General features: G+C 62.1%; 90 protein-coding genes, 6 tRNA genes, 1 other RNA gene and 1 CRISPR repeat array. Of the genes, 76 read left to right on the top strand and 21 right to left on the bottom strand.

From position 1 onward, the window contains the following. The 44 genes from tuf (G3480_RS02160) to G3480_RS01945 all read left to right on the top strand — a co-directional run bounded on the left by tuf (G3480_RS02160) (position 1) and on the right by G3480_RS01945 (position 34,789). A complete protein-coding gene (tuf, locus tag G3480_RS02160) occupies positions 1–1,191 on the top strand; it encodes an elongation factor Tu (protein WP_164652015.1) in 1,191 nt (396 codons plus the stop codon). A gap of 59 nt (positions 1,192–1,250) precedes the next feature. Then, positions 1,251–1,326 (top strand) — tRNA-Trp (locus G3480_RS02155). A 30-nt stretch (positions 1,327–1,356) separates the two neighbouring features. After that, the gene (secE, locus tag G3480_RS02150; RefSeq protein ID WP_164652025.1) at positions 1,357–1,734 is read left to right on the top strand and encodes a preprotein translocase subunit SecE; all 378 of its coding nucleotides are present in this window, start codon (positions 1,357–1,359) and stop codon (positions 1,732–1,734) included. Positions 1,735–1,736: 2 nt separating this feature from the next. Then, the gene (nusG, locus tag G3480_RS02145) at positions 1,737–2,270 is read left to right on the top strand and encodes a transcription termination/antitermination protein NusG (protein WP_164652024.1); all 534 of its coding nucleotides are present in this window, start codon (positions 1,737–1,739) and stop codon (positions 2,268–2,270) included. Positions 2,271–2,433: 163 nt separating this feature from the next. Next, positions 2,434–2,868, top strand: a complete 435-nt coding sequence (rplK, locus tag G3480_RS02140; RefSeq protein WP_164652023.1) for a 50S ribosomal protein L11 — start codon at positions 2,434–2,436, stop codon at positions 2,866–2,868. Then, positions 2,868–3,563, top strand: a complete 696-nt coding sequence (gene rplA, locus G3480_RS02135) for a 50S ribosomal protein L1 (protein ID WP_164652022.1) — start codon at positions 2,868–2,870, stop codon at positions 3,561–3,563. Before rplK ends, rplA begins: the two co-directional genes overlap by 1 nt. Before the next feature lie 382 nt (positions 3,564–3,945). Continuing rightward, positions 3,946–4,473, top strand: a complete 528-nt coding sequence (gene rplJ / locus G3480_RS02130; RefSeq protein WP_164652021.1) for a 50S ribosomal protein L10 — start codon at positions 3,946–3,948, stop codon at positions 4,471–4,473. 58 nt (positions 4,474–4,531) lie between these two features. Next, a complete protein-coding gene (gene rplL / locus G3480_RS02125) occupies positions 4,532–4,912 on the top strand; it encodes a 50S ribosomal protein L7/L12 (RefSeq protein ID WP_164652020.1) in 381 nt (126 codons plus the stop codon). A gap of 231 nt (positions 4,913–5,143) precedes the next feature. Further along, on the top strand, positions 5,144–9,325 hold the full coding sequence (gene rpoB, locus G3480_RS02120; RefSeq protein ID WP_164652019.1) for a DNA-directed RNA polymerase subunit beta: 4,182 nt from the start codon (positions 5,144–5,146) through the stop codon (positions 9,323–9,325). A 128-nt stretch (positions 9,326–9,453) separates the two neighbouring features. Further along, a complete protein-coding gene (gene rpoC / locus G3480_RS02115) occupies positions 9,454–13,983 on the top strand; it encodes a DNA-directed RNA polymerase subunit beta' (protein WP_164652018.1) in 4,530 nt (1,509 codons plus the stop codon). Between the two features lie 271 nt (positions 13,984–14,254). After that, positions 14,255–14,629, top strand: coding sequence for a 30S ribosomal protein S12 (gene rpsL, locus G3480_RS02110; RefSeq protein ID WP_164453462.1), 375 nt, complete (start codon positions 14,255–14,257; stop codon positions 14,627–14,629). Between the two features lie 53 nt (positions 14,630–14,682). Continuing rightward, complete coding sequence (rpsG, locus tag G3480_RS02105; protein WP_164652017.1) at positions 14,683–15,153, top strand: 30S ribosomal protein S7; 471 nt, start codon at positions 14,683–14,685, stop codon at positions 15,151–15,153. Between the two features lie 75 nt (positions 15,154–15,228). Then, positions 15,229–17,325, top strand: a complete 2,097-nt coding sequence (gene fusA, locus G3480_RS02100) for an elongation factor G (RefSeq protein WP_164652016.1) — start codon at positions 15,229–15,231, stop codon at positions 17,323–17,325. Positions 17,326–17,347: 22 nt separating this feature from the next. Beyond that, complete coding sequence (gene tuf, locus G3480_RS02095) at positions 17,348–18,538, top strand: elongation factor Tu (RefSeq protein WP_164652015.1); 1,191 nt, start codon at positions 17,348–17,350, stop codon at positions 18,536–18,538. Positions 18,539–18,542: 4 nt separating this feature from the next. Further along, complete coding sequence (gene rpsJ / locus G3480_RS02090; protein WP_164652014.1) at positions 18,543–18,854, top strand: 30S ribosomal protein S10; 312 nt, start codon at positions 18,543–18,545, stop codon at positions 18,852–18,854. Between the two features lie 10 nt (positions 18,855–18,864). Continuing rightward, a complete protein-coding gene (gene rplC / locus G3480_RS02085; protein ID WP_164652013.1) occupies positions 18,865–19,515 on the top strand; it encodes a 50S ribosomal protein L3 in 651 nt (216 codons plus the stop codon). A 6-nt stretch (positions 19,516–19,521) separates the two neighbouring features. Further along, complete coding sequence (gene rplD, locus G3480_RS02080) at positions 19,522–20,133, top strand: 50S ribosomal protein L4 (protein ID WP_164652012.1); 612 nt, start codon at positions 19,522–19,524, stop codon at positions 20,131–20,133. After that, positions 20,130–20,426: a 50S ribosomal protein L23 gene (gene rplW / locus G3480_RS02075; RefSeq protein WP_164652011.1), complete on the top strand. Its 297-nt coding sequence runs from the start codon at positions 20,130–20,132 to the stop codon at positions 20,424–20,426. The genes rplD and rplW overlap by 4 nt, the downstream gene beginning before the upstream one ends. 31 nt (positions 20,427–20,457) lie before the next feature. Then, positions 20,458–21,285, top strand: coding sequence for a 50S ribosomal protein L2 (gene rplB, locus G3480_RS02070; RefSeq protein ID WP_164652010.1), 828 nt, complete (start codon positions 20,458–20,460; stop codon positions 21,283–21,285). A 19-nt stretch (positions 21,286–21,304) separates the two neighbouring features. Beyond that, the gene (gene rpsS, locus G3480_RS02065) at positions 21,305–21,583 is read left to right on the top strand and encodes a 30S ribosomal protein S19 (RefSeq protein WP_164652009.1); all 279 of its coding nucleotides are present in this window, start codon (positions 21,305–21,307) and stop codon (positions 21,581–21,583) included. 13 nt (positions 21,584–21,596) lie between these two features. Then, the gene (rplV, locus tag G3480_RS02060; protein WP_164652008.1) at positions 21,597–21,929 is read left to right on the top strand and encodes a 50S ribosomal protein L22; all 333 of its coding nucleotides are present in this window, start codon (positions 21,597–21,599) and stop codon (positions 21,927–21,929) included. Between the two features lie 18 nt (positions 21,930–21,947). Further along, on the top strand, positions 21,948–22,625 hold the full coding sequence (gene rpsC / locus G3480_RS02055; protein ID WP_164652007.1) for a 30S ribosomal protein S3: 678 nt from the start codon (positions 21,948–21,950) through the stop codon (positions 22,623–22,625). Positions 22,626–22,628: 3 nt separating this feature from the next. After that, positions 22,629–23,042: a 50S ribosomal protein L16 gene (rplP, locus tag G3480_RS02050; protein ID WP_164652006.1), complete on the top strand. Its 414-nt coding sequence runs from the start codon at positions 22,629–22,631 to the stop codon at positions 23,040–23,042. Then, positions 23,042–23,242, top strand: a complete 201-nt coding sequence (rpmC, locus tag G3480_RS02045; RefSeq protein ID WP_164652005.1) for a 50S ribosomal protein L29 — start codon at positions 23,042–23,044, stop codon at positions 23,240–23,242. Before rplP ends, rpmC begins: the two co-directional genes overlap by 1 nt. Next, positions 23,239–23,499, top strand: coding sequence for a 30S ribosomal protein S17 (gene rpsQ, locus G3480_RS02040; protein ID WP_164652004.1), 261 nt, complete (start codon positions 23,239–23,241; stop codon positions 23,497–23,499). Before rpmC ends, rpsQ begins: the two co-directional genes overlap by 4 nt. Before the next feature lie 114 nt (positions 23,500–23,613). Continuing rightward, positions 23,614–23,982: a 50S ribosomal protein L14 gene (gene rplN / locus G3480_RS02035; protein WP_164455572.1), complete on the top strand. Its 369-nt coding sequence runs from the start codon at positions 23,614–23,616 to the stop codon at positions 23,980–23,982. A gap of 13 nt (positions 23,983–23,995) precedes the next feature. After that, positions 23,996–24,313 carry a 50S ribosomal protein L24 gene (gene rplX, locus G3480_RS02030; RefSeq protein WP_164652003.1) on the top strand — a complete coding sequence of 106 codons (318 nt, stop codon included), beginning with the start codon at positions 23,996–23,998 and terminating at the stop codon, positions 24,311–24,313. A 14-nt stretch (positions 24,314–24,327) separates the two neighbouring features. Further along, a complete protein-coding gene (gene rplE / locus G3480_RS02025) occupies positions 24,328–24,867 on the top strand; it encodes a 50S ribosomal protein L5 (RefSeq protein ID WP_164652002.1) in 540 nt (179 codons plus the stop codon). Positions 24,868–24,890: 23 nt separating this feature from the next. Then, positions 24,891–25,196 (top strand): 30S ribosomal protein S14, encoded by a 306-nt coding sequence (gene rpsN / locus G3480_RS02020; protein ID WP_164652001.1) that lies wholly within the window; start codon positions 24,891–24,893, stop codon positions 25,194–25,196. 284 nt (positions 25,197–25,480) lie between these two features. Continuing rightward, entirely contained in the window at positions 25,481–25,876 is a 396-nt protein-coding gene (rpsH, locus tag G3480_RS02015) for a 30S ribosomal protein S8 (RefSeq protein WP_164652000.1), read from the top strand. Between the two features lie 12 nt (positions 25,877–25,888). Continuing rightward, complete coding sequence (rplF, locus tag G3480_RS02010) at positions 25,889–26,422, top strand: 50S ribosomal protein L6 (RefSeq protein WP_164651999.1); 534 nt, start codon at positions 25,889–25,891, stop codon at positions 26,420–26,422. A gap of 12 nt (positions 26,423–26,434) precedes the next feature. After that, complete coding sequence (rplR, locus tag G3480_RS02005; RefSeq protein ID WP_164651998.1) at positions 26,435–26,791, top strand: 50S ribosomal protein L18; 357 nt, start codon at positions 26,435–26,437, stop codon at positions 26,789–26,791. A gap of 12 nt (positions 26,792–26,803) precedes the next feature. Next, entirely contained in the window at positions 26,804–27,310 is a 507-nt protein-coding gene (rpsE, locus tag G3480_RS02000) for a 30S ribosomal protein S5 (protein ID WP_164651997.1), read from the top strand. A gap of 3 nt (positions 27,311–27,313) precedes the next feature. Further along, the gene (rpmD, locus tag G3480_RS01995) at positions 27,314–27,505 is read left to right on the top strand and encodes a 50S ribosomal protein L30 (RefSeq protein WP_164651996.1); all 192 of its coding nucleotides are present in this window, start codon (positions 27,314–27,316) and stop codon (positions 27,503–27,505) included. Position 27,506: 1 nt separating this feature from the next. After that, a complete protein-coding gene (rplO, locus tag G3480_RS01990; protein WP_164651995.1) occupies positions 27,507–27,941 on the top strand; it encodes a 50S ribosomal protein L15 in 435 nt (144 codons plus the stop codon). 18 nt (positions 27,942–27,959) lie between these two features. Next, positions 27,960–29,312 (top strand): preprotein translocase subunit SecY, encoded by a 1,353-nt coding sequence (secY, locus tag G3480_RS01985; RefSeq protein ID WP_164651994.1) that lies wholly within the window; start codon positions 27,960–27,962, stop codon positions 29,310–29,312. Between the two features lie 182 nt (positions 29,313–29,494). Beyond that, positions 29,495–29,608 carry a 50S ribosomal protein L36 gene (rpmJ, locus tag G3480_RS01980; RefSeq protein ID WP_164455595.1) on the top strand — a complete coding sequence of 38 codons (114 nt, stop codon included), beginning with the start codon at positions 29,495–29,497 and terminating at the stop codon, positions 29,606–29,608. 85 nt (positions 29,609–29,693) lie between these two features. After that, positions 29,694–30,050: a 30S ribosomal protein S13 gene (rpsM, locus tag G3480_RS01975; protein ID WP_164651993.1), complete on the top strand. Its 357-nt coding sequence runs from the start codon at positions 29,694–29,696 to the stop codon at positions 30,048–30,050. A 36-nt stretch (positions 30,051–30,086) separates the two neighbouring features. Continuing rightward, positions 30,087–30,476: a 30S ribosomal protein S11 gene (rpsK, locus tag G3480_RS01970; protein ID WP_164651992.1), complete on the top strand. Its 390-nt coding sequence runs from the start codon at positions 30,087–30,089 to the stop codon at positions 30,474–30,476. Positions 30,477–30,502: 26 nt separating this feature from the next. Beyond that, positions 30,503–31,123: a 30S ribosomal protein S4 gene (gene rpsD, locus G3480_RS01965; RefSeq protein WP_164651991.1), complete on the top strand. Its 621-nt coding sequence runs from the start codon at positions 30,503–30,505 to the stop codon at positions 31,121–31,123. A gap of 22 nt (positions 31,124–31,145) precedes the next feature. Next, positions 31,146–32,153, top strand: coding sequence for a DNA-directed RNA polymerase subunit alpha (locus G3480_RS01960; RefSeq protein ID WP_164651988.1), 1,008 nt, complete (start codon positions 31,146–31,148; stop codon positions 32,151–32,153). A 72-nt stretch (positions 32,154–32,225) separates the two neighbouring features. Beyond that, positions 32,226–32,618 carry a 50S ribosomal protein L17 gene (gene rplQ, locus G3480_RS01955; RefSeq protein WP_164651986.1) on the top strand — a complete coding sequence of 131 codons (393 nt, stop codon included), beginning with the start codon at positions 32,226–32,228 and terminating at the stop codon, positions 32,616–32,618. A gap of 152 nt (positions 32,619–32,770) precedes the next feature. Then, positions 32,771–33,529, top strand: coding sequence for an SAM hydrolase/SAM-dependent halogenase family protein (locus G3480_RS01950; RefSeq protein WP_164651984.1), 759 nt, complete (start codon positions 32,771–32,773; stop codon positions 33,527–33,529). Positions 33,530–34,003: 474 nt separating this feature from the next. Continuing rightward, positions 34,004–34,789 (top strand): tellurite resistance TerB family protein, encoded by a 786-nt coding sequence (locus G3480_RS01945; protein WP_164651982.1) that lies wholly within the window; start codon positions 34,004–34,006, stop codon positions 34,787–34,789. Positions 34,790–35,379: 590 nt separating this feature from the next. Here G3480_RS01945 and G3480_RS01940 read toward each other — a convergent pair. Further along, positions 35,380–36,780 carry a DEAD/DEAH box helicase gene (locus G3480_RS01940; protein WP_164651981.1) on the bottom strand — a complete coding sequence of 467 codons (1,401 nt, stop codon included), beginning with the start codon at positions 36,778–36,780 and terminating at the stop codon, positions 35,380–35,382. A gap of 103 nt (positions 36,781–36,883) precedes the next feature. Here G3480_RS01940 and G3480_RS01935 point away from each other — a divergent pair, with 103 nt between their 5' ends. Beyond that, entirely contained in the window at positions 36,884–37,357 is a 474-nt protein-coding gene (locus G3480_RS01935; RefSeq protein WP_164651980.1) for a CDP-archaeol synthase, read from the top strand. Here the strand turns inward: G3480_RS01935 and G3480_RS01930 are convergent. Continuing rightward, complete coding sequence (locus G3480_RS01930) at positions 37,354–38,301, bottom strand: metallophosphoesterase (protein ID WP_164651979.1); 948 nt, start codon at positions 38,299–38,301, stop codon at positions 37,354–37,356. The two genes, G3480_RS01935 and G3480_RS01930, sit on opposite strands and share 4 nt — an antisense overlap. Positions 38,302–38,490: 189 nt before the next feature. On the opposite strand from G3480_RS01930, the gene G3480_RS01925 reads away from it, so the two are divergent. Next, positions 38,491–38,898 carry a hypothetical protein gene (locus G3480_RS01925; protein WP_164651978.1) on the top strand — a complete coding sequence of 136 codons (408 nt, stop codon included), beginning with the start codon at positions 38,491–38,493 and terminating at the stop codon, positions 38,896–38,898. A gap of 98 nt (positions 38,899–38,996) precedes the next feature. Here the strand turns inward: G3480_RS01925 and G3480_RS01920 are convergent, their stop codons facing one another. The 3 genes from G3480_RS01920 to G3480_RS01910 form a co-directional block, all read right to left on the bottom strand. Beyond that, on the bottom strand, positions 38,997–39,545 hold the full coding sequence (locus tag G3480_RS01920) for a DUF1134 domain-containing protein (RefSeq protein WP_164651976.1): 549 nt from the start codon (positions 39,543–39,545) through the stop codon (positions 38,997–38,999). Positions 39,546–39,648: 103 nt separating this feature from the next. Continuing rightward, complete coding sequence (locus G3480_RS01915; protein WP_164651975.1) at positions 39,649–39,837, bottom strand: hypothetical protein; 189 nt, start codon at positions 39,835–39,837, stop codon at positions 39,649–39,651. A 365-nt stretch (positions 39,838–40,202) separates the two neighbouring features. Next, positions 40,203–43,766: an EAL domain-containing protein gene (locus tag G3480_RS01910; RefSeq protein WP_164651973.1), complete on the bottom strand. Its 3,564-nt coding sequence runs from the start codon at positions 43,764–43,766 to the stop codon at positions 40,203–40,205. Between the two features lie 471 nt (positions 43,767–44,237). On the opposite strand from G3480_RS01910, the gene malQ reads away from it, so the two are divergent. Then, positions 44,238–45,749 carry a 4-alpha-glucanotransferase gene (gene malQ, locus G3480_RS01905; protein WP_164651971.1) on the top strand — a complete coding sequence of 504 codons (1,512 nt, stop codon included), beginning with the start codon at positions 44,238–44,240 and terminating at the stop codon, positions 45,747–45,749. Between the two features lie 42 nt (positions 45,750–45,791). Here malQ and G3480_RS01900 read toward each other — a convergent pair whose 3' ends face one another. Continuing rightward, positions 45,792–46,502, bottom strand: a complete 711-nt coding sequence (locus G3480_RS01900) for a class I SAM-dependent methyltransferase (RefSeq protein WP_164651969.1) — start codon at positions 46,500–46,502, stop codon at positions 45,792–45,794. 299 nt (positions 46,503–46,801) lie between these two features. Between G3480_RS01900 and G3480_RS01895 the strand changes: the two genes are divergently transcribed. Further along, positions 46,802–46,892 (top strand) — tRNA-Ser (locus G3480_RS01895). Between the two features lie 246 nt (positions 46,893–47,138). After that, positions 47,139–48,829: a CRISPR direct-repeat array (repeat unit 37 nt; unit sequence GCTTCAACGATACCCACTCCACAGAGCGGGATGCGGC). Positions 48,830–49,053: 224 nt separating this feature from the next. Here G3480_RS01895 and csb2 read toward each other — a convergent pair. Genes csb2 through G3480_RS01875 form a run of 4 tightly spaced genes read right to left on the bottom strand, consistent with a single transcriptional unit; the run spans position 49,054 to position 54,845 of the window. After that, complete coding sequence (gene csb2 / locus G3480_RS01890; RefSeq protein WP_164651967.1) at positions 49,054–50,448, bottom strand: type I-G CRISPR-associated protein Csb2; 1,395 nt, start codon at positions 50,446–50,448, stop codon at positions 49,054–49,056. A gap of 4 nt (positions 50,449–50,452) precedes the next feature. Then, a complete protein-coding gene (gene cas7g / locus G3480_RS01885) occupies positions 50,453–51,475 on the bottom strand; it encodes a type I-G CRISPR-associated RAMP protein Csb1/Cas7g (RefSeq protein WP_164651966.1) in 1,023 nt (340 codons plus the stop codon). Positions 51,476–51,496: 21 nt separating this feature from the next. After that, complete coding sequence (locus tag G3480_RS01880; RefSeq protein WP_164651965.1) at positions 51,497–52,156, bottom strand: hypothetical protein; 660 nt, start codon at positions 52,154–52,156, stop codon at positions 51,497–51,499. Further along, positions 52,140–54,845, bottom strand: a complete 2,706-nt coding sequence (locus G3480_RS01875; RefSeq protein ID WP_164651964.1) for a helicase-related protein — start codon at positions 54,843–54,845, stop codon at positions 52,140–52,142. Before G3480_RS01875 ends, G3480_RS01880 begins: the two co-directional genes overlap by 17 nt. A 426-nt stretch (positions 54,846–55,271) precedes the next feature. On the opposite strand from G3480_RS01875, the gene G3480_RS01870 reads away from it, so the two are divergent. From G3480_RS01870 to G3480_RS01840, 7 genes are all read left to right on the top strand, one after another. After that, the gene (locus G3480_RS01870; RefSeq protein WP_206171444.1) at positions 55,272–57,653 is read left to right on the top strand and encodes a hypothetical protein; all 2,382 of its coding nucleotides are present in this window, start codon (positions 55,272–55,274) and stop codon (positions 57,651–57,653) included. A 62-nt stretch (positions 57,654–57,715) separates the two neighbouring features. After that, on the top strand, positions 57,716–57,961 hold the full coding sequence (locus G3480_RS01865) for a DUF433 domain-containing protein (protein WP_240905529.1): 246 nt from the start codon (positions 57,716–57,718) through the stop codon (positions 57,959–57,961). Then, positions 57,958–58,308: a DUF5615 family PIN-like protein gene (locus tag G3480_RS01860; protein ID WP_164651962.1), complete on the top strand. Its 351-nt coding sequence runs from the start codon at positions 57,958–57,960 to the stop codon at positions 58,306–58,308. Before G3480_RS01865 ends, G3480_RS01860 begins: the two co-directional genes overlap by 4 nt. A 106-nt stretch (positions 58,309–58,414) precedes the next feature. Beyond that, positions 58,415–61,096: a phospholipase D-like domain-containing anti-phage protein gene (locus G3480_RS01855; RefSeq protein ID WP_164651961.1), complete on the top strand. Its 2,682-nt coding sequence runs from the start codon at positions 58,415–58,417 to the stop codon at positions 61,094–61,096. A 313-nt stretch (positions 61,097–61,409) separates the two neighbouring features. Beyond that, positions 61,410–62,804, top strand: a complete 1,395-nt coding sequence (locus tag G3480_RS01850) for an AAA family ATPase (RefSeq protein ID WP_164651959.1) — start codon at positions 61,410–61,412, stop codon at positions 62,802–62,804. Then, positions 62,801–63,340 carry a hypothetical protein gene (locus G3480_RS01845; RefSeq protein WP_164651957.1) on the top strand — a complete coding sequence of 180 codons (540 nt, stop codon included), beginning with the start codon at positions 62,801–62,803 and terminating at the stop codon, positions 63,338–63,340. The genes G3480_RS01850 and G3480_RS01845 overlap by 4 nt, the downstream gene beginning before the upstream one ends. Continuing rightward, on the top strand, positions 63,337–64,044 hold the full coding sequence (locus G3480_RS01840) for an RNA ligase family protein (RefSeq protein ID WP_164651955.1): 708 nt from the start codon (positions 63,337–63,339) through the stop codon (positions 64,042–64,044). Before G3480_RS01845 ends, G3480_RS01840 begins: the two co-directional genes overlap by 4 nt. Positions 64,045–64,306: 262 nt before the next feature. Here G3480_RS01840 and G3480_RS01835 read toward each other — a convergent pair whose 3' ends face one another. Together G3480_RS01835 and G3480_RS01830 are read right to left on the bottom strand one after the other, a co-directional pair. Continuing rightward, the gene (locus G3480_RS01835) at positions 64,307–64,723 is read right to left on the bottom strand and encodes a PIN domain-containing protein (protein ID WP_164651954.1); all 417 of its coding nucleotides are present in this window, start codon (positions 64,721–64,723) and stop codon (positions 64,307–64,309) included. 5 nt (positions 64,724–64,728) lie between these two features. Continuing rightward, the gene (locus tag G3480_RS01830; protein ID WP_164651953.1) at positions 64,729–64,986 is read right to left on the bottom strand and encodes a type II toxin-antitoxin system Phd/YefM family antitoxin; all 258 of its coding nucleotides are present in this window, start codon (positions 64,984–64,986) and stop codon (positions 64,729–64,731) included. Positions 64,987–65,195: 209 nt separating this feature from the next. Here G3480_RS01830 and G3480_RS01825 point away from each other — a divergent pair, with 209 nt between their 5' ends. Next, complete coding sequence (locus tag G3480_RS01825; protein ID WP_164651951.1) at positions 65,196–65,984, top strand: ATP-binding protein; 789 nt, start codon at positions 65,196–65,198, stop codon at positions 65,982–65,984. Between the two features lie 265 nt (positions 65,985–66,249). Here the strand turns inward: G3480_RS01825 and G3480_RS01820 are convergent, their stop codons facing one another. Beyond that, on the bottom strand, positions 66,250–66,687 hold the full coding sequence (locus G3480_RS01820; protein ID WP_164651949.1) for a PGPGW domain-containing protein: 438 nt from the start codon (positions 66,685–66,687) through the stop codon (positions 66,250–66,252). Positions 66,688–66,808: 121 nt separating this feature from the next. Continuing rightward, positions 66,809–67,666 carry a bifunctional methylenetetrahydrofolate dehydrogenase/methenyltetrahydrofolate cyclohydrolase FolD gene (gene folD / locus G3480_RS01815; RefSeq protein WP_164651947.1) on the bottom strand — a complete coding sequence of 286 codons (858 nt, stop codon included), beginning with the start codon at positions 67,664–67,666 and terminating at the stop codon, positions 66,809–66,811. Between the two features lie 205 nt (positions 67,667–67,871). Between folD and G3480_RS01810 the strand changes: the two genes are divergently transcribed. From G3480_RS01810 to G3480_RS01785, 6 genes are all read left to right on the top strand, one after another. Next, positions 67,872–67,948, top strand: a tRNA-Pro gene (locus G3480_RS01810). Positions 67,949–68,005: 57 nt separating this feature from the next. Next, positions 68,006–68,082 (top strand) — tRNA-Arg (locus G3480_RS01805). Positions 68,083–68,162: 80 nt separating this feature from the next. Then, a tRNA-His gene (locus G3480_RS01800) sits at positions 68,163–68,238 on the top strand. A gap of 69 nt (positions 68,239–68,307) precedes the next feature. Continuing rightward, positions 68,308–68,383: transfer RNA gene (locus G3480_RS01795), tRNA-Lys, on the top strand. Positions 68,384–68,925: 542 nt separating this feature from the next. Then, positions 68,926–70,767: an AAA family ATPase gene (locus G3480_RS01790; protein WP_164651946.1), complete on the top strand. Its 1,842-nt coding sequence runs from the start codon at positions 68,926–68,928 to the stop codon at positions 70,765–70,767. Then, complete coding sequence (locus G3480_RS01785) at positions 70,764–71,669, top strand: general secretion pathway protein GspB (protein WP_164651945.1); 906 nt, start codon at positions 70,764–70,766, stop codon at positions 71,667–71,669. The genes G3480_RS01790 and G3480_RS01785 overlap by 4 nt, the downstream gene beginning before the upstream one ends. Positions 71,670–72,180: 511 nt before the next feature. On the opposite strand, the gene G3480_RS01780 is transcribed toward G3480_RS01785, so the two are convergent. Further along, complete coding sequence (locus G3480_RS01780; protein WP_164651943.1) at positions 72,181–72,669, bottom strand: peptidylprolyl isomerase; 489 nt, start codon at positions 72,667–72,669, stop codon at positions 72,181–72,183. 178 nt (positions 72,670–72,847) lie between these two features. Here G3480_RS01780 and cysS point away from each other — a divergent pair, with 178 nt between their 5' ends. The 4 genes from cysS to G3480_RS01760 all read left to right on the top strand — a co-directional run bounded on the left by cysS (position 72,848) and on the right by G3480_RS01760 (position 78,900). Then, positions 72,848–74,230 (top strand): cysteine--tRNA ligase, encoded by a 1,383-nt coding sequence (cysS, locus tag G3480_RS01775; protein WP_164651942.1) that lies wholly within the window; start codon positions 72,848–72,850, stop codon positions 74,228–74,230. Positions 74,231–74,410: 180 nt separating this feature from the next. Further along, positions 74,411–75,805, top strand: a complete 1,395-nt coding sequence (locus G3480_RS01770; protein WP_164651940.1) for a PAS domain-containing sensor histidine kinase — start codon at positions 74,411–74,413, stop codon at positions 75,803–75,805. After that, on the top strand, positions 75,802–76,809 hold the full coding sequence (locus tag G3480_RS01765) for an NADH-quinone oxidoreductase subunit B family protein (protein ID WP_164651939.1): 1,008 nt from the start codon (positions 75,802–75,804) through the stop codon (positions 76,807–76,809). Before G3480_RS01770 ends, G3480_RS01765 begins: the two co-directional genes overlap by 4 nt. Before the next feature lie 639 nt (positions 76,810–77,448). Beyond that, a complete protein-coding gene (locus G3480_RS01760) occupies positions 77,449–78,900 on the top strand; it encodes a nickel-dependent hydrogenase large subunit (protein ID WP_164651938.1) in 1,452 nt (483 codons plus the stop codon). Positions 78,901–79,030: 130 nt separating this feature from the next. Here G3480_RS01760 and G3480_RS01755 read toward each other — a convergent pair whose 3' ends face one another. Next, positions 79,031–79,429 (bottom strand): hypothetical protein, encoded by a 399-nt coding sequence (locus tag G3480_RS01755; protein ID WP_240905528.1) that lies wholly within the window; start codon positions 79,427–79,429, stop codon positions 79,031–79,033. 177 nt (positions 79,430–79,606) lie between these two features. Here G3480_RS01755 and G3480_RS01750 point away from each other — a divergent pair, with 177 nt between their 5' ends. Continuing rightward, complete coding sequence (locus G3480_RS01750; RefSeq protein WP_164651937.1) at positions 79,607–80,152, top strand: hypothetical protein; 546 nt, start codon at positions 79,607–79,609, stop codon at positions 80,150–80,152. Positions 80,153–80,305: 153 nt separating this feature from the next. Here G3480_RS01750 and G3480_RS01745 read toward each other — a convergent pair whose 3' ends face one another. Then, positions 80,306–81,568 carry an MlaD family protein gene (locus tag G3480_RS01745; protein WP_167752450.1) on the bottom strand — a complete coding sequence of 421 codons (1,263 nt, stop codon included), beginning with the start codon at positions 81,566–81,568 and terminating at the stop codon, positions 80,306–80,308. Positions 81,569–82,071: 503 nt separating this feature from the next. Here G3480_RS01745 and ffs point away from each other — a divergent pair. From ffs to minE, 8 genes are all read left to right on the top strand, one after another. Continuing rightward, positions 82,072–82,168, top strand: an RNA gene (gene ffs, locus G3480_RS01740) — signal recognition particle sRNA small type. Positions 82,169–82,341: 173 nt separating this feature from the next. Next, positions 82,342–84,045 (top strand): DNA polymerase III subunit gamma/tau, encoded by a 1,704-nt coding sequence (gene dnaX / locus G3480_RS01735; protein WP_164651935.1) that lies wholly within the window; start codon positions 82,342–82,344, stop codon positions 84,043–84,045. A 132-nt stretch (positions 84,046–84,177) separates the two neighbouring features. Further along, on the top strand, positions 84,178–84,501 hold the full coding sequence (locus tag G3480_RS01730; protein ID WP_164651933.1) for a YbaB/EbfC family nucleoid-associated protein: 324 nt from the start codon (positions 84,178–84,180) through the stop codon (positions 84,499–84,501). An 18-nt stretch (positions 84,502–84,519) separates the two neighbouring features. Further along, positions 84,520–85,116: a recombination mediator RecR gene (recR, locus tag G3480_RS01725; RefSeq protein ID WP_164651931.1), complete on the top strand. Its 597-nt coding sequence runs from the start codon at positions 84,520–84,522 to the stop codon at positions 85,114–85,116. Between the two features lie 289 nt (positions 85,117–85,405). After that, complete coding sequence (locus tag G3480_RS01720; RefSeq protein WP_164651929.1) at positions 85,406–85,750, top strand: HIT domain-containing protein; 345 nt, start codon at positions 85,406–85,408, stop codon at positions 85,748–85,750. Positions 85,751–86,013: 263 nt separating this feature from the next. Then, positions 86,014–86,820, top strand: coding sequence for a septum site-determining protein MinC (gene minC / locus G3480_RS01715; RefSeq protein WP_164651927.1), 807 nt, complete (start codon positions 86,014–86,016; stop codon positions 86,818–86,820). 51 nt (positions 86,821–86,871) lie between these two features. Continuing rightward, a complete protein-coding gene (gene minD, locus G3480_RS01710) occupies positions 86,872–87,681 on the top strand; it encodes a septum site-determining protein MinD (protein WP_164651926.1) in 810 nt (269 codons plus the stop codon). A gap of 6 nt (positions 87,682–87,687) precedes the next feature. Continuing rightward, on the top strand, positions 87,688–87,957 hold the full coding sequence (gene minE, locus G3480_RS01705) for a cell division topological specificity factor MinE (RefSeq protein WP_164651925.1): 270 nt from the start codon (positions 87,688–87,690) through the stop codon (positions 87,955–87,957). 211 nt (positions 87,958–88,168) lie between these two features. Here the strand turns inward: minE and dapE are convergent, their stop codons facing one another. From dapE to dapC, 4 genes are all read right to left on the bottom strand, one after another. Beyond that, complete coding sequence (dapE, locus tag G3480_RS01700) at positions 88,169–89,305, bottom strand: succinyl-diaminopimelate desuccinylase (protein WP_164651924.1); 1,137 nt, start codon at positions 89,303–89,305, stop codon at positions 88,169–88,171. Further along, positions 89,302–89,646 carry an ArsC family reductase gene (locus G3480_RS01695; RefSeq protein WP_164651923.1) on the bottom strand — a complete coding sequence of 115 codons (345 nt, stop codon included), beginning with the start codon at positions 89,644–89,646 and terminating at the stop codon, positions 89,302–89,304. Before G3480_RS01695 ends, dapE begins: the two co-directional genes overlap by 4 nt. Beyond that, a complete protein-coding gene (gene dapD / locus G3480_RS01690; RefSeq protein ID WP_164651922.1) occupies positions 89,646–90,467 on the bottom strand; it encodes a 2,3,4,5-tetrahydropyridine-2,6-dicarboxylate N-succinyltransferase in 822 nt (273 codons plus the stop codon). The genes G3480_RS01695 and dapD overlap by 1 nt, the downstream gene beginning before the upstream one ends. Before the next feature lie 186 nt (positions 90,468–90,653). Further along, a complete protein-coding gene (gene dapC, locus G3480_RS01685) occupies positions 90,654–91,865 on the bottom strand; it encodes a succinyldiaminopimelate transaminase (RefSeq protein WP_164651921.1) in 1,212 nt (403 codons plus the stop codon). Positions 91,866–91,978: 113 nt separating this feature from the next. On the opposite strand from dapC, the gene G3480_RS01680 reads away from it, so the two are divergent. Beyond that, positions 91,979–92,353: a VOC family protein gene (locus tag G3480_RS01680; RefSeq protein WP_164651920.1), complete on the top strand. Its 375-nt coding sequence runs from the start codon at positions 91,979–91,981 to the stop codon at positions 92,351–92,353. Positions 92,354–92,644: the final 291 nt, after the last annotated feature.

Genomic DNA, 92,644 nt, shown 5'->3' with positions numbered 1-92,644 from the left:
ATGTCCAAAGCAAAATTCGAGCGTAGCAAGCCTCACGTCAACGTCGGTACCATCGGTCACGTCGACCACGGCAAGACCACGCTGACGGCGGCGATCACCATTCACCAGGCGAAGAAGTTTGGTGGTGAGGCGCGTGCCTACGACCAGATCGACAACGCCCCGGAAGAGCGTGAGCGTGGTATCACCATTGCGACCGCGCACGTCGAGTACGAGAGCGACAAGCGCCACTACGCGCACGTCGACTGCCCCGGTCACGCTGACTACGTCAAGAACATGATCACGGGTGCGGCGCAGATGGACGGTGCCATCCTGGTGTGCTCGGCCGCTGACGGCCCCATGCCTCAGACGCGCGAGCACATTCTGCTCTCACGTCAGGTTGGTGTGCCCTACATCGTCGTCTACTTGAACAAGGCTGACATGGTCGACGACGCTGAGCTCCTCGAGCTGGTCGAAATGGAAGTGCGCGAGCTGCTCTCCAGCTACGACTTCCCGGGTGACGACACCCCAATCATCACCGGTTCGGCGAAGCTCGCCCTCGAGGGTGACGAGTCTGAGATTGGCGGTCCGTCCATCGACAAGCTGATGGAGGCTCTCGACAGCTACATCCCTGAGCCCGAGCGTGCCGTTGACGGTGCCTTCCTGATGCCGATCGAGGACGTCTTCTCCATCTCCGGTCGCGGCACCGTTGTGACTGGGCGTGTCGAGCGTGGCATCGTCAAGGTTGGTGAAGAGGTTGCCATCGTTGGCATTAAAGACACCGTCAAGACGATCTGCACCGGTGTTGAGATGTTCCGCAAGCTGCTCGACCAAGGTCAGGCTGGCGACAACATCGGCGCCTTGCTGCGCGGCACCAAGCGTGAAGACGTTGAGCGTGGTCAGGTGCTGGCCAAGCCCGGCTCGATCACGCCGCACACCCACTTCGAGGCCGAAGTCTACGTGTTGAGCAAGGAAGAGGGCGGTCGTCACACCCCCTTCTTCAACGGTTATCGTCCGCAGTTCTACTTCCGTACCACGGATGTCACCGGCGCCTGCGAGCTGCCCGAGGGCATCGAGATGGTCATGCCTGGCGACAACGTCAAGATGACCGTCCAGCTGATCGCGCCGATCGCGATGGAAGAGGGTCTGCGGTTTGCGGTGCGCGAAGGCGGTCGGACCGTCGGCGCTGGTGTGGTTTCCAAGATTATCGAGTAAGATAGAGGTGCTTTCGATGCACGGCGTTCGGCTCCGTGCATCGCAAGTCCTTTCGTTTTAGGCCAGTAGCTCAATTGGCAGAGCAGCGGTCTCCAAAACCGCAGGTTGGGGGTTCGAGTCCCTCCTGGCCTGCCATTTTCCATCGCTTCGTTAACAGGCGATTTCATGAATTCACGTGCAGAGGCCCGTGGCTCCGGCTTGGATACCATCAAGCTGGCTGTCGCCATATTCTTGCTCGTCGCTGGCATCTTTGCCTTCTACTACTTTTCGGGCATCTCGACCCTTCTGCGGGTTGTGGGTCTCTTGGTCATCGGCGCTGGTGCGGCTGCAGTTGTCTTTCAGACGGAACTGGGGCGTCAGCTCTGGCAGTTCGTTGCCGATGCGCGCATGGAGGTCCGTAAGGTCGTTTGGCCATCGCGGCAGGAAACGTTGCAGACGACCTTGGTCGTCGTGGTCATGGTGATCGTCGTCGGCATCGTACTCTGGCTCTTCGATATGGTGCTAATGTCCATCTTGCGCTTCCTGACTGGTCAAGGGGGCTGAGGATGTCCAAGCGTTGGTACGTGATTCATGCGTACTCGGGGTTCGAAGGGCAGGTTAAACGCTCTCTTGAAGACCGCGTAAAGCGTGCCGGTCTCGAGGACTATTTTGGCTCGGTCTTGGTGCCGACTGAAGAAGTCGTCGAGGTGCGTGGCGGGCAGCAACGCAAGAGTGAACGGAAATTCTTCCCGGGCTACGTCCTGGTTCAGATGGAGATGACCGACGAGACCTGGCATCTCGTGAAGAGTGTCCCTCGTGTGATGGGCTTCATCGGCGGCACCGGTGATAAGCCTGCGCCGGTCCCGGATTCTCAGGCGGAGGTCATCCTGCGGCGTCTCGAGGAAGGCGGCGAGAAGCCCAGACCAAAGGTGCTCTACGAGCCGGGCGAGGTCGTTCGGGTTGTCGATGGGCCCTTCACGGATTTCAACGGCGTTGTCGAGGACGTTGACTACGACAAGAGCCGCGTCAAGGTTTCTGTTCTGATTTTCGGTCGCTCGACGCCTGTCGATCTCGAATTTTCGCAGGTCGAGAAAGGCTGATTTCTCTCCGGGGCGCGCTTCTGCCGCTCCGCAGCTCGCAGCAGTTTTCGTGGCTGGGTCTCACTTGCTGAGGTCTAGCTGATTTAGTCAGCCCCTGATCGGGGTTTTTTATGGGGAGCCAGCTCACGCATGGGCTGGCGCTTGCACCCGTTGGAGAAATACTGTGGCAAAGAAGATCAATGCCTACATCAAGCTGCAGGTGAAGGCCGGTGAGGCCAATCCGAGCCCGCCAGTCGGTCCGGCGCTTGGTCAGCATGGTGTGAATATCATGGAGTTCTGCAAGGCGTTCAACGCGCGCACGCAGGAACTCGAGAAGGGTATGCCGATTCCGGTCGTCATCACCGTCTACTCCGATCGCAGTTTCACCTTCATCACCAAGACCCCGCCGGCTGCGATCCTGCTGAAGAAGGCAGCGGGCATCCCCAAGGGCAGCGCGACCCCGAATACCGTCAAGGTTGGCACTGTCACGCGCGAGCAGCTCGAGCAGATCGCTACGACCAAGATGCCTGATCTGAGCGCGGCCGACATGGACGCGGCTGTGCGTACCATCGCTGGCAGCGCACGAGCCATGGGTCTGAATGTCGAGGGGGTGAACTGATGGCAGCTCTGTCCAAGCGCGTCCGCGCGATCCGTGAGCGTCTCGAGCATGGGAAGCTTTATCCTGCGGAAGAGGCGTTTACGCTTCTCAATGAAGTCTCTACGGTCAAGTTCGTTGAGAATATCGACGTCGCCGTGAATCTGGGTGTTGATCCTCGCAAGTCGGATCAGGTTGTCCGCGGCTCGACCGTTCTACCCCATGGTATCGGTAAGACGGTGCGCGTCGCCGTTTTCGCTCAGGGTGCTGCAGCCGACGCAGCGACCGAGGCGGGCGCGGACCGCGTTGGCTTCGAAGACCTAGCTGAAGAAATGAAGGCTGGGCAGCTCGCGTACGACGTCGTGATTGCGTCTCCGGACGCGATGCGAGTCGTGGGGCAGTTGGGCAAGATTCTCGGGCCGCGCGGTCTGATGCCGAACCCCAAGGTTGGCACTGTCACGCCTGATGTCGCTCAGGCTGTCAATAACGCCAAGGCTGGCCAGGTACGTTATCGCACCGACAAGGCGGGCATTATTCACTGCCCGCTTGGCAAAGCGGACTTCGAGCCCGTCAAGCTGCGGGAAAATCTTGAGGCCCTCTTGGGTAATCTGATGAAGGCCAAGCCGAGCGCGGCTAAGGGCGTCTACATGAAGAAGGTGACGGTCTCCAGCACCATGGGGCCTGGCGTGACCATCGATCATTCGACGCTAACCTTCTGATGGTTCGCCCTGGCGTTAGCTAGGGCTGCCCTTTCGAGAGCGACGAGAGGGGCTCAGGTGTCCTTACTGAGCCCTGCTTGGGTCTCTCAGTTCTGAGCGTTCAGATCACAGGCTGTGATGGCGGGTTTCGGGAAGAATCCCTCCGTGATTTTCTTTGAGGTCTCGGCAATGGCTGGAGACCGTCAAAGACCGTAGGTGCCTCAGTGTCCGATAGGACTTGGCTGCTGGGGCTTAATGCATCCAACGCCTGCGCAGACGGTGCTCCGGATTCAGATCGAATGCTGATGAAGGTGCACGACCCCGGTGAGGCGAGTCCCACTGGACGTGGTACTTGTCTCCCCGCCCGGCCAACGTCGGGTAATCAGTGGAAGAGGTGACGACAATGGCGCTGAGTTTTGCGCAAAAAGAAGCAATCGTCGCCGAAGTCGCGGAAGTCGCTAAGACCGCCTACTCGGCCATCGGTGCTGAGTACAGGGGCTTGACGGTCGGGCAGCTGACCCAGTTACGCGTCGAAGCACGCAAGGCTGGCGTCTACGTTCGAGTGGTCAAGAATACCCTGGCGCGGCGTGCGCTCGAAGACACGGATTTCGCCTGCATGCGAGATGGCCTGACTGGGCCGATGATCCTCGCTTTCTCGCAGGAAGATCCGGGTGCGGCAGCGCGCGTGCTCGAAGCCTTTGCAAAGGAGCATAACAAGTTTCAGGTGCGTCTCATCGCCCTGAGCGGCAAGCTGCTTGATCCCTCCGAAATTGGCAATCTTGCGAAGATGCCGACCTACGAACAGGCGATCAGCATGCTCATGGCCACCATGAAGGCTCCGGTACAGAAGCTCGCAGCGACCATCAACGAGGTGCCGGGCAAGCTCGTCCGCACCCTTGCCGCGGTTCGCGATGCCAAAGAGGCGGCCTAATCGGCCGTCTCCATTCATCAGCAATCCGATCTATAGTCTTAAGTTCTAGGAGAAGACCATGGCCGTTTCGAAAGACGAGATTCTCGAAGCGATTGGCAATATGACCGTGCTAGAGGTCGTTGACCTCATCAGCGCGATGGAAGAGAAGTTTGGCGTCACCGCGGCCGCTGCGATGGTGGCTGCCGCGCCTGGCGCTGGCGGCGGCGATGCCGCGCCTGCCGAAGAGCAGACCGAGTTCGACGTTGTGCTTGCTTCCTTCGGCTCGAACAAAGTGGGCGTCATCAAGGCAGTGCGGGCGATCACGGGTCTGGGCCTAAAGGAGGCCAAGGACGCAGTGGAAGGCGCGCCTACCACCCTGAAGGAAGGTATTTCCAAGGGCGAGGCCGAAGAGGCCAAGAAGCAGCTCGAAGAGGCTGGCGCCACTGTCGAAATCAAGTAACGGCGCGTTGCGTCGCAACCTTTTCGACCAGAAGAATTGGCTGGCGGCTGAGAGCCGCCGGCCTTTTCCCGTTGGGCTCGACGAGTCCAGCGACGAATTCTGCCTCGGTTGGTGGGGCGTAAGCCATGCCGACCGAGGCGCCGGATCGATGCTCGTTCCAAGCCGTCCGCAATCTGCACTCGTGTCCGCGCCCTGTCAGGGACCCACGCAAGCACCTCGAGGGAAGGCATAATGGCCTATTCGTTCACCGAAAAAAAGCGCATTCGCAAAGACTTCGGCAAGCGTCCCAGTATTCTGGACGTGCCGTTTCTATTGGCGACGCAGATCAATTCCTATAAGGAATTCCTGCAAGCCGACAGCGCGCCCAAGGATCGCTCGGACATGGGGCTGCACGCGGCCTTCCAGTCCGTCTTCCCAATCGAGAGCTACTCGGGCAATGCTGTTCTCGAGTATGTCAAATACCGGCTGGGCGAGCCGGTCTTCGACGAGCGCGAGTGCCACCTGCGCGGCGCCACCTTCGCGGCCCCCTTACGCGTGCTGCTGCGTCTGGTGATCTACGACAAGGAAGCCCCGGCCGGCTCCAAGGTGGTCAAGGATATCCGTGAGCAAGAGGTCTACATGGGCGAGCTGCCGCTCATGACGGAGACTGGCACCTTCATCATCAACGGTACCGAGCGGGTCATCGTCTCCCAGCTCCACCGCTCGCCGGGTGTGTTCTTCGATCACGACAAGGGCAAGACCCATTCCTCGGGTAAGCTGCTCTTCTCGGCGCGCGTCATCCCTTACCGCGGCTCCTGGCTCGACTTCGAGTTCGACCCCAAGGACAACGTCTTCGTGCGCATCGACCGTCGACGCAAGCTGCCGGCGACCGTGCTGTTGCGCGCCCTTGGTTATGGCGTGGAGGAGATCCTTTCGCGCTTCTTCGAGACCGATACCTTCCGCATCAAGGACCGCACGGTCACCCTCGATTTGGTGCCGGAGCGTCTGCGCGGTGAGACCGTCGGCTTTGATGTCAAGATCGGCGACGAGGTCCTGGTCGAATCCGGGCGTCGCGTGACCGCACGGCACATCCGTGAGCTGCAGAAGGCTGGTGTCGAGCGCCTCGAAGTGCCGGTCGAGTTCCTCATTGGTCGCACGCTGGCGCATGCTCAGGTGGACACCGAGACCGGCGAGGTCTTTGCCGAGGCCAACGAGCAGATCACCGCCGAGCTGCTCGAGACTATTTTGACTAAGGGCGTGGAGGCCCTCGAGACCCTCTTCGTCAATGACTTGGATCAGGGTCCCTACATCTCCGAGACCCTGCGCATCGATCCGACCACTAACGACTTGGAAGCGCAGGTCGAGATCTACCGCATGATGCGCCCGGGTGAGCCGCCGACCAAGGAAGCTGCCCAGAATCTCTTCAACAACCTCTTCTTCACCTCGGACCGCTACGACCTCTCCGCGGTCGGGCGGATGAAGTTCAACCGTCGCCTAGGCCGGCCGACGGAGGAAGGTCCTGGGGTTGTCTATGACGGTCGCTATTTCAGCGCCCGTTCGGACGAATTCTCGAAGTCGTTGTTCGCTGAGCAGGGCGAAGAGGTTTCCGACATCATCGACGCGCTCAAGGTGCTGGTCGAACTGCGCAACGGGCGCGGCACCGTGGACGACATCGACCACCTCGGCAATCGGCGTATTCGCTGCGTCGGCGAGATGGCGGAGAACCAGTTCCGCGTCGGTTTGGTGCGCGTCGAGCGCGCCGTGAAGGAGCGTCTCTCCCTCGCCGAGTCCGAGGGGCTGATGCCGCAGGAGCTGATCAATGCCAAGCCGGTCTCTGCGGCGATCAAGGAGTTCTTTGGCTCGAGCCAGCTCTCGCAGTTCATGGACCAGAACAACCCGCTCTCGGAAGTCACCCACAAGCGCCGTGTCTCGGCGCTCGGCCCGGGCGGTCTGGCGCGTGAGCGCGCCGGTTTCGAGGTGCGTGACGTTCACCCGACCCACTATGGCCGCGTCTGCCCGATCGAGACCCCTGAAGGTCCGAACATCGGTCTGATCAACTCGCTGGCCGTTTATGCGCGGACCAACTCCTACGGCTTCCTGGAGACCCCCTATCGCAAGGTCGAGGGTGGTCGAGTCGCCGATGAGATCAACTATCTCTCGGCGATCGAAGAGGGCAACTTCGTGATCGCGCAGGCCAATGCGACCCTCGACGAGGAGGGGTTGCTCAGCGACGCCCTGGTGTCCTGCCGCCACGCGAATGAGTTCACCATGCGTCCGCCGGAAGAGGTCCAGTACATGGACGTCTCGCCGCGTCAGATCGTCTCGGTGGCGGCCTCGCTGATTCCCTTCCTCGAGCACGACGATGCCAACCGGGCGCTCATGGGCTCGAACATGCAGCGTCAGGCCGTGCCGACGCTGCGCGCCGAGAAACCCTTGGTCGGTACCGGCATGGAGCGCGTGGTCGCCAAGGACTCGGGTGTCTGTGTGGTCGCGCGTCGCGGCGGTGTCATCGAGTCGGTCGATGCCGCCCGTATCGTCGTGCGCGTCAACGACGACGAGGCGATGAAGACTCCGGACGTGCCAGGCGTCGACATCTACAACCTGACCAAGTACACCCGCTCGAACCAGAACACCTGCATCAACCAGCGCCCCTTGGTGAAGCCGGGTGACGTGGTCGCGCGCCGTGACGTTCTGGCTGACGGCCCCTCGACCGATATGGGTGAGCTGGCCTTGGGTCAGAACCTGCGCGTCGCCTTCATGTGTTGGAACGGCTACAACTTCGAGGACTCCATCCTCATCTCCGAGCGCGTGGTGCAGGAAGACCGCTTTACCAGCATCCACATCGAGGAGCTGTCCTGTCTGGCGCGCGACACCAAGCTGGGGCCGGAGGAGATCACCGGCGATATCCCCAACGTCGGTGAGTCGGCGCTCTCCAAGCTCGACGAGTCGGGCATCGTCTATGTTGGCGCTGAAGTCCGCGATGGTGACATCTTGGTCGGCAAGGTCACACCCAAGGGTGAGACCCAGCTGACACCGGAAGAGAAACTGCTGCGCGCCATCTTTGGTGAGAAGGCGTCCGACGTGAAGGACACCTCGCTGCGTCTGCCCTCGGGCATGAACGGCACCGTGGTCGACGTCCAGGTCTTTACCCGCGACGGTGTGGATAAGGACAAGCGCGCCCTTCAGATCGAAGAGATGGAGCTGGATCGTGTCCGTAAGGACTTCGCGGATCAGCAGCGCATCATGGAGAACGACACCTTCGACCGCGTCGAGAAGATGCTGGTTGGTAAGGTGGCGGATGGCGGGCCGAACAACTTGCGTCCCGGCTCGACGATCACCAGCGAGTATCTCGAGGGGTTGAAGACGAAGTCCTCGCGGGATGCCTGGCTCGAGATCCGCATGCAGGATGAGGGGATCGCCACGCAGCTCGAGGCGGTCGCGGCTCAGGTCAAGCAGCAGCGCGAGGAATTCCGCGAGCGCTACGAGGTCAAGAAAAGGAAGATCTCCAGTGGCGACGACCTCGCGCCGGGCGTGCTCAAGATGGTCAAGGTCTATGTGGCCGTGAAGCGCCGCATCCAGCCTGGCGACAAGATGGCCGGTCGTCACGGCAACAAGGGTGTTATCTCCAAGGTCGTGCCGGTGGAGGATATGCCCTTCTCGGCCGACGGTGTCCCGGTCGATATCGTGTTGAATCCGCTCGGCGTGCCATCGCGCATGAACGTGGGGCAGGTCCTCGAGACGCATCTCGGTTGGGCGGCGAATGGGCTGGGCGACAAGATCAATCACATGCTCAAGCAGCAGGTCGCCGTCGCGGAGCTGCGCGCCTTCCTTGAGCAGGTGTACAACACCAGTGGCAAGCAGGAAGATCTGGATTCCTTCTCCGACGAGGACCTGGTCGAGTTGGCGCGTCACCTGATCAAGGGTGTGCCCCTGGCGACCCCAGTCTTCGACGGTGCAACCGAGGAGGAGATCAAGGCCATGCTCCGGCTGGCCGACCGCGATAACGTCGATCAGGGCATCCCGAGCGGCCAAACGGTGCTCTTCGACGGGCGTTCTGGAGAACAGTTCGAGCGTCCGATCACCGTTGGCTACATGTACATGATCAAGCTGAACCACCTTGTCGACGACAAGATGCACGCGCGCTCGACCGGTCCTTACAGTCTCGTGACGCAGCAGCCGCTCGGCGGTAAGGCACAGTTCGGCGGGCAGCGCTTCGGTGAGATGGAGGTCTGGGCGCTCGAGGCTTATGGCGCCTCCTACACCTTGCAGGAGATGCTCACGGTCAAATCCGACGACGTCAACGGTCGCACCAAGATGTACAAGAACATCGTCGACGGTGATCACCGGATGGAGGCGGGCATGCCAGAGTCCTTCAACGTGCTCGTCAAGGAGATTCGCTCGCTCGGTATCAACGTGGAGCTTCAGCAGGACTAGTGGACGCACCCGGGCGCGGTGCCGTATGAGCCGCGCCCGGGAGGTCCGAAGCGCATACGTTGCGGCGATGGGTTTCGCCACCGCTCTACCCATCCCAAGCCGGTTATCCCAGGCAGGAGATTAAGGTCTTGAAAGATCTACTGAAAATCATCAAGCAACAGGGCCAGGCGCTCGAGTTCGACGCGATCAAGATCGGACTCGCCTCTCCCGAGATGATCCGTTCCTGGTCCTATGGCGAGGTCAAGAAGCCCGAGACCATCAATTACCGCACCTTCAAGCCGGAGCGTGACGGGCTCTTCTGCGCCAAGATCTTCGGACCCATCACCGACTACGAGTGCATCTGCGGCAAGTACAAGCGCCTCAAGCACCGCGGCGTCGTCTGCGAGAAGTGCGGCGTCGAGGTGACGCTCGCCAAGGTGCGTCGCGAGCGCATGGGCCACATCGACCTGGCTAGCCCGGTCGCGCACATCTGGTTCTTGAAGTCGCTGCCGTCCCGCATCGGTCTGCTGCTGGACATGACGCTGCGCGACATCGAGCGCATCCTCTATTTCGAGTCTTTCGTCGTCATCGATCCGGGCCTGGTTCAGGACCTCGAGCGCGGCCAGCTGCTCAACGATGAGCAGTATCTGGAGGCGCTCGAAGCCAACGGCGACGAGTTCGACGCGCGCATGGGCGCCGAGGCGGTCTACGAACTGCTGCGCACCATCGACATGGCGGCCGAGATCCGCAAGATGCGCGAGGAGATCGAGGGCACCAACTCCGAGACCAAGATCAAGAAGCTCTCCAAGCGACTCAAACTCATGGAGTCGTTGCTCGCGTCCGGCAATCGCCCCGAGTGGATGATCCTGACCGTGCTGCCGGTGCTGCCGCCCGAGCTGCGTCCATTGGTGCCGCTGGACGGCGGGCGCTTTGCGACCTCTGACCTGAACGACCTCTATCGTCGCGTCATCAATCGCAACAATCGCCTGAAGCGGCTGCTGGATCTGGTCGCGCCCGACATCATCGTGCGCAACGAGAAGCGCATGTTGCAGGAGTCTGTCGACGCCCTGTTGGACAACGGCCGGCGCGGCCGTGCCATCACTGGCACCAACAAGCGCCCGCTCAAATCGCTCGCCGACATGATCAAGGGCAAGCAGGGTCGCTTCCGGCAGAACCTGCTCGGCAAGCGCGTCGACTACTCGGGCCGTTCGGTCATCGTGGTTGGCCCAACGCTCATGCTGCATCAGTGCGGTTTGCCCAAGCGCATGGCGCTGGAGTTGTTCAAGCCCTTCATCTTCAGCAAGCTGCAACTGCGCGGCCTCGCGGCGACCATCAAGGCCGCCAAGAAGATGGTCGAGCGCGGTACCCCGGAGGTCTGGGATATCCTCGAAGAGGTCATCCGCGAACATCCGGTCATGCTCAACCGCGCGCCGACCCTGCACCGTCTCGGCATCCAGGCCTTCGAGCCCGTGCTGATCGAGGGTAAGGCCATCCAGCTGCATCCGCTGGTCTGTACCGCCTTCAACGCCGACTTCGACGGCGACCAGATGGCCGTTCACGTGCCGCTTTCGCTCGAGGCTCAGCTCGAGGCGCGTGCGCTCATGATGGCATCGAACAACATCCTCTCGCCCGCAAACGGCGAGCCCATCATCGTGCCTTCACAGGACGTGGTGCTGGGGTTGTACTACATGACTCGCGAGCGCGTGAACGCCAAGGGCGAGGGTAGCTGCTTTGTCGACATCGACGAGGCACGGCGCGCTTACGAAACCGGCAACGCCGATCTGCACGCCCGCTGTCGGGTGCGTATCCGCGAGGTCATCAAGGACCAGGACGGCGACATCCGCACGGTCGTTAGCGTGAAGGAGACGACGCTCGGCCGAGCCCTGGTCTTCTCCATCGTGCCGGACGGTCTGCCGTTCGAACTGGTCGATCGCGCCATGGGCAAGAAGCAGATCTCGCTGCTGATCAACATTTGCTATCGCCGCCTCGGCCTCAAAGACACCGTCGTCTTTGCTGACCAAATCATGTACTTGGGCTTCCGCATGGCAACCAAGGCCGGTGTCTCCATCGGCCTGGAGGACATGGAGGTCCCGACAGACGAGCACGACGCCAGGATGGATAAGGGCGCCCTGCTCGCCGCGGCCGAGACTGAGGTCAAGGAGATCCAGGAGCAGTACGCCTCGGGCCTGGTGACCAATGGCGAGCGCTACAACAAGGTTGTCGATATCTGGTCGCGCACCAATGATCAGGTGGCCAAGGCCATGATGGCCAAGCTTGGTACCGACACCGCAATGGCGAACCTCGCCTACGAGGCCGAGCGTATCGTCGGCGAGTATCGTCAGGCGGTGCTGGCTGTGATCGATGAAGACAAGCGCGATGCGGCGCGCCGGATCTTCGGCGAGTGGCAGGGGGAGCTGAAGGCGATTTGCTCCCAGCTCACCGCGGGTACGCTGTCGAACGAGGACTTTGGCGCTAAGGCTGATGCCTTGACCGAAATCTTTCGCCCGCAGGTGCTCGAGCACCTCGATCTTGAGCAGGTCAAGGCGCAAGGCGCGAAGGAGCGGATCACTGACGGATTGAATGCGGCCAAGTCACGTGTCGTCGGGGAGCGCAAGCAAGACTCCTTCAACTCCATCTACATGATGGCCAACTCCGGTGCTCGTGGCTCCGCCCAGCAGATTCGTCAGCTCGCCGGTATGCGCGGACTCATGGCGAAGCCGGATGGCTCCATCATCGAGACGCCGATCACCGCGAACTTCCGCGAAGGCCTGAACGTCATCCAGTACTTCATCTCGACGCATGGCGCGCGCAAGGGTCTTGCGGATACCGCGCTCAAGACCGCCAACTCCGGATACCTCACGCGTCGCCTGGTCGACGTCGCTCAGGACATGGTTGTCCTCGAACCGGATTGCGGCACGGACGAGGGCTTGCTCATGGCCCCGGTCATCGAGGGCGGCGACGTGGTCGAGCCGCTGCGCGAGCGCATCCTGGGTCGCGTCTGCGCGCTCGATGTCTATCGTCCGGGCACCGACGAGCTGGTCTGTAAGGCTGGCACGCTCTTGGATGAGAGCTGGGTCGAGCACTTCGAAGAGGTGGGTATCGACCAGGTCCGCGTGCGCTCTCCCATTACCTGTGAGTCTCGGCTCGGGGTCTGTGCGCAGTGCTACGGGCGCGACCTCGCGCGTGGACACCGCGTCAACATGGGTGAGGCCGTCGGCGTGATCGCGGCGCAGTCCATCGGCGAGCCCGGCACGCAGCTGACGATGCGGACCTTCCACATCGGTGGTGCGGCCTCCAGGGCCGCGGCCGTCAACAGCATCGAGATCAAGAACAGCGGCTCGGCGCGCCTGCACAACATCAAGACGGTGCAGCATCACTCGGGCAACCTGGTCGCGGTCTCGCGCTCAGGCGAGCTGACCGTGGTCGACGAGCGCGGCATGGAGAAGGAGCGCTACAAGGTCCCCTATGGTGCGACCCTGCGCGTGGCGGACGGCGATGCGGTCAAGCCCGGCGACGTCGTCGCGAACTGGGACCCGCATACTCACCCGGTGGTGACCGAGGTGGCTGGCAAGCTGGAGTTCGAGGACTTCATCGATGGTGTGACCGTCCAGAGCCAGGTCGACGATGTGACGGGACTGACCTCATTGGTCGTCATTGATCCCAAGCAGCGTCCGGCCTCCGGCAAGGATTTGCGTCCCATGGTCAAGCTGGTCGATGAGAACGGCAACGAACTCAATATTGCCGGAACGGACCTGCCGGCGCGCTACGCGCTCTCCTCAGGCGCTATCGTAAGCGTTTCTCACGGGGCAGAGGTTGGCGTCGGCGACATCCTCGCCCGTATCCCGCAAGAGTCCAGTAAGACGCGCGACATCACGGGTGGTCTGCCGCGTGTTGCCGACCTCTTCGAGGCACGCAAGCCGAAAGAGCCGGCCCTTCTGGCCGAGGCCAGTGGTAACGTCGGCTTCGGTAAGGATACCAAGGGCAAGCAGCGGCTCGTGATTACGAAGGACGATGGCGAGACGGTCGAGGAGCTGATTCCCAAGTGGCGTCATGTCAATGTCTTCGAGGGCGAGCGCGTTGAGCGCGGCGAGGTGATCGCCGATGGCGAGCTGTCTTCGCACGATATCCTTCGCCTCAAGGGTGTGACCGCGCTGGCGGAGTACCTAGTGAAGGAGATCCAGGACGTCTACCGTCTGCAGGGCGTGAAGATCAACGACAAGCACATCGAGGTGATCGTCCGCCAGATGCTGCGTAAGGTCGAGGTCACGGCGGCTGGCGATACCAATCTGCTGCGTGGCGAGCAGGTGGAGCACTCGCACCTCATGGACGAGAACAAGCGCGTTGCCGCAGAAGGCAAGCAGCCGGCCTTGTTCGAGCCGCTGCTTCTGGGGATCACCAAGGCCTCGCTGGCGACGGAGTCCTTTATCTCGGCGGCTTCCTTCCAGGAGACGACCCGAGTGCTGACCGAGGCTGCCGTACGCGGCTCGACCGACCGTTTGACCGGGCTGAAGGAGAACGTCATCGTTGGCCGACTCATTCCTGCGGGCACCGGTCTGGCCTACCACCAGGAGCGGCGGCGTCAGCGTCTGGATGCCGAGGGTGGCGGCAAGGTCGAGATGGCTACCGAGGATCTCGAAGAGGCATTGAAGAAGGCGCTCAATACCTCCGAGGCGGAATAGCCAGGCTGCGGGTCCTACCTGGATGTGATTGTGGTTGTTGACATCATCTAGGTAGATCCCTATACTGCTCTGTCTCAGCTAGCCGACACTCTGTCGGCTAGTCTCATTTTCGATTGTCCGGTTCCTTGGTCTGGGCTTTTCTGCCCGGTCCCCGAGTAAGCGATTGTTTTTGCGCGCTAGCTGGCGCTTCCAGCGCTGGTGAGATTTCGTGCAGGCTTCGTTTGACTCTATTAGAGATCATGGCGCGAGGGCGCCGCTGGAGACTCTTTGCATGGCTACGATTAACCAACTCGTCCGCAAGCCTCGCAAGCGGAACGTGGCAAAGTCCAACGTGCCCGCGCTCGAGGCTTGTCCGCAGCGTCGCGGCGTCTGCACGCGGGTTTACACCACGACACCTAAGAAGCCGAACTCGGCGCTACGTAAGGTTGCGCGTGTGCGCTTAACCAACGGCTATGAGGTTGCTTCTTACATTGGTGGTGAGGGGCACAACCTCCAAGAGCACTCCGTGGTGCTGATTCGAGGTGGCCGTGTGAAGGACTTGCCGGGTGTGCGCTATCACACCGTGCGCGGCACGCTCGATACCTCTGGTGTCGAAAAGCGTCGTCAGGGTCGCTCCAAATATGGTGCTAAGCGCCCGAAGAAGTGATTGCGCGCTGAAGCGATCAGTTACCAACGACTAAGGTCGGAGCTTTAAAGAACATGCCGAGAAGACGCGTTGCCGCCCGTCGCCAAATCCTTCCGGATCCAAAGCACGGAAGCGAGCTGTTGACTAAGTTCATCAACATGATGATGGAAGACGGCAAGAAGTCCGTCGCCGAGCGAATCATTTACAAGGCCTTGGATCAGGTCGCCGAGAAAAAGGGCGCTGCGCCCATCGAGCTGCTTGAGCAGGCGATGGAGAATGTGCGGCCCGCGGTGGAGGTCAAGTCGCGTCGCGTTGGTGGTGCGACTTACCAGGTTCCTGTTGAGGTACGTCCGACGCGTCGGAACTCCCTCGCGATGCGCTGGCTGATTGATGCGGCCCGTAAGCGCTCCGAGAAATCCATGGCCCTGCGCTTGGCGGGCGAGCTGATGGATGCGGCTGACGCGCGCGGTACGGCGGTTAAGAAGAAGGAAGATACCCATCGTATGGCGGAAGCGAACAAGGCTTTCTCGCATTATCGTTGGTAGTTCCTTCATGCGCCCTCGGGCGCATCGTTTCTCGAGTTCTTTAGTTTTTTCGGATTCATCAGGGCGGATTTAGTCGTGGCACGTAGCACACCCATCGAGCGGTACCGCAACCTCGGCATCATGGCGCACATCGATGCTGGGAAGACCACTACGACCGAGCGCATCCTGTTCTATACGGGTGTCTCGCACAAGATCGGTGAAGTGCATGATGGTGCCGCCACCATGGACTGGATGGAGCAGGAGCAGGAGCGTGGTATCACCATCACCTCTGCGGCGACGACCTGCTTTTGGCGTGGCATGAGCCGTGAGCGCCCTGAGTACCGAATCAACATTATCGATACCCCTGGGCACGTCGACTTCACCATTGAGGTTGAGCGCTCCTTGCGCGTGCTTGACGGTGCTTGTGCCGTGTTCTGCGCTGTCGGCGGTGTCGAGCCCCAGTCTGAAACGGTCTGGCGTCAAGCCGACAAGTACGGTGTGCCGCGTATCGCGTTCGTCAACAAGATGGACCGTATGGGCGCCAACTTCTTCCGTGTCGTCCAGCAGGTCAAGGATCGCCTTGGCGGCAACGCTGTGCCAATTCAGGTGCCAATCGGTGCCGAAGAGGACTTCAAGGGCGTCATTGATCTGGTCAAGATGAAGGCCGTCTTCTGGGACGAGGCTTCGCGCGGTATGGAGTATGAACTGCGCGACATCCCGGAAGATCTCGTTGCGACCTGCGATGAGTGGCGGGAGAAGATGGTCGAGGCTGCGGCCGAAGGCAGCGAAGCGCTCATGGAAAAGTACCTCGAGGGCGAGGCGCTGAGCGAGGAAGAGATCATGGCTGGTCTCCGCGCGCGTACGCTCAAGACCGAGATCGTCCCCATGATGTGTGGCTCCGCCTTTAAGAATAAGGGCGTCCAGGCCATGTTGGATGCGGTCATCGACTACATGCCGTCCCCGGTCGACGTTCCGGCCATCAAGGGTATCCTCGATGACAAGGATGAGACCGAGGCTGAGCGTCACTCTTCGGATGATGAGCCCTTCGCGGCGCTCGCGTTCAAGATCGCGACCGATCCCTTTGTCGGTACCCTGACTTTCTTCCGGGTCTACTCGGGTGTTCTCAAGTCAGGTGACACCGTTTACAACCCTGTCAAGGGTAAGAAGGAGCGTATCGGTCGCATCCTGCAGATGCATGCCAACGACCGCCAGGAACTCAAAGAAGTTTGTGCGGGCGACATCGCGGCGGCCGTCGGTCTCAAGGATGTCACCACGGGTGACACCCTGTGTGCGATGGGCGACATCATCACCCTAGAGCGCATGGAGTTCCCCGAGCCGGTCATCTCGGTCGCGGTTGAGCCTAAGACCAAGAGTGACCAGGAAAAGATGGGTGTCGCCCTCTCCAAGCTGGCGCAGGAAGATCCCTCCTTCCGGGTGCGTACTGACGAAGAGTCCGGGCAGACCATCATCTCCGGTATGGGTGAACTGCACCTTGAGATCATCGTCGACCGCATGCGTCGCGAGTTTAAGGTCGAGGCTAACGTCGGTGCGCCGCAGGTTAGCTACCGCGAGACCATTCGTGCCTCGGTGGAGCAGAATACCAAGTTCGCCCGCCAGTCCGGTGGCCGCGGTCAGTACGGTCACGTCCTGATTCGGGTCTCGCCGCAAGAGGCAGGCGCGGGCTACGAGTTCGTCAACGCCATCGTGGGCGGCACCATTCCGAAGGAATACATTCCTGCGGTCGATAAGGGTATCCAGGAGGCTATGCAGAACGGCATCCTGGCTGGCTTCCCCATGGTCGATGTCAAGGTCGAGCTCTACGACGGCTCCTACCATGAGGTCGACTCGAGCGAAATGGCGTTCAAGATCGCAGGCTCCATGGCGATCAAGGAAGCGGCGGCCAAGGCTAAGCCGGTTCTGCTCGAGCCCATCATGAAGGTTGAGGTGGTCACGCCCGAGGAGAATATGGGCGACGTCATGGGCGACCTCAACAGCCGGCGCGGCATGATCCAAGGTATGGAAGATGCGCCCTCCGGCAAGATCATCCGTGCGGAGGTCCCGCTCTCGGAGATGTTCGGCTACGCGACCGACCTCCGTTCGGCGACCCAGGGTCGCGCGACCTACAGCATGGAGTTCGGTAAGTACAACGAGGTGCCCGCCAGCATTGCCGAAGCGGTCTCCAAGAAACAGTAATCGAGTTCATAGGTAGAGCGGGATGTCCAAAGCAAAATTCGAGCGTAGCAAGCCTCACGTCAACGTCGGTACCATCGGTCACGTCGACCACGGCAAGACCACGCTGACGGCGGCGATCACCATTCACCAGGCGAAGAAGTTTGGTGGTGAGGCGCGTGCCTACGACCAGATCGACAACGCCCCGGAAGAGCGTGAGCGTGGTATCACCATTGCGACCGCGCACGTCGAGTACGAGAGCGACAAGCGCCACTACGCGCACGTCGACTGCCCCGGTCACGCTGACTACGTCAAGAACATGATCACGGGTGCGGCGCAGATGGACGGTGCCATCCTGGTGTGCTCGGCCGCTGACGGCCCCATGCCTCAGACGCGCGAGCACATTCTGCTCTCACGTCAGGTTGGTGTGCCCTACATCGTCGTCTACTTGAACAAGGCTGACATGGTCGACGACGCTGAGCTCCTCGAGCTGGTCGAAATGGAAGTGCGCGAGCTGCTCTCCAGCTACGACTTCCCGGGTGACGACACCCCGATCATCACCGGTTCGGCGAAGCTGGCCCTCGAGGGTGACGAGTCTGAGATTGGCGGTCCGTCCATCGACAAGCTGATGGAGGCGCTCGACAGCTACATCCCCGAGCCCGAGCGTGCCGTTGACGGTGCCTTCCTGATGCCGATCGAGGACGTCTTCTCCATCTCCGGTCGCGGCACCGTTGTGACTGGGCGTGTCGAGCGTGGCATCGTCAAGGTTGGTGAAGAGGTTGCCATCGTTGGCATCAAAGACACCGTCAAGACGATCTGCACCGGTGTTGAGATGTTCCGCAAGCTGCTCGACCAAGGTCAGGCTGGCGACAACATCGGCGCCTTGCTGCGCGGCACCAAGCGTGAAGACGTTGAGCGTGGTCAGGTGCTGGCCAAGCCCGGCTCGATCACGCCGCACACCCACTTCGAGGCCGAAGTCTACGTGTTGAGCAAGGAAGAGGGCGGTCGTCACACCCCCTTCTTCAACGGTTATCGTCCGCAGTTCTACTTCCGTACCACGGATGTCACCGGCGCCTGCGAGCTGCCCGAGGGCATCGAGATGGTCATGCCTGGCGACAACGTCAAGATGACCGTCCAGCTGATCGCGCCGATCGCGATGGAAGAGGGTCTGCGGTTTGCGGTGCGCGAAGGCGGTCGGACCGTCGGCGCTGGTGTGGTTTCCAAGATCATCGAGTAAGGACATGACGAATCAGAGAATCCGAATCCGACTCAAGGCGTTCGATCACCGTCTGATCGATCAGTCTGCTCGAGAGATCGTGGACACCGCTAAGCGCACGGGTGCGCAGGTGCGTGGTCCGGTTCCGCTGCCTTCCAAGAAGGAGCGCTTTACCGTCCTGATCTCGCCCCATGTCAACAAAGACGCGCGCGATCAATACGAGTTGCGCACCCACAAGCGCTTGATGGACATCGTCGATCCGACCGATAAGACGGTCGATGCGCTGATGAAATTGGATCTGGCCGCCGGCGTCGACGTCCAGATCAAGCTGAGCTGAGGACGATACGATGACAATTGGAGTTATCGGCCGAAAAGCCGGCATGACGCGCCTCTTCACCGAGGCCGGGGAAAGCGTTCCGGTCACTGTGATCGAGGTGACGCCAAATCGTGTCAGCCAGGTGAAGACTGCCGAGGCGGATGGCTATAGCGCCGTTCAGGTTGCCTTTGGGAGCCGTCGCGCCTCGCGCGTGACCAAGCCGATGGCGGGGCATTTCGCCAAGGCCGGCGTTGAGGCTGGGGAAGTGCTGAAGGAGTTTCGGCTGGAAGGCGGCGAGGATGCCGGCGTCCAGGTCGGGCAGGAGATTACGGTCTCCATCTTCGAGCCTGGTCAGAAGGTCGATGTGCGCGGCGTGACCAAGGGGCGCGGCTTTGCCGGTGCCATTCGCCGTCACCACTTTGCCGGCCAAGATCGCACCCACGGCAACTCGCTGTCGCACCGCGCGCCCGGCTCGATTGGTCAGAATCAGACCCCGGGGCGCGTCTGGAAAGGCAAGAAGATGGCAGGTCACCTGGGTGCCGCCAATCGCTGCCAGCAGAACCTCGAGGTAGTACGTGTGGATGCCGACCGCAATCTGCTGCTGGTCCGTGGCGGTGTGCCTGGGCCTACGGGTGGTCGACTGGTCGTGCTGCCGTCCGTGAAGCAAAAGAATAAGGGCTAAGCACTCATGGAGATCGCCATCAGAAACAGCACTGGCGCGTCCAGTGTGCAGGTTTCCGACGCCGTATTCGGCGTGGATTTCAAACCAGGATTGGTTCATCAGGTCGTGACCGCTTATTTGGCGGGCGCGCGCGCCGGGACCAAGGCGCAGAAGAATCGGGCAGCGGTTTCCGGTGGCGGCTCCAAGCCTTGGCGCCAGAAGGGCACCGGTCGCGCTCGTGCGGGTACCTCGCGGAGTCCGATCTGGCGCTCAGGCGGCGTGACTTTTGCCGCTCAGCCCCGCGATTACAGCCAGAAGGTCAACCGCAAGATGTATCGCGGTGCGGTGCGCTCGATCCTCTCGGAGTTGGTGCGGACCGAGCGTTTGATCGTTGTGTCCGAGCTGCAGGTCTCGGCGCCTAAGACCAAAGATCTGGTCGCGCTGCTGAAGACCTATGAGGTCGAGGATGTCCTCATCCTGACCGCGGATCTTGACGAGAATCTGTATCTGTCCGCTCGCAACCTGCCGAAGGTCGAGGTTCTGTCGGCGCAGGAGGTTGATCCGGTCAGCATGATCGCCTTCGGTCACGTGATCGCGACCGAGGCCGCGATTAAGAAGCTTGAGGAGCGCCTCGCATGAACAATGAGCGTCTGATGAAGGTGCTGCTGTCGCCCATTATCTCGGAGAAGTCCACGCGTCTGGCGGAGACCGCCGGGCAAGTCGCCTTCCGAGTGGTGCGGGACGCCACCAAGCAAGAGGTTGCCAAGGCGGTCGAGCTGCTGTTCGAGGTAAAAGTGGACGAGGTCCAGATCCTCAACGTCAAGGGCAAGCAAAAGCGTTTCGGGCAACGGCTCGGTAAGCGCCAGGACTGGCGTAAGGCTTATGTCCGCCTGCAGGCCGGCCAAGACATTGACTTCGGCGGCGCAGCTTAATTGCGCGGCGGACAGCAACGGATAGATCAAGATGGCAATCGTAAAGACTAAACCGACGTCTGCCGGGCGCCGCTTCGTCGTCAAGGTGCAGACGAAGGAGCTGCATAAGGGCGCTCCGCATAGCCCACTGCTCGCGAAGAAGACCAAGAACGGCGGTCGCAACAACAAGGGTCGCATCAGCGTTCGTCACCAAGGCGGTGGCCATAAGCAGCGCTATCGCATCATCGACTTCAAGCGTAAGAAGGACGGCGTGCCGGCGACGGTCGAGCGTTTGGAGTATGACCCGAATCGCTCGGCCAATATCGCGCTTCTGAAATATGCCGATGGCGAGCGCACCTACATCATCGCGCCAAAGGGCTTGGCTGTCGGTGCCGAGGTGATGGCCGGAGAGGCTGCTCCCGTGGCCGTCGGCAATTGTATGCCGCTGCGCAACATCCCCGTGGGTACCTTGGTGCATTGCATCGAGATGCGCCCTGGCAAGGGGGCTCAGTTGGCGCGTTCGGCCGGCGCTTCCGCTCAGTTGGTTGCGCGCGAGTCCTCGGGCGCGACGCTGCGTCTGCGTTCGGGCGAGATGCGCAAGGTGCACGCTGACTGCCGCGCCGTGATCGGCGAGGTCGGCAACAGTGAGCACAGCCTGCGCAAGCTTGGCAAGGCCGGCGCGAGCCGTTGGCGCGGCGTCCGCCCGACCGTGCGCGGTGTCGTCATGAACCCGGTCGATCACCCGCACGGCGGTGGTGAAGGCCGCACCTCTGGTGGCCGTCACCCGGTAAGCCCCTGGGGCGTGCCGACCAAGGGCCATAAGACGCGTAACAACAAGCGGACTGACGGCATGATCGTGCGTCGTCGCGGTCGCAAGTAATTAAGTCGAGGTTGAGCAAGTGCCACGTTCGATTCGAAAAGGACCCTTTGTGGACCACCACCTGATCAAGAAGGTGGAAGAGGCCGTCGCCCAAAACAGCAAGCGCCCGATCAAGACCTGGTCGCGCCGTTCCATGGTGCTGCCCGAGATGGTTGGTCTGACCATTGCGGTCCATAACGGGCGTCAGCACGTGCCGGTGCTCGTCAACGAAAACATGATTGGCCAGAAGCTGGGTGAGTTTGCACTGACCCGGACCTATCGCGGGCATGCGGCCGATCGCAAGGCGAAGAAGCGCTAGTCGGAGATCGAGGATGCAAGCCGTAGCAACACACAAGTACGCCCGGATCTCGGCCCAAAAGGCACGGCTGGTCGCTGATCTGATTCGGGGCCGCCATGTCGAGGAGGCCCTGACCACACTCTCGTTCAGCACCAAGAAGGGAGCCGGGATCGTCAAGAAAGTCCTGGAGTCCGCCATCGCTAACGCCGAGCACAACGAGGGTGCGGATATCGATGAGCTCAAGGTCGCGGCCATTCAGGTCAACGAAGGGCCGACCATGAAGCGCATCCGCGCCCGCGCCAAGGGGCGTGCGAACCGCATTATGAAGCGCACCAGTCACATCACGCTGACTGTGGCCGAAGCCTAGGGGACCCAGGGGACCAGCATGGGACAGAAAGTTCATCCGAATGGTATCCGGCTTGGGATCGTCAAAGAGTGGACGTCCAAGTGGTACGCGAGTTCGAAAGATTACGCCGATCTGCTGAACACTGATCTTCAGGTCCGTGATTTCCTGCGTAAGGAGCTCGCCAAGGCCTCGGTCAGTCGTATTCAGATCGACCGTCCTGCCAAGAATGCACACATCACCATCCACACGGCACGTCCGGGCGTGGTGATTGGCAAGAAGGGTGAGGACATCGACAAGCTGCGCAAGAAAGTTTCGGCGATGATGGGAATCCCGGTGCACATCAGCATCGAAGAGATTCGCAAGCCCGAACTCGACGCCCAGCTGGTCGCCGAGGGGATCGCGCAACAGCTGGAGCGCCGGATCATGTTCCGTCGGGCCATGAAGCGTTCGATCCAGAACACCATGCGCCTTGGGGCCGAGGGGATTAAGGTCAACGTGGCAGGCCGTCTGAACGGTGCCGAGATTGCCCGCAGCGAGTGGGCACGTGATGGCCGCGTGCCGCTGCATACCCTGCGTGCTGACATCGACTACGGCTTTGCCGAGGCGCGAACCACCTATGGCGTGCTGGGCGTCAAGGTCTGGATCTTCAAGGGCGAGGTCTTCACCGACCAACAGCCCGAGGAGCCCGCGCCTAAAGCCGCTGGTAAGAAGGGTTAAGCCATGCTGCAGCCAAAACGCACCAAGTTCAGAAAGCAACACAAGGGTCGCAATCGCGGGCTTGCGCAGAGCGGTAACCGGGTGAGCTTCGGCGAATTCGGGCTCAAGGCCGTTGGTCGTGGCCGCATCACGGCCCGTCAGATCGAGGCGGCGAGACGTACCATCACGCGTCGTGTCAAACGTGGCGGCAAGCTCTGGATCCGCGTCTTCCCGGACAAGCCCATCTCCAAAAAGCCTCTCGAGGTGCGGATGGGTAAGGGTAAGGGTAACGTCGAGTACTGGGTGGCACTCATTCAGCCGGGTCGCGTGCTCTATGAGATCGAGGGCGTCAGCGAAGAGCTGGCCCGCGAGGCTTTCAAGCTGGCCGCAGCCAAACTGCCGGTGCAGACCACCTTTGAAAAGCGGACAATTCTGTGATGAAGGCAAGTGAATTGAGAAACACCAGTGTCGGGGAGCTGCAAAAGCAACTGCTGGAGCTATTGCGTGAGCAGTTCAACCTGCGCATGCAAAAGGGCACCGGACAGTTGGCGAAGCCCTCGCAGGTGAAGGCCGTGCGCCGGGATATCGCTCGGGTCAAGACGGTCATGGCTGAACTGACGGCGGGCGGCAACTCATGAGCGACGAGATCAAGATCAACCGGACATTGGAAGGGCGTGTCGTCAGTGCCGCCATGGACAAGACCGTGACCGTGCTGGTCGAGCGCCGCGTCAAGCATCCGCTCTACGGCAAGTTCCTGCGTCGCTCCACCAAGGTTCATGCGCACGACGAAGACAACAGCTGCAACCAGGGCGACTGGGTTCGCGTCGAGCAGTGCCGGCCGCTGTCCAAGACCAAGACCTGGCGGCTGCTCGAGGTCCTGGAGAAGGCGCGCTGAGCGACCTTTAGTCGCTTCGCCACTTGCTACTCGTCCGTCGTCGCGGTTAGCGCGGTCATTCGCAGAGCAACCGGGCTCGTCCCGGAATCAGCAACGAGCTTTAGGTAGAAGACAATGATTCAGATGCAGACGAATCTCAGCGTCGCCGACAATAGCGGCGCGAAGAGCGTGCAATGCATCAAAGTGCTTGGCGGGTCGCATCGGCGCTACGCGGGCATCGGCGATGTCATCAAGGTCACCGTTAAGGATGCCATTCCACGCGGTAAGGTGAAGAAAGGCGAAGTCTTCAACGCGGTCGTCGTGCGGACGCGCAAAGGTGTGCGTCGCCCCGACGGTTCGCTGATCCGTTTCGACGGCAACGCGGCCGTGTTGCTGAACAACCAGCTTCAGCCCATCGGCACCCGTATCTTCGGCCCCGTGACGCGCGAGCTGCGCGGCGAGCGCTTCATGAAGATCATCTCGCTGGCGCCGGAAGTGCTGTAAGGAGACTGACGTCATGCAAAAGATCAGACAAGGTGATGACGTCATGGTCATCGCGGGTAAGGACAAGGGTAAGCGCGGGACGGTGCTCAAGGTGGTCGACGCCGAGCATGTGGTCGTCGAGAACATCAATATCGCGCGCAAGCATCAAAAAGCGAATCCCCAAGCCGGCGAGCCAGGCGGGATCATCGACAAGGCGATGCCGATCAACGTGTCCAACGTTGCGCTCTACAATCCGCAAAAGGGTGGCGCAGATCGCGTTGGCTTCAAGGTCCTCGAAGACGGGCGCAAGGTTCGCGTGTTCAAGTCGAACGCCGAAGTCGTCGACGTCTGAGGGAAGGAAGCGAGATGTCCAGATTACAGACTGAATACAAAGAGCGCATGGTCGGCGAACTCAAGGACCGCTTGGGCTTCAAGAGCGTCATGCAGGTGCCGCGGATCGAAAAGGTCACGCTCAACATGGGTGTGGGCGAGGCCGTCGCCGATAAGAAGGTGATGGAGAACGCAGTGGCAGATATGCGTGCCATCGCTGGGCAGCAGCCCATCGTCACCTATGCGCGCAAATCCGTTGCCGGCTTCAAGATCCGCGAGGGTTGGCCGATCGGCTGTAAGGTCACGCTGCGACGTGAGCGCATGTACGAGTTCCTGGATCGGCTGATCAACGTCTCGATCCCCCGTATTCGCGACTTCCGCGGGCTGAGTCCCAAGGCGTTTGACGGTCGCGGCAACTACTCGATGGGCGTGCGCGAGCAGATCATGTTCCCGGAGATCGATTACGACAAGATCGACACGCTCCGCGGACTCGATATTACCATTACGACCTCGGCGCGGACGGACGAAGAAGGACGGGCTTTGCTCGAAGCCTTCAACTTCCCCTTCCGTACCTGATAGAACCGACCTGAGACGGCATTATGGCGAAGAAAAGCATGATTGCGCGCGACCGAAAGCGCACTCAAATCGCAGCCAAGTACAGCGCAAAGCGTGCGGCCCTGAAGGCTGTGATCAACGATAAGAGTTCCAGCCCCGAGCAGATCGACGTAGCCATGTTGAAGCTGCAGAAGCTTCCCCGTGACGCCAGTCCGAGTCGGCAGCAGCGACGCTGCCGGATCAGTGGTCGTCCGCATGCCGTCTATCGTAAGTTCGGGCTGTCGCGTAACAAGCTACGCGAGGCCGTGATGCGCGGGGACGTCCCCGGCGTCGTCAAGGCGAGCTGGTAGGAAGAAGTTGTCAGTGGACAGTTGTCAGGTATCAGGATCTCGGCGGTCACTTGGCCGTCTGCATGACTCCTGAGACCTACAGCTGTCCAAGGACCATTTGTCGAAGTCCCGTCCGGTGAGATAGGCGCAACCCATCTCTCTGTGAGGGCGCACCAATGCGGTTGCCGGTTCGCTCAGGAAAGGCGCAGTGATCCTGCTGTCCCCCTGACAACTGACAACTGACAACTGTTACCTGATTTCAGGGTATCGCGTCGCAACGGCGGTCTGACCCAGGAGAAGCCCACATGAGTATGTCGGATCCGATTGCGGATATGCTGACACGCATTCGCAACGGCCAGCAGCGCGGCAAGATCACGATCGTGATGCCCTCTTCGAAGCAAAAGGTCGCGATCGCTGACCTGCTGAAGGAAGAAGGTTACATCGCCGACGCATCGGTCGAGACCAACGGCGGCAAGTCTGAACTGGTTATCAAGCTCAAGTACTATCGCGGCAAGCCAGTTATCGAGTTCCTGAAGCGCGTCTCTCGCCCCGGCCTGCGCATCTATCGGAGCAAGAGTGAACTGCCCAAGGTTTGGGCGGGTCTTGGCATTGCCATCGTCTCCACCTCACAGGGTCTGATGACCGATCGCGCCGCCCGGCAAGCTGGGCACGGTGGCGAGATCATCGCCTACGTTGCTTAAGGGGAGGCGGATATGTCACGCGTAGCAAAGGCACCCATCCAGGTGCCGAAAGGTGTCGCCGTCGAGATTTCTGGGCAGAGCGTCAAGGTGAAGGGCTCCAAGGCTAACCTGGAGTGGACTGTCCACCCTTCGGTTGTCGTGTGCCAGGAAGAGAGCGTGATCAAGGTTGCGCCGGCTGAAGGTCAGCAAGATGCCTGGGCCATGGCGGGTACCACCCGTGCCCTGCTCAACAACATGGTTGTGGGCTGCAGCGAAGGTTTTACGCGCAAGCTGACCCTGGTCGGCGTTGGTTACCGCGCGCAGGCGAAGGGCTCGGTGTTGAACCTGAGCCTGGGTTTCTCCCATCCGATCGATTATCCGGTGCCCCAGGGCATCACGATCGAGACCCCAAGTCAGACCGAGATCGTCGTCACTGGTGCGGATAAGCAGCAGGTCGGCCAGGTCGCCTCGGAGATTCGTGGTTTCCGGCCTCCGGAGCCGTACAAGGGTAAAGGTGTCCGTTACGCTGACGAAAACGTCCGGCGTAAGGAAGCCAAGAAGAAATAAGGGGTCTCATAAATGGATAAGAAACAGGCTCGCCTGCGTCGTGCGACGCGGGCTCGCGCCAAGATCCAGGAACTGGGTGTCTATCGCCTGTGCGTCTATCGCACCCCGCGTCACACCTATGCCCAGATCATCGCTCCGACTGGTGACAAGGTTGTAGCGAGCGCCTCGACGGTCGAGAAAGAACTCCGACAGTCGATCGAAGGCAACAAGGCGAACATCGCGGCAGCGACCGTCATTGGCAAGGCCATCGCTGAGCGCGCCTTGGCAGCTGGTGTGGATTCGGTTGCGTTCGACCGTTCCGGCTTCCGTTTTCACGGTCGTGTCAAGGCGCTTGCGGACGCTGCGCGCGAGACCGGACTGAAATTTTAAGGGGGTCGGACAATGGCGAACTTCAATCCTAAATCCGAGGGCGACGAGCTCCTCGAAAAGCTGGTCTCGGTCAACCGCGTCGCGAAGGTTGTCAAGGGCGGTCGTCAGTTTGGCTTCGCCGCACTGACCGTGGTCGGTGACGGTAAAGGCCGTGTCGGCTTCGGGCGTGGTAAGGCACGCGAGGTGCCGATTGCGATCCAGAAGGCGATGGAAAGCGCTCGCAAGAACATGGTCGAGGTCAAGCTCAACGGCACCACCTTGCAGTATCCGCTGCAGGGGCGTCACGGTGCGGCCAAGGTCTTCATGCAGCCGGCCTCCGACGGTACGGGCATCATCGCCGGCGGCGCCATGCGCGCGGTGTTCGAAGTCTTGGGTGTTCAGAACGTGCTGGCGAAGTGTATCGGGACCAATAACCCGATCAACGTCGTGCGCGCGACCGTGAATGGGCTGCGCGCCATGAGCGACCCCGAGACCGTTGCCGCCAAGCGCGGCAAGACCGTCGAAGAGATTCTGGGGTAAGCGATGGCTGACAAGAAGATGATGAAGGTGACCTTGGTGCGCAGCGCCCACGGACGCCTAGAGCGCCACAAGGCCTGCGTGCGCGGCTTGGGCTTGCGCCGCATGCATCAGGTTGTGGAAGTCGAAGATACACCCTGTACGCGCGGCATGGTCAACGCCGTGTCCTACATGGTCAAGGTCGTGGAGGAGTCCTGAGATGCGTCTCAATGATCTGAAGCCCGCCGAGGGCAGTCGCTCCGCGGCCAAGCGCGTTGGGCGCGGTATCGGCAGCGGCCTTGGCAAGACCTGCGGTCGCGGCCACAAGGGGCAGAAGTCCCGCAACGGCGGCTTCCACAAGGTCGGTTTCGAGGGCGGCCAGATGCCGTTGCAGCGTCGTCTGCCTAAGGTCGGCTTTCGCTCCCGCAAGGCGCTTTATCGCGCCGAGGTGCGCCTGCCCGAGCTGGCATTGGTCGAAGGCGACGTTGTCGACCTCGAGTCCCTGAAGGCCGCCGGCGTGGTGAATCGAGGCGTCAAGATCGCCAAGGTCATCGCTTCCGGTGAGCTGAAACGCGCGCTGACCGTGCGTGGGATGGGCGTGACCAAGGGTGCGCGGGCTGCGATCGAGGCTGCTGGCGGCAAAGTCGAAGACTAGGCGAAAGGCGCGAAACGGATGGCTAAAAACGTCGGATCCATGGGTAAGGCGCTCGGTTCGGCCGGTCAATTGACCGAGCTGAAGCAGCGCTTGATGTTCCTAGTGGGGGCCCTGCTCGTTTACCGCATCGGCACCTTCATTCCGGTCCCTGGGGTTAACCCAGAGGCACTTGCCATCCTCTTCGAGCAGAATCAGGGCTCCATCCTGGGCATGTTCAACATGTTTTCGGGTGGTGCCCTGGAGCGCGCGAGTTTGTTCGCGTTGGGCGTGATGCCCTACATCTCGGCCTCGATCATCGTGCAGTTGATGACGTCCGTGGTGCCTCAGCTCGAGCAGTTGAAGAAAGAGGGTGAGTCCGGGCGCCGCAAGATTACCCAGTACACCCGATACGGTACGGTGTTCCTTGCGACTTTCCAGGCCATCGGCATCTCCATGGCCCTGCAGGGGCAGACGGCGGGTGGGTCTGCGCTCGTGAGTCACGCCGGTTTTGGCTTCGTCTTCACGGCGGCGGTATCCCTGGTGACGGGGACGATGTTCCTGATGTGGCTCGGCGAGCAGATCACCGAACGCGGCATAGGGAATGGCATCTCGATGATCATCTTCGCGGGGATCGTGGCGGGGCTGCCTGCAGCCTTGGGCGGTACGCTAGAACTCGCGCGGACCGGTGAGATGAATGCCCTGGCGGTGCTTGCGCTCTTGACGATGGCGCTCGCGGTGACGGCCTTCGTGGTGTTCGTCGAGCGTGGGCAGCGGCGCATCACGGTGAACTACGCCCGGCGTCAGCAGGGCCGTAAGATGATGCAGGCGCAGAGCACGCATCTGCCGCTGAAGCTCAACATGGCCGGCGTTATCCCGCCGATCTTTGCGTCGAGCATCATTCTCTTTCCGGCAACCCTCGGGCAATGGTTCGGGAGCAGTGAAAATTTGCGCTGGATTGCGGACATTACCTCCAAGCTTGCCCCTGGTGAGCCGATCTATGTTCTCTTCTATGCCTCAGCCATCATCTTCTTCTGCTTCTTCTATACCGCACTGGTCTTCAATGCGAAGGACACGGCGGACAATCTAAAGCGCTCGGGGGCCTTTATTCCCGGCATTCGACCGGGCGAGCAGACCGCGCGCTATATCGACGCTGTCATGACCCGACTGACGGGTGCCGGCGCGATCTACATCACTGCGGTTTGTTTGCTGCCGGAGTTCTTGATCGTTGGCTACAACGTGCCCTTCTACTTTGGCGGCACCTCGTTGCTGATCGTCGTTGTGGTGGTCATGGACTTCATGGCCCAGGTTCAGGCCCATTTGATGTCGCATCAATACGAAGGCCTGATGAAGAAGGCGAATCTGAAGTCGCCGGGTGCTGGCATGCTCCGCTAGCGAGCCACTGATTGGCTGCCGTGGCGGTATCCACTGGCCTTACGACTCGAGAACTGGGTTTTCGAGTCTTTCAATTTTCAGGCGCTTAGGTGCTCAAGAAGGGTGAGGGTTTCCCTTATCCTGCACGGGAAGCGCGGTTGCGCTGCCTTTCCCGTCGGCGCTCGAGTCTTAGGAGATAAACAATGAAAGTGCGTGCATCTGTCAAGAAAATGTGCAGAAACTGCCGAATCATCCGGCGCAATGGCTCAGTACGGGTCATCTGCTCGGACCCGCGTCACAAGCAGCGCCAAGGTTGAGTGCTTTTTGGTTGACCGTTCCAGGCAGTTTGGTATACTACGCGGTTTACCCGCTGAGCTTTTAGGATAAAGGGGTTCGTAAGCTATGGCCCGTATCGCCGGCGTCAATATCCCAGATAAAAAACACGCCGTGATCGCATTGACCGCGATCTACGGCATCGGTTGCACCCGTGCGGGTCAGATTTGCGATGCGGCGGGTATTCCGCGCGAGACCAAAGTCCAGGCCCTCACCGAGGAAGAGGTCGACAAGCTGCGCGCTGAAGTCGCGAAGTTCTCTGTTGAGGGAGACCTGCGTCGCGAGGTGTCGATGAACATCAAGCGTCTCATGGATCTCGGCTGCAATCGCGGTATTCGTCATCGTCGCGGCTTGCCGCTGCGTGGTCAGCGGACCAGAACCAATGCTCGGACCCGCAAGGGCCCGCGCCGCCCGATTAAACGCTAAGCGCCCGCGCGCTGCACACGAGCTGGATTAGGTCGAATGGCTAAACCGATTCGCAGTACAAAGAAGAAGATCAAGAAGCAGGTCGCGGACGGGGTTGCTCACGTCCATGCCTCCTTCAACAACACCATCATCACCATTACCGACCGTCAAGGCAACGCCCTGGCGTGGGCGACTTCGGGTGGCTCCGGCTTCCGTGGCTCGCGCAAGAGCACTCCGTTCGCCGCGCAGGTGGCTGCGGATCGGGCAGGTCAGGCGGCGAAGGAATATGGTCTTCGCAACCTTGACGTCAATGTGAAGGGGCCTGGTCCTGGCCGCGAATCGGCTGTGCGGGCACTCAACAACGCCGGGTTCAAGATCACCAGCATCACCGACGTGACGCCTATCCCGCACAATGGCTGTCGTCCGCCCAAGAAGCGGCGCGTCTGACGTCTGACAGTTCAACAGGAAGAGACATGGCACGCTATACAGGCCCTACCTGCAAGCTGGCACGACGCGAAGGCAGCGATCTTTCGCTCAAAAGCCGCGCTCGCGCCTTGGATACCAAGTGCAATCTAGAGAAACAGCCCGGTCAGACCACCGACCGGCGTCGGCGCCTCTCTGACTATGGCGTTCAGCTGCGTGAGAAGCAGAAGGTGCGCCGCACCTACGGCATTCTCGAAAAGCAGTTCCGCAACTACTACAAGAAGGCCGCCAAGAGTAAGGGTGCAACCGGTGAGGTGCTTTTGCAGCTCCTTGAGCGTCGCCTGGACAATGTGGTCTATCGCATGGGGTTCGGCTCAACGCGCTCCGAGGCCCGTCAGCTCGTGAGCCACAAGGGCGTCCTAGTGAATGGTCGCATCGTGAACATCCCATCTTTCCAGATCAGTGCGGAAGATCAGGTTGAGGTTCGTGAGCCGGCACGTAAGCAGGTTCGTGTGCAGAACGCCATCGCGCTCGCCGAGCAATACGGCTTCCCCGATTGGGTCGAGGTCGATAGCAAGGGATTCAAGGGCGTCTTCAAACGTGTCCCAGACCGCTCGGATCTGCCGGCAGATATCAACGAGTCTTTGATCGTTGAGCTGTACTCCAAGTAAGGAGCACCCAGAGAGGCACTGAATGACTGACGCTATTGGCGAATTTCTGAAACCGCGCATCGTTAAAGTCGACCTGGTCGATGGCAGCGCGAGCCATGCCAAGGTCTCGCTGGAGCCCCTCGAGCGCGGTTTCGGTCACACCCTCGGAAACGCGTTGCGGCGAATCTTGCTCTCGTCGATGGACGGTTGCGCCGTAACGGAGGTCGAGATTCAGGGTGTTCTGCATGAATACACGACACTCGAAGGTGTTCAGGAGGACGTGCTCGAGATCCTGCTGAATCTCAAGCATCTCGCAATCTCACTGAAAGGCAAGGACGAAGCGACCTATACGCTGAGCAAGAGTGGTGCTGGTGCGGTTACGGCCGCCGATATTCAAATCGATCACACCGCTGAGATCGCGAATCCCGACCTGGTCATCGCTAATTTGACCGAGGGTGAGCTGAGTATGACGCTGACGGTGCGTCGTGGTCTCGGCTACGAGCCGGCGAGTCAGCGCGAGCTGGAAAGCGAGGATCGGCCGATTGGCAAGCTGCCAATCGATGCGTCCTTCAGCCCGGTCCGTCGCGTTGCGATCGAGGTGCAGTCCGCACGCGTCGAGCAGCGCACCGATCTGGATCGCCTGGTCATTGATCTCGAGACCAACGGGACCATCGACCCGAAAGAGGCGATCCAGCGCGCCGCCACCATCCTGCGCGATCAGCTCTCGAGCTTTGTCGCATTGGAGGGAACTGGGCCGGCCGAGAGTCAGGTTGCCGAGTCGCGTGACGAGTCGCCCTATGACCCCATCTTGCTGCGCCCGGTAGACGATCTCGAGCTGACGGTTCGCTCCGCTAACTGCTTGAAGGCGGAGAACATCTATCTGATCGGCGATTTGATTCAGCGGACCGAGGTCGAGCTTCTGAAGACCCCGAACCTCGGCAAGAAGTCGCTGACCGAGATTAAGGATGTCCTCGCGACTCGCGGTCTCTCGCTGGGCATGCGTCTCGAGAACTGGCCTCCAGAGAACATCGCCGAACTCAGCGTTCGATAACCCTGGTCGCGGGATGTTCCGCGACTAGGCCCATGAATTTAAAGACTTAACGATTGATTCAGGATCAGGACCATGCGTCACCGCAAAGCCGGAAGGCACTTGAATCGGACCAGCTCTCATCGTGAGGCCATGTTTCGTAATATGGCCGCCTCGCTGTTTCGTCACGAGCTGATCAAGACTACGCTGCCTAAGGCGAAGGAGCTGCGCAGTGTTGCAGAGCCCTTGATCACCATGGCGAAGTCCGATTCCGTTCATAAGCGTCGTATCGCCTTTTCGCGTTTGCGCGACAAGGAGGCCGTTGGCAAGCTCTTTGCCGAGCTAGGTCCGCGCTATCAGAGCCGGCCGGGCGGTTATCTGCGCATCCTCAAGTGCGGGTTCCGTCCTAGTGACGCTGCGCCCATGGCCTACGTCGAGCTGGTTGATCGTCCAATCGTTGAAGCTGCTGCCGAGGTGGACGACGACTGAGCGCGACAGCCAATGAGGGTGACGCTGAAGAGCCGGGCAGATGCCCGGCTTTTTTGTGTCTGCTGGAAAGACTCAGACGATTGCCGGAAACTCTCCCACGAGATGGCGCCGGATCGAGGTTTGTCTTCAGGTCGATGCATTGGAGAGGTCAGATGAGTCGGACGCTTGCAGATCGGATCGCGCTGGTGACGGATTTTGGCGATGGCATCTATGTCGGCCAGATGCGCGCGCGCCTTCAGGCGTTGATGCCTTCCATGCCGCAGGTCGATCTGGTCCAGGATCTGCCGGCGTTTCGACCGGACCTGGCGGCTTATCTGCTGCCGGCCCTGGCTCGGGATATGCCGGCTCGCACCCTCTATCTTTGCGTCGTCGATCCGGGCGTGGGCGGGGATCGTTCCGCGCTCGTGCTGCAGGTGGACGACGACTGGCTGCTAGGGCCGGACAATGGTCTCTTCGCGCCGATGATCCTGCGGTCGCGACGTGCTCGGGTGTGGCGGATCGGTTGGCGCCCCGAGGCTTTGTCTGCGAGCTTTCATGGGCGTGACTGGTTTGCGCCTGCTGCTGCGCGACTCTGTCGCGCCGAGGATCTGGGCCTCGAGGAACTGAACCCGAGCCAGGTGATCGGGGCTGACTGGCCGGCGGATCTCGATCGGGTGATCTACGTCGATCGCTATGGGAACTGTCTGACCGGCATGCGCGCACCGGTTGGGACTGCTGACCAGGTACTTCCGGTGGGACCTCACCTTCTGAAGCATGCCAGGACCTTCTGCGAGGTCGCGCCCGGAGAGGCATTTTGGTACGAGAATGCGCTGGGTCTGGTCGAGGTCGCGGTGAATCAGGGGCGCGCGGATGCAGTGCTTGGGCTTGTGCCTGGTGATCGGCTTGCGCCCTTAATCCCGTCGAGTCATTGAGCGGGACCGGGGTCGTTTCGCGGCCCTTGGAAGTGGCCTGAGATGGGCCGCGATACCTTGCTGAGCCATGAGCTGAGTAACCTTTTCCAATGCATTTTGCGCTTGAGTCCAGCGGTGCAGCCTCTGCTGCTTGGGGCTTGGGCTGCTCCTCTTGAGCCGGATTCTGGTTCTCATGACGTGCTTTCTCATGACCACCTCAGGATGACTGCCGTGGTGCGGCCGAGCTGTGGCAACGCCTTGGTGCCCGCGCTCGCGGGCAGGCGCTCTTCGATATTGATCCCTGAGCTGGCCGGTGGCGACCTGGCTCCTTCGCCTTCTCATGGCTGCTGAGCTGGCGGGCGAGAGGATGTTGTTTCTAGAATCTGCCCACACCTCAACGTCGGGCCAGCCCTACGGCGGCGCGTGGCGGTGAAGGCTCAGTTCTATTGCCGGCCGATACATCAAGATTATCGACGCACTCAGGAGACAAGAATCATGGCGAATTTCGGCGATCTACTCGGCTCGTTTTTACAGATCAATCTCGGGCAATCCGGTCAGGCCCGCATGGGTAATGCCTTGGAGGACCTACAGGCCAATCTTGGGCAGATGCTAGGTGGTCAGGGCGGGGCGGGCGGCCTCTTGGATGGGATCCTGGGCATGGCAAAGGGCCAGCTCGGTAACGCGGCGGAGAGCCCGCTGCAGGCCGGGGGGCTTGGGGCCGTGCTGGGCTCTATGCTTGGCGGTGGTGGCGATTCCATCAAGGGCGCCATGACCGGAGGCGCCTTAGCCATGCTTGCAGGCGTCGCTTTCAAGGCGCTGACCAACGCGGGCCAGGGGCAGGGTGGGGCGGGTGTCCAGGCGCCTTTCAGTGCTGGTCAGCTGCCGCTGGGTCTCAAGCCCCCAGAGACGGCGGCCGAAGAGGAGGTGGTTCAGGACAAGGCTCGGCTCATCCTCAATGGCATGATCAATATGGCCAAGGCGGACGGCGAGATTAGCGTCGACGAGGTCCAGCGCATTGCGGGCAAGGCACAGTCATCCGGCATGGGGCAGCAAGACCAGGCCTGGCTAATGGCGCAGTTTCGCGAGCCGCTCGATCTGGATGCCTTTGTCGCCGAGATACCCAATCAGGAGGTCGCTGCGGAGGTTTATGCGGCATCCTTGTTGGCGGTCGAGGTCGATACGGATGCGGAACGTGACTATCTGCGTCAGTTCGCCCAGAAAACTGGACTCCATCCCATGGTCGTGCAGCACATTCATGCATCCATGGGCGTGGCGGTCTGATCGCAGCGCGCTGCCAGCTTCCAGCCGCCGGTTGCGCGTAATCGTCACCCTAGCCACCCAGCGATGCTCACCGGCTGGGTGACGGCGCTAAGCAAGTGTCCATCAATTGTTTCCCGATGCGAGCGACGCCGCCCGAAATCCCCCCTAGCCCCCCTTTGCGAAAGGGGGGAAGTTGTTGATGGACGCTTTCTCATCGCCAGGGCTTTGCCCATCCTACGGGATCGGAACTGCGGGTCTGTTGTTTCCCGGAAATCACCTTAGTCGCCCTTAGCACTGGCGAGAGTGCGAATGCATTCGCCCCTTCAGCTCGGGCGATTGCAATCTTCAGAGAGCCTCTAGGAGCCTGTCCGACTTGGGGGGGTCGAAGCGAGGAAGTGGGAGAGCGAGGCCATTTCGTTCCGGTTTTGAGGCGCATAGTGGTTCTATGTAACGAAAAAGCGGGGCGAAAGGGACCCTTCTCCCGATTCCGCAGCCGATTCATCCTAAGTCGGACAGGCTCCTAGGCGACTGGATGCCTTGAGGCAACGGCGGCGAGTGGTTGAGCGCCCTTCCTTGTGCAGCCCGCGCCTTGGTGTTGTCGAATGCCGGCGTCAGGTTGGATCCTTCCTTCTCGACTCCTTGGGCGCCTGGGAATCCTCGGTGCTCGTCTGTTTCTTGCGCAGCGGGGTATGTCCGGCTTCGACGGCGCGTTCGGTGGCGGCTGCTGCTGGTTTGCGTCGCTTGCCGATGTTCTTGCGATCTCTGAGTCGATCCTTGTGTTTCGGCTTTTCCTGCTGTTGTGGGTGTTTCGAGCCCTTGGCGGTCTTGCTGCCAGGCTTGCTTGCGGCTTTGCGCCGCTTGGGTCCACTGAATTTTGCGGCGAGTCCATCGATGGCGCGCAGCTCGACCTCCAGATTGAGGTAGCGCGCGATGCTCTCCATGCGATTCCACTCGGGGGGGCCAACCAATGAGGCCGCGCGGCCCTTTGCGCCGGCCCGTCCAGTGCGGCCGCTGCGGTGCAGGTAGTCGTCGCCGTTGCGCGGTAGATCGAAGTTGACGACATAATCCATGCCTGGGACGTCCAGTCCTCGTGCAGCCAGATCCGTCGCGACAAGAATTTGGACGCGTCCGCTGTGCACGAGGCCGATGATGCGATTGCGCTCGCGCTGGTCCAAGACGCCGTGTAAGACGGCGACGCGCTGGCCCTCCGCTTGCAGAAAGGCCCCCAGGATCTCGGCGCCCTCGCGCGTGTTGGTAAAGACCAAGGACTTCTCGAAGGTCTCGTGCTGCAGCAGCCAGAGCAGCTGCTGCTGCTTGTGTGCGAGGTCGTCGCTCAGCAGCATCTGGTGTGAGATATCCGGGTGCTGCTCGCGCACGGGGTTGATCACCAGTGTCTCGGGCTCACGCAGCAAGCTCTCCGTGATCCGCGCGAGTCCGCGCTGTTGCAAGGTCGCCGAAAACAGCATGGATTGCCGCTCGGGCGGGCTCTGTTGGATGATGGTCAGGACATCTTCCGCAAAGCCCATGTCCAGCATGCGGTCGGCCTCGTCGAGGACGAGAATTTCCAGATCCCCGAGTTCCACATGCTGTGATTGCAGAAGGTCGAGCAAGCGTCCGGGCGTTGCGATCAGGATTTCGGGATTGCGGCGCAGCTTGGCGACTTGGTGGGCGCGTGGCTCGCCACCTGTGACGACCTCGGCCGTCAGGCGCGTATAGCTCCCGATTTGCATGAAGTGGTCATGGATCTGCCGGGCAAGCTCGCGCGTTGGGACCAGTACCAAGGCGCGCGTCCCTCCGCGCGCCTTGGGGACGTCGATGAAGCGCTGCATGGTGGGAAGCAGGAAGGCGGCGGTCTTGCCGGAGCCCGTGGCGGCTGAGACCAGAAGGTCGGCGCCGTCGATCGCCAAGGGAATCACTTGGGCCTGGACCGGCGTCGGCTCACGATAGTCTGCGCGGGCAAGGCCGCGCATCAAGGGTTCTGGAAGCAGAAAGTCTGAGAAGCTTGCGGTCATAGCGCGGGGTGTCTATCAAAGTTGAAGGGTTGGGGGCGCAGCGCCAATGCGACGCCTCTAGCGCTGGGGGTCACAGGGGTGAGTCGGGAGACAGGCATTGGGGATGTTGGCTGCGTTGATCCTCATTAGCTGGGCCAATGGCGCTCCAGTCGTGGCGTGCCTGGTGCTCGGACGGCGCTGGGCGCGGCCGGTCGATGGCGGACGTCGGCTGGGCGATGGACACCTGCTGCTGGGGCGCTCCAAGACCTGGCGCGGTTGGGCGGCGAGTGTTCTGACAACGCCCTTGGTGGCCGAAGTCTTGGGTCTGCCCTGGCCCTTGGGGCTTGCCGTGGCTGTGGCGGCCATGCTCGGCGATGCCGCAGTCAGCTTCCTGAAACGCCGGCTCGGGCTGCCATCGAGCGCCTCGGTGTTCCTCTTGGACCAGATCCCGGAAGCGCTGCTTCCGCTGCTGATACTGCGCGGTCCGCTTGCGCTAGACAGCTTTGAGGTGCTGCTGGTCGTCCTCGGTTTCTTGGTTGTCAACCTGGTCTTGACTCCGGCCTTCCGGCATCTGCTCAGCCTTCGCCTCTGGCGTTAGCTGGGCCTCTGTTGAAGCTCATGCAGGGTGACCTCGGGCGGACAGTTGAGCCTGGCATTGACCACCGAAGTGCCGGCTCCAACCGAGGTATAGCCGATCATGTCGTGATAGCGCCAGGGGCCAGCGGCTAAGCGCCTTGGGCACCGTGCGTCCCAGGTCAGGGCGACGCCGCCCGGGAGGCAGATCTGGCCGCCGTGCGTGTGGCCGCAAAGGAAGACGTCGAAGCCGGCGTGCGCGGCGTGCCGATACACCTCTGGGGTGTGTGAGAGCAGGATCGACAGGGCATCATCTGGAATACCGGCTGCGGCCTTTTCGAGATTGTGGACCTGATAGTAGTGTGCATCGTCGATCCCGGCGAGGTGGATGCGCTGGCCATCCCGCTCGATCTGCTCTGATTCGTTCAGGAGGACCCGAATCTCCAGCGCCTCGAGTTCGGGGACGAGCCTCAGGGTGTCATGATTCCCAAGGATGGCATAAACCGGCCCCCTCAAGCTGGGTCTAAGCGCCTGCATGGCGGAGACGACGCGATCGAAAGGGCCGAAAGTCTTGGCTCGAAAGTCCCCCGTCAGGACGCAAAGCTCGTAGCGGAGATCCCGCACTCGTTCTGTGATCGCTGCGGCGTTGCGGGGATCCATGTCGAGGTGCAGGTCGCTTAGGTGAAGAATGCGGAATCCTGCGAAGGCGGCAGGCAGCTTGGCCAGCGCAAGCGCGTTATGACGCACGCGGATGTTGCAGGCGTTGCGCTGGGCGCGGTCGTATAACCCGACGAGCCGCAGGCAACTGCGGATGAAGCCGTGCAGTGAGTACCAGTTCTCCGGGTAGAAAAAATGCGCGCCAGGTCGGTTGAGCACGAAGACTTCATGCTCGCCTTCCAGGCCCAACCGCTGTCTGACGTGGGCGCGGCCGATGCGTGCGGTTAGGGCCTCCAGGTCATTGGGCTTCATGGATCTCGCTTCATCCGGTGATCGGCGTCAGCCCGCAGGGGTTTGCGGGGTGTGGGGGGCTTGAGAGGTTACGCGATGGCGCTCATGGCTCGCCTGTCCTATCGTCAGCGGCATGCTCGCTTGCCGCTCGGCAACTAGCCCCTAAGTTTGGTTTGCCCTTTTACGTCAATGTTAACAGGAGAGGGATTGATGAGGACGTGGACCAATCGGCTTTCCCTAGCCATTCTGACGTTCGGTTTTGCGCTGCCGCTCGCGGCTCAGCCGGGTAGTCAGAGCATTCCAGACTGGATGGCGCGCCAACAGGAGGAGATCCAGCGTGGTGTGGATGCTGGCGTCTTGACGGAGCGGGAGGCGCGCTCACTGCGCCGCGAGCAGCGCGAGATTCGCCAGCTTGGTGACAGCCTGCGCCGCGACGCTTATCCGCCTCATGAAGCGCGTCGTCGCCTTGAAGAGCGCCTGCGTGCGGCGGATCGCCGCATCTACGATCTCAAGAACAACGATGAGTTCGTTTACGGATCTTGGGATGATCGTCCGCCGCCACCGCCACCCGGGGGCTACGACTCAGGCTATCCGAGACCTCATCCCAATTATCGCTAGTCGTCGCTAGGACCGCGTTCGTGCTCGGATGGCGGGAGTGCTGTCCGTTGCGCGGGCCGCGGCCGCTGGTCGAGTCGAGGCGCTTGCGCCCCGACGACTCAGAAGGGGTTGTAGTGGGCGCGCTCGGTGAAGTCCATGTAGCCGGCGCTGATGCCTTGGCGCCACCCCGCACCAAAGCGGATTGGCGCGATGACGATATCGCCGGATTGAAGATAGTTGACCCCGACGCCGCCAACGAAATAGAGGCTACCCTCGACGCCAGGGAAGCGTTGAAAAAGGACTTCTTCTGACGGGAGGTTGTAGATGAGGACGAAGACCTTGGCGACATTGACTCCGAGGTCGATTCCGATGGAGGGACCCTGCCAGAAAACCGGTCGCTCGTAGCCGGAGGCAAAGTTGAGTTTGCCGCGTCCGTATCTTAGGCCAACGCCCAAGGCGGCCCCGACTTCCTCTCCCGCGATGTAGGCGTTGGGCTCACCATGCTCCTTGAACACTTTTTGAACGGCATCGCCGATGTTTTCCGCGCCATTGCCAAAGAAGGATTCGACCTTCCCGACGATCTCGTCCTGCTGGTAGGTATCGAAGGCTTGCGTCGGCCAACTCAGGCTGCCGAGCAAGAGGAAAAGTGGGATGAGCTGCTTCATCATCTGCGTCTCCGGTCGTTGGTTCCATCCGGCTGGCTGCGATTGCCAGGGGCCGTGCGTTTAGCGTGTCGTTCCGGTGCCGCCCTTTGCCATGGCCGCGTAAGGCTCAATGCGGATCACCCTCCTGGTCTGCCTCTTTGGGTGCCTCGGCTGCTGCGCTGGAAGCTTCTCCGTTCCTGTTCTTGGCGTCGTCAGACTTGGCCGCTGTGACGGCTCTTTGCTGTTGCAGATAGAAGCCCACCACAAGGGCGCCAATGACGATTGCCTCAATGGCTTTGGCCGCGCCTGTATCCATGTTCGCGTTCCTCTTGATCTCACCTTAAAGGAGCCTCCTTGCAGTTCGTCATTCAACGGCCGCGTGGCTGGCTGAGGGCCGACCGGTTGGACGGCCTGCGGAGCCGCCCCGCTCGAGCAGCGGAGACCCAGGGCGCTTCCCATGACGGCCATCTTGCCAAACTTGCTGGTTCTGCGGTGCGAGAATGTCGGGCTGCTACTCGGGACTAGCCCCCTCGCGCTTGGCTTGCCGGCTAGAACCTTGTCGATCAGGGCTCCTGCGATGGCGAATCGCGGGGTCTTCACGGGATGTTCGTCAAGCGCTGGCCCGAGCGCGCGCGCCAATTGAAAGTCGAAGGCGCGGCGAGCGTGGGCCTTGCCCGTGGCTCAGTGCAGGGTTGTCGGAACGCTGCCCGCCCTCAGCAGTGGCTCGATCTTGTCCGCAGGCAGCGGCAGGCTGAAGAGGTGGCCTTGGGCGACGTCGCAGCCGTGCTCGATGAGGAAGTCGCGCTGCGGCAGCGTCTCGACTCCCTCGGCAATGATCTTGAGTCCTAGATTCAACCCCAGGCCAATGATCGCCTTGACGATGGTTGCGCCTTGTTGCGCTGGCTCTTCGGTGTGAACGTCGATTTTCACCAGGAACGAGCGGTCGATCTTGATCGTCTGCATGGGGAGCTGATTCAGATAGCTCAGCGAGGCATGGCCCGTGCCGAAATCGTCCATGGCGAGTGCCAGTCCTAGGCTGCGTAGGGACGACAGGATCTCCACAGCCTTGTTGACTGAGTGCATGGTGGCGCTCTCGGTGATCTCGATCTCGAGCTGCTGCGGATCCACGGACGCATCCGCCATGATCTCCTCGATCTTTGCAGACAAGGCGTCTTGATAGAGTTCTTTCGCGGAGAGATTGACTGCGATCGGGACCACAGGGACGCCTGACGCCTGCCATGCCTTGATCTGCTTGCACGCGGCCTTGAGCACCACCGGGCCGAGTTCGAGAATCAGTCCCGTTGATTCCGCGAGCGGGATGAAGCGTCCTGGCTCGATCAGGCCCCAATCGGGGTGATTCCAGCGCACCAAGGCCTCCAGACTCAGGATCTCGCCGCTGCGAATGTCGACCCTAGGCTGGTAGTACAACAGCAGCTCATCGTGCTCGAGCCCATGACGCAGCGCTTGCTCGAGCTGGAATTGCTCGAGCAACTGCCCATTCAGCTCGGGCGTGTAGAAACGGGAGAGCCGCCCGCCTTCGGCTTGGGCTTGATGCAGGGCGGCATCGGCGTGGTTGAGGAGTTCTTCCGCAGTCTCGGAATCCTCCGGGTAGAGCGCGATACCGATGCTGCCCGTGATGCGGGTCGTATCCTTCGCGAGTGCGATTGGCTGGTCGAGCTTTGCGCGCACCTGCTCGGCCAGGGCAACCGAATCCTGGGCCTGCTCGAGCCGGTTGATGAGCAAGACGAAGTTGTCGCCGCCGAAGCGCGCCAGGGTGTCTCGCTTGCCGAGCAGACCTTGGAGGCGTTGCGCGACCTCCCGCAGGAGTTGATCGCCGGCGTTGTGGCCTAAGGAGTCGTTGATCAGCTTCAGCTTGTCGAGATCGATGGAGAGCAGGGCAACGCCGTGATTGTCGCGCTTAGCGCGTGCCAGGGCACGGCCGATCCGCTCGCGCATCAGCGTCCGATTGGGAAGGCCTGTCAGCGGGTCGTGGTGGATCAGGTAGGTGAGGCGTTCGGTCAGGGCCTTCTTGTCGCTGACGTCCTCGCCCAGCTTGACGATGTGCGAGATGACGCCCTGCTCGTCACGCAGGGGTGTTACCAGGGCTTGCTCCCACAGGCGTTGGCCTGACTTGGTGCGGCTCGCGATCTCGCCGCGCCAGGTCTCGCCCTGTCGCAAGGTTTGCCAGAGCGTCTGCCAGGTCGGTGATGCGGGTCCTGCATCGGCGCTCAGTTCCAGGAGCTTGCTGCCGCGTACCTCGTCTGAGGTGTAGCCGGTGACCTCGCTGAATCTCGCATTGACGTATTCGATGTGACCGCTCAGGTCTGTCATGACGACGATGCTGGGGCTCTGCTCGACCAGCAGTGCGAGGCGCTTGAGTTCTGTCTCGCGGGTCTTGCGTTCGGTAATGTCGACCAGACCGCCATAGAGGCGTGTGGACTCGGGGCTCTGGGGGTCTCGGAGGCACTCGGTCGTGACCCTCACCCAGCGCGTCGCGCCGTCTCGGTGCCGCAGGCGCAGCTCGCAGTTGGTCGTGGCGCCGGGTTCGAGTTCCAAGACCCGCTGAACGAAGGTTTGGCGATCTTCCAGCAGCACCAGCGAAGCCCAGCCGCCGCGTGCGATCAGCTCGTCGGCCGCATAACCGGTCAGGGTCTCGACCGAATCGGTGATCCAGTCGATCTGGTAGCGTCCGCCCTCGCGTTTGAGGCTCGAATAGGCGACATCGCTCATGGATGCGCTGAGATGCTGATAGCGCGTTTCACTGCTTTGGCGTTCGGCTTCGATGCGCTGACGCACCAGCATGCTCGCGAGGGTTTCGCTAAGGAGGCGCAAGAGCCTGATCTCCTCGTCCGTCCAGGCGCGCGCCTTGCGCAGCGTGTCGAGCCCAAGGACCCCGATCAGCTGGCCAGCGCTGCGCAGCGGCAGGATGAGCCGGGAGCGGATCAGCTGGAGGGTCAGCTCTGAGCGCAGCGCCTCCTCTTCCGGCGGGAGTTTCATGACGTCCGGAATGCTGATGTGCGTCTGGTTGGCCAATCGTGTCGACCAGCCTTCCAGCGCCATGGTATCGATGCGCGCGCGTCGCTCCGGATCCGTTGCGCCCTCGGTGCTCCACCAACTGCAGGTCGGTCGCAGCTGATCCTCCTCTGAGCGACACTGATGCAGGTAGCAGCGATCGACTTCGGCGAAACGTCCGATGCACGCGAGGGCCTCTTCCAGCTTGGCGTCCAGCTCCTCGCGCAGGCTGTTCGCGAACAGGGCGGACATCTCCGCGGTCAGCTCCTGGAAGCGCAATTGCTGGTGCAAGGCGGCTTGGGCCTGCTCGCGCTCGGTCACGTCGCGGATGAGTCCCTGATAGCAGGGGCCGAAGATTCCCGGGATACGCTTGGTGCTGCTCTCCAGCTCGACCCAGTGGACCGAGTTGTCGGCCCAGATGAATCTGCAGGTGAGTGTGAAGTGCGACTGGCGTTTGCCCGCAGTTTCGCTGAAGGCGCGCTCGACACGGTCCCGATCCTCCGGGTGTACCAAGTCGATCAAGTGGACGTAGCCAGATGCGAATGCCTGGACCGGGAATCCCCAATGGCGGACATTGTCCGAGGCGTAGACCAAGGGCCATCCAGGCTTGGCCTCCCAGCGCACGGCCACGGTCGTGCTGGCATCTACGACCTCTGCCGTCGCGACCAGGGCCTTGCGCTGCCGAATGCGGTCCGTCTGGTCGAGGACCGTGCAGATGATCTCCGGCTCCTTGCCATCCAGGGCTGGAAGCTGCAGCAAGCCGATGTCCGCGATCAGCGTTTCGTAGCGTGCGCTGCGGAGTTTGACCTCCGATCTTGTCGCATGGCCGTGCTTGCGCGCCTCCTGCATCGTCGTGTCGAGCTTGGCGGCATCCTCGCGGGCGGCGAGCTGGGAAAAGAGCCGGCAGTCCAGCGCAAGGGTGTCCCGTGCGGCCTTGTTGTAATCCTTCAGGGTGCCGTTCGTCGCCAGCACCAAGGCGGGCACGGGGAGGCTGTGGAAGAGCTGGGCAAAGCGCGCTAGCGCCTGATCGTTGAAGACCTGCGATTCCCGCAAGGCCTCTTGCTGCAGCTTGAACTCGGTACGATAGAGGTAGAGTTCCTCCATGAGTTCGACGAGCTGGATGTCTCCGCGATGCAGCTCCTCGACGATGCTCTCGATCGTCCGGCCGCGCAAGAGCTGTCGAACCTTCTCGCGAATATTCGCAATCGACCTTGGATCACTCATGGGTTTCATTGCTTCACTTCGGTCCCTGGGCTCTCACCAGCGTCACGTCGGGATGAACCGCTGGAGTGGGCGCATCATCGAAAGGGTTAGCCAATCATTATCGGGTTCAGGGGTGTCCGACGTCGACCTCGGTCCTGCGTGTGAGCCGAAGCACTCGCGCCGGGTGACTGAACCCTGCAGGGCGCTAGGGTCGAACGCGGGAGCTGAGGCGGCATCGATCCATAACCTAAGAAAGCGTCCATCAACAACTTCCCCCCTTTCACAAAGGGGGGGCTAGGGGGGATTTCGGGCGGCATCGCTCGCATCGGGACACAATTGATGGACACGCTCTAAGCATAACGCGCTCTTTGCAGATGGGCAGAGGCGCCCGATATTCGGTGGGTATTTCGCGATGCGCCAACTCGACAAGATTTTTCCATGGTGCTTTCGGTAGACTCCCCACTCCCGTCACTCATGCCCTAACCGGAGGCCGATTCTGTTATGCACCGCTCGAGCGGCATCTTGCTCCATCCGACCTCCTTACCTGGTCCCTACGGGGTCGGCGACCTTGGGCCGTCGGCGCGACGTTTCGTCGATTTTCTGGCCGCCGCCGGTCAGGGGCTTTGGCAAATGTTGCCGCTCGGGCCGACCGGATACCGGGATTCCCCCTATCAGTGCACCTCTTCCCTCGCCGCGAATCCCCTGCTGATCAGCCCGGATCGCCTCCTAGAGCTAGGTTGGGTGCAGGAAGCCGATCTGACAATCCCCGAATTTACGCGCGACCAAGTCGATTTTGGTGCCGTTGGGCCCTGGAAGTACAGACTGCTGGAGCGCGCCATGGCGGGCTTCGAGGCGCGGGCCACGCAGCATGATCGGGAGGACTTCGCGCGTTTTTGCGAGACGCACAGCGCTTGGCTGGACGATTATGCCCTCTATCATGCGCTCAAGACGCATCATGAGCTGCGTCCCTGGACCGACTGGGCGCCCGAGCTTGCGCGCCGCGATCCGAGCGCGCTCGCGCACTGGGCTAGCCGCTATGGGCCCGAGCTTCAGCTTCAGCGTTTCATCCAGTACGTCTTCGCGCGTCAATGGTCCGAGTTGCGCGCTCATGCGCGGGAGCGCGGGGTCCGGCTGGTCGGCGACATGCCCATCTTCGTCGCTCACGATTCGAGTGAGGTCTGGACGCATCCGGAGTGGTTCCAGCTCAACGCGCACGGCTGCCCGCAGGTCATCGCCGGCGTGCCTCCCGACTATTTCAGTAATACCGGGCAGCGTTGGGGAAACCCGCTCTATGACTGGAGTAAGCTCGCCGAGGACGGCTACGCCTTCTGGATCGAGCGTCTGCGACGGATCCTGGAACTGGTCGACATGGTGCGCATCGACCATTTCAGAGGATTCGCTGCCTATTGGGAGATCCCGGCCAGCGAAGAAACCGCCATCAACGGCCACTGGGTGCGGGGACCGGGCATGGCGCTATTCCAGGCCCTGCGCGCAGCGCTTGGAGAAGACCTGCCGCTGATCGCCGAAGACCTCGGTGTCATCACGGAAGACGTCGAAGCGCTGCGTGACGCGCTTGGCCTGCCTGGTATGGCTGTCCTTCAGTTCGGTTTCGAAGACCTCGAAGATGGCTACGGGGCCTCATCCTTCCTCCCGCACAATCATCGCCGTCGCCTCGCCGTCTATACCGGGACGCATGACAACAATACCTCCCTGGGCTGGTGGGCTGGCAGAAATGACGCGCTGCGGCGCAATATCGGCGCTTACCTTGGGAGTGACGGCAGCGAGATCCACTGGGACTTCATCCGCGCCGCATTGCGCTCGACCGCGGCCATGGCGGTCTTTCCCTTGCAGGATGTCCTGGGTCTCGGTGCCGAGGCGTGCATGAATCGGCCCGGCACGGCAGAGGGCAACTGGGTCTGGCGCTACCGTGACGAGATGCTGACCGACGCAGCCGCCGAACGCCTGCGCACGCTCAGCAGACTCTACGGGCGGATCCCCTACCCGGCGGGCTGAGTGCTTCGCGCTCGCCTGCCGCTGGTCCCGGCCAGGTCCAACTCACTTCTCCGCAGAGAGATAGGCGATCCAGCCTGCGTCTGGCTCGCCCGTTTCGACCGGCACGAAGTGGCCGTCCGGTTCGTCGTCTTCATCCCAACCTTGCCAGTAGACGAGGGTCCGAGAGAATCCGGCCTCCGCGAGCAGCTCGCGGATCTCTGGCAGCGTCCAGAGACGCCAATCGTAGCTGAATGCGCGCTCCAGGCTCGAGCCGTCATCGAAGCGAAAATGGATGTCGCACTGCAAGCGCCCTGAGATGGGGTCATAGGCGGCTTGGTCCCAGACATAGGTGAAGTCGCCGCCGTCCGGATCGCTCACCCGTCGCTCCTCGCTCAGAACCCGAAAGGCATCGTAGCCACCGTAAGCGTCGAGGAAGAGTACGCCATCGTCTCGCAGCGACTCCCGGACGCGGCGAAAGTAGCTCAGAATGGTCGAGCGATGTCGCAGCAGCCAGTAGCTGAAGTTCATCGCAAGAACAATATCCACTTGCGGCGCCTGGGGCGTCAGCACATCGGCCTGGCGGAGTTCGACCCGGGCGCGCGTCGCCGTGTCGAGCCCCCCTAGGTTTCTCGTCCGACCCCAATCGAGCACCTCTGCATCCAGATCCAGACCCCAGGCGCGATTGGTGCGGCGCCGGCGTACCCACTCGCAGCAAACCGTCCCCGTGCCGCAGAAGTCCTCCCGCAGCAGACGCCCGCTTCGGCCCCGCAGCATGCGATAGGTCCGGTCGATGAAGTCGACCTCGGCGCAAGGGTTCTGGACTGCTAACTCGTAGAGACGATGGCGGTCGGCGTGATCAGCGATTGTAGGAGTCGATACTTGCGGGCGCGCGGGCACGGCTACTCTGAAAATTCAGGCTGTCGATGAAAGGTTGCTATTATGCGGCGTGCGCGGGTGCAATGTCGGATTGAAACCGAGACGGATCTCATGTATCTTTCCGCGCTCTTGAACGACAGGGAAGATCGCGCGCCCTCGCCTCAGGCGATCAAAGTGCCCGATCATGTCATTCCTCCGGAGAGGTGTCCGAGTGGCTTAAGGAGCACGCCTGGAAAGTGTGTATAGGTTAACAGCCTATCGAGGGTTCGAATCCCTCTCTCTCCGCCAATCTCCATATGTTCTGAATTCCCCTTCGGAATCAGCCCTATAGGGCAATCGCTCAATCTCATTCCCCACAGGTTTGACCCACTCGCCCATTCAGGGCAAGTAAGCATTCGGCTATGGCATCGGGCGGTCCTCAAAACTGAGGAGCGTCAGCAGTGGCGTCCATGCGTGCAGGGGCCGCTAACGATACCTGCTCCGTAGAGCGGGATGCGGCCGTCAGTTCATGGTCATGGTCCCCACGCCCTTCTGGCTTCAACGATACCCACTCCACAGAGCGGGATGCGGCGTGCCCGTTGGTCTGCCGGACTGGCAGGGCTGGGTGCTTCAACGATACCCACTCCACAGAGCGGGATGCGGCCTGGGACGGCACCGAACAAGACGCAGACGTCGCCCTGCTTCAACGATACCCACTCCACAGAGCGGGATGCGGCCGCGAGCTTCAGGATTTGATTGAGGCGCGCGGGATGCTTCAACGATACCCACTCCACAGAGCGGGATGCGGCGCAGACGATGCGGTGGAAAGGTCCAAGGGCAAAGTGCTTCAACGATACCCACTCCACAGAGCGGGATGCGGCCGCCGTGCCAGCAGACTCTGAGTCTGATGCGATCGAGCTTCAACGATACCCACTCCACAGAGCGGGATGCGGCGACCTTGTGACCGCCCGCGAGCGCATCCTCGCCGCAGCTTCAACGATACCCACTCCACAGAGCGGGATGCGGCATCATGCGCGTCATGTGCTCACCGTCGAGCATATTGCTTCAACGATACCCACTCCACAGAGCGGGATGCGGCGCTCGGGCGGCGCGCTGCACCGGCTGAGGAGTCGGCTTCAACGATACCCACTCCACAGAGCGGGATGCGGCCCCAGATGCTCGAGCGTGAGGCCAGCGCCAGAATATCGCTTCAACGATACCCACTCCACAGAGCGGGATGCGGCGGACCCTTTCCTTGTGCTGTGCCCGGTCGAGCACGCTTCAACGATACCCACTCCACAGAGCGGGATGCGGCGCTGACGCTCCCATTCAACGGGGACACTGTTGTTGCTTCAACGATACCCACTCCACAGAGCGGGATGCGGCGCGTCTGCGGCCATCGGTCGATCAGGCGCAGGTGGCTTCAACGATACCCACTCCACAGAGCGGGATGCGGCAAGATGTGGGTTGAGATGCTGTTAGTCGCGGTAAGCTTCAACGATACCCACTCCACAGAGCGGGATGCGGCGCGTCGATCGGCGCACGCGCGTCATGTCGCGATGGCTTCAACGATACCCACTCCACAGAGCGGGATGCGGCGGCAACCGCCGAACAACAGGAGCAATCCATGTCTGCTTCAACGATACCCACTCCACAGAGCGGGATGCGGCCGTCAACGTCCGTCATCAGCGTGAGCCGAGTAATTGCTTCAACGATACCCACTCCACAGAGCGGGATGCGGCATCGGCGAGCATAGAGCTAAAGCTCTGCTTGATGAGCTTCAACGATACCCACTCCACAGAGCGGGATGCGGCGAAAACGCCAGAGCGATAGCCCGGACCCTGGACCCGCTTCAACGATACCCACTCCACAGAGCGGGATGCGGCATCAGCGCCAGGGCGACCTTGAGCGCTGGTGCGAGCTTCAACGATACCCACTCCACAGAGCGGGATGCGGCGTGAAGACCGGGACGCCGTCGACGATCGTCTGAGTGCTTCAACGATACCCACTCCACAGAGCGGGATGCGGCGCCCTGCTCACGTTTCCATCGCGGCCATGACTTCGGCTTCAACGATACCCACTCCACAGAGCGGGATGCGGCGTCGCAACATCCAATCACGTCAGGTAGGCCTCGATGGCTTCAACGATACCCACTCCACAGAGCGGGATGCGGCCCGGCCTTCTCGCCGATGTCGAGGACCGCTTTCTGGCTTCAACGATACCCACTCCACAGAGCGGGATGCGGCCCCTCAGCTTTGGCCGCTTGATTATCAACAAAAAGTTGCCCGCTTTGCGCGAACCTATTGCCATTGGCCTCCATCGTGGTCCAGCGCGTATCGACGTGCGCCTGTAACCTGATGATTCATAAAGATGGCTCTTAAGCGCGAACCTGCCGGGTATTTCGCGGTCGCTTGGGGTTCGCGCGGGACGGTCGATCTGCTTACTGAGAGCCAGCCAAGGCGTGCCTTTCTCAGGCGGCAGCCATGAGTACTCCGTATCCATAGCCGACGCCAGCTCCCAGCGCCAGGGGGCCGGTAACGGGCACGCGCCACTGAATCGAGAGATGAACACGCGGCCAGTGCGCCAAGTGTCGCGGCGGTTGAGCGTCTGCGCCCCGCATTGCCCCGCGCAGGATTGGCGCTGGCTCGAAAGTGACTGTCTCAACCAGTGCTGGATCGATACCGGAATAGGCGAGCAAGCGGCGAACGGCCTTCTGAGGACGCGGCTTGCCTCGGCGGTTGGTATCGAAGCCCGGCAAAATGACAGGTGTCGCGCTCGTCCAGGTGCTGGCCGTTCCGAGATAGCGATGCTGCAGCCGATCGCCTTGGTCGGTGGGGGCCAGCATGGCCGCTGGGGGCGCTTCAGGCGGTGATAGCTCTGCGCCGATGAGGCGGTAGGTCACCGCCCGCCAGATCTCGAGGTCCAGCGTTAGCGGCGCCGTTAACAGGACACGCCGAATGCGGCCGTCCGCATAGACATGTCCGACGTTGGGTATCGGCGAGGTCAGAATCCGCTGCCTGTCGTCCCCGTGGCCCATCAAGGCGGCGATGATCTCGCGCCCCAGACCTGCGCGCTGCGCGGCCTGATGAACGGCATGCCGGGTCATGGCAGCGACTGCCGTGGCCGCATTCCCCGGGGCAGACCATTGCCCGTCCTCCAGGGTACGCAGCGACATGAGCGTCCAGCGGCGCCGCGGCGGATCAAGCTCGCAGCGATAGGGGATCTGCCGATGTTGGGGCTCAGGAACCATGCGAACGGTGCCGTCTACCGCAATGCGGCGGCGTGACGCCTGATAGCGTTCCTCGAGGACATCCAGAACCCCGTCATAGGGGACGGTTAACTGGTGCGCTCCCTGCGCGTTGGGCTCCCAGCGCAGGCCGTCGGGCCGATCACTATCCACTTCGACGGATGCCCAGGCGGTGTCGATGCCTTGCCCCAACGCCGTCAGGCCGGCGGCGAGCCGGTTCAGTCCCTGCCTGTGATCGGGCGTTGTCGAGTTTGGTGTCCAGACATAGGTGACAGCGCCTTCGCCCTCGATTTGGTGGCGATGACGCACCCGGATCGTCCGCAGCTTGCTCGTCTTGCGACGTGCTCCGGCGTCGTCCCCTCGGGCCTGGAAGCCGAGAATGACGTCGCCATCATTGTTCGGAACCGAGGCTGCGGTCGGTCCAAGCTCTATGGTCGTCGGCGCATAGATGGTCGGCGGATCCAGCCTTGCCAGGTGCTCGAGGGCTGCTTTGAACTGCGGATCCGTCATACAGGTGGACCCAGCGCCGGCCACGAGCGCCGAGTAGAGACGCAAGGGTGAGGGCGGCCACTCCTGCCCGTGATAGGCGCGGTCCAGCCAGGTAACGCGAATGCGCATGGAGTCAGTCCTGACTCTTTTCGGCGGCCTTGATCGCGGCCTTGCCCGCTTTGGGGTCGTATTGATGGTGGACTGCTGGGCCACCGAGTGTGACGCCGGCCGCCGTCGCCCAAGCTGTGGCTGCGGCTCCTAGCTGGGCTTCAATGTCCTTGGTGGTCACCTCGAGAGGCTTCTTTTGTCCATCCGCGTTGACCAGCTGCCACTGCGTGGGTCCTTCCGGAATCAGCTCGCATCCAACACGCAGCCGTGTCTCGCGCATCGCGTGCAGCAGTCCCGCGAGCGCCAGCCCCAGCAGATAGGCGCTTAAGACGGAGTCCTTTGCTCGCCGCAGCGGGGACAGCGAGATCGAGGCTGTATGGATGATCTCGCCATGCACGTAGATGCCACCATGTGCGTTGACCGAGGGTGTCGGAGCAAAGCCGATGTTGGCGCCCTTCTTCCATTCAGTGGCGTTCAACTCCAGCTCTTCGGCATCGAAGGTCCCGGTGAACTGCGCCGAGCGCGTCGCGATCGAGATGTCGTGTGCGCGGATCTCGGAGCGAATGGCTCGGGGGATGTTGATGCGCGTATCGCGGCTATCCCAGGCGCCATAGACGAGTGCGGTCGGGCAGAGCTGGGCGACGGGCGCCGGATCGCCTGCCGCATAGGCCAGCATGGCGGCGCGGATTTGATCGCGCAGATCGGTTGCTCGCGCGGCCGCGTCCGCGATCCGGTGCGGTAGCTCACTGAGGGGAACGCTGTGATCGCCGGCCACGACGGTATGCTGCGGCACCCGGTCAGCGAGGGGGCCGCTGAAGGCTGCCTCCATCCGATTGGCCTGCGATTGAACGGAGTCCAAGTCGGCAATCAAGGTGCCATCGCGCAGCTGGTTGACGGTGTAGGGCGTCTCGAAGCGGTGTTGGCCGCGCTCCGGGGGCGGATAGGTTGGTGGAAAGATGGGAACGTCCGCGCCGTCAAGCGGCGCCAAGGTCCGCCGCATCGTGATTGCGACGATCTCAGGTGTCGTGATGATGGTGCTGAGTTGCATCGTGAAATCCTTGTCGAGCGGTCAGAGTGGGTGAGCCGACAGGAGATAGGTCACCTTGCCGGATTTGTCAGTTGGGGCACGGTATCCGCGCAGGCTGTAGATGCTGGGGCCGTGGCCGCCGAAAGCGGCGACTGCCAGCGGGAGCGGTGCGGGTCGCCAGAGGTGGTAGACGAAGCCGTCGTGACGGTTGCCTGCCACCGAGAAGGCCTGCAGTCCAAGGGAAGCCAGGATCTCAAGCCACGGCCGGCCGGCGATCTGGTGCTGGGGCTGCTCGTTTAGCGACCAGCCAATACCCTGGGCGTCCCACATGCCGAGTGCATCGACGTAGAGCTGTCCGCGTGCGGGAGCACTGAAGGCTGGCCAATCAGCGGGTGCTCGGGAAGAGGCCTGTTGGACCGAGTGTCGGTGCACGGTCAACGCGGTCTGCTGACCGGCCCAGTTCTTGAGCCCTGCATTGAGCCCCCAGGGTTGCCACCAGTCGATGTCCAGCCCGCAGAGCTTGAGTCCTGTCGCGGTTTCTGAGAGCGAGGGTGTCAGCGTATCCAGAGCGCTGTCCGGCGCCACGAAGGTGGTGTCCTCGAAGCCTGTCTCAGCGGTCGAGTCCCTCATCCAGGCGAGCCGTGCAATGCCGGCGCAGGCAAGCACCTCGCCGAGGTTGGTGGGATCAATGGTCCACTGCATGGGCCTTGTCCTCGGTATCCGCCATGACGATGCCGTTGTGCTGATCACGGCCGGCTGAGACGAAGGCATCCGCCGCTTTCAGCAAGGCCTCGAGCCAAGCGAGCTGCCAGGGGCCAAGCTGGGCCTGGAGCTGTCCGTAGCGTGCGGCGGCCGCTTGGGCGGCTGTGGTAGCAAGCTCTGGTGGCAGCTCAGGGCCCCACTGGCGCCTGTCCGGGAAGCCTGGGCGGCTCCAGCCGTGATGGGCCGCGATCAGATGCAAGGTGAGTTCATCTGCACCAGCTCGCTCGGCGTCGGTCAGCGATCCGAACTCATGGCGATAGCCTCCCAGAAGGGCAGGTCGGAATCGGCCATGGCGTGCCTTGGCCATCGGGGTTCCACCGTTGACGCTCGCTGCCCGTTGCCACAGACGTAGCCCCTTGCCGCTGTCATGCCCTGCGCTAGCCGCGGCGAGGCTCTCGAGGAGCGCTGGAGGCAGTGCAAGCGCTTCACCGATGCGCCTGGCGGCTGCGCTGACGCGCTGACTGTGATCCTCCAACGTCTGAGGCTTGAGGGCGAGGCGGGTGATATCCGAATCCTCGCCGGCCAGGGCGGCATCGTAATGGCGCACGACATAAACCAGCTCCCGAGCATCCGCCTCGTCGAGATCGGCACCGTTCTCAGCGTCTGGGATTGGAATGCTGAGCGTGGTTGCCGCGTCGATCCAATCCGGCGGTGTATCACCCGGAGCCAGACGCATGCGCTCGGTGGTGTCAGCGACGTCCTCGACGGGAGCGGCCGACTTGGGATCAGGCAGGCCGTCGCGCAGGCCGCCGGCGTGGCTGGGCAGAAAGAGCGTTGCGTAGGCGAGGGCGGGGAGCCGTTCCTCGGCTTTGAGCTGGTGTGCCTGAATGCGTCCCCGAGCGTCACGGATCAGCAGTGGTAGCTCAGCACAGCGCTTGACGGCGGCGGCAAGCAGCTCGTTTGCTGTCTGAATCGGCACGCGCGCCAGCTCTTGCGGCTCCGGCCGGAACAGTGCCAGGGCGTCGACGGCCGCCGCGGCGCCGGCAGCGACGAGCTGCGGCACGTCCCAGCGCCAGCAGAGATAGACGTCTGGCGCCTCGGGCTCGAGGCTCACGCCATGAAGCAGCGGCTCGAGCGGGACCTCCACATGGGCCGCTGTCAATGAAAGGGCCTGCACCGTCTCCGGGTGGAGCGGTACTGGCGTTGCGCGTTGCTCAGACGCGGCGGCTAGTTGGTCGGCTGGAATGTGTCGCAGCGCACTGGGAGAAACGTCGGTCAGCGTCTCCAGCAACTGCACCGTGCGGGTGAGCGCGATCTCGCTGGGCGGTGGCTCGGCCTCTGCCTTCTGTTCGAGCGCTTGTTGGAGCTTGGCCTGCTGCTTCTCGAGGGCTTTCTCGGCAGCGGCTCGCTTCTTGGTCGCGGTCTTTGGCTCAGCTTCCAATGCTTCGAGCTTGGCGCGAGCCTCTTCGACCTTTTCCTGGGCGGCCTCCACGGGTTTTTGTGCCTTGCGCTCGAAGTCCTCCAGCCGTTTGTTGATCTTATCGAGTGCCCCGGTATCAATGACGACGAGCACCTGTGCCGCCCTGTGACCGGTTCGGCTCACGCGGCCCAGACGCTGGATCATGGCATCCATGGGGGCGAGATCCATGACGGCGTGATCGGCATCGAGATCGACGCCAACCTCTCCGGCGGCCGTTGCAATCAACCAATAGCTTTCAGTGCCGCGAAGGCGTTGCGGCTGAAAGGCCTGCCATACGGAGGACGCGGCGAAGGTCTCGCGCTCGGCACCGCGTAAGGTGCCCGTCAGGATTCCGATCCGCTCTGCTTGCCCCTTGAGCCGTTTGCGAAGCCCGTTGTAGAGGGCGATGGCATCGCGCACGGTGCGGACGTAGAGCACGACAGAGCCAGACAGCTCGGCTGCCAGTTCGACCATCCGCTGGAGGCGTGTCGCGCGATCGGGGGCGCTTTCCAGTTGCAGCATCTTGGGAACGTCCAGGCGTCGGCGAAGCTCCGGGTGGGCCAAGTCGGCGGCGTCCAGGCGCAGGACGTTGCCGCTTGCCGTGTCCGTCGCCGAGAGGGTCATCCCGCGGAAGCCCGGACGCGGACCATCGATACGCTGCCCCTCCAGTGCGCGGATGAGGCCCACGAATCCGGGGGAGAGATGCGCCTCATCCAGATAGAGCGCCGTGTCTTGGCCCAGCAGTCCAGCATCCATCGCACGGCGCGAGCGGCCGTTACCGTAGCCAGAGAACAACAGCCGTGATCCGATCATGTCGACCGTGCCGACGAGCACCGCTGGACGCGCTGGATCCAGGCGCCATTCGCTGTCGTCGGCGAGTCCGCCCCGCAGGACGCCAATAATCACAGGCGCCTTGGCAGGAAAAGCGGCAAGATCATCGAAGCGACGGACGAGATCCGGACAGCTGGTCAGGCGCTCGACCCAATGGCGGATGACGCTGGCCGTCTGGTCCACGACAGCTCGGCGGTCCACGACATAGGCGATGCGCCGGGCTAGAGGGGCCCCGTTGGCTAGGGCGATAAGGTGGAGCAGGACGGCCGTTGTCTTGCCGCCGCCCGTACTGACGTCGGCGGCCGTCGGGAGTGTCCCGGCAAGCAGGCTCGCGTAGAGGCGCTCCTGCCAGGGGTAGGGCGCGTGCCCAGTGATCTGTGCAAAGGCTGGAATCGTCATTCGCGCAGGCGGACGTCCTTGTTGTGTCGCTTCTTGGCCGGTCAGCGGGTCGGTGCTAGCGGCCGAGTTTGCAGTCAATCGCTCGAGGGCCGACGCTCAGACAGGCTCCTTGGGAGTTGTCGTGATCGTCCCAGATTCGTGGACGGATGCCAAGCCATAGGCGGATGCACGCCCCATCCCACGTGCTATCCGCTGCCGAGAGGTGCATGGTCCACAGTGGCGCCAGTTGCCGCCTGCGTGGCGTGTGGCTTCACTCTCGCCTATCTTGACGGGCTGCGCGAAGCCCGCGAGCGCGAGCGCTGCCGACTGCACGCTGAGAAAGCGTCCATCAACAACTTCCCCCCTTTCGCAAAGGGGGGCTAGGGGGGATTTCGGGCGGCATCGCTCGCATCGGGAAACAATTGATGGACACCCTCTTAGGTTCTGATGACTAATCACTTTCATCTGCTGCTCACGCCGGAACAAGCCGACCCTGTGCCGCAGGCGCTGATCTCGGTGGGGCGCCGCTATGTTCAGGACCGTAGGTTGGGCAAAGCGCAGCGTGCCCAACACGACGCGCTTTCTGGCTTCGACATCGAGATCCATCAGGGCGTGACAGCGGCCGACCTGCAGGTCGCCAAGACCGGCACGGTCAGGAAGTCGCGGCTTGAATGCCCCCAGTGCGGTCAATCGACACCCATGAGCATGATCCGGGGTGACCGGCGGGGCGAGGGCGGCTGCGAGTACGGGCTGCGCCTCTGGGAGAACGCGGACCTGGTGCCGCGCCCGGGGGATGTCTTTCAGGAACGGCTGTACTGCATCCGTTGGCGTCTGCCTGGGCTTGCGGATCTGCTGTGGGCGGAGCAGCATGAACGTAAAGGTGAGACCTTCCCTCGCCCCATTCCGGACTGGGTGCCCTTGACCCAAGCCATTGCCGGGCTGAGCGAATTTCTCGATGCGAGCGACCGTCTAGACCTGGACGATCTGCGCGCCCGCGACTGGCTGGACGAGGACGTCGCCTTGGAGCAGGCCGAGACAGGATTGGCCGAGCTGCAAGCCGCCAAGGCGCCCAAGGTCCGGATTAATGCAGCACGCGCGCGCTTGGAGGATCTTCGTGCCGTCGTGGTTCAGCGCACCGCCGATCTCGATTCGCTAGCCGACCGCATCCCGAGCACCCTCTATCGTGGGGTCGATGCGGAAGATCTTGAGCGTGAGTCACGGCTGTTGGAGCTGTTGCGGAAGCGTTTCGATGAGTGGCAGGCGAAGGGATATTTCCCGAGCCGACGGATCGAGTCGGGCGACAAGACCGACGAGCCGATTCGGACGCGTGGATGGACGTATTGGTATCATCTTTTCACGCCGAGGCAATTGCTGGAGCACGGGCTGTTGTCCGCTAACATCTCGACTCAGCAGAATAGAGAGTTGCAGGTTGCTTTGCTATTTGGAATAGGGAAGTGTGCCAATTGGAACTCAAAGCTCTGCCAGTGGATAGCTGACTCAACGAAAGAAAATGGCGGGCAAACTTTCACCAACCAAGCCATTAATGCCCTGCTAAATTACTATACGCGGCCAATGAGTCTATTAGCGACAAGTTTTAAATACGCTTTAAACTCAGCGTCCATTTGTGCTTCGGCAGTTGCTACGCCAAACGGTGCTCTTGAGGATCTTCCTGGATATGATATCTGGATCACCGATCCTCCCTACGCCGACGCTATCAATTACCACGCACTCTCAGAGTTTTTTCTAGCCTGGTACGAAAAACACCTGCCGAAACTCTTTCCCGACTGGTATGCCGACAGCAAGCGCGCTCTGGCCATCCGCGGCTCCGGCAAGCCGTTCCGCGAAGGCATGGTCGACGCCTACCGCAATCTCGCCGCCCACATGCCGGACAACGGCATGCAGATCGTCATGTTCACCGATCAGGACGCCGGTGTCTGGGCGGTTCTCGCGCTGATCCTCTGGGCCGCCGGCCTGCGGGTGACCACGGCCTGGACCATCGCTACAGAAACCGAGTCGGCCCTGAAGGAAGGCAACTACGTCCAAGGCACCGTGCTCATGGTGCTGCGCAAGCAGACCTCCGACGACATCGCCTTCCTGGACGAGATCGTCCCCCAGGTCGAGATCGAGGTCGAGCTGCAGCTCAGGTCCATGCTGGAGCTGGACGACCGCGAGGACCCCAATTTCTCCGATGCCGACTATCAGCTCGCCGCCTACGCCGCCGCCCTGCGGGTCCTGACCCAATACCGGGGTATCGAGGACATCGACGTGGCCTACGAGCTGGCCCGCGAGCGCAAGCGTGGCGAGGAGTCGCCCATCGAGCGCATCATCGAGGACGCCGTCCGCACCGCCAGCAACTACCTGGTGCCCACGGGGCTGGATGCCCAGCTCTGGAAGCGCCTCACGGGCGAGGAAAAGCTCTATCTCAAGTGTCTGGAGGTCGAATCCCACGGCGACTACCGCAGCGGTGTCTTCCAGGAGTTCGCCCGTGGTCTCGGGGTGCGCGATTATCGCTTCATGCTCGAGAGCGGTAAGGCCAACCAGACCCGGCTGCGCACCGCCAGCGAATTCAAGCGCCGCGAATGGGGCACGGAGGGCTTCGGCTCCTCACCGCTGCGTCACTGCCTCTATGCGATCCATCAGACCGCCGAGCAGGAAAGCGCCAAGGTCGGACTCACCTATCTCAAGACCGAGCTTTCCGACTACTGGGCGCAGCGCGAGAACCTGGCCGGGATGCTTGCCTTTCTCGGTCGGCTGCCGATCGCGCACTGGGCGCGGGACGCCGAGGCCGCGCGACTGCTGGCCGGGGCGGTCGAGAACGATCATGTCTGAGGTTGTTGGGCACGCTGCGCTTTACCCAACCTACCTGGTTCGAACGGAACGGAGAAGAGATCATGCCCATGAACTTCAAGCCCTATATCACGCGCGACCCCGCCATTTGCGGCGGCGAGCCAGTCGTGACCGGGACGCGCGTCACGGTGCGGACGGTCTTGGCCAGTCTGGCGGAAGGCATGGATGCCGAGGAACTGTTGCAGGATTTTCCATCGCTCAGCCGTGATGCAATCCGTGCCGTCATCGCCTTTGCCGCACTCTCCGCGGAAGAGGATCTGCCTGTCGCGGGGCTGCCGGCGGTCGCATGAGGATCAAGCTCGACGAGAACCTGCCGGCGCGATTGGTCGGCATCTTGGCGCGCCACGCGCACCAAGCCGACACGGTCCCGGACGAGCAATTGACCGGGCAACCGGACGACCAGATCTGGCGAGCCGCGTGCGCGGAAAGGCGCTTCTTGATCACCCAAGATCTGGATTTCTCAGACACTCGCCGCTTCGCCCCTGGCACCCATGCCGGATTGTTATTGGTCCGCTTACGCGAGCCAGGCGCCCGTGCGTTGGCGGCGGCGATCGAGGCCGTTGCCCCCGAAATCGACGACTGGGATGGCTGCTTCGTCGTCCTCACTGACACCAAGATCCGAGTCAAGCGGCCATGACCAGCATCGCTTTCCACTGCTCGCAGCCAGATGAGATTCGATCCCTTGGCAACGATGCCTTGCGCGCTTGGAGCCGTTGCCGAGCGTTCTAATTGCGTTTGCAAGGATGATCACCCGCTTCTCATCGCGTCGGCAGCGTCTGGACCACAGCTTCCTCCGGGAGCGCTTGCAGGGCGCCCAAAGTTATGACCGGATCGCCGGATTCTTCTCCTCCTCGATCCTAGAGGTCGCGGGCGAAGCCTTCGAGGCACTCGCCGGCCCCGTGCGTCTCGTGTGCAACTCCGGGCTCGATCCCCAAGATGTTGCCACGGCGAGGAAGGCCGCCCAAGCGGCCATGCGCCGCGAATGGTGCGACACCGAGCCCGAGCGACTTTCCGAGTCGGCCCGTCCCCGCTTTCAACGCTTGTACGAGTTCCTCGTCGCCGGGAAGCTCCAGGTCCGCGTGGTTCCGGACGCCCACTTCGGGCTCATTCATGGCAAGGCCGGGGTCATCACCCTGGCCGACGGTCGGCAAACGGCCTTTCTCGGCAGCGTCAACGAGTCCATGACCGCCTGGCGCTTGAATTACGAGCTGCTGTGGGAGGACGACTCCGAGGACGCCGTGTGCTGGGTTCAGGAGGAGTTCGACGCCCTGTGGCATTCGCCCTTCGCGGTGGCCTTGGCCGAAGCCGTGGTGCAGGACATCGGGCGGCTCGCGAAGCGCTCGGTTATCCCGAACCTGAGTGACTGGCGCGACCATCCCGACCCGGCGGCGCCGGTCATCGAATCCCCGGTCTATCGCAAGGAGGTCGGGCTCTGGGAGCACCAGAAGCACTTCGTCAAGCTGGCCTTCGAGGCCCACCTCGGTCCGCACGGCGCGCGCCTCGTCCTGGCGGATCAGGTCGGCCTGGGCAAGACGATTCAGCTCGCCATGGCCGCGCAGCTCATGGCCCTGTCGGGGGACCGGCCAGTGCTGATCCTTGCGCCCAAACCGCTGATCTGGCAGTGGCAGGGCGAGCTCAGCACCCTGCTCGACATGCCCTCGGCGGTGTGGGACGGCCGCAACTGGATCGACGAGAATGGGATCGAGCATCCGAGCGCCGGACCCGAGTCCGTTCGCAAGTGCCCGCGACGAGTCGGCATCGTCTCCACCGGACTCATCATCGCCGGCTCCGAGATCCGCGACTGGCTCGTCAACGGGCGCTATGAGTGCGTTATCCTCGACGAGGCCCATCGTGCCCGGCGACGCAATCTGGCGGCCGGCAAGGAGTACGAGGCAGCCGAGCCGAACAATCTGCTGCGCTTTCTCTGGGAGATCTCCCCGCGCACCAAGAGTCTGCTCCTGGCGACCGCAACCCCCGTGCAGATCCACCCGGTCGAGGCGTGGGACCTTCTGGATGCGCTGGCTCGGGGCTCGGAAGCGGTGCTTGGAGGCGTCGGCAGCCTCTGGCGCAAGCCGCGTCAGGCACTGGAGCTGTTGCTCGGCGAAGCCGTGCCCCCCGACGATGTGGTCACCCAATGGGCCTGGATGCGCAATCCGCTGCCACCTGCCGCGGAAGGGCCGGACTACCAATCGCTACGGCGCGTCCTGCGCCTGACCGACCAGGAGGTGAGCGCCCCGGGCGGTAGCTTCGAGCGACTGAGCGCGCCCGATCGTGCCCGTGTCCGGCGGCTCTTCCCGCGCTTCGTCGAGCAGGCCAACCCCTTCATTCGGCGCATCGTGCTGCGCACTCGCGAGTATCTCGAGACGACGCTCGATCCCGAGACCGGAGAGCCTTTTCTAAAGCCAGTTCAGGTCCGTCTGCATGGCGACCGGGACGAAGACGCCATCGTTTTGCCGCCCTTTCTGGAAGACGCCTATCATCTGGCGGAGGCGTTTTGCAGCCTGCTTGCCGAGCGCGCCCGATCTGGCTTCTTTCGCACCCTGTTGCTTCGCCGTGTCGGCAGCACCATGGAAGCGGGCCGGCGGACGGTGGAAAAGTTGCTCGCCGAATGGACCACGCTCGACGAGGACGAAGAAGACGACGGCTCGCTGGCCCAGCTGCGCACCCTGACGCCCGCCGAGCGAGCCCTCTTGCAGCGCTTTCTCAAGGCGTTGGAGGCGAACCAGGAGCGCGACCCCAAATACCAGATCGTGCGCTCACAGCTGCTCGACCAGGGTTGGATGGAGCTGGGATGCATCATCTTCAGCCAATATTTCGACTCCGTCTTCTGGTTGGCGAGCCAGCTGACGGCCGACATTCCCGAGGAGGAGATCGGCATCTACGCCGGCGCCCGACGCTCCGGTGTCATGCACAACGGGATCTTCACCGCCGCTGCGCGCGACCTGCTCAAGGAGCGCGTGCGCCGGGGCGAGATTCGGATCCTGATCGGTACCGATGCGGCCTCGGAGGGACTCAATCTGCAGCGTCTCGGGACACTGATCAACCTGGATCTGCCCTGGAATCCTTCACGGCTGGAGCAGCGCAAGGGCCGCATTCAACGGATCGGGCAACTGCGCGACACCGTTGATCTCTACAACCTGCGCTATGCGGGATCGGTCGAGGATCGCGTCCATGAGCTGCTGTCCTCGCGTCTGGAGAACATCGCCACGCTGTTCGGACAGATCCCAGACATCTTGGAGGATGTCTGGGTCGATGTGGCGCTCGGGCAAATCAACGCCGCCCTTAAGACCATCGACGCCGTGCCAAGAAAGCACCCGTTTCAGCTGCGCTATCAGGGTGTCGAGAAGGTCGATTGGGAGGGGTGCGCTGAGGTCTTGAGCGCCGAGGAGCGGAAGCGCTTTCTGACCCGGGGCTGGGGCGAGTAGCCGTCCGTGAGATCGACGCAACTGAGTTCAAGGCTCACACCAGAGCAACGGAGTAGGATTGCATGAATGAGATGTCCGGTCCCAAGGCGGAGGCTGTGATCGACAAACACCGGCCAAGCCTCGCGCAGGCGCTCCAGCGCCAGAGTGGGACGATCCATTATCTTCCGATGTGGATAATGACTTCGCTCAGCAAAGAAAAGACGAATAAAAACAATTTCATGAGTTACTTCTCATTATCTGTCGGTGGCGCACCATGCCAGAGCCGGCGGCTATTGCCGGAGGCACGCGGCCGGCTCGCAAGCAGACGATCGACATGTTGACCGAACTGCACATCAAGAACTTCAAGGCATGGCGGGACACCGGCCCGATTCGGCTTGCGCCCTTGACGGTGATCTTTGGTGCCAACAGCTCGGGCAAGTCCAGCCTCGGCCACCTGCTACTTGCGCTCAAGCAAACCGTTCAACTTGCCGATCGCAAGCGCGCCCTGCACCTCGGCGATGAGAACTCGCTGATCGACTTGGGGACCTTCGCCGACTGTTTGTACGCCCACGACTTGACGCAATCACTCGAGCTCTCTCTTCGCTGGCGTCTGCCCTCGGCACTGACCGTCAAAAATGCCCTCGATGCTAGCCAGTCCTATCGCGGGGACGAGTTGTGGCTATCGAGCACCTTGCGTACCGACAAGGCCGAGCAGCCGCAAACCGCCGCCTTCACCTACAGACTCTTCGATGGCAAAGCGCAGGTGCTCGAGGTCGAGCACTCGCGCGGCACATCGCCATCGCAGACGATACTCGATTGCTCGCCATTGAAGCTGGTTCGCGCCCAAGGCCGTGCCTGGTCGGTCGAGCCACCGGAAAAGTTCTATCGCTTCGCCGATCGCACTCTGCTGCGCTATCAGAACGCGGACTTTCTCGCGGATTTTGCGTTGCGGACTGAGCAGGTTCTGGAGCAGCTGTACTTCCTCGGTCCGCTGCGTCGTCCGGCCCGTCGTGTCTATCAATGGTCGGGAGATACGGTTCCGGACGTCGGCGCTCAGGGGGAATACGCGATACCCGCCATCCTCGCCGCCACTGCGCAGGATCGAAGACTCAACCGCGGATACCGACAGCTGACCAAACGTTTCGATGAGTTCATTGCGCGCTGGCTGACCGATCTTGGCATCATCCACAGCTTTGCCGTGCGCCAAGTTGCCGAGGGCCGCAAGGAATATGAGGTGCTGGTGAAGACACACCGCGACGCGTGCGAGGTTCGGCTGACAGATGTCGGCTTTGGTGTCTCGCAGGTCTTGCCGGCGCTGGTACAAGCCTTTTACGCGCCAGCGGGATCGACCGTCTGGATGGAGCAGCCGGAGATCCATCTGCATCCAATGGCCCAGTCCAATCTGGCGGATGTATTCATCAGCGCGATCAAGTCTTATGAGGCTAGCTCGCCCCGTAATATGCAATTGATCATCGAAACGCACTCCGAGCATCTGCTGACGCGTTTACAGCGGCGTGTCGCCGAACAGGCGATCAGCGCCGACGAGGTGGCGATCTATTTCGTCAACCGTCGAGGAGCGGCGGCGGACATCGAGGCGCTGCGTTTGAATATCTTCGGCGAGATTGAGAATTGGCCACCGAATTTCTTCGGCGACGAGATGGGTGACATCGCCGCCCGCACGCTTGCCGCATTGCAGCGGCAGGCGACAGCCGGCGGGGACGACTCGTGAGCCCAGTCGTCATCGACACCAACGTACTGCTGATCGCAAACGGCAGCCATCAGGACGTGTCGCCGCAGTGCCGTGCCGAATGCATCATGCGCCTTCAGGCTCGCCAACAGTCGGGTGTCGTGGTGATCGACGATGCTTTTCGCATCCTCAAGGAATACCAGCACAAGACCAAGCCCAATCAGCCCAAAGGGGTCGGAGACGTCTTCCTGAAATGGCTGCTGCAAAATGCGGCGAATGGCAAGCGCGTCCATCTTGTTGCTATCACCGAGACGGCCCCGCATGAGTTCTCCGAGTTCCCGGACCCGGGGCTGCAACCGCAGTTCGATGCACCCGACCGCAAGTTCGCTGCGGTGGCCAATGCGCACCCGGACAAACCGATCGTCTGGCAAGGCGCGGACTGCAAGTGGCTGAATTGGTGGCATCAACTGCATGCTCAGGGTGTCAAGGTCGAATTTCTCTGTCCAACGGATGTCTCTCGGTTCTATGCCGCGAAGTTTCCGAGCCAGGCCGTGCCCGACCTGCCACCACCCTCATGACCGACTTCTTTCGTTTTCCGCACACACCACACCTCATCTGGCTCGGTCAAGGCGAGCCGCGCGATGACAAAGTCCTATCACCGGCTGAGGCGGATGCCTTGCTCCAGTCGGAGGTCGTGATCGAGGAAAAGATCGACGGCGCCAATCTGGGATTCTCGATCGATCCCGAGGGGGGCATCCGCGCGCAGAACCGAGGCCAGTATCTGCTGCCGCCCTTTGGCGGGCAGTTCGCGCGTCTCGGTGCCTGGCTGGCGGCCCATGAGGATGTGCTGTTCGACGCCCTGGATTCGCATCTGATCGCCTTCGGCGAGTGGTGCGCCGCGAAGCACTCGCTGGATTACGAGGCACTGCCCGACTGGTGGCTGGTGTTCGATGTCTACGATCGAAGGGAACGACGATTCTGGTCGACGGAGCGTCGCGACGCTTGGGCGCAACGCCAGGGGCTCTGCGTAATCCCTGCGATCGGGCGGGGCCAGTTCGCGCTTCCCGACTTGAGGAGCCTACTGGACAGCCAGCGAAGCCGCTATCGCGATGGGCCGCTGGAAGGGCTCGTGATCCGGATGCAGGATACTCGATGGCTCAGACAGCGCGTCAAACTGGTCCACCCGGACTTCACGCAGCAGATTCAGGATCACTGGCGCCGACAAGGGCTGGTATGGAATCGACTCGCCATGCCCGTCCTGCCCCGGCAATCGGGAGGGTAGGTCGCTGCTGGATCGACGCTGGCGACATCTAAGTTTACACTTCAAAAAGTCCTAGGGTCAGGTCTTGAAAAGACGCACTCCGGAGGGAGCAAGAGACCACCCCTTGGGCAGGCGAGTCCGCGTAGTCAGTTGGGGTGAACGGGAATGAACCCCAACATGCGGCGAGGCTTGCGGCAGGGATGCCGATCTACCCAATCTTGCATACTCTCAGTTTCCAGCTTGGACGCGTTTGGTTTTCGATCCGGCGTGGATAGCCCGCGTTTCAGTCCTTCGTGCCAAACTCGAAGGGATTGAGAAGATCAACTCCGAAGGAGGTGAAATCAGCCAGGTTGCGAGTCACGACCGTGAGGCCGTTCACTTTGGCAATCGCGGCGATCATGGCGTCTTCGTAGCGGGTGTCTGACTTCCGATGCATGAGCCTCGCCCAGCAACGGAACGCCGGCCCATCCATGGACAACAGGTTGTAGGAGCCGCTTACGAGGTCCAGCCAGGCTTCGATTTCCCCGGCTTTCTCGGCATCCTGCTCGCGTGTCAGCTCAATGCCAGCCTGAATTTCCCCGAGCGTGACGGTGGCGAGATGGAGGCCGGCGTCGTCAATTGACTCAAGCCACGCGACAACCGCGCCGTGTGGCCGTGGTTTCCGCAACTCGGAGACGACATTGGTATCGAGCAAATACACCGGCGTTACCCCAGCGGTATAGCCTGCCGGCGCCGGGCCTTGCTGCGCACGGGCACGAGACTGTCGGTGCGGGCCGAGTCGGTGAGAAGCAATTGCTTGAGGGAGGGGCGGGCCGCGACCTGAAGTCGCCGCCACTCACCAATGGGAACCAGCACGGCGGTTTCGGTGCCGCGTCGGGTCACCACCTGCGGTCCTTCACTCACGCAAGCGTCCAAGAACTCGCTGAAGCGGGCTTTAGCATCTTGAACGGGCCAGATCCGCATGGATCGCCTCCAGAGTAAAATGACTAGGTATATGACTAGTCTATCGACGGGGCTGGCGGTGAGCAAGGGGGCGCGTGAGCGGGTTGCCCGCGTCAAGTCGGAATCGCTAATTTCTTGCGGTTCACGGCAAGCTGGATGGCCGGCAGGGTGATCTTGGTCAAATTTGTCCACACACTGTGAGGCAAGAAACTCTCGCCAGGAGGCCAGCCATGATGGCTAGCGTTCTGCGTGGCAAAGGCTCTCAGCGCATCAAAACCCAGCGGTCGTGCGCTTGGACCAAACGAGGATCAAGGCCCCCGGATCGTGTCATCAAGGAGGCCATCACCAACGCCGTGGTCCACCGCGACTATCGGATGAGCCGGGATATCCAGATCCGCATCTTCGACAACCGGATCGAGGTCGAAAGCCCTGGCCTATTTCCGGGAACCATCACCCCCTCCAATATCGGAAAGGCGGGCTCCTTTGCACGCAATCCGCTGGTCGCCCGCAATCTGCGCGAATTCCCCGAGCCGCCCAACGTCGACGCCGGTGAGGGCGTGTGCATGATGTTCGCGGAGATGCGGACCGCCAATCTGTTTCCGCCCTCCTTCGCTGAGATCCGGGAGACCGCCCAGCCATCCGTGCTCGTCACCCTCCGCAACGAGGAGCGCCCACCGATCTGGGAACAGGTCAGCGACTGGATCGACCGCCACGGCCCGTTGGCCAACAGCGACCTATGTCAGATTGCCGAAGTGGACGCCCTGAAGGCATCAAAGATGCTCAAGCGCTGGGTCGAGCAGGGCGTGTTGCTGAAGGACAACTCCGGCGGCAAGCGTCTTACCGTATATCTCAAGCCCAGCACAGCCCCATCCTCATTGGGCTGGTACGATCCATTATCCGCTGAGTTAGCCATCAACCACCCCGCCCGAGCGTCTGGCCTTGATGTCCGTGTTGAAGGCTCCCGGCGCGGGAGGTGGTATCCGCTCAGCCACCGCGCACCGACCGGCACCAGAGGTTGAGGTCCAACGCCGTCTCGAGCATGGTCTTGGTCCCGAACCAGCCATCGGCCAGGAAGCACATCCGCGCTCAGTCCTTGGCGCTGAGCACGTCCTAGCCCATCTGCGGCCGACTGCGGCCGACTGCGGTTTGGTGCGATCACGGGCGTCGGCGTAGCGACGTGTCTCGACGCTCTGCGCCTGTCACGAAAGTCGGCGTTAAGCGGATGCGCGCCTTGAGTGCTGATGCAGATGTCGCTATCCAGCGGCAGGAAGGTCTTCTGCCCGGTCAATCCGCTGTGGCAGCAGGTGCTTGCAGGGGAGGGCGACCGGCGCGGCCGCGCAGCCAATTGATGCCGCTCATGATCTTCGCGCTGCCGGCGATCCTCCGCTCGAGGGCGAACTTGCCCGGGAAGTCGCTGAGTACGAGCCCCATGAGGATCGTCAGCAGCCCTTGCCCAGGAAGCACGAGCATGAGGATTCCGGCAATGATGAGTAGCCAGCCGATGATGTTCTTGATCACCTTTATCGTCATGTAGACCAGGGGATGGTATCGGCGCAGTGGGGTGCGATGGCGGGTGGGCTCGGCGAAATAGTCTTCAGGAATCAGCGCCGCCAGAAAGGGGAGCGCCAAGATGGATAGAATGCAGAGCAGGAGCGACAGGACGCCGAGCCAAAGTAGTATGTGTTCATAATGCTCCGCCCAGGTCAATATCGCGTCGATCATGCCTCGATCCCCCTCTTGCCTCGCGGCGAGCAAAGATGCTTGGCGCCCTCCCTTACTCCATCGCGAAGGCGCCGCTTGAGTCTGTCATCACCGAGTTCGGTCGGAGTCTAGGCCGCTGTCGCTAAGTGTCGGCATGCAACTCCGCCGCTTGCAAGGTGTTTTGCAGCAGCGTGGCGATGGTCATGGGGCCGACGCCGCCGGGTACAGGTGTGATCCAAGAGGCGCGCTCGCTGCAAGCGGCGAAATCCACGTCGCCGATCAGTTTGCCGTCAGCGCCGCGATTGATGCCGACATCGATGACGATGGCGCCCTCTTTGATCCAGTCCCCTGGAATGAACGCTGGGCGGCCGATGGCTGCAACCAGGATGTCGGCGCCGCGCGCCTTGTCCGCTAGCGCCTTGGTGCGGCTGTGGCAAATCGTGATGGTGCACCTGGCTGCGAGCAACTCCAGTGCCATGGGGCGCCCAACGATGTTGGACTGGCCGATGATCACGGCGTCGAGCCCCTCCAGCGAGCGTCCCGTGCGCTCGAGCATGGTCATGACGCCTTTGGGCGTGCAGGGGCGCAGCAGCGGCATGCGCTGCACCAAGCGTCCGACGTTGTAGGGGTGGAATCCGTCGACGTCCTTGGTGGGGAGGATGCGCTCGGTGATCGCTGTCTCGTCGAGCTGCTCGGGCAAGGGGAGCTGAACCAGGATGCCGTCGATCTTGGGGTCGGCATTGAGTTGATCGATCAGGCCCTCAAGCGTCTCCTGGCTCGTCGTCGCGGCGAGTTCGTGAAGCTCTGAGTAGAAGCCGACTTCAGCGCAGGCCTTACGCTTGTTGCGCACGTAGACCTGAGAGGCGGGATTCTCGCCGACGAGCACCACGGCAAGCCCGGGCGCCCTCCCGCCGTTTGCGAGGAGATGCTCCACCTGTGTCCGAACGTCTGCGCGGATATCCGCTGCGATGGCCTTGCCGTCGAGTATTGCTGCGCTCATGTCTTACTCGCATGTCCTATAAAGAACAGCATGATAGCGAGTCGCCGCAGCGGACGGAATGCCTTGGTCGCCATGAGATCGAAGGGCCGGTCCTCCAGAAGACCCTGCACAACGGCCTTGACGTGCCCTTTCTCGCTCAGTAGACTTCGCGGTCTTCGGTTTCCGGCTACTTGTATCGAGTGGCAGCGCATGGACGATCCGAAGCCGGGGTATAGCGCAGTCTGGTAGCGCGCCTGCTTTGGGAGCAGGATGTCGGGGGTTCGAATCCCTCTACCCCGACCAATACGCCAATCAGGCAGCGTCGGCAGGCGCAACTGCGCCGCGACCGCACCCAGTTAAGCGCCCGTAGCTCAGCTGGATAGAGCAACGGCCTTCTAAGCCGTGGGTCGCAGGTTCGAGTCCTGCCGGGCGTGCCAAGCAGCGAGTTATCGTCGATTACCAGGGTTCGGCAAGTTGCGATAAGATGAGGGCAGGAAGCCCGAGTATCGGTTCTATGGTGGATGTAGCTCAGTTGGTAGAGCGCTGGATTGTGATTCCAGTGGTCGTGGGTTCGAGCCCCATCGTCCACCCCAATTTTCGACAGCGGTTGGCCGTGCAGTGGCGCGCCGAGCGTTTCAGACCAGACAACTCAGAGTCAACGCGGGCCGTTAGCTCAGCTGGTAGAGCAGTGGACTCTTAATCCATTGGTCGTAGGTTCGAATCCTACACGGCCCACCAAACAAGGCAGCCGGCTACGTCGTCAGACGTGCCGGCTTTTTTGTGGCGATGAGCAACCTGGCGGGTTTCCCCGCAGCGCGCAGCGAGGTGGTCGCAAGCGCCCGATTTGGCATGAGTTCACCTGCGATTGGAGGATCAGGCTGCTGGCCGTGGTTTGCGTCAGTCCGGTCTTTGCTTGGCTCGATCCTGGGAGGAGCGTGCCTCCGCGTTGGTGGTTGCGCTTCCTGCGCGGTTACTTGACGCTCGATTCCTGGCTGACTAATCTCCTGCTCTCCGCGCAGCAGGTCCAGTTGAGCGCAGAAGTGGCCCCGCTCGAATCATGAGGAGGGCGCGGACATTGAGCGCAGTTTTCGCGATTGCTCCATTTTCGGCGCCTTGTCGTCGTCGAGAATGACCGGGCACCGCCGCCCCGCCAGGTGATGTCTCTAAGTCTCTGTTTTCTTAGGGGCGGCGACCTTAGTCGAACTTATTGCCAAGCCCAGGTCCGCCCGGATGGAGTCTTTAGGGCTTGGCCGCGGTGACCGCCGTACCGAGCAGCCAGCGTGTATCCGAAATATTTTGGGCTCAAAGAGCCTAGCTTCTCGATTGCCCCAGATCCGCAATACCTCTTCCTGAGCGAGCAGCATAAGGAGGCGCTTGCCCACCTGCTCTATGGCGCGGGAGAAAGCGGCGGCTTCGTGCTCCTCACGGGTGAGGTCGGGACTGGCAAGACAACCGTTTGTCGCGCCTTCCTGGAGCAGCTCCCCGAGGGGGTCGAGATTGCGCTTATTCTCAACCCGGCGCAGTCGGCGAATGAACTCCTGACCAATGTCTGCGACGAGTTTCGGATTCCGCTTCCCAAGGGGAAGCTGTCCAACAAGATGCTCGTCGACCGGCTCAACGAGTATCTGCTGGAGGTTCATGCCAAGGGGCGCAGGCCGGTGCTGATCATCGACGAGGCGCAGAATCTCCTGCCTCAGGCGATGGAGCAGATCAGGCTGCTGACCAATCTGGAGACGACCAAGCATAAGCTGCTCCAGATCTTTCTGATCGGTCAGCCCGAGCTGCGGCGCATGTTGGAGCGCGATCGTCTCCGGCAACTCAACCAGCGCATTACGGCGCGCTTTCATCTCAACCCTCTGACTTTGAGGGAGGCCGGCGACTACATTCGCCATCGTGTCGCCGTGGCGGGTGTGGATCGGCCCTTGTTCTCCGCGCGTGCGATCCGCCGTATCTACAAGTTCTCTGGCGGCGTGCCGCGTCTGATCAACATCCTCTGTGATCGCGCCCTCTTGGGCACTTGCGTCACCCGTGGCTCACAGGTCACGCCAGCAATCGTCTCTGCGGCGGCGCGTGAGGTGCGCGGCGATCCCATCGACGAGACCGCTCGGTCCCCACTGCAACTTGCGCTCATCGCCCTGCTTTCTTTCGGTGTGGCCGCGGCGCTTGCGTTTGCGGCCAATTCACGTCTCGGTTTGGATCCCGGGCAACTGGTGGCTGGGTTTGTCGCGCAGGAGCCTGCTGAGGTGCTTGAGATCCCGGATGCGTCCGCTGATAGGATCGAGGTTGTCGAAGAGGCGCCAGACGCGGACGAACCCGCTGCGGGTGACAAGCCGCTGATGGACACGGCATCGGTGACTGGGGAGGGGGCTGAGCTGTCCCCAAGCCGGATCGATGAGAACAGAGGGCCGCAGCCTGGAGTCCTTGGAAGCCCCTCGCCGGCTGATGACGCTGAGGCGCCAAGGCAGGAAGCGCTGCCAGCGAGCCTTTCGGTCGAGGATCTGGCGCTGCCCAAGGCCGAGGCCATGATCTTGCTGCTCAGGCGTTGGGGGCTGCAGCTGAGCACGCTTGGCATCGGGGATCCGTGCGAGCGGATACTCACCTTCGGTCTGACCTGCGCGCAAGAGCAGGGGCGTTTGAGCCATGTCCGCTTCTTCGATCTTCCCGCGCTACTCCAGGTCACTGGGGTGGATGGCGAGGTCGGCTATGTGCCCTTGGCCAAGCTGGGGGTGACGGAGGCGGTGCTCGAGGCGCCTGATGGTGCCGAGCCTGTCGCCGTCGCTGACCTGGAGTCAGCCTGGACCGGCGACTATCTCTTGATCTGGAAACTGCCGCCAAGCGGCTCGGATCTCATTGCCATGGGCTCTTCCGGCGAAGATGTGCGCTGGCTGCGAGAACAGCTGGCAAAGGTGCCGGATTTGGGCGTGCTCAAGAGCGATTCGATGGATTTCGACGCGGCTTTGGAGAGTGCTTTGCGGGCCTTTCAGGCATCGCAGGGGCTCATGCCCGACGGCATTGCGGGGCCGCGGACCTTTATTGCGCTCGAGCACGCGGTCTCTCTGCCTGGCGTCCCGCGCTTGGGCTTGGGTGAACCCGAGGCGGAGCCTGCCGAGGGCGAGCCATGAGCTATATCCTCGAGGCGCTCAAGAAATCCCAGCAGGAGCGTGAACTCGGTCAGGTTCCCACCTTGGATGCAAGCGGGCTTTTCGTTGAGGACAAGCAGCCCGTATCACACAACTACTGGGTCTTCTTGGCCGTCGGGCTGGCTGCCTTAGCCGTGGTGATTGCGCTCTACGCGGCCTTTCGCGGTGGGCAGCAGGCAGAGCGACAGACGGACGAGGGTCCCTTGACTGCCGAGACTGCCGAGGCGCAGATGCCAGGTCTGAGCCCTGCACCCGCAGTCGTGCCGCCTGGAACTCCCCGCGCGGCATCGTCGTCCACGCCAACAATCAAAACGGTTGCTCCGCCACTGATCGAGGCGCCGCCCCCGAAGCGCGTGGCGCGGCCGATTCCGCCGGCTCCCGTTCTTCCCGCTGATATCCCTGAGCCTGACGTCCGCGAGTCTTACGAGGTCTCAGCAGGCGGTACGCCGGATTCTGCGATGGAGGAGGCGCTTCTCCGCCAGTTGCAGGCCGAACAAGACGCCCTCAGCGAGACGCGCGAATTCATCGATGAGCGGCCAGAGCAGAGTGCCATTCCGCCGGACCTGGTCCAGGATATCGAGAGCTTCAAGCAGCGGCTCCGACGTGAGAAGGGTCTTCCTCCGTCGAAACCGGAGCACAAAGGCGTCAAGATCACCGGTGACCCGACTCGACTGCGCTTGACTGCCCAGCAGCGCGCCATGGTTCCCGCCTATCTCATGACCGTGCATGTCTACGACGAAGACCCGGACAAGCGTTTCATCGTCCTGAACGCCATGAGGTACCGTGAGGGCGAGGACACGCTGGAAGGTCTGCGGGTCGAGCAGATCCTCAAGGAAGGCGCCGTGCTCAGCCATCTAGGAAATCCCTTCTACGTTGCGCGTTGAGCCTGATTGAGCACAGATGCTTGCGGCGCTAAGAAAGTGCTCATCAATTGTTTCCCGATGCGAGCGATCCTGCCCGAAATCGCCCCCTGACCCCCCCCCTTTGCGAAAGGGGGGAAGTTGCTGGCCCCCCTTTGCGAAAGGGGGGAAGTTGTTGATGGTCACTTTCTAAGGGGCTGGTTGTTGTCAAGGATGATGTCGGTGCCTCGGGTCTTGGTGGCTCATCATGAGAAGCTGTCTGGAAACTCCTAGGGAGGCTTCGCCTAAGACCGACGAGTCATGGCATCGGGATCGCTATCGGAATCGCTATCGTCGGTTCGATCCCGATCCCGATCCCGACGGCCTTGGATGGTCGGACGCTTCATCGAAATTTGACTCATCTGCGAGCATTTTGCGCCCTCAAGGATCCTAGGGGCCTCTACGATGATTTCCAGACAGCCTCTGAGACAAGCTGCCGTGAGCGGCGCGCGGGGTCTGGACCCCGTTCGCCGGGCTCATGAGGTCTCGGGACGGCTCAGTCGACAATCTCCGCCTTCTCGATAATGACGTCCTCGAGCGGGACGTCCTGGTGGCCGTTTTTGCTCCCGGTGTTGACGGCCTTGATGGACTCCACGGTCTCCATGCCCTCGACCACCTTGCCGAACACGCAATAGCCCCAGCCGTCCTGACTGGGATAGTCGAGGAAGTCGTTGTTCGACACGTTGAAGAAGAACTGAGAGGTGGCCGAGTGCGGGGCCATGGTGCGGGCCATGGCAATGGAGCCAACCACGTTCTTGAGGCCGTTCTTCGCCTCGTTCTCGATCGGGGCGCGGGTCGGTTTGGCGTTGAAGTCTGGCGTCATGCCGCCGCCTTGGATCATGAAGCCGTTGATGACGCGGTGGAAGAGCGTGCCGTCATAGTGGCCATCACGGACGTACTGCTCGAAATTGGCGCAGGTGGCGGGGGCCTTTTCCGGGTCGAGTTCGACGAGGATGTCGCCGTGATTGGTCGTGATCTTGATCATGCAATAGCTCCAAAGCGTTGAGTTGCGCCGACTCGGGCGCCTGGTCTCGTCTCGATTCCAAGTCGTCACATGGTAAGGACTTTTGCTGGGCTCGGAAAGGCGCCGCCACCCGAGGATAGCGGCCTTTGCTAAGATGTAAGGCTTCTTCACAGTCCATTCTTCGAGTCGAATCGCCCAGATGCTTCAGATCTACAATAGCCTGACCCGTCAAAAAGAGCCCTTCACACCGATCGAGCCTGGGAAGGTTCGGATGTATGTTTGCGGGATGACGGTGTACGACTATTGTCACCTGGGGCACGCGCGCGTCATGGTCGTGTTCGATGTCGTCTACCGCTACCTGCGTGAGGTTGGGTACGACGTGACCTACATTCGCAACATCACGGACATCGACGACAAGATCATCCGCCGTGCCAATGAGAACGCCGAGCCCTTCGCCGCGCTGACCGAGCGCTTCATCGCGGCCATGCACGAAGACGCCGAGGCGCTTGGTGTCCTGCCGCCGACGGACGAGCCGCGGGCGACCGCCCACATGAGCGAGATTCTCGACATGGTGCAGACCCTGGTCGAGCGCGGCTTGGCCTATGCGGCGGATAACGGCGACGTCTACTTCTCCGTGAGCCAGTTTCCAACCTACGGCAAGCTCTCCGGCAAGGATCCGCAGGATCTGCGCGCTGGCGCTCGGGTCGAGATCGGTGAGGCCAAGCGCGACCCGCTCGATTTCGCGCTCTGGAAGGCGGCCAAGCCGGACGAGCCGGCCTGGGATTCGCCCTGGGGACGCGGGCGGCCGGGTTGGCACATCGAGTGCTCCGCCATGAGCACCTGCGCCCTGGGCAATCATTTCGATCTCCACGGCGGCGGGGCGGACCTCCAGTTCCCGCATCACGAGAACGAGATTGCCCAGTCCGAGGGCGCGACCGGCGAGCCCTTCGTCAACGTCTGGATGCACAATGGATTCGTCCGCGTCAATGAGGAGAAGATGTCCAAGTCGTTGGGCAACTTTTTCACCGTGCGCGAGATCTTGCAGCGGTATCGACCGGAAGAGGTGCGTTATTTCATCCTCACCAGCCAATACCGCAGTCCGCTCAACTACGACGATGAGCACCTGCAAGGCGCACGCGGTGCGCTGACGCGCATCTACACCGCGCTGCGCGATCTGCCGCCGGCCGAGCCCGCGGGGGGCGAGTCGTTCCGGGAGCGCTTCACGGCCGCGATGGACGACGACTTCAATACGCCTGTGGCGCTGGCTGTGCTGTTCGACCTGGTTCGGGAGATCAACCGTGCTCGTGGCGAGGATCTGCAGTGCGCCGCCGCACTCGGCGCGGAGCTCAGAGAACTCGGCGGCTTGATGGGGATTCTGCAGTCCGATCCGGAGGCCTTCTTGCGTGGTGAGTCCGCATCGGATGGGCTCTCGGACGCGGAGATCGACGCCCTCATCGAGCAGCGGCGCGCGGCGCGCGCGGCGAAGGATTGGGCAGAGGCCGACCGCGTCAGAGATCAGTTGACCGAGGCTGGGATCCTCTTGGAGGACGGCGCGGCTGGCACGACCTGGCGCCGAGGCTAGTGCTTAGGTGATTGCCGGAAAGTCTCATCCCAGCTGGCGCCGGATCGGGGTTTGCCGTCAAGGAGCGCCGGCGGGAGCAGCGCCAGGCTCTGTGGGCGCCGGTGCGGCAGGGAAGGCGGGCCTCGAGACACGTCAGCGGGGATGCGCTTTGACAGAAATCGCCTAAGCGCCGGTCGTCCTATGCAAAAGCCCCATACAGAATCCAGATCCACCAAGCAGCCGTCGACGCCGGACCTCGTCGGGTCTGCCGATGCGCTCGAGCGTCACGATGACCTCTGGATCGAGGTCATCCGTAAGATGGATGAAACCTACTCCGACCTGGTGCGTTATCAGGTCGAGCTGGAGGAGAAGAACGCGGCCTTGGAGGCGGCGCACCAGTTTATCTCGAGCGTCCTCGCCTCGATGACGGATGTGCTCATCGTCTGCGACATCAACGGCCGGATCGAAGAGGTCAATCCGGCCTTGGAGTCATTGACCGGGGTCCCCGAGGAGGGGCTGATCGGTCGTCCCTTCCAATCCCTGCTCACCACCGAGTGCCTGGAACTCGCCAGCGGCTTTGCCGAGACCATCCGTAACAATGCCGTCCACGATTGCGAACTCACGCTGCGTGCCGCGCAGGAGGATGTGCCGCTTGCGGTGAATTGCTCGTCGCGCTACGACTCCCGGGGGCGCCTGGTGGGGATGGTGCTGATCGGCCGCCCGGTGGGCGAACTCCGCCGCGCCTACGAGGCCCTAAACCGGGCGCATGACGAACTCAAACAGGCCCAGAGTCAGCTCATCAGTGCGGAGAAGATGGCGTCGCTCGGGCGCTTGGTCGCTGGGGTTGCGCACGAGCTGAACAATCCCATCAGCTTCGTCTACGGCAACGTGCATGCGCTGGCGCGCTACCGCAAACGCCTGCGGACCTATTGCGACGCTGTGGATGCGTCTGACCCGCCGGAGTCTCTGACGGCGTTGAAGGCGGAGCTGCGGATCGAGCGTCTGCTCGATGACCTGGACCCATTGATTCGTGGCACGCTGGAGGGCGCCGAACGCGTTCGCGATGTCGTCCAGGATTTGCGACGCTTCTCGAGTGGTCAAAAAGGTGAGCACACGGGCTTCGATCTGGTCCATGTCATCGAGACGGCCGTGCGCTGGGTGACCAAGGGCAGTCATCCAGGCGCCCAGGTCGAGACGCAGCTGCCGGAGCGGGTTGATATCTGCGGTCATGCGGGCCAGATCCATCAAGTGGTGATGAACTTGGTGCAGAACGCGCTGGATGCGATCAAGGGTGTCGACGGGGCCCGGGTGTCTATCAGGCTTGAGACGCTGACGCATGCAGATCGCCTGGTTGCGGGTCCTGCGCAGGCTGGGTTCTCCGCCGTGCGGCTTTGTGTCGAGGATAACGGTCCTGGAATCCCGGAGCCCGACCTGCTGAAGATCTTCGATCCCTTCTTCACCACCAAGCCGGTCGGGCAGGGTACCGGGCTCGGCCTCTCCATCAGCTACGGCATCGTGGCGGATCACGGCGGCCGCTTGATGGCGGAGAATCGGGCGGAGGGTGGTGCTCGGCTCACCATGGAGCTTCCCGCATGAGTGCTCAGGTGTCGATGCTGTGGCTGCAATCCGGAGGCTGCGGTGGATGTTCCATGTCCCTGCTCTGCGCCGAGGCGCCCTTGCTGCCGGACGCCCTGGCGACAGCGAATCTCGAACTGCTATGGCACCCGTCCTTGAGCGAGGCGAGCGGCGACGAGGTCTTGGATCTGCTGGCGGCCCTGGAATCCGGGGCCGTGCCGCTGGACATCCTCTGCGTCGAGGGTGCCTTGCTGCGCGGGCCCGAAGGCTCCGGGCGCTTCCACCTGCTGGCGGGGACGGATCGCGCCATGATCGACTGGGTGCGGGCGCTGGCCGAGCGGGCTCGATTCGTCGTCGCCGTTGGCAGCTGCGCGGCCTTCGGTGGAGTGACCGCGGGCGGCCCGAACCCGACGGATGCCTGTGGGCTGCAGTTCGAAGGCGTGCACTGCGGAGGACTGCTCGGTGCCGAGTATCGCGCTGCTTCCGGACTTCCCGTGGTGAACGTGGCCGGCTGCCCGACCCATCCGAATTGGGTCTGCGAGACGCTTGTGGCCCTCGCGCTGGACGCGCTCGCCGAGACCGACCTGGACCCCTATCAGCGACCCCGGATGTTCTATGACCATTTGGTCCATCACGGTTGCCCGCGCAACGAGTTCTACGAGTATAAGGCCAGCGCTATCAGACCTTCAGACCTCGGGTGTCTCATGGAGCACCTCGGCTGCCTGGGCACCCAGGCGCACGCGGACTGCAACATGAGGCTCTGGAACGGTGAGGGCTCCTGTACGCGCGGCGGTTATGCCTGTATCAACTGCACGGCGCCAGAGTTCGAGGAGCCTGGACACGCCTTTCTGAAAACGCCCAATATCGCTGGGATTCCGATCGGCCTGCCGACCGATATGCCGAAGGCCTGGTTCGTCGCCCTGGCCTCGCTCTCCAAGGCGGCGACGCCAGAGCGTTTGAGGCGCAATGCGGAGGCGGACCATCTGGTTGTGTCCCCCTCCGTGCGTAACCCTTATCGGCGTTAATGGTGCGGGACACGCCTTCATTCAGGAAAGGTCATTTGAACGGCGACGAGCGCGAAGCGCATAAGGAGGACTCGATCATCGTCCAGTCTAAGAAAGCGTCCATCAACAACTTCCCCCCTTTCGCAAAGGGGGGCTAGGGGGGATTTCGGGCGGCATCGCTCGCATCGGGAAACAATTGATGGACACCCTCTAAGCGCGCGGTCGGTGGGAGCGGCGCCCCGCCGCGACGTCTGCGCGGTGCCGACTCAACCGACTTGGTGATGCGATGATCAACGCCCACAAAGGGTTTCAATCTCTGATCGCTCGGGCTGGATCTCGCCCCAGATTGCAGTGCCTGCGCGAGAAAAGTCGCTGTTTCGATGCCCGTCCTTGGCGCCAGTTCGCTTTCGGATCCTTGCGTCTGGGCTCATCTGTCTCTCGCTATTCGGCGCACTGCTTGGCGGCGCAAGGAGTTTGGCGAGGCCGTCGGTTGACCCGTTGCGCTCGCGCGAGGTCGAGGCGCGCGGTCCCCATGCCGACGTTTAGAGCGTGTCCATCAATTGTTTCCCGATGCGAGCGATGCCGCCCGAAATCCCCCCTAGCCCCCCTTTGCGAAAGGGGGGAAGTTGTTGATGGTCACTTTCTTAGCCCGGACCCGCGATGAGTCGTCTTGTTGTCGGTCCCTTCAACCGCGTGGAGGGTGATCTCGAGGTTCGTCTCGAGATCGATGGCGGGCAGGTCAAAGAGGCTTGGGTGATCTCTCCGCTCTATCGCGGCTTTGAGCAGATCATGCTTGGTAGGGATCCCTTGGATAGCCTGGTGATCGTGCCGCGCATTTGCGGGATCTGCTCCGTGTCGCAGTCCATGGCTGCCGTCCATGCGCTGCGCGAGGCGCAGGGTATCCAGATGCCGCCCAATGGTGAGCTTGCGACCAATCTCATGCTCGCTTGCGAGAACCTTGCCGACCATCTCACGCATTTCTATCTCTTCTTCATGCCGGACTTCGCTCGGCCCATCTATGCCCAGGAGCCCTGGTACCTCAGTGTCGCTGAGCGCTTCCGTGCCGGGTCTGGGAGTGCCGCGAAGGAGTTTCTGCAAGCGCGCGCGCAGCTCCTGCATCTCATGGGGCTGCTGGCTGGCAAGTGGCCGCACAGCCTGAGCCTTCAGCCCGGCGGCTCGACACGCGCGGTGCAGGCGCAGGAGCGCATTCGGCTTGCCATGATCCTGGCTGGGTTTCGCCGTTTTCTCGAGGCGCGGCTGTTTGGGGATGCTCTCGAGGCGATGCTTGCGCTGGATGGGATCGCGGCCCTGGAGGCTTGGAGTGACCGGACGTCGCAGGCAGGGGGTGATTTTGGGGTCTTCCTCCAGCTCGTGCGGCATCTCAGGCTCGATCGGCTTGGCTGCGCAGTCGACCGCTTCATGAGCTACGGAAACTATCAGGGCGAAGGCCGCTGCCGCTTTGCCCCTGGGCTCTGGTGCGATGGCGAGCTGTTCCCGCTGGATGCCAGTGCCATCGCCGAGGATCTGTCTCACGCCTTCTTGCTCGGCGGTTCCAAGCCGCAGCACCCGACTGCCGGCAATACGCTGCCGGTGGCCGAGAAGCCCGGGGCCTATACCTGGTGCAAGGCGCCACGGCTGGATGGTCGCGTCGTCGAGGTGGGTGCGCTGGCGCGTCAGGTCGTGGATGGTCAGCCGCTGATCAGGGAGCTGGTCGACCGCTCCGGCGGCAATGTCGCCAACCGGGTGATTGCGCGTCTCATCGAGTCGGTGCGTCTCTTGGTCGCGATGGAGGCTTGGGTGCGGGCGCTCGAGCCCGGCGAGCCCTTCTGCGTCTCAGGCCCGATGCCCCAGGAGTGTGAGGGGGTCGGTTTGGTCGAGGCCGCGCGCGGCAGCCTCGGGCACTGGCTGCGGGTGCGCAATGGGCGGATTCTGAACTACCAGATCGTGGCGCCGACCACTTGGAATTTTTCGCCGCGTGATCATCAGGGCGTGCCTGGCGTCTTGGAACAGGCGCTGGTTGGGACAGAGGTCCGAGAAGGGGAGCGCACGCCGGTCGCGGTGCAGCACATCGTGCGCTCCTTCGATCCCTGCATGGTCTGCACGGTGCATTGAGGTGAAGCCGACGCGATGCCGTGCTGGCATCGAGTCAGTTCGCGCCCCAACACCCGGGCCTCGGCGTCGCACGGGAAACGCCATCGACGCGCGTTTCCCGAAAGCCGGGGCCTGTCGTCCGAAGCCGCGCTCAGTAAACGGAGAGCGGGTCGCAGGCGCGCTGGCACTCCTGATAACGGTTCGAGCAGTAGCCATAGAGGTTCCCCGCGCATGGCCACCAGGGGTAGCCGCACTCATCTTCCCCAAGGGCAGACGCCAAGCACCAGCGATAGCCGCGGAAGGCATTGGCATAGCCCGCCTCACACTGACGGTAGTCGTAGCGTGCCTCCTCATCGCAGTTATTCTTGTCGGTGCGGCAGTCTGCGAGGCAGCTGAGTTCGACGAACTGCTGTGGTACAGGCCCGTCTGGGCTGAGCGACTTTGCGCAGCCCCCGAGCGCGAGCAGGGGGATGAGTACCCCTGCCAGGAGCGCAAGCGCGCCCTTGGTCAGCGGTGATTCGAAACGCGGTCTGCGGGTGTCTGGCCTCATCGGTTTCACTCCAATCTCGATCGGCGAATGAGGAAGCGTCTCCATGACGTCATGGCCGGGAACTTTAGCTGGAAATCGCGACAATGTGCACCTTTAATAACAAAGGACCACACGGGGGCGCGGGATCGGGGTAAACTTTTGCCCCGTTCGATCACGATGGCTAAGTGGAGAAAGCCTATGTTTCGACTGGTCGCCATTGCCGCCGCAGCGTCGTCCCTCATCGCTGGCTGCGCCTTCTTGCCGCCCAATCATCTGGGCGGGATCGCTACCAAGGTAACGCCCGGGGAGTATGGCGATCGGCTATGTCGGCATCTGGATCTGGAGGACTATGCCGGGTGCGTGAGCGAGGTGCTCGAGTATTTCGAGACCCCGCATCCAAACGATCTTCCGCCTGGCCACTCGACCTCCGGGCCGATTGCCGTGATGTTCGAGGAGGAGGTCTACACCGGGCACTATGATTCCGCGCCGCCCTTCGCCGCGAGTTTTCGCGTTTCCAATGGTGTCAATGCCTGCAGCGCGAGCTATAACGCCGGCGCTGATTCGCGGGACGCCTTGTTCGATGTCTATTGCAATGACGGGCGCAGCGGCTGGGCTGACATGATCCTGGCCATGGATGGGCGCAACGGAATCGGCAAGCTTGCCCTGGACGACGGATCGCAAGCGAACATCGTCTTCGGCTATCTCCCGCTCGGACAGGCTGAGCCTTACCCCTATCGGCCGTGAGTGCGCGAGCGCCGGGCGGTGCGTGCCCGGCGGACGCTGCGCACCCCTGGCTTAGACAGTGTCCATCAATTGTTTCCCGATGCGAGCGATGCCGCCCGAAATCCCCCCTAGCCCCCCTTTGCGAAAGGGGGGAAGTTGTTGATGGACAGTTCCTTAGCGCTGCTCGCGGCTTCTGAGCCGCTGCGTCAGCTGCTGGATCTCGCGCTGCATCTGGAGGTTCTCGAAGGGGCGCAGTGATGGGATCTGGCGATTCATGAGTCCCTCGAGCAGCTGCTGGCTTGATCTCACCAGCCCCACCAGCTCGCCGGAGACCCGTACCGTCTCGTAGGTATTCCAGGCGGCCGCGATGTCCTTCTCCAGTTCTAGGCGCGCCTTTTCAACCTGCTTTGCCTGGTCCTTCAGGTACTGGCGATAGACGCCGGCTGCCTGAATGGTGAGCTGTTGCGCCTCCAGGTTCGCGTTGAGCAGGTCCGCCTTCTCCGGGGCCTGCCGCAGCAGCGTCTCTGTGTCGCTCGCGAGCGCCTGCGCTTGATCGATAATGCCGTCGATCTGTGGTAGATAGCGCTCGCTGATCGCTGCTTCGATCTGCGCATGCATGCGGTCGAGCGATTTCAGAAGGACGACATAGAGGCCGTAGTAGCGCCGGGCGCTTTGCAGGTCCTCGCCGCTTTCCTCGACCAGCGCCTCGAGCTGCAGCGTGATGGTCTTGACGTTGTCGAAGAGGATACCGAGGTCCACCATGTTGTCACCGACCACGGTGGAGAGCAGAAACTCGAGCTGCTCGTCGCCGACGTCGAGTCCCAAGTTGCGCAGCTCTTGGCCGAACTGGCGCTTGAGCTGTCCGATCTCTTTGCTGGTGCGCTTGATGTCCGCCTCGCGTCTCGCGATGAGGTCGTCATAGTCGTCCACCGTCCTCTTGATGGTGGACTCCTCAGGCGCGGAAACGCGTTTCTGTCGATAGGTCGCGATGTCGGCGCGTGCGGCCAGGATCTCTTGCTGCAAGGACTGGATGCGCTCACGGTACTTGAGTGCCGGTGAGACGGTGAGGAGGTTCACAGTCTCGTCAAGCAAGGCTTGGATCTCCGCGCTGTTAGAGCGCTGATCCTGACCAAACCACGCCTTCTCGGGCAGTTCGGCCTGGCGCTCCTCCAGCGCCAAGGTATCCTCCAAGGTTGGTACGACGGAGTCCCAGACCTGGCCGAAGTCCTCGTTCTCCTGAAAGAGTCCGCGTGCATCCTGCATTGCCTGCTCGGCGAAATCGCGGGATTCACGCCACCAGTCGGTGGCGATGTCGCGCGTCTGTCCCCAGGCGCCACTTTGACTCGAGGCGGGGCTGTCTTGCGCTGACAGGGATGGAGGCAAGGCCATGGCGAGGCTGATGGTCAGTGGGATCGCGCAGCGAGTGAGTGAAGACATGGTGAGATTTGGCTGTTTGCGGGTCTTGGGGTGACTTGGCATGCGCATAGCTTGACGCGCTAGGGCCTGGTGTCAATGCGGGCGGGCTGCGCAATCTCAGGATCGAGAGGCGGCCCCGTCGCTTGTTGTCTTAGGACCGTGTCCATCAATTGTTTCCTGATAGGAGCGATGCCGTCCGAAATCCCCCCTAGCCCCCCTTTGCGAAAGGGGGGGAAGTTGTTGATGGACAGTTCCTTAGGATCGAGAGGCGGCCTCGTGGCTTGTTGTCCTAGGACCGTGTCCATCAATTGTTTTCTGATAGGAGCGATGCCGCCCGAAATCCCCCCTAGCCCCCTTTGCGAAAGGGGGGAAGTTGTTGATGGACGCTTTCTTAGCGCGTCCAGGCCGAGGTGGCTCGGGCGGCGTGGCGGCGTATTCGCGGCATTTGTTTTCGGCGGCGCTCTTTGTTAGTGTAGCCCGCTGCTCTCGGGGGTCGTTCCGAGGGCGCGCTTCATGGTGGCTTGCGCCGGTCCCCTCGCAACGTGAAGCCGTGAACCCGGTCAGGCCCGGAAGGGAGCAGCCGCAGCGGTTGAATCGTGTGCCGGGGTGTGGCTGGCGTCGGCCGCCGCCCCCATCTTCATGGGTGCGATGCCTGTCGAGTCGTGCCGATCCTGACCTCACCGCTTGCGATCATGTGCCGTTTTGGCCAGTTACATGGGTGGGGTCAGCCGCATCTGCTACACTCCCGCGCAATCTGAATCCTCAACATCACTTCCGGTCGATCTCAGTCGCGCATGTCTTATCAGGTGCTAGCCCGCAAATGGCGTCCTCGCGCGTTCGACGACATCGTCGGGCAGCAGCATGTGGTGCGGGCGCTGTCGAACGCGCTTGACCGGGACCAGCTCCACCACGCCTATCTCTTCACGGGCACGCGCGGAGTCGGCAAGACGACGCTTGCGCGCATCCTCTCCAAGGCGCTGAATTGCGAGCAGGGCGTCAGCTCGCGTCCATGCGGGGTTTGCTCCGCCTGCCAGGAGATCGACGGTGGGCGTTTCGTCGATCTGCTGGAGGTTGACGCGGCCTCGCGCACCAAGGTTGATCAGACGCGCGAGTTGCTGGACAACGTTCCCTACGCCCCAGCGCGGGCGCGCTTCAAGGTGTACCTCATCGACGAGGTCCACATGTTCTCCTCGCACAGCTTCAATGCCTTGCTGAAGACCCTTGAGGAGCCCCCGCCGCACGTCAAGTTTCTCTTGGCGACGACGGATCCGCAGAAGATCCCCGTGACCGTCCTGTCGCGCTGCCTTCAATTCAATCTGCGCCGGCTGCTGCCTGGCGAGATTCGTGATCGGCTCGAGGTCGTCCTCAAGGCCGAGGGGGTGGATTTCGATGCCGGTGGCTTGCCCTTGCTGGCGCGTGCGGCCGATGGCAGCATGCGCGACGCCCTGAGCTTGCTGGATCAGGCCATTGCCTTCAGCGGTGGGCGCGTCGCCGAGGATGAGGTCCGGGCGATGCTCGGGACCGTAAGCGGCGATCTTGCGCTGAATATCCTCGACGCGCTCGCGGCCTCCGATGGCGGGCGCATCCTGGAAGAGGTCGAGCGGGTTGCGGCCTTGACGCCGGATTTTCCCGAGCTGCTGCGCGAGCTGATCGCGCTCATGCATCGTCTCGCGCTCATCCAGCAGGTTCCCGCGATCTTGGCGTCTGATGATCCAGACCATGGGCGACTGGCCGCGCTCGCCGCCGCCATGCAACCGGAGGACCTGCAGCTCTACTACCAGGTCGCGCTCACGGGGCAGGCTGATCTCCCGCTGGCGCCGGATCCTCGCGCGGGGTTCGAAATGGTGCTGCTCAGGGCGCTGGCCTTTCGCCCGGCTGCTGTGCCTCCTGGCAAGGCGACTGCTGCGGTCTCACCAGGGGCCGCTGCCGGCAGCCCGGGGCCGAGTGGGCAGGTGGCCTCCATGGCGGAGCGGCGCTCGGCCGGCGGAGGCGTCCAGCGTCCGGCCCCTGGTGGCTCGGTCACGCCGGTGCGCCCGCTCGAGTCCGCGGCGCCGCATGCGCCTGAGGCTAAGGCGCCGGTCCCCGCAGCCAGGATGGCGCCGAGTCCGGCGATGCTGGACGCGGCTGGGTGGCAACAGCTCATGGCCCGGCTGCCGCTCGGCGGTATTGCAAGTCAGCTCGCCCACAATTGCGGATTCTTGGAGCTGGCGGGCGGCAAGCTCATGTTGACCTTGGATCCCGCCGCGCAGCACCTGCGTGTGCCGAGCGCCGAGTCGAGGCTCGAGTCGGCGCTTGCAGAGGCCCTCGGGGTGGCGGTCAAATTGGAAATCCAGGTGGCTCGTCCGCGGGAGGAGACACTGGCGCAACGTCGTGCCCGTGAGGCTGGAGAGCGGCAGGATGCCGCGGTGCAGGCGCTGGAGTCCGATCCGGTCGCTCAGGCGCTGCGAGATGACTTCGAGGCCGAGTGGGTGCCCGGAAGCATGCGTCCAGCAGACTGATGCCCGACCGCGGGGTCCTGTAGCAAAGACCGCATCAATGATCGAGAGCGCCGCTTCGGCTCGGAGCCGCTCCCAAAGTACAAGCGCACCCGTCCGCGGGCACTTGGTTATAACCTCATGAGGTAGGCTGAAATGAAAGCTGGACTTGGCGGCTTGCTCAAGCAAGCCCAGAAGATGCAAGAAGACATGAAGCAGGCGCAGGAGCGCCTGGCGCAGGAAGAAGTCACTGGCGAGGCCGGCGGCGGCATGGTCAAGGTCACCATGACCGGTCAGCATCAGGTCAAAGCCGTCGAGATCGACCCGTCGCTCATGGGCGATGACAAGGAGATGCTCGAGGACCTGATCGCGGCCGCAACTAATGCAGCGGTTCAGCGTATCGCCGAGAAGGTCAAGGAGAACATGACGGAGCTGACCTCAGGTCTGCCGTTGCCGCCCGGAATGAAGCTCCCCTTCTAAAGGCGCCAAGCACGGATCATGGCCGAGCGCTCGCTGCTGAATCAGCTGATCGATGCCTTGCGTTGTCTGCCGGGCGTCGGTCCTAAGTCAGCACAGCGGATCGCCTTTCACCTGCTGGAGCGCGATCGCGAGGGGGGCGCGCGGCTCGCGCGCGTGATGGCAGCGGCTATGACAGGGATCCGTCGCTGTCAACGCTGCCGCACCTTCACCGAGAACGACCTCTGCGGGATCTGCGCCAGTACCAAGCGCGAGACAGGCAGTCTCTGCGTCGTCGAGCAGCCCTCCGAGGTGGTTGCGATCGAGCAGGCAACCGATTTTAGGGGGCTTTATTTCGTGCTCGGCGGGCGGCTGTCGCCGCTGGATGGCATCGGGCCGGATGCCCTCGGGCTCGACCACCTGGAGCGCCGTCTCTGCGAGGAGTCGATCGCCGAGATCATCCTGGCGATCAGCCCCACCGTAGAGGGCAGTGCGACCGCGCAGTTCATCGCTGACTGCGCAGCGCGACAGGGCGTGAAGGTGTCGCGCATCGCGCATGGCGTGCCGCTTGGCGGTGAGCTGGAGTATCTGGATGGGGGAACGCTCGCCTTGGCCTTCGCGGGGCGGCGCGACCTCTGATCCGCCGGTGGTGTCAAGCGGCGGACCTAAGTAACTGTCCAGAAACTACTTCCCGATTTGTTCGGTACCGTGTTTCCGCAAAGCGGGAAGTAGAATGTGGACGTCTGCTAAGAAAGCGTCCATCAACAACTTCCCCCCTTTCGCAAAGGGGGGCTAGGGGGGATTTCGGGCGGCATCGCTCGCATCGGGAAACAATTGCTGGACACTTGCTAAGCGGGCTGGGTGCGGCTGACTTTGCGAAGCCGTTTCGTGGCAGCGCCTCGCGGCGAGTCAATGGGGGAAGCGTTAAGTGTCAGACACGATTTTCGGGAAGATCGCTTCGGGCGAGATGTCTGCGGACATTGTCTATGAAGACGACGATGTCGTTGCCTTCCGCGACATCAGCCCTCAAGCGCCAACGCATGTTCTGGTCATTCCGCGCAAGCCGATTCCAACGCTGAACGATGCGGCGCCAGAGGACGCGGAACTCCTCGGCAAGCTGCTACTTGCCGCTGCGAAGGTCGCCGCGGCCGAGGGAATCGCTGAAGGCGGTTATCGAACCATCGTCAACTGCAATGCGGGAGCCGGTCAAACGGTGTTCCATCTTCACCTCCACGTGCTCGGTGGTCGGCCGATGCAGTGGCCTCCGGGGTAAACGCAGCAGTGAATGGGTTTGCGACTCGATAACCTGGTCTCTGAGTTGCTCTATAAGAGATCCAAGTAGGCAAGAGATGCACATAGGCCGGCATTGGCTCGGAGACTGCCGTCTGGGCAGCGAGTGGTTATCTCGTCGCCACTATTCTGAAGCGCCGGCTCGGGTTAGCATTGCACCCTGAGTCGCAGATCCATCGCGAGATGCTGGATAAATCCGACGACAACAGGAGAGAAGGGGGCGCCGTCGCCCAGATCAAACCCAACATGGCAGTGAAATCGAGCCCTCAAAAAAACGACGCGGATGGATCCAGGTCCTTCGAGCTAAAGGCGGCGAGCTTTACGCTGCCCATCATTCGCCTGGTGGACAATAATGTCGAAGCCGTCGCGGCGCGCCTCGGCAAGAAGGTTGAAAAGGCCCCTGATTTCTTTCGTAACACGCCTGTGGTCATCGACCTCAGCGAGCTTGAAGAGTCTGGCTCTGGCGGGGCTGACCTGCCCCTGCTGGTCGGTCTGCTACGCGGTTACGGCATGATTCCCTTCGGGGTGCGCGGTGGCAGCAAGGCGCAGAATGCGGCTGCCGAGGCCTTGGAGCTTGCCGTCTTGAGGGAGTCCTACGTCAAGCGGGATCGGCCCAAGGAGGACGAGCCGGCTGAGGCCGAGCCCAGAATCGAGGCGGGTGTTTCCGCGGAGTCGACGTCAGCGAGGAGATCCGCAGGCGGTGAGGACCAGGCAAGACGCTCCAAGCCGGGTTTCTTGCTCATCACCAAGCCAGTCCGATCCGGTCAGCGCGTCTATGCGGCGGGCGGCGATCTCTCCATTACAGCCGCTGTGAGTTCGGGTGCCGAGCTCATGGCGGACGGCAACATTCACGTCTATGGGCCGCTGCGCGGGCGCGCCTTGGCCGGTATGAGCGGTAATTTGGAGGCGCGCATCTTCTGTCAGGATCTCCAGGCGGAGCTTGTCTCCATCGCCGGTCACTATCGCGTCAGCGAGAACATTCCAACCGAAATGCGCGGGGTCCCCGTCCAGATTTTCCTGGACCAGAAGGTGCTCCGCATCGAAAAACTTTGATGGTCTGCAGAGCCAGGACATGGAACAGATCCCTTTAAGGAGGGTGTGACTTTGGCGAGAATTATCGTGATTACCTCTGGCAAAGGCGGCGTCGGTAAGACGACGACGTCGGCCGCCCTTGCGATGGGGCTGGCTCAGAGGGGCAAGCGCACGGTGGTCATCGACTTCGACGTGGGTCTGCGTAATTTGGACCTCATCATGGGCTGCGAGCGACGCGTCGTCTATGACTTCATCAACGTCATCAACGGTGAGGCCAATCTCAATCAGGCGCTCATCCGCGACAAGCGCTGCGACCACCTCTATGTTTTGCCTGCGTCACAGACGCGGGACAAGGATGCCTTGACCAAAGAGGGCGTTGAGCGCGTCCTGACGCAACTCTCGGAAGACTATGATTTCGTCGTTTGTGACTCTCCGGCGGGTATCGAGCATGGTGCCAACATGGCCATGTACTTTGCCGACGATGCCGTCGTGGTGACCAACCCCGAGGTCTCCTCGGTGCGGGACTCCGACCGCATGCTTGGGATCCTCTCTAGTCGGTCGCGTCGCGCGGAGAATGGTGACGAGCCGATCCGCGAGTATCTGCTTCTGACGCGCTATGATCCGCAGCGCGTGGCCAACGGCGAGATGCTGAGCGTCGACGATGTGCAGGAGATCCTCTCGCTTCATCTCTTAGGGGTCGTGCCCGAGTCGAAGGCCGTGCTCAACGCATCGAATGCTGGTGTGCCCGTCATTCTCGACCGCGAGAGCGACGCTGGGCAGGCCTACAATGACATGGTGTCGCGCTACTTGGGTGAGGATGTGCCGCACCGTTTCCTCAACCCTGAAAAGAAAGGCTTTCTGAGCCGCTTGTTCAAGGGGTGACCATCGATGGGCTTGCTCGATTATTTTATCTCGTCGCGCTCGAAGGGGACGGCGAATGTTGCCAAGGAGCGCCTTCAGATCTTGGTTGCGCACGATCGCGCTGCCCGCGATCAACCTTCCTATCTGCCGCAGCTGCAGGAGGAGATCCTCGCCGTCATTCGCAAATACGTGGATGTCGACCTGAGTGCGGTGTCCGTGAACTATGAGCAGGAGGACTCGCACGAGGTTCTGGAGCTGAACATCGTGCTGCCGGATACGATACACCAGCGAGCCTGATCAGGGGTTTGCTTGCCTCGGGCTTTGCGGGCTGGGTGCGACTTCGCGTACTTAGAAAATGCCCATCAATTGTTTCCCGATGCGAGCGATGCCGCCCGAAATCCCCCCTGGCCCCCCTTTGCGAAAGGGGGGAAGTTGTTGATGCGCACTTCCTTAGCTCTCCGCGGTGGGGTCACCTCGATCCTCAAGGAGCCGCAGTTCCCAAGACGCCTCAGTCCCCAAGGAGCAGGTGCTCGAGGATGCGCTGGTACATCCGTGAGAGCTGGTCGAGTTCTGCGACGCCCACGCACTCATCGACTTGATGGATAGTGGCGTTGATGGGGCCAAGCTCGACCACCTGGGCACCCGTGGGCGCGATGAAGCGACCATCCGATGTCCCTCCCGCCGTCGATAGCGCTGTCTCCACGCCATTGACTTCAGCGATTGCGCGTCTCACGGCCTCGACCAAGTCTCCCACAGGTGTGACGAAGGGATTGCCGGAAAGGCGCCAGCGGATGTCGTAGTGGAAGTCCCCTCGATCCAGGATGGTTGTGACCCTGGATTTGATGCTGTCCGGGTCTAGTTCGGTCGAGAAGCGCAGATTGAATTGCGCCTCTAGATGCCCCGGGATCACATTGTCGGCGCCCGTTCCCATGTTGAGGTTCGCGATCTGGAAGCTGGTCGCAGGGAAATAGTCGTTTCCCTCGTCCCAGACTTCGGCGCAGAGTGCGGCGAGTGCCTCGGCGCTTGCGTGAAATGGGTTCTTGGCGAGCTGCGGATAAGCGACATGGCCTTGCTTGCCGTGGATCTTCAGCCAGCCCGATAGACTGCCGCGCCGACCGTTCTTGATCGAATCCCCAAGCTTGGCCTGACTCGAAGGTTCGCCTACCAGGGCATAGTCGATCTGCTCGCCGCGCTGTTGCAAACGCTCGACGACCTTGACCGTGCCATCGACGGAAGGGCCTTCTTCATCACTGGTCATCAGAAAGGCGATCGAGCCGCAGTGATTGGGATGCTCGGCGAGGAATGACTCGACTGCGGTGACCATGGCCGCGATCGAGCCCTTCATATCGGCGGCGCCACGTCCAAACAGCTGGCCGTCTCGAATCACGGGCGCGAAGGGGTCGGATGTCCACTCATCCAGGGGGCCGGTTGGCACGACGTCGGTATGGCCGGCGAAGCAGAGGAGCGGGGCGCTGTCTCCGCGCCGCGCCCAGAGGTTGTTGACCTCGCCGAAGGGCATTGGCTCGATGGTGAAACCAAGCCTTTGCAGCCGCGCGGCAATGAGGTCCTGACAGCCGGCATCCTCGGGTGTGACCGAGGGCCGTGAGATGAGGTCGCAAGCCAGCTCAAGTGTCGCAGAGGTCATGCGAGCAGCTCCTCGTATTCGGCCTCGGAAAAGCCCAGGTGCCGCTTGGTGCCCGTGTCCAGCAGGGGGCGGCGGATGATGGCGGGGGCGTCCAGCATGAGCTTGATGGCAGTTGCCTCGTCGATGCCTTCTCGAGTGCTCTCCGGCAGCTTGCGCCAAGTGGTGCCGCGACGGTTCAGCAGCGCCTCCCAACCCAGCTCTGCCACCCAGGCGCGCAGCTGCTGCTCGTCAAGGCCGGCTTTCTTGTAGTCATGGAAGGCGTAATCGATGTTCCTGGCTTCCAGCCAGGCGCGCGCCTTCTTGACCGTCCCGCAGTTGGGGATGCCGTAAAGGGTAGGCATCAGATGTCGCGCAGCAGCTCGTTGATGCCGACCTTGCCGCGAGTCTTCTCGTCGACCTGCTTGATGATGACGGCGCAATAGAGGCTGTGGCTCCCGTCCTTGGCGGGCAGGTTGCCAGGGACCACGACGGCGCCCGGAGGCACGCGCCCGAACAGGGTCTCACCCGTTACCCGGTTGTAGATCTTGGTGCTCTGACCGATGTAGACGCCCATGGAAATCACGGCGCCCTCGCCGACGATGACGCCTTCGACGATCTCGGAGCGCGCGCCGATGAAGCAGTTGTCCTCAATGATGGTCGGTGCCGCCTGCACCGGCTCGAGGACGCCGCCGATCCCAACGCCGCCGGAGAGGTGGACGTTCTTGCCGATCTGGGCGCAGGACCCGACCGTCGCCCAAGTGTCGACCATGGTGCCGGAGTCGACATAGGCGCCAATGTTGACATAGGAGGGCATGAGCACGCAGCTGGGGGCAATGTAGGAGCCTCTGCGCGCTGTGGCCGGCGGCACGACGCGCACGCCGCTCTCGCGGAGTTCGCGTGAGCTGGTATCGGCGTACTTCGAGGGCACCTTGTCGTAATAGTTGGTGAAACCGCCCTTGATAAAGGCGTTGTCCTCAATGCGGAAGGACAGCAGCACGGCCTTCTTGACCCACTCGTGGACCACCCAATCGCCATCCTGCTTCTCGGCGACGCGAAGCTGTCCCTTGTCGAGCTGTTCGATGGTGTCCTGGACGGCGTCGCGAACGTGTGTCTCGACGGAGCGGGGCGTAATCTCCGCGCGTCTCTCGAAGGCTTCGGTGATGATGCTCTGATGATCAGTCATGACTTGCTCTACCTGTAAAGTAATGCTCGCTGTAATGTGGTGCTTGCTGCAATTTGATGCTTGCTGCAATTTGATGCTTGCGGTCGATTTGGTTTGACAGGCATCGGTTGGGCTTCGCCTTTCCTGCGGCCTTGCGATCTGCACTTCCGCTCTGGGTGAGCGATCTTGGCTCGGGGTTGACCATTGCTATAAGCGTTCGATGAGGCGCCGGATGCGCTTGGCGGCATCGACGCATTCATCCAGGGGCGGGACGAGTGCGATGCGGACTCGGTTCGTTCCAGGGCTTGCGCCGTCGATCTCGCGCGCGAGGAAGCTTCCAGGGAGCACGGTGAGGTGCTCCTCCGCATAGAGGCGCCGGGCGAATTCGGTGTCGGAGATTGGCGTCTCGGGCCATAGATAGAAACCGGCCCCGCGCGGACCGAGGTCCATCGCGTCTCCAAGGATCTCTTCCATAGCAGCCAGCTTGTCGCGATACAGCTGACGGTTGGTGCGCACGTGCTCCTCGTCCTGCCAGGCGGCGATGCTTCCCCGCTGCACGGGCAGCGACATGGCGCAGCCGTGATAGGTGCGGTAGCTGAGGAATCCCTCGATGAGGCGCGCGTCACCGGCGACGAATCCAGATCTCAGCCCAGGCGCATTGGAGCGCTTGGAGAGGCTGTGAAAAACCATGCAGCGGCTGAAGTCTAGATTGCCGGCGGCGGCTGCGGCCTGCAGCAGGCCAGGTGGCGGCCGCGACTCATGGTGATAGATCTCGGAGTAGCACTCGTCGGATGCGATGACGAAGTCGTGCCGATGCGCCAGCTCGATGAGTTGTATGAAGGTTTCTTGGCTGAAGACCGCCCCGGTCGGGTTGCCTGGGGAGCAGATATAGAGCACCTGACAACGCTCCCAGGTCGCTGTATCCACGGCCTCGAAATCCGGGACGAAATCATTCTCTTTCAGGCAGGCGAGGTATCTCGGCTCCGCCCCGGCGAGCAGGGCTGCGCCCTCGTAGATCTGGTAGCAGGGGTTTGGCATCAGCACCAGGGGTTTGCGACTGCGGTCGACGACCGCCTGGGCGAAGGAGAAGAGTGCCTCCCGAGTGCCGTTCACCGGCAGGATCTGGTGCTCAGGGTCGATGCCGAGCCTGGTTGCCCCTTCGGCGGCAAGGTGAAAGCGACGACTCAGCCAGCTGGCGATGGTCTCGCGGAGTTCCTGGGTGCCGCGCGTCGTCGGATAGACTGCCAGCTGGTGCAGGTGCGTGATGACGGCGTCCGAGATGAGGCTCGGTGTCGGGTGCTTTGGCTCTCCGATATAGAGTGCGATGTGGTCAAGGTGGTTTGGTGGCTCGATGTCACGCTTGAGTGCGTGGAGCTTTTCGAACGGGTAGGGCTGCAGGAGGCCCAAGTCGGGATTCATTGCGTGGCAGGCCTATCAGAGAGGAGTCGGTCGCGCTCAGGGCGCGCCTTCCAGGCAAAGTCGTCTAGTATAGGGCAAGGGGCAGGTTGGCTCCATGCCGAGCGGAGGGCTCGATGCAACTCGTTCAGGACATTCATCATGTGAGCTTGATCGTTGCCGATACGGCCGAGTCGCTGCAGTTCTACGTTGGTGTGCTCGGGCTGCGGGTTCGCGACGACAGACCCGATCTCGCCTTCCCGGGTGCCTGGCTATCCGTGGGCGAGCGCCAGATCCATCTGCTGGAGTTGCCGAATCCCGACCCGGTCGACGGTCGACCGCTCCACGGCGGCCGTGATCGCCATCTCGCCATGGTCGTCAGCTCCGTCGACGACTTGGTTGCGCGTCTCGAGGCCGCCGGGCTTCCCTTTACCCGCAGCCGCTCCGGGCGCAGGGCGGTGTTCTGCCGTGATCCGGATGGCAATGGGCTGGAGCTGATCGAGGCGGCATGATCCGATCTGCGGCGTCTTGCGCGCGCTCGCTGATGGCAATCGCCTAAGAGGCTGTCTGGAAATCATCGTAGAGGCCCCGAGGATCCTTGAGGGCGCAAAATGCTCGCAGATGAGTCAAATTTCGATGACGCGTCCGACCATCCAAGGCCGTCGGGATCGGGATCCCGATGGCATGACTTGTCGGTCTGAGGCGAAGCCTCCCTAGTGCAACTGTGCGAAAGTCCCGAGACCGTCTCAGGTCGTTGTCGTTGTCGTAATCGAATATTCGCCATGTCGAGACCACGATTACGA

The sequence above is a fragment of the Thiorhodococcus mannitoliphagus genome (assembly GCF_010915725.1).
Lineage (GTDB): Bacteria > Pseudomonadota > Gammaproteobacteria > Chromatiales > Chromatiaceae > Thiorhodococcus > Thiorhodococcus mannitoliphagus.
Note: the sequence above shows the minus strand (reverse complement) of the source record. Positions and strands in the feature narration are given on the sequence as shown.

What these genes read in the sequence shown, in the direction of transcription:
- tuf (WP_164652015.1), top strand. Translation starts at nt 1, where the DNA reads ATGTCCAAAGCAAAATTCGAGCGTAGCAAGCCTCACGTCAACGTCGGT.
- secE (WP_164652025.1), top strand. Translation starts at nt 1,357, where the DNA reads ATGAATTCACGTGCAGAGGCCCGTGGCTCCGGCTTGGATACCATCAAG.
- nusG (WP_164652024.1), top strand. Translation starts at nt 1,737, where the DNA reads ATGTCCAAGCGTTGGTACGTGATTCATGCGTACTCGGGGTTCGAAGGG.
- rplA (WP_164652022.1), top strand. Translation starts at nt 2,868, where the DNA reads ATGGCAGCTCTGTCCAAGCGCGTCCGCGCGATCCGTGAGCGTCTCGAG.
- rplJ (WP_164652021.1), top strand. Translation starts at nt 3,946, where the DNA reads ATGGCGCTGAGTTTTGCGCAAAAAGAAGCAATCGTCGCCGAAGTCGCG.
- rplL (WP_164652020.1), top strand. Translation starts at nt 4,532, where the DNA reads ATGGCCGTTTCGAAAGACGAGATTCTCGAAGCGATTGGCAATATGACC.
- rpoB (WP_164652019.1), top strand. Translation starts at nt 5,144, where the DNA reads ATGGCCTATTCGTTCACCGAAAAAAAGCGCATTCGCAAAGACTTCGGC.
- rpsL (WP_164453462.1), top strand. Translation starts at nt 14,255, where the DNA reads ATGGCTACGATTAACCAACTCGTCCGCAAGCCTCGCAAGCGGAACGTG.
- rpsG (WP_164652017.1), top strand. Translation starts at nt 14,683, where the DNA reads ATGCCGAGAAGACGCGTTGCCGCCCGTCGCCAAATCCTTCCGGATCCA.
- tuf (WP_164652015.1), top strand. Translation starts at nt 17,348, where the DNA reads ATGTCCAAAGCAAAATTCGAGCGTAGCAAGCCTCACGTCAACGTCGGT.
- rpsJ (WP_164652014.1), top strand. Translation starts at nt 18,543, where the DNA reads ATGACGAATCAGAGAATCCGAATCCGACTCAAGGCGTTCGATCACCGT.
- rplC (WP_164652013.1), top strand. Translation starts at nt 18,865, where the DNA reads ATGACAATTGGAGTTATCGGCCGAAAAGCCGGCATGACGCGCCTCTTC.
- rplD (WP_164652012.1), top strand. Translation starts at nt 19,522, where the DNA reads ATGGAGATCGCCATCAGAAACAGCACTGGCGCGTCCAGTGTGCAGGTT.
- rplW (WP_164652011.1), top strand. Translation starts at nt 20,130, where the DNA reads ATGAACAATGAGCGTCTGATGAAGGTGCTGCTGTCGCCCATTATCTCG.
- rplB (WP_164652010.1), top strand. Translation starts at nt 20,458, where the DNA reads ATGGCAATCGTAAAGACTAAACCGACGTCTGCCGGGCGCCGCTTCGTC.
- rplV (WP_164652008.1), top strand. Translation starts at nt 21,597, where the DNA reads ATGCAAGCCGTAGCAACACACAAGTACGCCCGGATCTCGGCCCAAAAG.
- rpsC (WP_164652007.1), top strand. Translation starts at nt 21,948, where the DNA reads ATGGGACAGAAAGTTCATCCGAATGGTATCCGGCTTGGGATCGTCAAA.
- rplP (WP_164652006.1), top strand. Translation starts at nt 22,629, where the DNA reads ATGCTGCAGCCAAAACGCACCAAGTTCAGAAAGCAACACAAGGGTCGC.
- rpmC (WP_164652005.1), top strand. Translation starts at nt 23,042, where the DNA reads ATGAAGGCAAGTGAATTGAGAAACACCAGTGTCGGGGAGCTGCAAAAG.
- rpsQ (WP_164652004.1), top strand. Translation starts at nt 23,239, where the DNA reads ATGAGCGACGAGATCAAGATCAACCGGACATTGGAAGGGCGTGTCGTC.
- rplN (WP_164455572.1), top strand. Translation starts at nt 23,614, where the DNA reads ATGATTCAGATGCAGACGAATCTCAGCGTCGCCGACAATAGCGGCGCG.
- rplX (WP_164652003.1), top strand. Translation starts at nt 23,996, where the DNA reads ATGCAAAAGATCAGACAAGGTGATGACGTCATGGTCATCGCGGGTAAG.
- rplE (WP_164652002.1), top strand. Translation starts at nt 24,328, where the DNA reads ATGTCCAGATTACAGACTGAATACAAAGAGCGCATGGTCGGCGAACTC.
- rpsN (WP_164652001.1), top strand. Translation starts at nt 24,891, where the DNA reads ATGGCGAAGAAAAGCATGATTGCGCGCGACCGAAAGCGCACTCAAATC.
- rpsH (WP_164652000.1), top strand. Translation starts at nt 25,481, where the DNA reads ATGAGTATGTCGGATCCGATTGCGGATATGCTGACACGCATTCGCAAC.
- rplF (WP_164651999.1), top strand. Translation starts at nt 25,889, where the DNA reads ATGTCACGCGTAGCAAAGGCACCCATCCAGGTGCCGAAAGGTGTCGCC.
- rplR (WP_164651998.1), top strand. Translation starts at nt 26,435, where the DNA reads ATGGATAAGAAACAGGCTCGCCTGCGTCGTGCGACGCGGGCTCGCGCC.
- rpsE (WP_164651997.1), top strand. Translation starts at nt 26,804, where the DNA reads ATGGCGAACTTCAATCCTAAATCCGAGGGCGACGAGCTCCTCGAAAAG.
- rpmD (WP_164651996.1), top strand. Translation starts at nt 27,314, where the DNA reads ATGGCTGACAAGAAGATGATGAAGGTGACCTTGGTGCGCAGCGCCCAC.
- rplO (WP_164651995.1), top strand. Translation starts at nt 27,507, where the DNA reads ATGCGTCTCAATGATCTGAAGCCCGCCGAGGGCAGTCGCTCCGCGGCC.
- secY (WP_164651994.1), top strand. Translation starts at nt 27,960, where the DNA reads ATGGCTAAAAACGTCGGATCCATGGGTAAGGCGCTCGGTTCGGCCGGT.
- rpmJ (WP_164455595.1), top strand. Translation starts at nt 29,495, where the DNA reads ATGAAAGTGCGTGCATCTGTCAAGAAAATGTGCAGAAACTGCCGAATC.
- rpsM (WP_164651993.1), top strand. Translation starts at nt 29,694, where the DNA reads ATGGCCCGTATCGCCGGCGTCAATATCCCAGATAAAAAACACGCCGTG.
- rpsK (WP_164651992.1), top strand. Translation starts at nt 30,087, where the DNA reads ATGGCTAAACCGATTCGCAGTACAAAGAAGAAGATCAAGAAGCAGGTC.
- rpsD (WP_164651991.1), top strand. Translation starts at nt 30,503, where the DNA reads ATGGCACGCTATACAGGCCCTACCTGCAAGCTGGCACGACGCGAAGGC.
- G3480_RS01960 (WP_164651988.1), top strand. Translation starts at nt 31,146, where the DNA reads ATGACTGACGCTATTGGCGAATTTCTGAAACCGCGCATCGTTAAAGTC.
- rplQ (WP_164651986.1), top strand. Translation starts at nt 32,226, where the DNA reads ATGCGTCACCGCAAAGCCGGAAGGCACTTGAATCGGACCAGCTCTCAT.
- G3480_RS01950 (WP_164651984.1), top strand. Translation starts at nt 32,771, where the DNA reads ATGAGTCGGACGCTTGCAGATCGGATCGCGCTGGTGACGGATTTTGGC.
- G3480_RS01945 (WP_164651982.1), top strand. Translation starts at nt 34,004, where the DNA reads ATGGCGAATTTCGGCGATCTACTCGGCTCGTTTTTACAGATCAATCTC.
- G3480_RS01940 (WP_164651981.1), bottom strand. Translation starts at nt 36,780, where the DNA reads ATGACCGCAAGCTTCTCAGACTTTCTGCTTCCAGAACCCTTGATGCGC.
- G3480_RS01935 (WP_164651980.1), top strand. Translation starts at nt 36,884, where the DNA reads ATGTTGGCTGCGTTGATCCTCATTAGCTGGGCCAATGGCGCTCCAGTC.
- G3480_RS01930 (WP_164651979.1), bottom strand. Translation starts at nt 38,301, where the DNA reads ATGAAGCCCAATGACCTGGAGGCCCTAACCGCACGCATCGGCCGCGCC.
- G3480_RS01925 (WP_164651978.1), top strand. Translation starts at nt 38,491, where the DNA reads ATGAGGACGTGGACCAATCGGCTTTCCCTAGCCATTCTGACGTTCGGT.
- G3480_RS01920 (WP_164651976.1), bottom strand. Translation starts at nt 39,545, where the DNA reads ATGATGAAGCAGCTCATCCCACTTTTCCTCTTGCTCGGCAGCCTGAGT.
- G3480_RS01915 (WP_164651975.1), bottom strand. Translation starts at nt 39,837, where the DNA reads ATGGATACAGGCGCGGCCAAAGCCATTGAGGCAATCGTCATTGGCGCC.
- G3480_RS01910 (WP_164651973.1), bottom strand. Translation starts at nt 43,766, where the DNA reads ATGAAACCCATGAGTGATCCAAGGTCGATTGCGAATATTCGCGAGAAG.
- malQ (WP_164651971.1), top strand. Translation starts at nt 44,238, where the DNA reads ATGCACCGCTCGAGCGGCATCTTGCTCCATCCGACCTCCTTACCTGGT.
- G3480_RS01900 (WP_164651969.1), bottom strand. Translation starts at nt 46,502, where the DNA reads ATGCTGCGGGGCCGAAGCGGGCGTCTGCTGCGGGAGGACTTCTGCGGC.
- csb2 (WP_164651967.1), bottom strand. Translation starts at nt 50,448, where the DNA reads ATGCGCATTCGCGTTACCTGGCTGGACCGCGCCTATCACGGGCAGGAG.
- cas7g (WP_164651966.1), bottom strand. Translation starts at nt 51,475, where the DNA reads ATGCAACTCAGCACCATCATCACGACACCTGAGATCGTCGCAATCACG.
- G3480_RS01880 (WP_164651965.1), bottom strand. Translation starts at nt 52,156, where the DNA reads ATGCAGTGGACCATTGATCCCACCAACCTCGGCGAGGTGCTTGCCTGC.
- G3480_RS01875 (WP_164651964.1), bottom strand. Translation starts at nt 54,845, where the DNA reads ATGACGATTCCAGCCTTTGCACAGATCACTGGGCACGCGCCCTACCCC.
- G3480_RS01870 (WP_206171444.1), top strand. Translation starts at nt 55,272, where the DNA reads ATGACTAATCACTTTCATCTGCTGCTCACGCCGGAACAAGCCGACCCT.
- G3480_RS01865 (WP_240905529.1), top strand. Translation starts at nt 57,716, where the DNA reads ATGCCCATGAACTTCAAGCCCTATATCACGCGCGACCCCGCCATTTGC.
- G3480_RS01860 (WP_164651962.1), top strand. Translation starts at nt 57,958, where the DNA reads ATGAGGATCAAGCTCGACGAGAACCTGCCGGCGCGATTGGTCGGCATC.
- G3480_RS01855 (WP_164651961.1), top strand. Translation starts at nt 58,415, where the DNA reads ATGATCACCCGCTTCTCATCGCGTCGGCAGCGTCTGGACCACAGCTTC.
- G3480_RS01850 (WP_164651959.1), top strand. Translation starts at nt 61,410, where the DNA reads ATGTTGACCGAACTGCACATCAAGAACTTCAAGGCATGGCGGGACACC.
- G3480_RS01840 (WP_164651955.1), top strand. Translation starts at nt 63,337, where the DNA reads ATGACCGACTTCTTTCGTTTTCCGCACACACCACACCTCATCTGGCTC.
- G3480_RS01830 (WP_164651953.1), bottom strand. Translation starts at nt 64,986, where the DNA reads ATGCGGATCTGGCCCGTTCAAGATGCTAAAGCCCGCTTCAGCGAGTTC.
- G3480_RS01825 (WP_164651951.1), top strand. Translation starts at nt 65,196, where the DNA reads ATGATGGCTAGCGTTCTGCGTGGCAAAGGCTCTCAGCGCATCAAAACC.
- G3480_RS01820 (WP_164651949.1), bottom strand. Translation starts at nt 66,687, where the DNA reads ATGATCGACGCGATATTGACCTGGGCGGAGCATTATGAACACATACTA.
- folD (WP_164651947.1), bottom strand. Translation starts at nt 67,666, where the DNA reads ATGAGCGCAGCAATACTCGACGGCAAGGCCATCGCAGCGGATATCCGC.
- G3480_RS01785 (WP_164651945.1), top strand. Translation starts at nt 70,764, where the DNA reads ATGAGCTATATCCTCGAGGCGCTCAAGAAATCCCAGCAGGAGCGTGAA.
- G3480_RS01780 (WP_164651943.1), bottom strand. Translation starts at nt 72,669, where the DNA reads ATGATCAAGATCACGACCAATCACGGCGACATCCTCGTCGAACTCGAC.
- cysS (WP_164651942.1), top strand. Translation starts at nt 72,848, where the DNA reads ATGCTTCAGATCTACAATAGCCTGACCCGTCAAAAAGAGCCCTTCACA.
- G3480_RS01770 (WP_164651940.1), top strand. Translation starts at nt 74,411, where the DNA reads ATGCAAAAGCCCCATACAGAATCCAGATCCACCAAGCAGCCGTCGACG.
- G3480_RS01765 (WP_164651939.1), top strand. Translation starts at nt 75,802, where the DNA reads ATGAGTGCTCAGGTGTCGATGCTGTGGCTGCAATCCGGAGGCTGCGGT.
- G3480_RS01760 (WP_164651938.1), top strand. Translation starts at nt 77,449, where the DNA reads ATGAGTCGTCTTGTTGTCGGTCCCTTCAACCGCGTGGAGGGTGATCTC.
- G3480_RS01755 (WP_240905528.1), bottom strand. Translation starts at nt 79,429, where the DNA reads ATGAGGCCAGACACCCGCAGACCGCGTTTCGAATCACCGCTGACCAAG.
- G3480_RS01750 (WP_164651937.1), top strand. Translation starts at nt 79,607, where the DNA reads ATGTTTCGACTGGTCGCCATTGCCGCCGCAGCGTCGTCCCTCATCGCT.
- G3480_RS01745 (WP_167752450.1), bottom strand. Translation starts at nt 81,568, where the DNA reads ATGTCTTCACTCACTCGCTGCGCGATCCCACTGACCATCAGCCTCGCC.
- dnaX (WP_164651935.1), top strand. Translation starts at nt 82,342, where the DNA reads ATGTCTTATCAGGTGCTAGCCCGCAAATGGCGTCCTCGCGCGTTCGAC.
- G3480_RS01730 (WP_164651933.1), top strand. Translation starts at nt 84,178, where the DNA reads ATGAAAGCTGGACTTGGCGGCTTGCTCAAGCAAGCCCAGAAGATGCAA.
- recR (WP_164651931.1), top strand. Translation starts at nt 84,520, where the DNA reads ATGGCCGAGCGCTCGCTGCTGAATCAGCTGATCGATGCCTTGCGTTGT.
- minC (WP_164651927.1), top strand. Translation starts at nt 86,014, where the DNA reads ATGGCAGTGAAATCGAGCCCTCAAAAAAACGACGCGGATGGATCCAGG.
- minE (WP_164651925.1), top strand. Translation starts at nt 87,688, where the DNA reads ATGGGCTTGCTCGATTATTTTATCTCGTCGCGCTCGAAGGGGACGGCG.
- dapE (WP_164651924.1), bottom strand. Translation starts at nt 89,305, where the DNA reads ATGACCTCTGCGACACTTGAGCTGGCTTGCGACCTCATCTCACGGCCC.
- G3480_RS01695 (WP_164651923.1), bottom strand. Translation starts at nt 89,646, where the DNA reads ATGCCTACCCTTTACGGCATCCCCAACTGCGGGACGGTCAAGAAGGCG.
- dapD (WP_164651922.1), bottom strand. Translation starts at nt 90,467, where the DNA reads ATGACTGATCATCAGAGCATCATCACCGAAGCCTTCGAGAGACGCGCG.
- dapC (WP_164651921.1), bottom strand. Translation starts at nt 91,865, where the DNA reads ATGAATCCCGACTTGGGCCTCCTGCAGCCCTACCCGTTCGAAAAGCTC.
- G3480_RS01680 (WP_164651920.1), top strand. Translation starts at nt 91,979, where the DNA reads ATGCAACTCGTTCAGGACATTCATCATGTGAGCTTGATCGTTGCCGAT.